This window comes from Gordonia sp. ABKF26 (assembly GCF_041103195.1).
Taxonomy (GTDB): Bacteria; Actinomycetota; Actinomycetes; order Mycobacteriales; family Mycobacteriaceae; genus Gordonia; species Gordonia terrae.
The window spans coordinates 4,881,537-4,996,194 of the sequence record NZ_JBGCVZ010000003.1 but is presented as its reverse complement, the minus strand read 5'-3'; the positions used below and the strand labels follow the sequence as shown (position 1 = coordinate 4,996,194).

The 114,658-nt window shown below is 68.9% G+C and carries 103 protein-coding genes and 2 pseudogenes (1 of these 105 running past the window's edge); 70 read left to right on the top strand and 35 right to left on the bottom strand.

Features of this window, described 5'->3' with window-relative positions; genetic code table 11:
* The first annotated feature begins 65 nt into the window (after positions 1-65).
* The gene (gene purM, locus AB4Z55_RS23020; protein WP_064569499.1) at positions 66-1,172 is read left to right on the top strand and encodes a phosphoribosylformylglycinamidine cyclo-ligase; all 1,107 of its coding nucleotides are present in this window, start codon (positions 66-68) and stop codon (positions 1,170-1,172) included.
* Positions 1,173-1,443: 271 nt separating this feature from the next.
* Here purM and AB4Z55_RS23015 read toward each other — a convergent pair whose 3' ends face one another.
* The 3 genes from AB4Z55_RS23015 to AB4Z55_RS23005 form a co-directional block, all read right to left on the bottom strand.
* The gene (locus AB4Z55_RS23015; protein WP_004020923.1) at positions 1,444-1,623 is read right to left on the bottom strand and encodes a DUF3073 domain-containing protein; all 180 of its coding nucleotides are present in this window, start codon (positions 1,621-1,623) and stop codon (positions 1,444-1,446) included.
* A 94-nt stretch (positions 1,624-1,717) separates the two neighbouring features.
* Positions 1,718-2,395 carry an MOSC domain-containing protein gene (locus AB4Z55_RS23010; RefSeq protein ID WP_257881262.1) on the bottom strand — a complete coding sequence of 226 codons (678 nt, stop codon included), beginning with the start codon at positions 2,393-2,395 and terminating at the stop codon, positions 1,718-1,720.
* Positions 2,392-3,576 (bottom strand): folate-binding protein YgfZ, encoded by a 1,185-nt coding sequence (locus AB4Z55_RS23005; RefSeq protein WP_369520620.1) that lies wholly within the window; start codon positions 3,574-3,576, stop codon positions 2,392-2,394. The genes AB4Z55_RS23010 and AB4Z55_RS23005 overlap by 4 nt, the downstream gene beginning before the upstream one ends.
* A 58-nt stretch (positions 3,577-3,634) precedes the next feature.
* Between AB4Z55_RS23005 and AB4Z55_RS23000 the strand changes: the two genes are divergently transcribed.
* The 5 genes from AB4Z55_RS23000 (at position 3,635) to cydC (ending at position 10,839) form a co-directional block, all read left to right on the top strand.
* Positions 3,635-4,504 carry an aminodeoxychorismate lyase gene (locus AB4Z55_RS23000; RefSeq protein WP_369520619.1) on the top strand — a complete coding sequence of 290 codons (870 nt, stop codon included), beginning with the start codon at positions 3,635-3,637 and terminating at the stop codon, positions 4,502-4,504.
* A 224-nt stretch (positions 4,505-4,728) separates the two neighbouring features.
* Entirely contained in the window at positions 4,729-6,312 is a 1,584-nt protein-coding gene (locus AB4Z55_RS22995) for a cytochrome ubiquinol oxidase subunit I (RefSeq protein ID WP_101820933.1), read from the top strand.
* A gap of 12 nt (positions 6,313-6,324) precedes the next feature.
* Entirely contained in the window at positions 6,325-7,407 is a 1,083-nt protein-coding gene (cydB, locus tag AB4Z55_RS22990; protein ID WP_239400055.1) for a cytochrome d ubiquinol oxidase subunit II, read from the top strand.
* Complete coding sequence (gene cydD / locus AB4Z55_RS22985) at positions 7,404-9,131, top strand: thiol reductant ABC exporter subunit CydD (RefSeq protein WP_369520618.1); 1,728 nt, start codon at positions 7,404-7,406, stop codon at positions 9,129-9,131. Before cydB ends, cydD begins: the two co-directional genes overlap by 4 nt.
* Positions 9,121-10,839: a thiol reductant ABC exporter subunit CydC gene (cydC, locus tag AB4Z55_RS22980; protein WP_369520617.1), complete on the top strand. Its 1,719-nt coding sequence runs from the start codon at positions 9,121-9,123 to the stop codon at positions 10,837-10,839. Before cydD ends, cydC begins: the two co-directional genes overlap by 11 nt.
* A gap of 245 nt (positions 10,840-11,084) precedes the next feature.
* On the opposite strand, the gene AB4Z55_RS22975 is transcribed toward cydC, so the two are convergent.
* The 3 genes from AB4Z55_RS22975 to AB4Z55_RS22965 form a co-directional block, all read right to left on the bottom strand.
* Positions 11,085-12,584 carry an aldehyde dehydrogenase gene (locus tag AB4Z55_RS22975; protein WP_369520616.1) on the bottom strand — a complete coding sequence of 500 codons (1,500 nt, stop codon included), beginning with the start codon at positions 12,582-12,584 and terminating at the stop codon, positions 11,085-11,087.
* A gap of 129 nt (positions 12,585-12,713) precedes the next feature.
* Positions 12,714-13,349 carry an LON peptidase substrate-binding domain-containing protein gene (locus tag AB4Z55_RS22970; RefSeq protein WP_180819413.1) on the bottom strand — a complete coding sequence of 212 codons (636 nt, stop codon included), beginning with the start codon at positions 13,347-13,349 and terminating at the stop codon, positions 12,714-12,716.
* A 54-nt stretch (positions 13,350-13,403) separates the two neighbouring features.
* A complete protein-coding gene (locus AB4Z55_RS22965; RefSeq protein ID WP_004020913.1) occupies positions 13,404-13,712 on the bottom strand; it encodes an antibiotic biosynthesis monooxygenase in 309 nt (102 codons plus the stop codon).
* A 109-nt stretch (positions 13,713-13,821) separates the two neighbouring features.
* On the opposite strand from AB4Z55_RS22965, the gene AB4Z55_RS22960 reads away from it, so the two are divergent.
* Entirely contained in the window at positions 13,822-14,643 is an 822-nt protein-coding gene (locus tag AB4Z55_RS22960) for an alpha/beta fold hydrolase (protein ID WP_369520615.1), read from the top strand.
* Positions 14,644-14,743: 100 nt separating this feature from the next.
* Here the strand turns inward: AB4Z55_RS22960 and AB4Z55_RS22955 are convergent, their stop codons facing one another.
* On the bottom strand, positions 14,744-15,715 hold the full coding sequence (locus AB4Z55_RS22955) for a hypothetical protein (RefSeq protein WP_369520614.1): 972 nt from the start codon (positions 15,713-15,715) through the stop codon (positions 14,744-14,746).
* 167 nt (positions 15,716-15,882) lie between these two features.
* Positions 15,883-16,776 (bottom strand): A/G-specific adenine glycosylase, encoded by an 894-nt coding sequence (locus AB4Z55_RS22950; protein WP_369520613.1) that lies wholly within the window; start codon positions 16,774-16,776, stop codon positions 15,883-15,885.
* On the opposite strand from AB4Z55_RS22950, the gene AB4Z55_RS22945 reads away from it, so the two are divergent.
* Together AB4Z55_RS22945 and AB4Z55_RS22940 are read left to right on the top strand one after the other, a co-directional pair.
* Positions 16,775-17,428 (top strand): carbonic anhydrase, encoded by a 654-nt coding sequence (locus AB4Z55_RS22945; RefSeq protein WP_004020909.1) that lies wholly within the window; start codon positions 16,775-16,777, stop codon positions 17,426-17,428. The two genes, AB4Z55_RS22950 and AB4Z55_RS22945, sit on opposite strands and share 2 nt — an antisense overlap.
* A 176-nt stretch (positions 17,429-17,604) precedes the next feature.
* Positions 17,605-18,384 (top strand): hypothetical protein, encoded by a 780-nt coding sequence (locus AB4Z55_RS22940; protein WP_369520612.1) that lies wholly within the window; start codon positions 17,605-17,607, stop codon positions 18,382-18,384.
* An 11-nt stretch (positions 18,385-18,395) separates the two neighbouring features.
* Here AB4Z55_RS22940 and disA read toward each other — a convergent pair whose 3' ends face one another.
* Positions 18,396-19,481: a DNA integrity scanning diadenylate cyclase DisA gene (gene disA, locus AB4Z55_RS22935; RefSeq protein WP_064569491.1), complete on the bottom strand. Its 1,086-nt coding sequence runs from the start codon at positions 19,479-19,481 to the stop codon at positions 18,396-18,398.
* 117 nt (positions 19,482-19,598) lie between these two features.
* Here disA and AB4Z55_RS22930 point away from each other — a divergent pair, with 117 nt between their 5' ends.
* Complete coding sequence (locus tag AB4Z55_RS22930) at positions 19,599-20,129, top strand: PaaI family thioesterase (protein WP_369521051.1); 531 nt, start codon at positions 19,599-19,601, stop codon at positions 20,127-20,129.
* An 11-nt stretch (positions 20,130-20,140) separates the two neighbouring features.
* Here the strand turns inward: AB4Z55_RS22930 and radA are convergent, their stop codons facing one another.
* Together radA and AB4Z55_RS22920 are read right to left on the bottom strand one after the other, a co-directional pair.
* Positions 20,141-21,520, bottom strand: coding sequence for a DNA repair protein RadA (radA, locus tag AB4Z55_RS22925; RefSeq protein WP_369520611.1), 1,380 nt, complete (start codon positions 21,518-21,520; stop codon positions 20,141-20,143).
* Positions 21,521-21,703: 183 nt separating this feature from the next.
* A pseudogene (locus tag AB4Z55_RS22920) lies at positions 21,704-22,333 on the bottom strand (hypothetical protein); the annotation flags it as partial.
* Between the two features lie 389 nt (positions 22,334-22,722).
* Here AB4Z55_RS22920 and AB4Z55_RS22915 point away from each other — a divergent pair.
* From AB4Z55_RS22915 to ispF, 3 genes are read left to right on the top strand one after another with little or no spacing between them, the layout of a single operon-like run.
* Positions 22,723-23,211: a CarD family transcriptional regulator gene (locus AB4Z55_RS22915; protein WP_004020903.1), complete on the top strand. Its 489-nt coding sequence runs from the start codon at positions 22,723-22,725 to the stop codon at positions 23,209-23,211.
* A 31-nt stretch (positions 23,212-23,242) separates the two neighbouring features.
* Positions 23,243-23,932: a 2-C-methyl-D-erythritol 4-phosphate cytidylyltransferase gene (ispD, locus tag AB4Z55_RS22910; RefSeq protein WP_369520610.1), complete on the top strand. Its 690-nt coding sequence runs from the start codon at positions 23,243-23,245 to the stop codon at positions 23,930-23,932.
* Positions 23,932-24,399 carry a 2-C-methyl-D-erythritol 2,4-cyclodiphosphate synthase gene (ispF, locus tag AB4Z55_RS22905; protein WP_033205341.1) on the top strand — a complete coding sequence of 156 codons (468 nt, stop codon included), beginning with the start codon at positions 23,932-23,934 and terminating at the stop codon, positions 24,397-24,399. The genes ispD and ispF overlap by 1 nt, the downstream gene beginning before the upstream one ends.
* Here ispF and AB4Z55_RS22900 read toward each other — a convergent pair.
* Both AB4Z55_RS22900 and AB4Z55_RS22895 read right to left on the bottom strand, forming a co-directional pair.
* Positions 24,396-25,628 carry a nucleotide disphospho-sugar-binding domain-containing protein gene (locus AB4Z55_RS22900; RefSeq protein WP_369520609.1) on the bottom strand — a complete coding sequence of 411 codons (1,233 nt, stop codon included), beginning with the start codon at positions 25,626-25,628 and terminating at the stop codon, positions 24,396-24,398. The two genes, ispF and AB4Z55_RS22900, sit on opposite strands and share 4 nt — an antisense overlap.
* Positions 25,625-26,980, bottom strand: coding sequence for a hypothetical protein (locus AB4Z55_RS22895; protein WP_369521050.1), 1,356 nt, complete (start codon positions 26,978-26,980; stop codon positions 25,625-25,627). Before AB4Z55_RS22895 ends, AB4Z55_RS22900 begins: the two co-directional genes overlap by 4 nt.
* 425 nt (positions 26,981-27,405) lie before the next feature.
* On the opposite strand from AB4Z55_RS22895, the gene AB4Z55_RS22890 reads away from it, so the two are divergent.
* The 6 genes from AB4Z55_RS22890 to rlmB all read left to right on the top strand — a co-directional run bounded on the left by AB4Z55_RS22890 (position 27,406) and on the right by rlmB (position 35,176).
* A complete protein-coding gene (locus tag AB4Z55_RS22890) occupies positions 27,406-28,362 on the top strand; it encodes an alpha/beta hydrolase (protein WP_369521049.1) in 957 nt (318 codons plus the stop codon).
* A gap of 85 nt (positions 28,363-28,447) precedes the next feature.
* Positions 28,448-29,956, top strand: coding sequence for a condensation domain-containing protein (locus AB4Z55_RS22885; protein ID WP_369520608.1), 1,509 nt, complete (start codon positions 28,448-28,450; stop codon positions 29,954-29,956).
* Entirely contained in the window at positions 29,956-31,428 is a 1,473-nt protein-coding gene (locus AB4Z55_RS22880) for an acyltransferase (protein WP_369520607.1), read from the top strand. The genes AB4Z55_RS22885 and AB4Z55_RS22880 overlap by 1 nt, the downstream gene beginning before the upstream one ends.
* The gene (locus tag AB4Z55_RS22875; protein ID WP_369520606.1) at positions 31,425-32,771 is read left to right on the top strand and encodes a condensation protein; all 1,347 of its coding nucleotides are present in this window, start codon (positions 31,425-31,427) and stop codon (positions 32,769-32,771) included. The genes AB4Z55_RS22880 and AB4Z55_RS22875 overlap by 4 nt, the downstream gene beginning before the upstream one ends.
* A 63-nt stretch (positions 32,772-32,834) precedes the next feature.
* Positions 32,835-34,226, top strand: a complete 1,392-nt coding sequence (gene cysS / locus AB4Z55_RS22870; RefSeq protein ID WP_369520605.1) for a cysteine--tRNA ligase — start codon at positions 32,835-32,837, stop codon at positions 34,224-34,226.
* A complete protein-coding gene (gene rlmB, locus AB4Z55_RS22865; protein WP_004020893.1) occupies positions 34,226-35,176 on the top strand; it encodes a 23S rRNA (guanosine(2251)-2'-O)-methyltransferase RlmB in 951 nt (316 codons plus the stop codon). The genes cysS and rlmB overlap by 1 nt, the downstream gene beginning before the upstream one ends.
* Positions 35,177-35,192: 16 nt before the next feature.
* Here the strand turns inward: rlmB and AB4Z55_RS22860 are convergent, their stop codons facing one another.
* Positions 35,193-35,951, bottom strand: coding sequence for a LamB/YcsF family protein (locus AB4Z55_RS22860; protein WP_369520604.1), 759 nt, complete (start codon positions 35,949-35,951; stop codon positions 35,193-35,195).
* A 100-nt stretch (positions 35,952-36,051) separates the two neighbouring features.
* Between AB4Z55_RS22860 and AB4Z55_RS22855 the strand changes: the two genes are divergently transcribed.
* A complete protein-coding gene (locus AB4Z55_RS22855; RefSeq protein ID WP_101820093.1) occupies positions 36,052-37,599 on the top strand; it encodes a carboxylesterase/lipase family protein in 1,548 nt (515 codons plus the stop codon).
* A 3-nt stretch (positions 37,600-37,602) separates the two neighbouring features.
* Here AB4Z55_RS22855 and AB4Z55_RS22850 read toward each other — a convergent pair whose 3' ends face one another.
* Positions 37,603-38,406 carry an alpha/beta fold hydrolase gene (locus AB4Z55_RS22850; RefSeq protein ID WP_101820094.1) on the bottom strand — a complete coding sequence of 268 codons (804 nt, stop codon included), beginning with the start codon at positions 38,404-38,406 and terminating at the stop codon, positions 37,603-37,605.
* A gap of 245 nt (positions 38,407-38,651) precedes the next feature.
* On the opposite strand from AB4Z55_RS22850, the gene AB4Z55_RS22845 reads away from it, so the two are divergent.
* From AB4Z55_RS22845 to AB4Z55_RS22830, 4 genes are read left to right on the top strand one after another with little or no spacing between them, the layout of a single operon-like run.
* Positions 38,652-40,613 carry a hypothetical protein gene (locus AB4Z55_RS22845; protein ID WP_369520603.1) on the top strand — a complete coding sequence of 654 codons (1,962 nt, stop codon included), beginning with the start codon at positions 38,652-38,654 and terminating at the stop codon, positions 40,611-40,613.
* A 5-nt stretch (positions 40,614-40,618) separates the two neighbouring features.
* Complete coding sequence (locus AB4Z55_RS22840; protein WP_369520602.1) at positions 40,619-42,226, top strand: hypothetical protein; 1,608 nt, start codon at positions 40,619-40,621, stop codon at positions 42,224-42,226.
* The gene (locus tag AB4Z55_RS22835; RefSeq protein ID WP_369520601.1) at positions 42,223-43,791 is read left to right on the top strand and encodes a glycosyltransferase; all 1,569 of its coding nucleotides are present in this window, start codon (positions 42,223-42,225) and stop codon (positions 43,789-43,791) included. Before AB4Z55_RS22840 ends, AB4Z55_RS22835 begins: the two co-directional genes overlap by 4 nt.
* On the top strand, positions 43,788-45,443 hold the full coding sequence (locus AB4Z55_RS22830; RefSeq protein WP_369520600.1) for a glycosyltransferase family 39 protein: 1,656 nt from the start codon (positions 43,788-43,790) through the stop codon (positions 45,441-45,443). The genes AB4Z55_RS22835 and AB4Z55_RS22830 overlap by 4 nt, the downstream gene beginning before the upstream one ends.
* 12 nt (positions 45,444-45,455) lie before the next feature.
* Here AB4Z55_RS22830 and AB4Z55_RS22825 read toward each other — a convergent pair whose 3' ends face one another.
* The gene (locus AB4Z55_RS22825) at positions 45,456-46,583 is read right to left on the bottom strand and encodes a beta-mannosidase (protein ID WP_248644732.1); all 1,128 of its coding nucleotides are present in this window, start codon (positions 46,581-46,583) and stop codon (positions 45,456-45,458) included.
* A gap of 34 nt (positions 46,584-46,617) precedes the next feature.
* Here AB4Z55_RS22825 and AB4Z55_RS22820 point away from each other — a divergent pair, with 34 nt between their 5' ends.
* Positions 46,618-47,163, top strand: a complete 546-nt coding sequence (locus tag AB4Z55_RS22820) for a DUF2599 domain-containing protein (protein WP_101820100.1) — start codon at positions 46,618-46,620, stop codon at positions 47,161-47,163.
* A gap of 53 nt (positions 47,164-47,216) precedes the next feature.
* Here AB4Z55_RS22820 and AB4Z55_RS22815 read toward each other — a convergent pair whose 3' ends face one another.
* Genes AB4Z55_RS22815 through AB4Z55_RS22805 form a run of 3 tightly spaced genes read right to left on the bottom strand, consistent with a single transcriptional unit; the run spans position 47,217 to position 49,908 of the window.
* Positions 47,217-48,086: a metal ABC transporter permease gene (locus AB4Z55_RS22815; RefSeq protein ID WP_239400007.1), complete on the bottom strand. Its 870-nt coding sequence runs from the start codon at positions 48,084-48,086 to the stop codon at positions 47,217-47,219.
* Positions 48,083-48,940: a metal ABC transporter ATP-binding protein gene (locus AB4Z55_RS22810; RefSeq protein ID WP_369520599.1), complete on the bottom strand. Its 858-nt coding sequence runs from the start codon at positions 48,938-48,940 to the stop codon at positions 48,083-48,085. Before AB4Z55_RS22810 ends, AB4Z55_RS22815 begins: the two co-directional genes overlap by 4 nt.
* The gene (locus AB4Z55_RS22805) at positions 48,937-49,908 is read right to left on the bottom strand and encodes a metal ABC transporter solute-binding protein, Zn/Mn family (RefSeq protein WP_369520598.1); all 972 of its coding nucleotides are present in this window, start codon (positions 49,906-49,908) and stop codon (positions 48,937-48,939) included. Before AB4Z55_RS22805 ends, AB4Z55_RS22810 begins: the two co-directional genes overlap by 4 nt.
* A gap of 127 nt (positions 49,909-50,035) precedes the next feature.
* Here AB4Z55_RS22805 and mshA point away from each other — a divergent pair, with 127 nt between their 5' ends.
* The 3 genes from mshA to AB4Z55_RS22790 all read left to right on the top strand — a co-directional run bounded on the left by mshA (position 50,036) and on the right by AB4Z55_RS22790 (position 53,710).
* The gene (mshA, locus tag AB4Z55_RS22800) at positions 50,036-51,385 is read left to right on the top strand and encodes a D-inositol-3-phosphate glycosyltransferase (protein ID WP_369520597.1); all 1,350 of its coding nucleotides are present in this window, start codon (positions 50,036-50,038) and stop codon (positions 51,383-51,385) included.
* A 21-nt stretch (positions 51,386-51,406) separates the two neighbouring features.
* Positions 51,407-52,021 (top strand): YbjN domain-containing protein, encoded by a 615-nt coding sequence (locus AB4Z55_RS22795; RefSeq protein ID WP_369520596.1) that lies wholly within the window; start codon positions 51,407-51,409, stop codon positions 52,019-52,021.
* 81 nt (positions 52,022-52,102) lie between these two features.
* On the top strand, positions 52,103-53,710 hold the full coding sequence (locus tag AB4Z55_RS22790) for an AMP-binding protein (protein ID WP_369520595.1): 1,608 nt from the start codon (positions 52,103-52,105) through the stop codon (positions 53,708-53,710).
* A gap of 67 nt (positions 53,711-53,777) precedes the next feature.
* On the opposite strand, the gene AB4Z55_RS22785 is transcribed toward AB4Z55_RS22790, so the two are convergent.
* Entirely contained in the window at positions 53,778-55,226 is a 1,449-nt protein-coding gene (locus tag AB4Z55_RS22785; RefSeq protein ID WP_239399997.1) for an APC family permease, read from the bottom strand.
* 151 nt (positions 55,227-55,377) lie between these two features.
* Between AB4Z55_RS22785 and AB4Z55_RS22780 the strand changes: the two genes are divergently transcribed.
* The 4 genes from AB4Z55_RS22780 (at position 55,378) to AB4Z55_RS22765 (ending at position 58,743) form a co-directional block, all read left to right on the top strand.
* Entirely contained in the window at positions 55,378-56,124 is a 747-nt protein-coding gene (locus AB4Z55_RS22780; protein ID WP_004019975.1) for a phosphoglyceromutase, read from the top strand.
* Between the two features lie 81 nt (positions 56,125-56,205).
* Entirely contained in the window at positions 56,206-56,526 is a 321-nt protein-coding gene (locus AB4Z55_RS22775; RefSeq protein WP_004019974.1) for a GNAT family N-acetyltransferase, read from the top strand.
* Positions 56,527-56,644: 118 nt separating this feature from the next.
* Positions 56,645-58,060, top strand: a complete 1,416-nt coding sequence (locus tag AB4Z55_RS22770) for a sensor histidine kinase (protein ID WP_369520594.1) — start codon at positions 56,645-56,647, stop codon at positions 58,058-58,060.
* A complete protein-coding gene (locus AB4Z55_RS22765) occupies positions 58,057-58,743 on the top strand; it encodes a response regulator transcription factor (protein WP_101820107.1) in 687 nt (228 codons plus the stop codon). The genes AB4Z55_RS22770 and AB4Z55_RS22765 overlap by 4 nt, the downstream gene beginning before the upstream one ends.
* Positions 58,744-58,770: 27 nt before the next feature.
* Here AB4Z55_RS22765 and AB4Z55_RS22760 read toward each other — a convergent pair whose 3' ends face one another.
* Positions 58,771-59,631 (bottom strand): hypothetical protein, encoded by an 861-nt coding sequence (locus tag AB4Z55_RS22760; RefSeq protein WP_369520593.1) that lies wholly within the window; start codon positions 59,629-59,631, stop codon positions 58,771-58,773.
* Between the two features lie 55 nt (positions 59,632-59,686).
* On the opposite strand from AB4Z55_RS22760, the gene AB4Z55_RS22755 reads away from it, so the two are divergent.
* The 11 genes and pseudogenes from AB4Z55_RS22755 (at position 59,687) to AB4Z55_RS22705 (ending at position 71,716) form a co-directional block, all read left to right on the top strand.
* Positions 59,687-60,664, top strand: coding sequence for a Ppx/GppA phosphatase family protein (locus AB4Z55_RS22755; protein WP_172622045.1), 978 nt, complete (start codon positions 59,687-59,689; stop codon positions 60,662-60,664).
* Positions 60,665-60,715: 51 nt separating this feature from the next.
* Positions 60,716-62,500: a hypothetical protein gene (locus AB4Z55_RS22750; protein ID WP_369520592.1), complete on the top strand. Its 1,785-nt coding sequence runs from the start codon at positions 60,716-60,718 to the stop codon at positions 62,498-62,500.
* Positions 62,501-62,514: 14 nt separating this feature from the next.
* A complete protein-coding gene (locus AB4Z55_RS22745; protein ID WP_369521048.1) occupies positions 62,515-63,408 on the top strand; it encodes a sugar phosphate isomerase/epimerase family protein in 894 nt (297 codons plus the stop codon).
* A gap of 38 nt (positions 63,409-63,446) precedes the next feature.
* Positions 63,447-64,304 carry a thioesterase family protein gene (locus AB4Z55_RS22740; protein WP_369520591.1) on the top strand — a complete coding sequence of 286 codons (858 nt, stop codon included), beginning with the start codon at positions 63,447-63,449 and terminating at the stop codon, positions 64,302-64,304.
* A 6-nt stretch (positions 64,305-64,310) separates the two neighbouring features.
* On the top strand, positions 64,311-65,171 hold the full coding sequence (gene proC / locus AB4Z55_RS22735; RefSeq protein ID WP_101820112.1) for a pyrroline-5-carboxylate reductase: 861 nt from the start codon (positions 64,311-64,313) through the stop codon (positions 65,169-65,171).
* Between the two features lie 188 nt (positions 65,172-65,359).
* On the top strand, positions 65,360-65,593 hold the full coding sequence (locus AB4Z55_RS22730; RefSeq protein WP_004019963.1) for a helix-turn-helix domain-containing protein: 234 nt from the start codon (positions 65,360-65,362) through the stop codon (positions 65,591-65,593).
* A 325-nt stretch (positions 65,594-65,918) separates the two neighbouring features.
* Positions 65,919-66,020, top strand: a complete 102-nt coding sequence (locus tag AB4Z55_RS22725; protein ID WP_003402602.1) for an AURKAIP1/COX24 domain-containing protein — start codon at positions 65,919-65,921, stop codon at positions 66,018-66,020.
* A 97-nt stretch (positions 66,021-66,117) separates the two neighbouring features.
* Positions 66,118-67,170, top strand: a complete 1,053-nt coding sequence (locus AB4Z55_RS22720; RefSeq protein ID WP_369520590.1) for an NAD-dependent epimerase/dehydratase family protein — start codon at positions 66,118-66,120, stop codon at positions 67,168-67,170.
* Positions 67,171-67,359: 189 nt separating this feature from the next.
* Positions 67,360-68,532: a lysophospholipid acyltransferase family protein gene (locus tag AB4Z55_RS22715; RefSeq protein WP_180819348.1), complete on the top strand. Its 1,173-nt coding sequence runs from the start codon at positions 67,360-67,362 to the stop codon at positions 68,530-68,532.
* 39 nt (positions 68,533-68,571) lie between these two features.
* Entirely contained in the window at positions 68,572-69,735 is a 1,164-nt protein-coding gene (locus AB4Z55_RS22710; RefSeq protein ID WP_369520589.1) for a zinc-binding dehydrogenase, read from the top strand.
* A gap of 314 nt (positions 69,736-70,049) precedes the next feature.
* Positions 70,050-71,716 (top strand): annotated as a pseudogene (locus AB4Z55_RS22705) (DUF222 domain-containing protein).
* A 21-nt stretch (positions 71,717-71,737) separates the two neighbouring features.
* Here AB4Z55_RS22705 and AB4Z55_RS22700 read toward each other — a convergent pair.
* Together AB4Z55_RS22700 and AB4Z55_RS22695 are read right to left on the bottom strand one after the other, a co-directional pair.
* A complete protein-coding gene (locus AB4Z55_RS22700) occupies positions 71,738-74,104 on the bottom strand; it encodes a pyruvate dehydrogenase (protein WP_369520588.1) in 2,367 nt (788 codons plus the stop codon).
* Between the two features lie 31 nt (positions 74,105-74,135).
* A complete protein-coding gene (locus tag AB4Z55_RS22695) occupies positions 74,136-75,263 on the bottom strand; it encodes an HAD family phosphatase (RefSeq protein WP_064569619.1) in 1,128 nt (375 codons plus the stop codon).
* Between the two features lie 159 nt (positions 75,264-75,422).
* Between AB4Z55_RS22695 and AB4Z55_RS22690 the strand changes: the two genes are divergently transcribed.
* From AB4Z55_RS22690 to AB4Z55_RS22650, 9 genes are all read left to right on the top strand, one after another.
* Entirely contained in the window at positions 75,423-75,677 is a 255-nt protein-coding gene (locus tag AB4Z55_RS22690) for a glutaredoxin family protein (RefSeq protein ID WP_064569635.1), read from the top strand.
* A gap of 152 nt (positions 75,678-75,829) precedes the next feature.
* Complete coding sequence (locus AB4Z55_RS22685) at positions 75,830-76,618, top strand: redox-sensing transcriptional repressor Rex (protein ID WP_354560576.1); 789 nt, start codon at positions 75,830-75,832, stop codon at positions 76,616-76,618.
* Positions 76,615-78,003 (top strand): glutamyl-tRNA reductase, encoded by a 1,389-nt coding sequence (locus AB4Z55_RS22680; protein ID WP_101820117.1) that lies wholly within the window; start codon positions 76,615-76,617, stop codon positions 78,001-78,003. The genes AB4Z55_RS22685 and AB4Z55_RS22680 overlap by 4 nt, the downstream gene beginning before the upstream one ends.
* The gene (gene hemC / locus AB4Z55_RS22675) at positions 78,000-78,944 is read left to right on the top strand and encodes a hydroxymethylbilane synthase (RefSeq protein WP_004019953.1); all 945 of its coding nucleotides are present in this window, start codon (positions 78,000-78,002) and stop codon (positions 78,942-78,944) included. The genes AB4Z55_RS22680 and hemC overlap by 4 nt, the downstream gene beginning before the upstream one ends.
* A 49-nt stretch (positions 78,945-78,993) precedes the next feature.
* Positions 78,994-80,679, top strand: a complete 1,686-nt coding sequence (locus tag AB4Z55_RS22670; RefSeq protein ID WP_369520587.1) for a uroporphyrinogen-III synthase — start codon at positions 78,994-78,996, stop codon at positions 80,677-80,679.
* A 153-nt stretch (positions 80,680-80,832) separates the two neighbouring features.
* Positions 80,833-81,810 carry a porphobilinogen synthase gene (gene hemB, locus AB4Z55_RS22665; protein WP_004019951.1) on the top strand — a complete coding sequence of 326 codons (978 nt, stop codon included), beginning with the start codon at positions 80,833-80,835 and terminating at the stop codon, positions 81,808-81,810.
* Positions 81,811-81,857: 47 nt separating this feature from the next.
* Positions 81,858-82,640, top strand: coding sequence for a hypothetical protein (locus AB4Z55_RS22660; RefSeq protein WP_369520586.1), 783 nt, complete (start codon positions 81,858-81,860; stop codon positions 82,638-82,640).
* Positions 82,637-83,071, top strand: a complete 435-nt coding sequence (locus AB4Z55_RS22655) for a hypothetical protein (RefSeq protein ID WP_004019949.1) — start codon at positions 82,637-82,639, stop codon at positions 83,069-83,071. Before AB4Z55_RS22660 ends, AB4Z55_RS22655 begins: the two co-directional genes overlap by 4 nt.
* Positions 83,068-83,697: a DUF3093 domain-containing protein gene (locus AB4Z55_RS22650; RefSeq protein ID WP_248644749.1), complete on the top strand. Its 630-nt coding sequence runs from the start codon at positions 83,068-83,070 to the stop codon at positions 83,695-83,697. Before AB4Z55_RS22655 ends, AB4Z55_RS22650 begins: the two co-directional genes overlap by 4 nt.
* Here the strand turns inward: AB4Z55_RS22650 and AB4Z55_RS22645 are convergent.
* Together AB4Z55_RS22645 and AB4Z55_RS22640 are read right to left on the bottom strand one after the other, a co-directional pair.
* Positions 83,679-84,383 (bottom strand): hypothetical protein, encoded by a 705-nt coding sequence (locus AB4Z55_RS22645; protein WP_354560569.1) that lies wholly within the window; start codon positions 84,381-84,383, stop codon positions 83,679-83,681. The two genes, AB4Z55_RS22650 and AB4Z55_RS22645, sit on opposite strands and share 19 nt — an antisense overlap.
* Before the next feature lie 171 nt (positions 84,384-84,554).
* Positions 84,555-86,648 carry an acyl-CoA dehydrogenase gene (locus AB4Z55_RS22640; RefSeq protein ID WP_369520585.1) on the bottom strand — a complete coding sequence of 698 codons (2,094 nt, stop codon included), beginning with the start codon at positions 86,646-86,648 and terminating at the stop codon, positions 84,555-84,557.
* A 157-nt stretch (positions 86,649-86,805) separates the two neighbouring features.
* Between AB4Z55_RS22640 and AB4Z55_RS22635 the strand changes: the two genes are divergently transcribed.
* Positions 86,806-87,501 (top strand): TetR family transcriptional regulator, encoded by a 696-nt coding sequence (locus AB4Z55_RS22635; RefSeq protein ID WP_369520584.1) that lies wholly within the window; start codon positions 86,806-86,808, stop codon positions 87,499-87,501.
* 170 nt (positions 87,502-87,671) lie between these two features.
* On the top strand, positions 87,672-88,835 hold the full coding sequence (locus tag AB4Z55_RS22630) for an acyl-CoA dehydrogenase (protein WP_369520583.1): 1,164 nt from the start codon (positions 87,672-87,674) through the stop codon (positions 88,833-88,835).
* 138 nt (positions 88,836-88,973) lie between these two features.
* On the opposite strand, the gene AB4Z55_RS22625 is transcribed toward AB4Z55_RS22630, so the two are convergent.
* Entirely contained in the window at positions 88,974-89,576 is a 603-nt protein-coding gene (locus AB4Z55_RS22625; protein ID WP_239399964.1) for a YdcF family protein, read from the bottom strand.
* Positions 89,577-89,658: 82 nt separating this feature from the next.
* Positions 89,659-91,128, bottom strand: coding sequence for an NAD-dependent succinate-semialdehyde dehydrogenase (locus tag AB4Z55_RS22620; protein WP_369520582.1), 1,470 nt, complete (start codon positions 91,126-91,128; stop codon positions 89,659-89,661).
* A 135-nt stretch (positions 91,129-91,263) separates the two neighbouring features.
* Here AB4Z55_RS22620 and AB4Z55_RS22615 point away from each other — a divergent pair, with 135 nt between their 5' ends.
* The 7 genes from AB4Z55_RS22615 (at position 91,264) to ccsB (ending at position 98,568) form a co-directional block, all read left to right on the top strand.
* A complete protein-coding gene (locus AB4Z55_RS22615) occupies positions 91,264-92,226 on the top strand; it encodes an SGNH/GDSL hydrolase family protein (protein WP_354560563.1) in 963 nt (320 codons plus the stop codon).
* Positions 92,227-92,309: 83 nt separating this feature from the next.
* Entirely contained in the window at positions 92,310-93,659 is a 1,350-nt protein-coding gene (gene hemL, locus AB4Z55_RS22610) for a glutamate-1-semialdehyde 2,1-aminomutase (RefSeq protein WP_354560561.1), read from the top strand.
* Positions 93,659-94,285, top strand: a complete 627-nt coding sequence (locus AB4Z55_RS22605) for a histidine phosphatase family protein (RefSeq protein WP_004019939.1) — start codon at positions 93,659-93,661, stop codon at positions 94,283-94,285. Before hemL ends, AB4Z55_RS22605 begins: the two co-directional genes overlap by 1 nt.
* Before the next feature lie 68 nt (positions 94,286-94,353).
* Complete coding sequence (locus AB4Z55_RS22600; RefSeq protein WP_354560559.1) at positions 94,354-94,947, top strand: TlpA disulfide reductase family protein; 594 nt, start codon at positions 94,354-94,356, stop codon at positions 94,945-94,947.
* A complete protein-coding gene (locus AB4Z55_RS22595) occupies positions 94,947-95,789 on the top strand; it encodes a cytochrome c biogenesis CcdA family protein (RefSeq protein ID WP_064569633.1) in 843 nt (280 codons plus the stop codon). Before AB4Z55_RS22600 ends, AB4Z55_RS22595 begins: the two co-directional genes overlap by 1 nt.
* An 11-nt stretch (positions 95,790-95,800) precedes the next feature.
* Positions 95,801-97,528 (top strand): cytochrome c biogenesis protein ResB, encoded by a 1,728-nt coding sequence (locus AB4Z55_RS22590; RefSeq protein WP_354560557.1) that lies wholly within the window; start codon positions 95,801-95,803, stop codon positions 97,526-97,528.
* A gap of 20 nt (positions 97,529-97,548) precedes the next feature.
* Entirely contained in the window at positions 97,549-98,568 is a 1,020-nt protein-coding gene (gene ccsB, locus AB4Z55_RS22585) for a c-type cytochrome biogenesis protein CcsB (RefSeq protein WP_354560555.1), read from the top strand.
* 18 nt (positions 98,569-98,586) lie between these two features.
* Here ccsB and AB4Z55_RS22580 read toward each other — a convergent pair whose 3' ends face one another.
* The 3 genes from AB4Z55_RS22580 to AB4Z55_RS22570 form a co-directional block, all read right to left on the bottom strand.
* Positions 98,587-99,063, bottom strand: a complete 477-nt coding sequence (locus tag AB4Z55_RS22580; protein WP_004019934.1) for a helix-turn-helix domain-containing protein — start codon at positions 99,061-99,063, stop codon at positions 98,587-98,589.
* A 123-nt stretch (positions 99,064-99,186) separates the two neighbouring features.
* On the bottom strand, positions 99,187-99,405 hold the full coding sequence (locus AB4Z55_RS22575) for a hypothetical protein (protein ID WP_064569605.1): 219 nt from the start codon (positions 99,403-99,405) through the stop codon (positions 99,187-99,189).
* Positions 99,406-99,488: 83 nt separating this feature from the next.
* Positions 99,489-99,713, bottom strand: coding sequence for a BldC family transcriptional regulator (locus AB4Z55_RS22570; RefSeq protein WP_010842012.1), 225 nt, complete (start codon positions 99,711-99,713; stop codon positions 99,489-99,491).
* 294 nt (positions 99,714-100,007) lie between these two features.
* Here AB4Z55_RS22570 and AB4Z55_RS22565 point away from each other — a divergent pair, with 294 nt between their 5' ends.
* The 6 genes from AB4Z55_RS22565 (at position 100,008) to AB4Z55_RS22540 (ending at position 105,945) form a co-directional block, all read left to right on the top strand.
* On the top strand, positions 100,008-100,280 hold the full coding sequence (locus AB4Z55_RS22565; RefSeq protein WP_231895815.1) for a DUF4229 domain-containing protein: 273 nt from the start codon (positions 100,008-100,010) through the stop codon (positions 100,278-100,280).
* Positions 100,277-101,425 carry a PLP-dependent cysteine synthase family protein gene (locus tag AB4Z55_RS22560; RefSeq protein ID WP_354560553.1) on the top strand — a complete coding sequence of 383 codons (1,149 nt, stop codon included), beginning with the start codon at positions 100,277-100,279 and terminating at the stop codon, positions 101,423-101,425. The genes AB4Z55_RS22565 and AB4Z55_RS22560 overlap by 4 nt, the downstream gene beginning before the upstream one ends.
* Before the next feature lie 117 nt (positions 101,426-101,542).
* A complete protein-coding gene (locus AB4Z55_RS22555) occupies positions 101,543-102,172 on the top strand; it encodes an ABC transporter ATP-binding protein (protein ID WP_354560832.1) in 630 nt (209 codons plus the stop codon).
* Positions 102,172-104,736 (top strand): FtsX-like permease family protein, encoded by a 2,565-nt coding sequence (locus tag AB4Z55_RS22550; protein ID WP_354560552.1) that lies wholly within the window; start codon positions 102,172-102,174, stop codon positions 104,734-104,736. Before AB4Z55_RS22555 ends, AB4Z55_RS22550 begins: the two co-directional genes overlap by 1 nt.
* 92 nt (positions 104,737-104,828) lie before the next feature.
* A complete protein-coding gene (locus tag AB4Z55_RS22545) occupies positions 104,829-105,128 on the top strand; it encodes a hypothetical protein (protein ID WP_064569601.1) in 300 nt (99 codons plus the stop codon).
* Complete coding sequence (locus tag AB4Z55_RS22540; RefSeq protein WP_354560550.1) at positions 105,103-105,945, top strand: Clp protease N-terminal domain-containing protein; 843 nt, start codon at positions 105,103-105,105, stop codon at positions 105,943-105,945. Before AB4Z55_RS22545 ends, AB4Z55_RS22540 begins: the two co-directional genes overlap by 26 nt.
* 76 nt (positions 105,946-106,021) lie before the next feature.
* On the opposite strand, the gene AB4Z55_RS22535 is transcribed toward AB4Z55_RS22540, so the two are convergent.
* Positions 106,022-106,891 carry a 1,4-dihydroxy-2-naphthoate polyprenyltransferase gene (locus tag AB4Z55_RS22535; protein WP_248645534.1) on the bottom strand — a complete coding sequence of 290 codons (870 nt, stop codon included), beginning with the start codon at positions 106,889-106,891 and terminating at the stop codon, positions 106,022-106,024.
* Between the two features lie 146 nt (positions 106,892-107,037).
* Between AB4Z55_RS22535 and AB4Z55_RS22530 the strand changes: the two genes are divergently transcribed.
* The gene (locus tag AB4Z55_RS22530) at positions 107,038-107,907 is read left to right on the top strand and encodes a type IV toxin-antitoxin system AbiEi family antitoxin domain-containing protein (RefSeq protein ID WP_354560830.1); all 870 of its coding nucleotides are present in this window, start codon (positions 107,038-107,040) and stop codon (positions 107,905-107,907) included.
* Positions 107,908-107,942: 35 nt separating this feature from the next.
* On the opposite strand, the gene menE is transcribed toward AB4Z55_RS22530, so the two are convergent.
* The 4 genes from menE to AB4Z55_RS22510 are packed head-to-tail and all read right to left on the bottom strand — an operon-like array spanning position 107,943 to position 111,044.
* Positions 107,943-109,109 (bottom strand): o-succinylbenzoate--CoA ligase, encoded by a 1,167-nt coding sequence (gene menE, locus AB4Z55_RS22525; protein ID WP_354560548.1) that lies wholly within the window; start codon positions 109,107-109,109, stop codon positions 107,943-107,945.
* Positions 109,106-109,435 carry a DUF3349 domain-containing protein gene (locus tag AB4Z55_RS22520; protein WP_004019921.1) on the bottom strand — a complete coding sequence of 110 codons (330 nt, stop codon included), beginning with the start codon at positions 109,433-109,435 and terminating at the stop codon, positions 109,106-109,108. The genes menE and AB4Z55_RS22520 overlap by 4 nt, the downstream gene beginning before the upstream one ends.
* 28 nt (positions 109,436-109,463) lie before the next feature.
* Complete coding sequence (locus AB4Z55_RS22515; RefSeq protein WP_369520581.1) at positions 109,464-109,745, bottom strand: hypothetical protein; 282 nt, start codon at positions 109,743-109,745, stop codon at positions 109,464-109,466.
* Between the two features lie 3 nt (positions 109,746-109,748).
* Positions 109,749-111,044 (bottom strand): inorganic phosphate transporter, encoded by a 1,296-nt coding sequence (locus AB4Z55_RS22510; protein ID WP_248644762.1) that lies wholly within the window; start codon positions 111,042-111,044, stop codon positions 109,749-109,751.
* Positions 111,045-111,187: 143 nt separating this feature from the next.
* On the opposite strand from AB4Z55_RS22510, the gene AB4Z55_RS22505 reads away from it, so the two are divergent.
* Positions 111,188-112,252 carry an LLM class F420-dependent oxidoreductase gene (locus AB4Z55_RS22505; protein WP_004019916.1) on the top strand — a complete coding sequence of 355 codons (1,065 nt, stop codon included), beginning with the start codon at positions 111,188-111,190 and terminating at the stop codon, positions 112,250-112,252.
* 641 nt (positions 112,253-112,893) lie between these two features.
* On the top strand, positions 112,894-114,658 hold the start of the coding sequence (locus tag AB4Z55_RS22500) for an amino acid adenylation domain-containing protein (RefSeq protein ID WP_369520580.1). The gene runs 13,226 nt beyond the window's last position; the window shows 1,765 of its 14,991 coding nt (coding positions 1-1,765); the start codon lies at positions 112,894-112,896; its stop codon lies off the right edge, out of view.

Below are 114,658 nucleotides of genomic sequence, written 5' to 3'. Positions count from 1 at the left end.
ACCCGTCGGCGAACACGCCGGAAACAACGTTCGACCGAGATTCTTGGAACGGGAGTGCTGCGGAGATGACGGAGCGGGATGCTGCTGCCGACGAGACGGCCGGGAGCGCGACACCGGCCTCGTATGCGGCGGCCGGAGTCGACATCGACGCCGGTGAGCGGGCTGTGGAACTCATTGCGCCCCATGCCAAGCGTGCGTCGCGTCCGGAGGTTCTCGGCGGGATCGGTGGCTTCTCCGGTCTGTTCGCACTGAAGGGCAACTACCGGGAGCCGGTCCTCGCCGCCGCCAGCGACGGCGTCGGCACCAAACTGGCCGTGGCACAGGCGATCGACAAGCACGACACCGTCGGTCGCGATCTCGTCGCCATGTGCGTCGACGACCTGGTCGTCTGTGGCGCCGAACCACTGTTCCTGCAGGACTACATCGCCGTGGGCAAGGTGGTCCCCGAGACGGTGGCCCAGATCGTCGCCGGTATCGCCGACGGATGTGTCGAGGCCGGTTGCGCGCTCCTGGGCGGCGAGACCGCCGAGCACCCCGGCCTGATGCAGGACAACCACTACGACATGTCGGCCACCGCGGTGGGCGTCGTCGAGGCCGACAACGTCCTCACCCCCGACCGTGTGCGTGCCGGTGACGTCGTCATCGGCATGGGATCGTCGGGATTGCACTCCAACGGCTACTCGCTCGCCCGCAAGGTGCTGCTCGAGTGGGGCCACATGGACCTGTTCGGCCACGTCGAGGAGTTCGGTCGCACCCTCGGCGAGGAGTTGCTCGAGCCGACCCGGATCTACGCCCGGGACTGCCTGGCACTGATCGCCGAGGCCGATGTCCGCACCTTCGCGCACATCACCGGCGGTGGACTCGCCGAGAACCTGGCGCGGGTGATCCCGAACGGACTCGTCGCGGAACTCGAGCGGAACACCTGGACGCCCGCGCCGATCTTCACCCTGATCGGGCAGCGCGGGCGGGTGGAGCAGCTCGAGATGGAACGCACCTTCAACATGGGCGTCGGCATGGTCGCGGTCGTGGCGCCCGAGGACACCGATCGGGCGCAGGCCGTGCTGACCGCGCGGCATGTCGACAACTGGGTCCTGGGGACGGTCAAGCGAGCGAGCGACCGATCCGACAACGACTCACGTGTCAGCCTCCTCGGGGAGCACCCGCGCTTCTAGCGCCGGCCCGAACTCGCTCTGTCGCAAGGACAGTCGTGTGGGGCCGACTCAGACAGACAACCGACGCCCGCCGGAGGGGATTCCCTCGGCGGGCGTCGGCGTCTGTTGATGACGAGATCACCCCCGTACCGGCGCACGAGCACGCACCACCCATGGAGAAACGGGTGGTGCGTACAAAATCATGGGCCCGCGTCACCGCGGGTCCGCTCATGCGGAGAGTGTGTGGGGTGATCCCAGGCGTCGAGAGATCAACGCCTGAGGAGTGTGCGCGTCAAGCGCGTCGCCACTCCTCTTCGTCCACCCAGTCGTCCACCGGATCCGGTCGATCTACAACCGGATCGCCCTGCCCGGAAAGCTCGCGCTGCAAGCTTTCCAAATCGGTGTTCGGAGTGGAGTACTTCAGCTGACGTGCAACCTTCGTCTGCTTTGCCTTTGCCCGGCCGCGGCCCATATGGGACCCCCTCGCACAATGACGGGGCGGCCAAACGATTGGCGGCCCCGTTCTCTTGAAGTAATTCTGTCGTGCGGACCAGTCTAGCGCGCCTCTAGGATTTGTGTTGTCCACCCTGGGTTGCCGCGCCGACGCGTCTTTCCGACTTGTTCACCATCTTGGTCGCCTCGCGCCGGACCTTGGCGGGCAGATCGTCTCGGGCGAGCAGGGATCGAATCGCCCCGATGTCGCCGCCGGCGAGCAGATCGCGAGAGCGCACCCCGTGGTCGGGACGATGGACGACGGTGATCTGATCGCCCTGCGCCACGCTGCCGTTCTGGACAACGCGCAGGTAGGTGCCGAAATCGGCCTGGTCCAGAAACCGCTTCATCCATCGCGGCTCGCCCGCCCAGACCGCGAAGGTCTTGCAGGGGACGCGGGGGATGGTCACCTCGAGGACCAGCCCGTCGGCGCCCACCTCCCACCGTTCGCCGACCAGCGCGTCGGTGACCGCCATCCCGTCGATGCGCAGGTTCTCGCCGAACCATCCGTAAGGAAGCTCACGTCCGAGCTCCTCGGCCCACCGGCGCGCCTCGTCGTCGGCGTAGGCGTACACGGCCTGATCGACACCGCCGTGGTGCCGCTTGTTGCCCACGTGATCGTCGACGAGGCCGAGCTCGTCGACGGCGAGGCGTCCCTGTCGCGGACGCTTGTCGATGGCGGAGCGGCCGATGCCTTCGAGGATCACGTCATCGCCGGCGGCGCACACCGCCAGCACCACACCCGCGCTCAACTGTTGCGTCCGGGGGCCGCCGGGCCGCTGCGCAGGCGTTCCACGGCGGCGCGTCCGGCCTGGACCCGGTCGTCCTCGAGGATCGAGTCGGGATCGATCCGGGCGCTCACGGCGGACTCGGCGCCCACGGTCAGCTCGACGTCGGCGCCGACGTTGCGTTTCACGAGCGCAAGGGCGATGGGGCCCCACTCGTGGTGGTCGACGACGGTGCCCAGCCGGCCGACGGTGCGGCCGCCGGCTGTCACCGGGTCGCCGGGCGCCGGGCGCTGGTCACTGCTGCCGTCGAGGTGCAGCAACACCAGCCGGCGGGGCGACTTGCCGAGGTTGTGGACCCGGGCGACGGTCTCCTGGCCGCGGTAGCACCCCTTGTCGAGGTGGAGCGCGCCGAGCTCGTCGGGCCCGCCGATCCAGTCGACCTCATGCGGGATGGTGCGTTCGTCGGTGTCGGCGCCCAGCCGGGGACGGCGGGCCGCCACGCGCAGGGCGTCGAACGCCCAGCTGCCGGCCATCCGCGCACCGGCCTCGGTCAGGGTGTCCCACCATCGGTTCAGCACGTATTCGGGCACGATGAGGTCGACGACCGGCAGGTCCCGGTGCTCGCCGAGTGAGGGCATGCGCCGCCAGAAGCCGAGCGGCTCGTCCTCGTGGTGTGACTCGGGCAGTCCGCCGGCCTGGTAGACGACGGTGTCGGCACCGATCTCCAGGAGGTCGGCGACGGGTCCGCTGAGGGCCCCCGGGCCGACGAGCGTCACGACCTTCATGTCGGGGCGGGCGGCCGGTTCGGCCTTGGCCCAGAAGACCATCTTGCTCAGGAAACCGAGCAGCGGTTCGCCACGGGAACCCTCGGTGTCGAGCCAGGTGACACCGTCGATGTCGGTGAGGACGAAGTGCTCTTCCACACGGCCGTTGGCGTCGAGGGAGAGGTTCTCGGCGCTCGACCGGTCGGGGAGGGCGGCGATGTGCTGACTGGTGATCGTGTGCAGCCAGGTCAGACGTTCGTCGCCGGCGATCTCGATCACGGCACGGTCGGACCGGTCGACGATGATCACGCCGGCGGCGGCGGCACGTTGCTCACCGAGTGGATCGCCGTAGTGCCATGCGGTGTCAGCGGAGTGGAGGTCGCCGGGGCCGGGCACCGCCCCGCCCTCGGAATGCCTGGTCAGGATGGGTGAACGGCTCACGCGTCGATTCTACGGGTCGATTCGGCGAACGGCCGGGACGCATGGCAGCCTTCTATCCATGGCCGATTCGATCCTTGTCTCGCTCGACGGTACGCAGCACGATGCCGACGCTCCCTTCCTCCATGCCGACGATCTGGCGGCCGTTCGCGGCGACGGCATCTTCGAGACCCTGCTCGTCCGCGCCGGACGGCCGCGATGCGTCCGGCTGCACCTCGAGCGCCTCGCGCGTAGCGCAGCTGCGATGGAGCTCGGGACACCCGATCTCGACGAGTGGCGCGGGGTGATCGAGGCCGCGACGCAGGCGTGGGTCGAGAAGCATGGATCGGCGGGCGAGGCTCTGCTCCGGCTTGTGTACTCCCGGGGGCGCGAACACGGTTCGGCGCCGACCGCCTATGTCACCGTCGACGCGGTGCCCGACCGGGTGGCGGCAGCGCGTGCGGAGGGGGTGCGGGTGGTCACCCTGGACCGCGGCTTCTCGATCGACCTCGCCGGCTCGGCGCCGTGGCAACTACTCGGGGCCAAGACCCTCAGCTACGCCACGAACATGGCGGCGCTGCGTCACGCGGCCGCCGAGGGCTACGACGACGTGATCTTCGTCAGCAGCGAGGGCGCGGTCCTCGAGGGGCCCCGGTCCACGGTCGTCGCGGTCTACGGCGACACCCTGGTGACGCCGCCCACCGAGATCGGAATCCTCGAATCGACGACCGTGAGTGCGGTTTTCGACGTGGCGGAGCGGGAGGGTTGGACGACCAAGACCGACCTCCTGCGGCCCGAGGACCTGGTGGCGGCCGATTCGGTCTGGCTGGTCAGCAGTGTCACCCTCGCGGCCCGGGTCACCCATCTCAACCGGTATGTGATGCCGGTTCCGTCGGGCTCCGCGAATTTCGCCGATCTGGTCGATCGCGCCATCTCCGTGGACGACAATTGATCCCGGTCACCGACACCTGAGACCCGCGGCCTGGAGCACAGGCCCGAGCGGGTGAGAGGGAAGACACCGCTTCGAGCTGGTCAGCGGGACCTTTGGCGCTTGTTAAGGCCGGTGACCAGGCGTAACGTCGCGCCTACGACTTACTACTACCTGTAGTAGTAGGTTCCCGGCAGGTTTCGATCTGCCCCCGCAGCCCGGGGGCCGGCAACTCGATTCGAGGCGATATGGACGCTCTGGACGTCTCCAGATGGCAATTCGGGATCACGACCGTCTACCACTTCATCCTGGTGCCCCTGACCATCGGCCTCGCGCCGATGATCGCGGTGATGCAGACGGTGTGGCATGTCACCGGCAACGAGCAGTGGCTGCGCGCCACCAAGTTCTTCGGGAAGCTCTTCCTGATCAACTTCGCACTGGGTGTCGCGACCGGCATCGTCCAGGAGTTCCAGTTCGGCATGAACTGGAGCGAGTACAGCCGGTTCGTCGCCGATGTCTTCGGCGCACCGCTTGCCCTGGAGGGCCTGGTCGCGTTCTTCCTGGAATCGACCTTCATCGGGCTCTGGATCTTCGGCTGGGACCGCTTGCCGCGCCGGGTGCACCTGGCGTGTATCTGGCTGGCGGCCATCGGCGTCAACGCCTCGGCGTACTTCATCATCGCCGCGAACTCGTGGATGCAGCACCCGGTCGGCGTCGTGTGGGATGACGAACGCGGTCGGCCCGCCATGAACGACTTCGTCGCGGTGCTCACCAACAACACGACCCTCGCGGCCTTCCCGCACGTCATCGCCGGTGCCTTCCTCACCGCGGGCACGTTCGTCGCGGCGATCGGCATCTGGTGGATGGCGCGGAACTCGTGGCGGGCCAAGAAGATCCGCGAGGCCGCCGAAACCGGCGACACCGGCGTGATCCCGGAGAGCACGTCCCCGAGCCACGTCGACGCGACGCCCGAAGCCCTCGAGAAGGACGCCCGCGACCTCTGGCGGCCGGTGACGAGACTCGCGCTGTGGGTGACCCTCGTCTCCGGCGTCGCCCTGTTCATCACCGGGGACCTCCAGGCGCAGATCATGTTCAAGCAGCAGCCGATGAAGATGGCCTCGGCCGAGTCGCTGTGTGAGACCGAGACGGGCCCGGGCTTCTCGGTCCTGTCGATCGGGCGCCAGAACAACTGCGACAACATCGAACACGTCATCGAGATCCCGAAGATGCTGTCCTTCCTCGCGAACCACGACTTCGACTCGACCCTGCAGGGTGTCGAGGAATTGCAGGAGCAGTACACCGAGGCCTTCGCAGGCCAGCCGAACGTCCCGGCCAACCAGAACTTCGCACCGAACCTCTTCGTGACCTACTGGGGTTTCCGGGCGATGATCACCTGGGCCCTCGGTTCGGTCGTCGTGGCCCTGGGCGGTCTGTGGTTCACCCGCCGCAAGCGGGTGGTCGAATCCAGACGCTTCGGCTTCATCGCCCTGCTGATGATCCCGACACCGTTCCTGGCCAACAGTTCCGGCTGGATCTTCACCGAGATGGGGCGTCAGCCGTGGGTTGTCGCACCCAACTGGGAGGACGATCTCGATCCGCTCCGGATCAGCATGCTGGTGCAGAACGGCGTCTCCAACCATTCGGCGAGCACGGTGTTGGTCACCCTGATCGGGTTCACGCTGCTCTACGGCGCACTCGGCGTCGTGTGGTTCATGTTGCAGCGGCGCTACGTCATCGAGGGCCCGGCCGCGCACGATTCGCGACCACCAGGCCACACCGACGACGACGAATCCGATTCCGATGAGCCCAAACAGCTCTCGTTCGCCTACTAGAGGAGCGTGATCATGAGTCTCGAAGAAATCTGGTTCCTGGTCATCGCGTTCCTGTTCGTCGGGTATTTCGTACTGGAGGGCTTCGATTTCGGCGTCGGAATGCTGATGCCGATCCTCGGATCGAGTCACACCGGTGGCGACGACAAGGTGGCCGCCGGCGATCCGGAGGCCGATCCCGACAAACGGCGCCGCGCGCTCCTCAACACCATCGGCCCGGTCTGGGACGGCAACGAGGTCTGGCTAATCACCGCGGGTGCGGCGCTGTTCGCCGCCTTCGGCGGTTGGTACGCAACCATGTTCAGTGCGTTCTACCTACCCCTGTTCCTGATCCTCATCGGCCTCATCGTGCGGGTGTGCGCGATCGAGTGGCGGGGCAAGATCAACAATCCCCGCTGGCGTATGTGGTGCGACATCGGAATCGGCCTGGGGTCATGGATTCCGGCGATCCTGTGGGGTGTGGCGTTCGCCAACATCGTGCGCGGGTTGCCGATCGACGCCGACGCCCAGTACACTGGTGGGTTCTTCAACCTCCTCAACCCGTACGCGCTCCTCGGCGGTGCGACCACCCTGCTCGCCTTCCTCACCCACGGCGCGGTGTTCATCTCGCTGAAGACCTCCGGTGTGTTGCAGGAGGATTCCGCTCGCTACGCCGCCCGGCTGGCCTGGCCGACACTGATCGTGGCCGCCGTGTTCCTGCTGTGGACCCAGTTCGCGTATGGCAACTCGTGGACGTGGATTCCGGTGCTCATCGCCGCCGTCGCCGCGGTGGGCATGGTGATCGCCACCCAGATCCGCCGGGAGGGTTACGCTTTCCTGTTCACCTGCATCGCGATCGCGGGCACGGTCGCCGCGCTGTTCGCCGTTTTGTTCCCGAATGCGATTCCGTCCACCCTGAATCCGGAGTGGAACCTCACCATCGAGAACACGGCGTCGAGCGATTACACACTCACGATCATGACGTGGGCGGCTGTGCTCATCACCCCGGTGGTGATGGGCTACCAGGCCTGGACCTACTGGGTGTTCCGCAAGCGGCTGTCGGTCGCGCACATCCCGGACCCGGCCGGACTCCCATCGCTGCGAATCCCGAGCAAGTGAGTCGCACCGCCGGGCCCCCGGTCGATCCCCGGCTGCTGCGGTATTCGCCGACGACCCGCCGCTACATCGGGGTCACCTCGGCGTTCGCGGTTGTCGAGGTGATCGCGATCATCGTGGTGGCGGCGATGGTGGCCTCCATCGTGTCCGAACTGATCGTGTCGCCCGGAGCGCGGTCGTTGGCCGCGCAGGCGGCTCATCTCATGGTGCTCACCGGAGCCCTGGCGCTGCGGGCGGCGATGGCCTACGGGCACGACCGGTACGCGCACCGCGCCGCCGCGCGGGCGATCGCCGAATTGCGGGCCGAGGCCCTCGACGTCCTCACCGATCCGTCCCGCACCTCGCCGCGCTCGCTGACCGCGATCCGCGAACACGCGAGCACCGTCCTCCTGCGCGGACTGGACGCGCTGGGGCCGTACCTGTCGGGCTACCTGCCGGCCCTCGTCGCCGCGGGCATCCTGACCCCGGTCGTCACGGTGGTCATCGCATTCGCCGACTGGCCCTCGGCGCTGATCATCCTCGTCACCCTGCCGCTGATCCCGCTGTTCATGGTTCTCGTCGGACTGATGACGCGAGATCGCACCACGCGCAAGCTGGCGGCGATGAGCCGGCTGAGTGCGCAGCTCCTCGACCTCGTCGCGGGGTTGCCGACGCTGCGGGCGCTGAACCGGGCCGGCGCCCCGGCGCAGCGCGTCGGTGAACTCGGTGAGGCGCACCGCCGCAGCACGATGAGTTCACTGCGTGTCGCGTTCCTGTCGGGGGCCGTGCTGGAACTGCTCGCCACGCTCTGCGTCGCACTGGTGGCGGTGAGTATCGGACTGCGCCTGGTGTATGGCGAGATGTCCCTCTACGCAGGTGTTTTCGCGCTGATCCTGGCGCCCGAGGCATACCTGCCGCTGCGTCGCGTCGGGATGCAGTTCCACAACTCGGCGGACGGCCTCACCGCTGCCGAGCAGGTCTTCGGACTCATCGCGCCGGCGACGGTCGGGTCGGTCCAGGCGGTGCCCGCCTCGGGGAGCCGGGGCGTCACCGTTGCCGGGCAGCCGATCGCGGTGCTCGACGTCGGGGTCCACGGTCGCGACGGGTGGGCACCGGAATGCCTTCGCGCGACGATCGAACCGGGTTCGCTCACCGTGTTCACCGGGCCGAACGGGTCGGGGAAGTCGACGGTGCTGGCGGCGATGATGGGTCTGCTCACCCCTGACGAGGGGTCGGTGCTGATCGGGTCCACCCCGGTCGCCCAGGCCGACCCGGCTGCCCTGCACGAACAGATCGCCTGGCTGCCCCAGCAGCCGGTCGTCGTGCCGGGCACGGTCGCCGAGAACCTGGAACTGTTCGGTTCGTTGGATCGGGAGACCTTCGAGTCGGCCGCTGCGGCAACCGGTTTCGCAGACCTGATCGTCGAGTTGCCCGAGCGGCTCGACACGGTGCTCGGAACGGGTGGCGTCGGACTGTCCGCGGGACAGCGGCAGCGCCTTGCGCTGACCCGCGTCCTCGCCTCACCGGCACCCCTGCTCCTCCTCGACGAACCGACCGCCCATCTCGACGAGGCGTCCGAACGCGACGTGTTGGCCGCGCTCCGCGACCGTGCTCGTGCCGGAGACACGGTGGTCGTGGTCGCGCACCGGGGCGTCGCCCGCGAATACGCGGACCGGACGGTCGATTTCATGTCGGCCGCGAGCATGACGTCCGGCGCCGCGGCCGCGGAGGTGGATCATGCGCGATGATCCGTTGATCCGGGCCCTGGGGTTCCTCGGTCTGCGGTGGCGTCCCACTCTGGCCGCGCTCGCTCTCGGCGTCGGCGGTGCACTGTCGGCGCTGTTCCTCGCGGCGCTGTCGGCCTGGCTGATCACCCGCGCCTGGCAGATGCCGCCGGTGCTGTATCTGTCGGTGGCCATCACCGCGGTCCGGGCGCTGGGCATCTCACGCGGGGTGTTCCGCTACCTCGAACGGCTGGCGACCCACGATCTCGCCCTGGCGGCCATGGCCACTGCGCGTCAGCGGGTGTACGCGGCGCTGGCCTCGGGGTCACCGGGCTACTCGGTCACGCTGCGCCGGAGCGAGCTGCTCAACCGGACCGGGGACGACGTCGACGAGATCGGCAACGCCCTCATCCGGGGCCTGATCCCGATCGGGGTCGGTGCGACGACATCGGTTGCAGCGGTGGTGGTGATGGCCCTGGTGTCGGTGCCCGCCGCCGTCGTGCTCGCGCTCGCACTGGTCGTCAGCGGCGCCGTGGCACCCTGGCTCGCCGCACGCGGTGGTGCCCGGGCCATCCGGGACGGCGCACACGCCGCGTCCGAGGCGACGGAGGCCGCCACGACAACTCTGTGGCACGCGCCCGAGCTCGTCGTCGCACGCCGACGCCAGGGTGCACTGGCCGCGGCCGCCGCGGCCGACCGCCGGCACCTCGACGCCACCGACCGCGGCATCCGGTGGCAGGCGTCCGCCGCAGCGGCGACGCCGCTGGCGCTCGGGGCATCACTCCTCGCAGCGTGTGCGATCGCCATCGAGTTGGCCTCGGGGACCACGGGTTCCCTCGCCGGGGTGAGTTCCGGGGAAGGGCTGACGCCGATGATCCTCGGTGTGCTCGTCCTGCTGCCGCTGTCGGCGTTCGAGTCCACCGCGCCGCTCACCGAGGCCGGACTACAGATCGAACGAAGCCGCCAGAGTGCCGCTCGGGTGATGGCGCTCGTCGACGGGGCGCGTGCCGACGGTGTCGCCGAGGTGACCGACGCCGACATCCACCGCTCCCCGGTGCGCCTGGCCGCCACGGGAGTGCGCTGGGGGCACCCGGGCCGAGAGATCCTCGGTCCGGCAACAGGTGTGGACCTCGACCTGCACCCGGGCTCGCGCCTGGTCGTCACCGGCCCGAGCGGGGTGGGGAAGTCGACCCTGCTGCTGACCCTCGCGGGCCTGCTGCCGCCGGTGGCGGGTGAGGTCGCCGCCGTCGACGAAGCCGACCGATCGACGGTCGGGTTACGCTCGGCGTCCTGCTATTTCGCCGAGGAGGCACACATCTTCTCGACGACGGTCCGGGAGAACCTGCGCGTCGCCCGCGGGGATGTCACCGACGAGGAGATCGGCTCCGCGTTGGTGGCCGTCGGCCTCGAGCGCTGGGCTGCAACGCTTCCCGACGGTCTCGACACCGTCCTCGCCGGTGGGGCCGATGCGACGAGCGGCGGGCAGCGGCGCCGGTTGCTCCTCGCCCGCGCACTTCTCCACCCCGCGCCGGTCGTCCTGCTCGACGAGCCGACCGAGCATCTCGACGAGGCGGATTCCGACCGGTTGCTGCGCCGACTCCTCGGGATCGAGCGTGACCTGTTCGGACCCGACCGCATCGTCGTCGTCGTGACCCACCAGCCGCCGGTCGACACCGGTGCGGCAGAGGTGCTCGAGTTGGTGGGCCGGGAGAGCAGCGTCGACCGGGCGTAGCGGGGCCACCGGGTGGTTTCGACTCGGCGCCTCGCTCCGCTCGGTGCCGGCTCAACCAGCGGAGGGGACGTCGCTTCGGTTCGGCTCAACCAGCGGGAAAGTGGCTTCGGTGCGGCTCAACCAGCGGGGAAGTGGCTTCGGTGCGGCTCAACCAGCGAGGAAGTGGCCTCACCCAGCGGGAAAGAGTCGGGGCCGGACGCATAAGTCGTCCGGCCCCGGCTCCCCCCTGTGAGAGTTCGGGAGGTCTAGTTCTCGGATACCTCGTATCCCATCGGCAGCATCGTCGACTTGTGTTCGAGGAAGGACTCGAGGCCTTCGCGGCCGTTCTCGCGGCCGATGCCGGAGTTCTTGTAGCCGCCGAACGGTGACTCGGGATCGATGGCGTACCAATTGATCCCGAAGGTGCCGGTGCGGATCTTGGTGGAGATCTCGATGCCGCGCTCGACGTCGTTCGTCCACACCGTGCCGGCGAGGCCGTAGCTCGAGTCGTTGGCGATGGCGATGGCCTCGTCGACGTCGTCGTAGGCGATGACCGACAGCACGGGACCGAAGATCTCCTCCTGCGCGATGGCCATGTCATTGGTGACGCCGGTGAAGATAGTGGGGGTGAGGAAGTAGCCGGAGTCGAGTCCCTCGGGACGCTCGCTCTCGAGAACCGCGGTGGCCCCGGCCTTCTTGCCGAGTTCGACGTACTCCTCGACCTTGTTCCGCTGGTTCTCGGTGATCAGGGGTCCGAGCTGGGCCTCCGGATCGGACGGCAAGCCGACCTTCATCGCCTTGGCGGCATCGACCATCGCGGCGACGATCTCGTCCTGCCGGCTGCGCGGCACCAGGATTCGCGTCTGCGCGACGCACGCCTGCCCGGTGTTGAACAGGCCGAGGAAGGTCAGCATGAAGGCGTTCGCGGCGAGATCGACGTCGTCGAGGACGATGGCGGCCGACTTGCCGCCCAACTCGAGCGAACACCGCTTGAGCGTCTGCGCACAGGCCGCGCCGATCGCCTTGCCGGCCGCGGTCGAGCCGGTGAAGGTGATCTTGTCCACGTCGGGATGCGCGACGAGGGCCTGTCCGGTCTCGGTGCCGCCGGTGACCACCGAGATCGCTTCCGCCGGAACACCGGCCTCGATGAACAACTGGGCCACGTAGTTGCCGGTCATCGGGGTCTCTGGTGCCGGCTTGAGCACCACGGAACACCCGGCGGCGAGTGCGGCGCCCATCTTGTTGCAGGTGATGAAGAGCGGGACGTTCCAGGCGCAGATGGCGCCGACCACGCCGACCGGTTCGCGAGTGATCCGGGTCGTCCCGAACAGTCCGGTCCGGTACTCCTCCCACTGGTAGCTGCGGGCCGCGTTCGCGTAGGCGCGCAGCACGCCGGTGCCGGGGAGCTGCTGAAGGGTGCTGATCGCGCTCGGCGGCGCGCCCATCTCGGCGGAGACCAGCGCGGTGATCTCGTCTCCCCGCTCGTCGATCAGGTCGGCGACCCTGGCGATGATGTCGGCACGCTGTGCGGGCGGCGTCGAACTCCAGACCCCGGAGTCGAAGGCCGCGCGTGCGGTGCGAACCGCGGTGTCGACGTCCGTGGCGTCGGCGAGCGGTACGGAACCGACGCGTTCGCCGGTGGCGGGGGAGTGGACCTCGAGGGTCTCGGTGGAATGGGGGTCGACCCACCGGCCGCCGATGAGCAACTGGGGTTGTTCGCCCCCGCCGGTGAGAGTGGCGGGTTGGGACTCCACGGTCTCGGTCATTACGCGTGTGCTCCTCAGAGGACGGGGTCCTGCCCGGGCGCGAGCGGCCGACAGCCGCCGACGGACAGGTGTGAACTACGGCACACGCAATACTAGAACACGTTCTAACTCTGATGCCAGGGGTGGTCGTCAGGAACTGCCGAACGCCACCCTGGCCTCCATCCCCTGCATGACGTCGTCGAGGATCTCGATCTGGTCGGACGGGTCGTCGGCTTCGAGGATCCGTTGCTGGTCATGCGGCTGTCCCGCCGTCTGCGCCGCCCACCGGTGGATGGGCGAGAGGTCCGCGGCCCGGGGATCGGAGTCGATGAGGGCGAAGGCGGCGATGATCGGCTCGGGGTCCTCACCGGCGGCGCGGAACTTCCGCCGGATCAGCTCACGGTGTCGCTCGGCGAGGTCGCGCAGACGGGCCAGATCGGAGCGGCTCGGGGTCCGCTCGGGCAACACCGTGATGCGGGCGCGCGGATACGGATCGTCGGGCAGCCACTCCTCGACCCGGAACCGGCGGCGGCCGATCGCGGTCAGCGACGCGCGGCCGTCCGGCAGCCGGCCCGTGATCTCGGCGTGGGCCAGAGTGCCGACCTCGCATCGTGACTCACCGCCGCCGACCTCGGAACCGCGCTCGATCAACACCACCCCGAACCGGATCGTCGGCGGATCGGACGAGGTGTCGACGTGGTCGTCCAGCATCTGTCGATAGCGCGGCTCGAAGATGCGCAACGGCAGTTCCGCGCCCGGCACCAACGCGGTGCCGAGCGGGAACATCGGCTCTACTAGGACCTCGCCGGCCGCCGGATCCACGGTCAGGGTCCGCTCGTCTCAGGCTTTGGGTCGCGCGTCGAGCACGACTTCGAACTCGAGCAGATCGGCGCCCGAGGCGACCGGCTTGGCGCGCTCCCCGGAATGTGCCTCGCGGGCCGGCCCCGCCGACCAGGCCTGGAAATCCTCTTCGGACTCCCATTCGGTGACGACGAAGTATCGGTCGTCGCCCTTGACGGGCCGCAACAGCTGGAATCCGAGGAACCCCTTGGAACCGTCCACCGAGTGGGCGCGATTGGCGAATCGCTTCTCCAGTTCGGGGCCGGCACCCTCGGGGACAGAGATGGCATTGATCTTCACAACAGACATGCGTCCACCATAGGCGCCGCGCATGGACGGTCGGGGCGAACGTCGACACCGATGTCGACACCAGCGCCGGCGGTCGGTGTCACCACGCCTCTGCGACTACAGTTCTGGCATGTTCGACGGTGAGGTTCCGCAGGAGACCGGGCTCCGCGATCACGGCGGCCCCGACCTCGCCGACGACGCCCACGGTGCGTTCGAGCGCACGTCGCCGCCCATCGTCTTGCTGCACGGCCTGATGGGCCGCGGCCGCACATGGCGGCGTCAGGTCCCCTGGCTGCGCCGGTACGGTCGGGTGTTCACCTTCGACGCCGCCTTCCACACCGGGGCCGACGCCGAAGATCCCTGCGACGACCGCGAACTCGCGACCGAACGGTTCGTCGCCGACCTCGCCGAGGTGCTCACCTGGATCGACCGCGGGCCCGCGGTCCTCATCGGGCACTCGATGGGGGCCCTGCACGCATGGTGCACAGCGGCGGAGTACCCGGAACTGGTGGCCGCCCTGGTCGTGGAGGACATGGCGCCCGACTTCCGCGGCCGGTCGACGTCGAACTGGACCCCGTGGTTCGATTCCTGGCCGGAGCGGTTCGCGTCGGAGTCCGAGGCCGTGGCGATGTTCGGCCCGATTGCCGGACGCTATTTCTTCGAGGCCTTCGACGACGGCCGGCTGCACGGCCGGATTCCGTTGTGGGCCGCGATCGCCGAGGAATGGGGCCGGCGCGACTTCTGGACCCAGTGGCGGTCGGTCGGCGTACCGACGCTGCTGATCGAGGCCGAGCACGGGGTCACCCCGCCCGGACAGATGCGGACGATGTGCGCGGAGAACGACCATGCCCGCCACATCCGCGTGCCGGACGCCGGGCATCTCGTCCACGACGACGCACCGCAGGTCTATCGCGGCGCGGTCGAGGCATTTCTCTCCGGACTCGACCTCTGACACCCCGGTGCACAACGTCGCCTGGCACAACGTCGCCTGGCACAACGACATTCGGGGCGCACACGACGAATCGTGTGCGCCCCGAATCGGGTTGGGAGGATCAGGTCGGGTCGGCAGGCGCGATGGGGGCGCCGTTGAGCCGACGCCAGCAGTGCACGAGGAACAGCTGCGCGACCGGGGCCGCGACGATCAGGCCCACGTAGCAGACCAGTACGCCGACGAGGTTGATGGCGTAGGTGACCAGCAGGGTCAGGATCGAATCACCGACCTTCGACTTGGTCAGTTCGAAGGACGCCTTCATCGCGTTGATCGGCGAGAGGCTCTTGTCGATGGTCGCGACGACCGAGAACATCAGGAAGAACATCGCGATGATGCCGGGGATGATGCACAACGCGTAGCCGATCCCGGTGATGATGCCGACGAGGATCGCGGTTCCGATGACCGGGCCGAACCGGATCGGGGTGAGGAACGACTTCGCCGTCACCGGCTCACCGTTCGCGACCCGGACCGCGCCCGAGATGATGCTCGCCTGGATGTAGAGCAGCCCGATGAACAGCAGCGCGTAGATGAGGATCATCAGGATGGTTCCACCGGCGCTCAGCGAGGTCGTCTCGTAGGTGTAACCGCCGCCGAGATCGGTGGTCTCGGTCGTACTGAAGAGAGCCACGCCGAAGATCGCGAGCGCGATGACGACCGCGCCCAGCAAGAACACGGTGAGTCCGGGCAGGATCATCGCGCCGATGTTGTTCTTGAACTTGCCGAAAGCCCACGAGAACGCGGTGCCCACATCGATCTTGCCCGAATCGCCTGGTGCGCCGTAGGGGTCGGGGGCTCCGGGGTAGGCCCCGACGTCGCCGTACTGCGGGCCGCCGGGAGGCGGCGGCGGGGGTGCCTGGCCGTACTGGGGTTGCTGCGGTGGTTGCTGGCCGTACGGCGGCTGCTGTGGAGGCTGCTGCCCGTACTGGGGCGGCTGCGGTGGCTGCTGCCCGTACTGCGGCGGCTGCTGACCGGGGAAGCCGCCCGGCTGCTGCGGGTCCGGTGGCGGGACAGGGGGATACGGCGGCTGACTCATGGACCGGGACATTAGCAACTAAGTGACCCCGGTGGGAGACTATCTCTGAACGATCAAACGACTGGTCAATGATCGTGGCACGAATTATGGGTTCGCGGTGGCGGGTTCGCGAACCCGGACCTGGACAGACGTCCCAGAATCGTCGTCCGAGCGCCGATGAACCGGACTCATGCCTCGCCGGCCAGGCAGTACCGGCCGCTGACGGTGATCTCCACCAGTCCGTCCACGAGAAGCGAGTCCAGGGCACGGTCGCGCTGCGCGGAGTCGGAGGTCCACACGACGTCGAGCGCGGCGCGGTCGACCGAATCGTTCGAGTTGCGAAGGACGTCGAGGAGCAGTCCGCGTACCTGACGGTCGGTGCCGGCGAACTTCTGCACCCGGCGCGGTGGCCCGGAATGGGCCGGCCGGCCGAGTCCGACCCAGGTGCAGTCGACCAGAGGACAGTTGTCGCACTTCGGATTTCGGGCGGTGCAGACGAGAGCGCCCAGCTCCATCAGTGCGGCCGAGAAGCGCGGGGCCGACGCGGCGTAGGTGCCGTCGGGGGAACGGGGGAGCAGGGCCTCGGCGTCGGCGAGATCCCGCCGCGACGGGTTCGCCGGCTGCTCCCGACCATGGACCGCGCGGACGATGACCCGCCGGACGTTCGTGTCCACGACCGGCACGGCCTGACCGTAGGCGAAGCAGGCGACCGCGCGGGCGGTGTAGTCACCGATCCCGGGCAGGGTCAGCATCGTCTCGACGTCGTCGGGGACGCGGTCGCCGTGCTCGGCGGCGAGCACCTTCGCGCACTCGTGGAGACGAAGCGCGCGACGGGGGTAACCGAGCTTGCCCCACGCGCGCAGGACCTCGCCGGCCGGTTCGGCGGCCATCGCCGAGGGGACCGGCCAGCGCCGTACCCACTCCTGCCAGGGTTCGACCACCCTCGACACGGGGGTCTGCTGCAACATGATCTCGCTGATGAGGATCTGCCAGCCGGTGCAGGACGGATCGCGCCAGGGGAGATCTCGTTCGTGGGTATCGAACCAACCGAGCAGACGGCCCGGTGGCACACTATTGGGCATGACCGCAAACACACCACGGGACGCGTGGCGCATCCTGCGCGACGGCAACGACCGATTTGTGACAGGTGAATCTCAGCATCCCAGCCAGGGTATCGAGGACCGCGCGCGACTCGTCGGGGGTCAGCATCCGCACGTCGTGCTGTTCGGCTGCGCGGACTCGCGGCTCTCCGCCGAGATCATCTTCGATCAGGGACTCGGCGACATGTTCGTCGTGCGGACGGCCGGCCACGTGATCGATTCGGCTGTTCTCGGCTCCCTCGAATACGCCGTCGAGGTGCTGCAGGTGCCGCTCATCGTGATCCTCGGGCACGACAGCTGCGGCGCGGTCAAGGCGACTCTCGATGCGCTCGACGACCTGCAGATCCCCGGTGGCTACATCCGTGACGTCGTGGAGCGTGTGACCCCCAGCATCCTCGCCGGTCGCAGTGAAGGGTTGACGCGAGTCGACGAGTTCGAGGCCCGCCACGTGGTCGAGACCGGCCAGCTGCTCATGCAGCGCAGCCGCATCATCGCCGACCGGATCAGCACCGGCCGCCTGGCGATCGTGGGCCTGACCTACCAGCTCAACGAGGGGCAGGTCAACGTCCAGGGCGTCTACGGCGACATCGGCGAGCGTCCGGCGCCCACCGCGGTGACCGCCGAATCCGCCTGACACCGGCCCTTCGAGACGGCCCCTCCGCAAGCTCCGGGGCCTCCTCAGGGGGCAGGGGTGGCGGGTCAGAGCCTGAAGGCGAACTCTAGACTTTGCCTGCTCCGGGCCGTTTTTCGGCTGCGACACGCCGCACGTGATCAGCCGGAAGTCAATACCCGGCCGTTAGCGTGGTGGGCGTGATCGAACCCCAGGGCCCGCTGCCACCCGAGATCTACTGGCGACGCCGCGCCGTCGCCGTGGGTGGTGCGGTGGTCGTGGTCGGTCTGGTCGTCGCATTGATCGTCTGGATGACGTCGGGGAGCGGAGATCCCCAGAACGCCGCGGCCACGCAGAGTGCCTCGTCGAGTTCGTCGGCATCGTCGACGACGTCGGCACCACCCGCCTCGGAACCGCAGGCCGGTGGCGCCTCGGGCGAACCGGACGCCGGTGGCGGCTCGGGCGGGGGTGCCGGCGGTTCGGGTGCACCCGCCGGACCGCCCGCCGGCGCGTCGAGTCCCGTCGAATCGGCAAGCCCCGCAGGAGTTCCCGGAGGAGCCGCGGGTCCCGCGCTGTGCCCGGACCAAGCGATCTCGGTGGTCCTGTACACCGACAAGCCGACCTACACGATCGGGCAGAATCCGGTGTTCACCATCGTGACCACCAATGCCGGTCTGTCCGAGTGCACGCGCGACGTCGGCAAGGCCGTCCAGAACGTGATCGTGCGCACCCTGGACGGCACCCGGACACTCTGGTCGGCGCGCGACTGCTCGCCGCTCAACACCGTCAACAACGTCGTCCTCAAGCCCGCACAGCAGGTCAAGGACACCATCACCTGGTCGGGCACCACGAGCAGCCCCGGCTGTGAGCGTCCGCGGACCCAGGTGCCCGCCGGGTCGTACTCGGCCATCGGCAAGATCGGTGAGCGGGAGTCGTTCCCGATCACGTTCAACATGGTGGCGCCTGCTCAGGAGCCCTGAGCGAGCCGCGACTAGTCGTAGCGTTCGATACTGGTCTCGGCCAGCCGCGACAGACCTTCGCGGATGTGGCGGGCCCAGATGCTGCCGATTCCCTCGACCGCCTGCAGGTCGGCCGACGAACTCGCGAGCAATGCCTGCAGCGTGCCGAAGCTGCGGACGAGCCGGTCGACGTGCGCGAACTGAAGGCGTGAGATCCGGGCGAGCAGCCGGTAACCGCGAGGACTCATCGCGGTGTCCTGGGCCTCGATGGTGGTCGGGTACCCGAAGGCGCCGGCCAGCAGGGTCAGGTCGAGAAGGTCTGCGTCGCTGAGGTTCTCGACGACCTCGAGCGCCTGGCGGACATCTTCGGCGGTGGCCGGTTCCGGACTGGCGTAGTAGTCGCGGACGAGGAGTTCGCGCATGGTGTCGTTGTCGCTGATCAGTTCCTCGAGCTGCAGGCTGACCTGTCGGCCGTTGACGCCGAGTTCGAGGACGTACTCCTCGATCTCGACCGACACGCGCCGGACCATCTCCATCCGCTGCGCGGTCGACATGGCGTCGCGCAGCAGCACGTAGTCCTCGATCTCCGCACGGGACAGAGCCGAGATCACCTCGTCCAGCCGCGCCTTGTACCGCTCGAGTGTGGCCAGGGCGACGTTCGCTCGGGACAGGATCGGGTCCGGGCTCTCGACGACGCGGCGGGCCCCGTCGACGTACACGCTGACGATGGACATCGACGCGCTCACCGAGATCACCGGGTGCCCGGTCTGGATGGCGGTTCGTTCGGCCGCACGATGGCGCGTGCCGGACTCCTCGGTCGGTATCGAGGGATCGGGGACCAGCTGGACGTTGGCGCGCACGATGCGCTTGCCGTCGGTCGAGAGCACGACCGCACCGTCCATCTTCGCCAGCTCGCGCAGTCGGGTGGGGGCGAATTCGACGTCGAGGTGGAAACCGCCGTCGCAGATCTTCTCCACGTCGGAGTCGTGTCCCAGCACGATCAGGGCGCCGGTGCCGCCGCGGAGGATGCGCTCGAGACCGTCGCGGAGCCCGGTGCCGGGCGCGACGCGCGCGACCGTCTCGCGCGTCAGCTCGGATCTCACCACTTCGGCGACCATGTCTCCCCTTCTCCGGACCTGTCTGCGGCGACCGGCCGTCGCCACCGGGCCACATGCCCCCTGACATCGGCCATTGCGATGTGACTAGGGTACCGGGGTGTGAAGAGCAGCAGTTTTGTGGTGCCCGACGAGCTGGACGAGGTGGAGCGCCACCCGAAGGCGGCGAAGGCGGGTGAACCCGTGCGGATGCACAACCCGACGTGCTTCGGCTGCGGGCCGGATTCACCGCAGGGACTGCACCTGGTCGTCCATGCCGGCGAGGGCTTCACCGTCGACGCATCGATGGAGGTCGAGACGCGGATGGAGGGCGGTCCCGGCGTGATCCACGGCGGCATCTTGAGCACTGCCTTCGACGAGGTGATGGGGACCATCCCGCTCCTCGTCGGACCGTCGGGCGTGACCGTGCATCTCGAGGTGGACTACATCCGCCCGATCCCGGTGGGATCGACGCTGCGGTTCCACGGCAACCTGCTGGGCCGCCAGCGACGGAAGATCTTCACCGAAGCGGTCGCCCACATCGGGGACCCGGAGAAGCCGGTGGCCAGTGCCCACGCGATCTTCGTGACGATCGATGTCCGCAAGCACTTCGCCGAACACGTCGAGAAGAGCGCCCGGGCCGAGGAGTACAAGCGGCGGATGTATCCGTAGGAATCCGTGCCTCAGAAGGGGGCGTCCACCGGGTCGGCCGCGCGGAGGCCGACGGCGTCGCCGATGTTCGCGACGCGCAGGATCCGAATGCCTGTGGGCAGTTCCTCGTCCGTGGCGGCCGGAATGATCGCCTCCCGGAAACCGAGTCGCTTCGCCTCGGCGAGTCGGCGCGCGACCGCCGAGACGCGTCGGACCTCGCCGCCGAGTCCGACCTCGCCGATGACGACCGTCGACTGCGGGATGGGCTGATTCTTCACCGTCGAGTACACGGCGAGAGCGATGGCGAGATCGGCGGCCGGCTCGGTCACCCGCATCCCGCCGACGGTGGACAGATAGACCTCGCTCTTCGCGATCTGCTTCAGGCCCCCGCGTGCCTGCAGGACGGCCAAGACCATCGAGACCCGATTCATGTCCAGGCCGGACACCGCGCGCCGCGGGATGTTCATCTCGGTCCCGTTCGCCAGCGCCTGGACCTCGCCGACGAGGGCACGCTTGCCATCCATCGTCACCAGGGTGGCGCTGCCGCTCACGTCTGAATCGCGCTGGTGCAGAAAGATTCCCGACGGGTCGGGCACCTGGTGGATGCCGTCGTCGCGCTGTTCGAAACACCCGACCTCGTCGGCTGCGCCGAAACGGTTCTTGACGCCGCGGACCATACGCAGCGTCGAATGCCGGTCACCCTCGAAGGCGAGTACGACATCCACGAGGTGCTCGAGCGACCGCGGCCCGGCCACCGCGCCCTCCTTGGTGACGTGACCGACCAGGATGACCGCGACCCCGCGATTCTTGGCCAGCGAGACCAGGGCGGTGGTGACGGCGCGGATCTGGGTGACCCCGCCGGTGACGCCGTCGGCCCCCGATGCGACGAGTGTCTGCACCGAGTCGACGATCATGAGCGAGGGGGCCACCGAGTCGACGTGGCCGAGGATGGTCGCGAGATCGGTCTCCGCCGCCAGATAGACATTCTGGTGAACCGCACCGGTGCGCTCGGCCCGCATGCGGACCTGCCCGGCCGACTCCTCACCGGTGATGTAGAGCGCGGTACGGCCCTGTCCGGCCCAGTGTTTGACGGCCTCGAGCAGCAGCGTGGACTTGCCGACGCCGGGCTCACCGGCCAGCAGGATGACCGAGCCCGGCACGACACCGCGGCCGAGGACCCGGTCGAGCTCGCCGATGCCGGTCGGTACCGCAGCCGACGATTCGGCGTCGACCTCGGTGATGCGCAGCGCCGGGCTCGACGGTGCGACCGCGGCCGTCGACCGTGACGACGTCGGGACGCCCGTGACCTCGCCGATCGTGCCCCACTCCCCGCACTCGGGGCATCGGCCCACCCATTTGGGGACCTGATGGCCGCAAACGGCGCAGCGGAAGGAGGACTTGGGTTTGGCCACCCGGTCAGCCTAGGTGGAGCCACCGACAAGACGAACGAGGCCCGGCGTGTGCCGGGCCTCGTTCGTCGAGCAGACCATGGGATTCTAGTGGCCGCCTTCGCCGTGGCCCTCACCGTCGGCGCCGTGTTCGCCGGTGCCTGCACCGGAGCCCTCTTCGGCGTGGCCCTCGTCGCCGTGGTGCTAGTTGTAGAACGTCGGCTCGGCGTTGCGCGCCACGTCCTGGCGTTCGAGCTCTGCGCCACCGTCGACCGGGGTGTCGACGGTGGTCTGTCCGGCATCGACCCAGCTGCCGTCGGCCTCGCGCTTCTCGAAGACGAACGTCAGCTCGGTGGTCAGACCCGCAGCGACCGTGTCGCCGGTGTTGTCCAGCTTCACGCTCAGGCGCTTCTCGAACTCGGGATTGGCCCCGACCGGAGTGCCACCGCGGAGGGCCCCGTTGGGCGGGATGATGCGGTCGTCGGCCTCGGCGCCCTCGATGAAGGTGACCTGGCCCTCTTCGGGCTTGATCTCCTTGAGGCGGTAGTAGACCAGGGGATCGGCATTGGCGATCACGAAGGCGAGTTCGAACGGCCCGCCGTCACCGAAGACCGTGGACGCGTCGTTCTCGGGGTACAGGACCTGCACGTCGCGGAGCTGCAGCTCGTCGAGGTTGACGTTCGCGCCGTTCACCGCCGGCAGCTGATTGGCGGTCTGCGAGATCTGACCCGCGCCGCACCCGGTGACACCCAGGGCGACGGCGATGCCGATCGCGGCAACCGCGGTCACCATGCGAGATGGCCGAACCGCCGACCGCCGCGCGGAAAGTGAAAGCACTGACACCCGATCCTCCCAGGTCAAACGAAGCCGACATGCAGCGCGCGAAACCCTGCACTACGCAGCGTAGTGGGCGTGGTGCGGAAAAGTCCGGCCGGGTACCCGATTGGTTCGGCGCGCGTGTGTCCGGGACGGTCCGGCGACGCCGACCCGGGGTGGCCGGGCGGACCGACGGGGGCCCGGGCAAGTGGTGCCGACGCGTCGCCGACGGCCTGCCGCGAAAGTCGTCCGTCGGGGCCTCCGGTGGGGTAGCCAAGCCTCACCGCGCACCCCTCGCGACCTCGAAAGAGCCTGTCATGAAACGCGTTCACCGCGTTGACCTGCACCGTTGGGTGGGTGCCTCGGAACGCCCGTGCTAGACTGGCTCTACTCGAAAGGGGCAAGGAACATTGAATTTCAAAGTTGGCGACACCGTCGTTTACCCCCATCACGGTGCTGCTCGGGTCGAAGACATCGTGACCCGGACCATCAAGGGTGAGCAGATCGAATACCTTGTTCTCAAGGTTGCCGACGGTGACATGACCGTTCAGATTCCCTCGACGAAGCTCGAGTACGTGGGTGTTCGTGATGTGGTCGGCCAGGAGGGTCTCGACCAGGTCTTCCAGGTTCTGCGGGCCCCGCACACCGAGGAGCCGACCAACTGGGCTCGTCGGTTCAAGGCGAACCAGGAGAAGCTGATCTCGGGCGACATCATCAAGGTCGCCGAGATCGTCCGCGACCTCTGGCGTCGCGAGCAGGATCGTGGCCTGTCGGCCGGCGAGAAGCGGATGCTGACCCGCGCCCGTCGCGTTCTGGTCGACGAGCTGTCGCTCGCCCAGAACACCGACGACGAGAAGGCCACCAGCATGCTGGACGAGGTCCTCGCCGCCGCTTCCTGATCGCCGGTCGCATCTGGTACTGGAACTCTCAGTGACCCCCACGCCGGAGCGATCCGGCGCTGACGTGTGCGTGATCATCCCGGCCGCCGGGTCGGGGACCCGGCTCGGCGAGCCGGTACCCAAGGCCTTCGTCGATCTCTGTGGCCGCACGATCATCGAACGGTGCGTCGAGAACATCCCCGCGGCGTTGGGGGCATCGGTCGTGGTCGTGGTGCCCGCCGACCTCATCGAGCGGGCTCGCATGCTGCTTCCCGGTGTCCGCGTCGTCGCCGGTGGCGCTCATCGGTCCGAGTCGGTGCGTGCCGGGATCGCCGCAGCCGGTGACGCCGGCACCCTGCTCGTGCACGACGCCGCCCGGCCGCTCACTCCCGCACGTGTCTTCGTCGACGTGGTGGACGCGGTTCGCTCCGGGCATCCGGCTGTCGTCCCCGCGATTCCCGTCGTCGACACCCTCAAACAGGTCGTGTCGGTCCCGGGCGGCCTCGAGCGCGTGACCCGAACCGTCGACCGCGACGAGTTGCGCGCCGTCCAGACGCCGCAGGGATTCACCCGCGACACTCTCCTGCGAGCTCATGCCGATGCCTTCGGTCTCGCCACCGACGACGCCGGTCTCGCCGAGAGAATCGGAATCGACGTCCACCTCGTCCCCGGAGACCCACTTGCCATGAAGATCACCACACCCTGGGACCTGCGCATCGTGCGAGATGTGGTGGGTCGATGATGCGGGTCGGCATCGGAACCGACGCCCACCGCGTCGACCCGTCCGCCCAGTGCTGGATGGTCGGCCTGAATTTTCCCGACGAACCCGGGTGCGAAGGGCACTCCGACGGTGATGTCGGTGCGCACGCGCTGTGCGACGCGGTGCTCTCGGCCGCGGGTCTCGGCGACGTGGGTTCGGTGTTCGGGACAGGTCGTCCGGAGTGGGAGGGTGTCTCGGGCGTGCAGATGCTCACCCATGTGCGAACACTCGTCGAGGCGGAGGGACTGCGCGTCGTGAACGCGGCCGTCCAGGTCGTGGGCAACCGACCCAAGATCGGGCCGCGCCGCGCCGAGGCGCAACAGGTGCTCTCCGACGCGCTCGGCGGACCGGTCTCGGTGTCGGCGACGACCACCGACGGGCTGGGCATGACCGGCCGCGGCGAGGGGATCGCCGCGGTGGCGACCGCCCTGCTGGACGCCGCGGGCTAACCCGCTGCGGCCAGGAGGATGTCGCAGGCCCGGTCGACCGCCGCGGCCGGCGGGGTCAGGCGTTGGGCCAGCCGCGCGGCGCCTGCCGCGATCGCGGGATCGGTGAGCGGGTCGAGATCGTCCGGACCGAATCGGGCGAGACGATTGCCCGCTCCGGCGTTCGCTCTGCGTAGGGCGGCCGCCCACATCGGCTGGTCGGCACTCAGCCAGGCGATGACAGATGGGATTCCCGCCCGGGTCGCAGCCGCGGTGGTGCCCGCACCACCGTGATGGACCGCGCCGCGGCATCGCGGCAGCAGGACTTCGTGGTCGACGGGGCCGGCGACGTGCAGAAGTCGATCGTCCTGTGGCAGCTCGTGTTCGGTGTGCCCGATCACGCGGAGGCCGCGACCGAGGAGAGTCGTCACGATGCCGGTGATCTGCTCGTCGGTGATCTTCATGCTGCCGAAACCGACGTAGACAGGCGGCTCGCCGTCGGCGATCCAGTCCAGTGCGGACCCCGTGGCGTCGGTGCCGGCCGACATCGCGTGACGGGTCGCGGTGTCGGGCAACAGGAATCCGACCAGCGGGCGCTGTGCACCCCACTCCTCGGCGAGACCCGGGTAGAACGCGGTGTCGTAGGCCTGGATCTCCGGCACACCGCGTGCTCGAAGCCGTTGCCCGAGAGGGCCTTTCACCGCCGGTAGGCCGAGCTGGTCGCGGAGTCGCCGGTCGGCGCCGCGCACCGTCAGCCAGTACGTGCGATCGGCGAGAGACCACATGGCCCGGGAGACGGGCCGGGGATGGTGGCGGTAGCGGACGTCGAGACTTCCGTTGGGGCGCAACGGACAGTAGTGCAACGGCACGAACGGGATGCCCCGACTCTGGGCGATGGCCTCGCCGCGGTCCTGGGCGAGTGGAGCGGTGACGAGCAGATCAGAGGCGTCGGCGAGTTCGGCCATCACCCGCTCGGATGTCGCGCGTCCGTGTTCGGCGACTTCGCCGAGTGCCCGCAGGTGCACGCGCGGATTCTTCGACTTCAGACGCTCTTTCACCAGGGGACTGGCCAGGAGTTCAGCCGTGGAGGGGGCGAGGACCTGCGTCGGCAGACCCGAGGCAGCGGTCATGGTGACCAGGTCCTCCGGCACGGCGAGCCGTACCTCGTGTCCGCGTCGGGTGAGCTCGGCACCGAGGGCGATGGCCGGCTGGATGTCCCCGCGGCTGCCGTGCACCGCAAAAGCGAACCTCATGCGCCCCAGGACTTTCCGGAGATTCCCCAGGCGGCGAGCTCGTCGGTGACGAGGGTCCGCAGGGATGCGGTGTCGGGAATGCGGACCGGGTCCAGAGAGCTGACGCTGAACATCACTTGGTCGTCGTTGACCGCGAGCCACCCGCTGATGCCGCCCTTGCGGTCCCGCAGCCGTGCCGGGTCACCGGTGGCGGTGATCGCCCGGATCGACAGTGCCCCGGGCGTTCCGGTGCCGAGGGTCGCGAACTCGTCGGGTGCCTGGCCGACGTTCGACGCCAGACACAGCGGCGTGGTCACGTTCGATGCGAGGCGTCGTGTGATCGGCTTGCTCAGCGCCTGCAGCACGACGGCCCGTTGCGCAACGGCGCCCGAGTTCGCGGCCAGTCGTCCGTAGGCGTCCTTGCAGGCGGTGCGCACCGCGGTGAGGTCGTCGTAGCGTTGCGGGTCCACCTCGACGAAAGCCGTTGCGCCCGAGCTGGCATTCGCGCGCCGGTCATCGAGCGTCCGGGACGAGACGGGCAGCGACACCGGGACGACGTCACCGGGCGACACGCGGCCGCTGCGTTCCAGGACGCCGACCATGAGGGCGGCGAACAGGCTGTTGTCGGTGCCGCCCCGCGTCGTGGCTGCCGCGGTGTAGTCCGCCTGCGGGATCAGGATCGTGACGTTCGGTGCGGTCTCGGCGTCGGAGACGTCGGTCCCGGGTGCCGGCCGACCGGTCACGCGCACCGGCGACGCCGGCGGGGTGGAGCGACTCGCGCGCCAGATCCGCACCGCGGTCCGGCCGGCGGTCCACAGCAGATCGGCGGCATCCCGGACGTCGGAGACCAGGCCGGGTTCGGCACCGTGGACATAGTCGAGGCCGTGGATGGCCTCGATGACCGCCACCGCGCCGGTCCCGCCGTCGGCGATGACATGGGAGATGATGAGCGAGACCAGCACGGAGTCGTCGGCGGCGGCCCGTGCGACGACGAGCCGCCAGGCCGGCCCCTTCTCGAAGTCGAGCGGCGCGTCGGCCTGGGTCCGGCCCCATGCCTCTTCGTCGCCTGCGGGTACCGGGTCGTCCTGCACCTCGACCGCGCCGGCTTCCGGGGTGTAGCGCCAATACGCGCGGCCGGGCCCCCGATGTCGTGTGACGAGCCGGCTCAGGCGTCCGTATCGCAGCTTCTGGCCCAGCGCGGTGATGGTGTCGACATCGACGGAGCCCGGAAACCGCCACAGTGTCTGATTCACGACGGGAAGACCGAGGACGACATCCATCCGGACGAAGAGGTCGTCATCGGCCGTCAGCCGGTCGACGACGGGTCCCGGCGACGACTGTTCGTCGTGGCGGACCAGCGATGCGAAGTTCATGTCTGCCCTGCTGTTGATGGATGCACGCCGTTGGTGATGCACGTCGGCGTCGGTCGAGGTCGGTCCCGGCGTCCGGGCCATGCTAAGGTTAGCCAACCCTAGGCCAGGAGACGGGTGTCGACAGCGCCCCGGACGCCGCAGGCTTCTTACCACAGGTCGCACTGCGTCACTTGACTCGCGATCGTTGAGGAGCGGTTTGCTAGTACACGATTAGCTAGCCGAACTATCAATTCGGGTTCGATCCGGTTACTGTCGTGACCATCGTGAGACCCGCCGGGGTGCTGCCATGACGTCTGTCAGCCCCGAAAGCCTTGTCAGAAGATGACTTTCCCGCAGAACTCGGAGGACGCGACGACATGACGGGTATTTCCCGCCGAACATCTCATCGCCGCGGAACGCATCGCAGCCTCGTCGCTGTCGCAGCCATGACGGCGGTGCTCGGTGTCGCCGGTTCGCTCGCCGCCGCCCCGGCGACAGCGGCGCCGGAACGCCCCGTGATCGAGCGGTCCGTCCCCGACGGTCCCCACACGCATCTTCTCGACGTGTACTCCGCCGCGATGGACAAGACGATCAAGGTGCAGGTCGTGACGCCACGCGCCGAATCCGGGCCGCGTCCGTCGCTGTATCTGCTCGGCGGTCTCAACGAAGAGGACCCGAACAACAGCATCTGGACACTCAAGACCGACGTGGCCGGGTTCTACGCCGACAAGAACGTCAACGTCGTCATGCCCATCGCGGGTGACGGCAGCTTCTACACCGACTGGCAACGCGACGACCCGACGCTCGGGCGCTACAAGTGGGAGACATTTCTCACGCGGGAACTGCCGTCCCTGATCGACGAGCGCTTCGACGGCAACGGTGTCCGCGGGATCGCCGGTCTGTCCATGGGTGCCGGTGCCGCGCTTGTACTCGCGGTCCGCAACCCGGGCTTCTACGACGCGGTGGCGGCCTACAGCGGCTGCTTCACCACCACGGGTCCGGCCGGTCAGGCCTACCCCCGGGGGATCGTGGCAGCCTTCGGCGGCAACGCCGACAACATGTGGGGCCCGCCGGGCGATCCGGCCTGGGCCGAGCACGACGTCGTCGCCAAGGCGGCCAACCTGCGCGGGTCGACGGTCTACGTCTCCACCGGAACGGGCCGCGCCGGCCGGTACGACGCGCCGGGTTATCCGGGCAACGAGAATCCGACCGACCGCCAGGTCATCGGCGGTGCCATCGAAGTCGGCTCCCTCTGGTGCACGCAGCAGTTGGACGCCCGACTCGATCAGCTGAACGTTCCGGCGACCATCCGCTACGTCGACCCCGGCACGCATTCGTGGCCCTACTGGGTCGATCAGCAACGCGAGAGCTGGCCGACCCTCCGACGCGGACTGGGTCTGTGAAATCCCCGTACCGCACACACTCCTGAACACATCCGAACACCCGCGCCGATGGCGCTCGTAGACGACAGAAGGTAGGTGGACTGCAATGGAATACACCGAGCTGACCGACTATTCGATGCCCGGCGGCACCGTCACCGCCTGGGAGCCGCAGGTCGACGCCGAGGAATGGCAGACGGACTCACGCCAGCTGTCCTACATGCATCTCGAGCACGCCCGCCGGGCCGTCCGCGAGGGTTCGGAGTGGTACAGCCAGTGGATCGGCACGGCGTTCCGGATCGAACATCGGTTGGATCGGGAAGCACTGTCCCGCACGATCATCGCCTGGTATCGCCGCCATGAGGCATTCCGGACCTCGGTGCGCGTCCACGAGCCGGATCATCCGCAGGGCGACCTGACCCGCATCACCGTTGCCGCCGACGCGATCACCGTGCGCGAGCGGGATTTCGGGGCCGACCTGCCCGCCGGCGAGGTCTCCGACCTGGTCATCGACTACTTCAACCGCACGGTCACCCCGCTCAGCTGGCCGCACTGCATCGCCGTGACGGTGGAGCCGACCGGCGACGACAGCGGGTTCCTGCTGGTGTTCGCGGCCGACCACACCGTGATGGACGCGTACACGCAGGTGTTCGCCATCCGCGAGCTCACCGCGCTCTACGCCGCCGAGGTGACGGGTGAACCGCACGCGCTCAACGACTTCGGCAGCTACCTCGACTTCAGCGACGCCGAACGCAGGCTCGGCGAGCAGATCGACGCGAACAACGCCGCGGTCAGCCAGTGGCGCGACTTCTTCGACGACACCCCGACCGCGGTGCAACCCGAGCCGATCCCGCGTTTCCCGCGGTTCGAGGTCCCGTCCGACTCGCCGCGCACCATCGTCTCGGAGCGACTGCCGGAGAACGGGTTCCAGGCGACTCTGTCGCACTGGTTGCTCGATGCCGCGGACACCAAGCGATTCGACGCCGTCTGCAAGGGGGCCGGGTCGTCGATGACGGCCGGGATCTACACCGCGCTGTCGATGACCTCCGCCGCCCTGTCGGGTAGCGCCGATCTTCGCTTCATCGGGCCGGTGCACACCCGCAACGCCATCGAGTGGGGCGAAGCCGTCGGCTGGTTCGTCGGCATCATCCCGGTCGCGGTCCGGCCCGGCCGCCCGGCGAGGTTCACCGACGCCCTGACGACGGTGGCGGCCACCTCCGCGCAGTACAAGGCCGTGGGGGCGGCTCCGTTCGCGCCGGTGGCCGAACTGATCGGCGGCGACGTGACGCCGCCCGGTTTCGTCGTGTCGTACATCGATCTCCGGCACGCCGAGGGTGCGGCGGAGTGGACCCCGCGCCAGGCGCGGGTGCTGCGCAGCGCGACGCGCGACGCCGACGAGGTCTACTTCTGGATCAACCGGATCCCGACCGGCGTGAACGTGTCCGCACGATTCCCGGCCGACGAGAACGCCGGGGCCGTCGAGGTGTTCCTCTCCACGTTCCAGGCGATCCTGAAGAAGATCGTCGCCGACGGTGACTGCGAGTACACCTATCGAGCGGTCGAGTCCGTGCCCGCCGGCGTGCACACCGGAGGGTCGACGGCCGTTCTCGGAAGCTGATGACCGGCGCGCTGCGGCCCGGGTTCGCCACCCCCCGATTCGCCACGCCCCGGTTCGGTACCCCGGGCTCGGTGGTCGTGCCGCTTCGCGGGCGTCTCACCGGCGGTCGGACCGTCGAATGGGCACTGCGCGATGCCGGACGCGTGGGCCGAGCCGCGCAGCGCTGGGGTACCGGGGTGTCGTTCCTGCAGTCCGATCACGTGGCGACGATGGGCGACAAGCGGCGACGCGGTGAGATGCACACCGGATTCCTGCTCGCCGCACTGCGATTCGACGACCCGCTCGACGAGGGGGCGATGGCCGCGGCGCTCACCGAGTTCGTCCGTCGGCACGAGGAGCTCCGCGCCCACTACCGGCCGGGACCCGATGGCCCCGAGCGCTGGGTGAGCCCGCCGCGGGAGTTCGTGATCGAGGTCGCCGGCACCGAGCCCCTCCTGGTCGACGACGCCGACGTCGGGTCGTGGGTGGGTCGTCGAGCATCGGAATGTGCTCGCGCGGAACTGGTTCCGGGTTCGTGGTGGGCGGCGACGGTCGACGACGCCGGGTTCACCTTCTTCGCCGCCACGGATCACGCGCACGGCGACGGATATTCGTCGGTGCTCGCGCTGACCGAGATCACCGCCCTGTACCGGGCGCACCGGGACGGTGCGGGGGCTGATCTGCCTGTACCGGGCGCATTCGGACCTGCGATCCTCGCCGAACGGTCGGCTGCGGCCGCCCTCGCCGCCGACGACGACCGAGTGGCCGTGTGGCGGGAGCCCTTGGCGGACAACGACGGTCGCGCACCGCTGTGCCCTCTCGACCTCGGTCTCGCCGATGACGCCGCCCCGGTTCCCGCGGTCGCGGTGGAACAGTGGCTGCTCGACCCCGATGCGCTGGCGCGCTGCGACGCCCGACTGGCGGCCACCGGTGGCGGGTTCGCCGGCCTTCTCTACGCGGCGTTGGCCGTGCGGCATCGCGAGATCACCGGGGAGTCACGCTTCTTCGTCTCCACGGTGCTGGCCACCCGCGACGCCGGGAGCGCGTGGACCCAGGGCTGGTTGTGCAATTTCGCACCGATCGTGGTCGACCTCCCCGCCGGCGACCGAGCGACGTTCGACGATGTCGTGCGCACGGCCGGGAACAGCGTTCGCGCCGCTCGGAACGCGAGTTCGGCACCCGCGCACGGGGTCCTGGCGATCCTCGCCGCCGAGGGCGTCTTCCGGGGCCTCGACGGCAGCCCGTACATGGTGTCCTACACCGATCTGGCCCGGTTGCCGATCGGCGACGACCCGGCACTGGCGACGATGCAGACCTCGAGCGGCGTCGGCCCCACCCGGAATGCCAACCTCTGGTTCACACGGACTCCGGCGGGTCTCGTCGTCCGGTGCCATCTCCCCGACAACGAGGTCGCGCGCGCATCGGTCGTCGAACACCTCGCACGTGTCGGCGCCATCCTGAACGACTACGCGAGCGAGGAGACCGTGCGGTGAAGCTCTCGAGTTCGGAGACATGGGAGGTCGAACCGGGGGAACTGGTTCGCTGGCTTCCGGTACCGGCGGGATCCGCGGCGCCGGCGAATGTGCCCGTGTCGGAGAACGAACGGTTCCATCTGGACTCGATCGCGCAGGGGCAGCCCGGCTGGATCGCGCTCACGCTCGACTTCCCCGAGCGGATCGACCTGGGCCGTCTGGGCGCGGTCGTGTCGACGGTCATCGCCCGCCATGACGTCCTGCGCTGCCACTACACCGCGACCGACGCCGGTTATCAGCGACTGAGCCATGGCGGCGTCGACATGACGGAGGGCTCGCACGAGGCGGATGCCGGACTCGGACCCGCGACGTTCGCGGCCGCGCTGGCCGAGCGGATCACGGCGACCTGCAACCCGTTCGAGCCGATGCCGCACTTTCTGGCCGCCGTCCGGAGGTCGTCGAGCACGACACTCGTGTGCGGCTTCGACCATTGCTATGTCGACGCGCGGTCGATGGCACTGCTGTCCTCGGAGATCTGCGAACTGCTCGCCGGAGCGGCGCCGGCGCCCGCGGAGTCCGGCCTGGACGCGCTGCGTCGGGTGGCCGGGCACGAGGCGGCGGTGACCCCCGACGACGCCCGACTGGGGGAGTGGGAACAGTTCCTCGCCGCGACCGACTGGCAGGTCCCGGAGTTCCCCGTCGACCTCGGTGTACCGGCGGGTGCCGCCGCCGAGATGCGCACGATGGTGACGACCCTGCTGCCCGGTGACTCGGCCCGGGCGTTCAGTTCCGAGGTCCATCGGCACGGCGGGCGGACGTACCCCGCGATCCTCACGTGCGCGGCCAAGGCGGTGAAGTCGATCGGCGGACCCGCCGAGGTGGCAACCGTGGTGCCCACCGGCACCGGCGCCGGACCCGGGTGTGTCGGTTGGTCGGTCGGCAACGCCCCGCTGCTGATCACCGCCGGCGACGATCTGCTCGAAGCCCTGCCCGTCAACACCGCACGGCTTGCCGCGGCCCTGCCGCTGGCGGAGATCGGCCTGACGCCGGTCTACGCCGCCTTCGGTCATCGGCTCCGCCACCGTCGCAGCGACGTGTTCATGATGTCCTACGTCGACTACACGCGGCTTCCCGGTCCGCATCCCGGGGTCCGGGCCGAACAGGTCTCCAGCTCCAAGCCGACCGACACCGCGCAGTGGTGGTTCTGGCGGGATTCCGACGGTATCCACGTCCGGGTGCGGTATCCGCACACCGAGCGTGCGGTGGCCGTTCTGGGCACGATCCTCGACGAGATGCGCTCGCTGGTCGCCGCGGTCGTCGCGCGGACGGCCGAGCCGGTCGCCGCCTCCGGCGAACGTGCATGAGGTGTACGCACCTGCGGCTCGGGCCGTCGGTGGCCAGGTCAGGGTCCGGTAGGATTGCCGGTCGTGACCCTGCGCCTGTATGACACCGATTCCCGAGAGGTGCGCGACTTCGTGCCGCTGCACCCAGGCCAGGCGTCGGTGTACCTGTGCGGGGCGACGGTGCAGGGTGTGCCGCACATCGGTCACGTGCGCAGCGGCATCGCCTTCGACATCCTCCGACGCTGGCTGACCCACAAGGGGCTCGACGTCCTGTTCGTCCGCAACGTCACCGACATCGACGACAAGATCCTCCGCAAGGCCGCGGACGCCGGCCGGCCCTGGTGGGAGTGGGCCGCGACGCACGAGCGCGCCTTCGACGACGCCTACCGCGCGCTGGGAGTGCTGGCCCCGTCGGCGGAACCCCGCGCGACCGGCTTCGTCACCCAGATGGTCGAGTACATGGAACGGCTCATCGAGCGTGGGCACGCCTACGTCGCCGACGGCAACGTGTATTTCGACGTCCAGAGCCTGCCGGACTACGGCTCGCTGTCCGGGCACCGGCTCGACGACGTGCACCAGGGCGAGAGCGCGGGAACCGGCAAGCGTGACCCCCGCGACTTCACCCTGTGGAAGGCGGCCAAGCCCGACGAGCCGTCCTGGCCGACACCGTGGGGACCCGGCCGGCCCGGCTGGCACCTCGAGTGCTCGGCGATGGCCACCTCACTTCTCGGTGCGGAGTTCGACATCCACTGCGGGGGAATGGATCTCATCTTCCCGCATCACGAGAACGAGATCGCGCAGGCGCATGGTGCGGGAGATCCGTTCGCGCGCTACTGGTTACACAACGGCTGGGTGACCATGGGCGGCGAGAAGATGAGCAAGTCGCTGGGCAACGTGGTGTCGATCCCCGCGATGCTGCAGCGTGTCCGGGCCGTCGAACTGCGGTACTACCTCGGCAGCGCGCACTACCGCTCGATGCTGGAGTACTCGCCGGGTGCGCTCACCGAGGCGGCCGCCGGTTACCGACGCGTCGAATCGTTCGTGGAACGGGTGGGCGCGCGTGCGGGCGAGGTGGTCGTCGGGGACGTCGATCCCGAGTTCGCCGCCGCACTCGACGACGATCTGGGCGTCCCGGCAGCACTCGCGGTCGTGCACAACGTGGTTCGGCAGGGCAACACCGCGCTCGAGTCCGGCGACGGCGCCGGCGCGCTCGCGGCGGCCTCCGCGGTGCGCGCGATGATGGGCATCCTGGGCGTCGACCCCCTCGACGATCGGTGGACGGGGGTAGCCGACGAGTCGGCGGCCACCTCGGCGCTCGACGTCCTGGTGCGTGCGGAATTACAGCGGCGGGCAGACGCGCGCGCCGCCAAGGACTGGGCGACCGCGGATGCGGTGCGGGATCGACTGGCCGAGGCCGGCATCGAGGTCACCGACACCCCCGACGGTGCGCAATGGGCTCTGAAGGGTGAGGCGTGATGGCAGGCAATTCCAAGCGTAAGGGCGCGATCCGCAAGGACGGCACCAAGAAGGGGCAGACCGTCGGTTCGGGCGGCCAGCGCCGCCGCGGACTCGAGGCTCGCGGTGCGACGCCGAAAGCCGTTGACCGGCCGTATCATCCGGCCCACAAGCGGGCGAAGGCGGCGTCGAAGTCGGCGGCCGGCCGCAGTGGGGCACGGGCGCGGGACGAGGGCCCGGAGTACGTCCTGGGTCGCAATCCGGTCGTGGAGTGCCTCCGGGCGGGTGTGCCGGCCACCGCGCTGTACATCGCCACCAACTCCGAACCCGACGAGCGGGTCGCCGAGGCGGTCAAGATCGCCGGCGACTCGGCGATCTCCATCCTCGAGGTCGGCAAGCCCGAACTGGACCGCCTGTCCACCAACGGGATGCACCAGGGGATCGCCCTGCAGGTGCCGGAGTACCAGTACACCCATCCCGACGACCTGATGGCCGAGGCCAAGGCGAGCGGCACGCCGCCGCTGCTGGTCGCCCTCGACAACATCACCGACCCGCGCAACCTGGGCGCGGTCATCCGGTCGGTCGCGGCCTTCGGCGGACACGGCGTGGTGATCCCGGCGCGTCGCAGCGCGAGCGTGACGGCCGTCGCGTGGCGGACCAGCGCCGGTGCCGCGGCACGTCTACCCGTCGCCCGCGCCACCAACCTGACACGGACGCTGAAGGACTGGGCCGACGCCGGTGCGCAGCTCGTCGGCCTCGACGCGGACGGCGACGTCACGCTCGACGACTACGACGGCAGTGGCCCCACCGTGATCGTGGTGGGGTCGGAGGGCAAGGGGTTGTCCCGCCTCGTCCGGGAGAGCTGCGACTCGATCCTGTCCATCCCGATGGCCGGTGACGTCGAGAGTCTGAACGCCTCGGTCGCCGCGGGTGTGGTTCTCGCCGAGTTCGCGCGCCAGCGACGCCGGTAGCAGCGCCCCCGGCCGGTCAGGCCGGCGTGATGCCGATCTCGATCCCGGCCGCGGTGAGGGCGGCGCGCACCGCCTGTGCGTGTTCGACAGCGCCCGGGGTGTCGCCGTGCAGACAGACCGACGCGGCGTCCACGTCGATCAGCGTGCCGTCGATCGCGCCGATCCGGCCGGTCGTGACGAGTTTGACGACCCGGCGCGCGATCTCGTCGCTGTCGGAGAGCACGGCACCCCGGGTTCCGCGTGGCACGAGGGTGCCCTCCGGGGTGTAGGCGCGGTCGGCGAACGCCTCGGTGATCGTGTCGAGGCCGGCACGTCGGGCCCGTGCGAGCACCTCCGATCCGGGTAGTCCCATGACGGCCAGTCGGGCGTCGACGCCGGCGACCGCCGTGACCACGGCATCGGCCTGCTGCGCGTGGTGGACGACCGTGTTGTACAGCGCGCCGTGCGGTTTCACATAGGTCACGGCGCCTCCCACCGAGCGGGCGAGCGCGTCGAGCGCACCGATCTGGTAGACGAGATCGGCGATGAGATCGGAGGTCGTCATCTCCATGAACCGCCGCCCGAAGCCGCTGCGGTCGGGGTAGGACACCTGGGCGCCGATCCGGACCCCCGCGGCGACCGCGGCCCGGCAGGTGGCGAGCAGGTCGGCCGGGGTGCCGGCGTGGAAGCCGCACGCCACGTTGGCGCTGGTGACGATGCCTAGCATCGCCGCGTCGTCGCCGACGCCCTCGCCGAGGTCGGCATTCAGGTCGATGCGCGCCGCGGCGGAACTCATGAGGGCATTTTAGGGGGTGCGTCGGCGGCCCGGGCCGGCCCGCCGACGGGTGTCCACGCGACCCGGTGGACGGAGTCCCCGTTTCGTCTACGGTGGGGGTATGGCATTACTCGACAGTAAGGTGACCACCCGCAACGGCGTGGTCGAGGGCGCCCGGGGGAAACGGCTGCGCAAGGGGACCATCAGCTGGCGAGGCATCCCGTTCGCAGCACCGCCGGTGGCTCACCGCCGGTTCCGTGCACCGGAGCCCGCACACGACTGGCCCGGTGTCCGCGACTGCACCAAGGTGGCCAAGGCGGCCATCCAGGAGAAGCGGTTCACCGCCATCGCGCCGGGCAGGTTCGCGCCGATGGCCGAGGACTGCCTGACGTTGAACATCTACTCGCCCGAGACCGCGTCGTCGACGCCGCGGCCCGTGATGGTGTTCATCCACGGCGGCGCATTCATCCTGGGCACGGCGGCCACCCCGCTCTACGACGGCGCCTTCCTCGCCCGTTCCCAGGACGTCGTCGTGGTGACGATCCAGTACCGATTCGGTCCGTTCGGCTTCCTCGATCTCGCCCAGTTCGCCACCGACGACCGACCGTTCGACTCCAACGTCGGCCTCCGCGACCAGATCGCGGCACTGCAGTGGGTCCAGGACAACATCGAGGCCTTCGGCGGCGACGCCGGGAACGTCACCATCTTCGGCGAGAGCGCCGGAGGAACGTCGGTGCTGTCCCTGCTGTCGGCACCCTCGACGACCGGGCTGTACCACCACGCGATCGCGCAGAGCCCCGCTCCGGAGCTGATCGTCGAACAGGACGCCGCGACGATCTACGCGGACGAATTCGTCCGCCTGTTGCGCGACCCGGAACGACGTGCGACCTCGCTCGAGCGCGATGAACCGCCGGTCGACACCGTCCACGCGCAACGCCTGCTCACCTCGCCCAATCCGGCGTTGCTGCTGGCGGCGGGAAATCGGCTGATGCGATTCGCCGCCAAGACCGCCGGCGGTGCGATCCCGTTCGCGCCCGTGGTCGACGGTGATCTGCTGCCACGGTCGCCGCTGGCCGCCGCCGCGTCCGGGCTGACCCAGCCGGTACCGCTCGTGATCGGCAGCAACCGCGACGAGGGCAAGCTGTTCGCCAAACTGTGGAACGTCCTGCCCGACGCCGAACGCACGCTGATGCGGGTGGAAGACGACGAGGTTCGGCGCGAGATCGCCTCGCACTACGAGGACGGTGACCGCGACCGCATCCGGCTGGCCGGCGACTCGATCTTCTGGGCGCCGATGAGCGCCTTCGCCGACGGACACAGCACGGTGGCCCCGACCTACGTGTACCGCTACGACTATCAGACGAAGGTGCTGGAGGCCACGGGCTTCGGCGCCACGCACGCCACCGAGCTGTTCAGCGTCTTCGGCGCCTACCGGGCGCCGATGGGGGCGGGTCTGGCCCTCGCGGACTGGCCCGCCACCGGGCGGGTCACGAAGAACGTCCAGACGCGGTGGGGCGGATTCGCCCGCACCGGCGATCCGGGGTTCGGCTGGCCCGCCTACACCACGACCGACCGCAAGGTCCTCGTCCTCGACGACCCCGACCACGTCGAGGCCGACCCGGACACCCTGCGCCGCCAGGCGTGGTACCGCGTGCACTCGCCGGCCTGAGGGTCACCCGAACTCCCACACCGACGGCGGGTCGGCGGCGAGGAACGACAGGACGAGCGGGTTGAACAACTCGGGCGACTCCACCGGCAGGATGTGGGTGCCCGGGATGACCGCCAGCCGTCCGCGCGGCAACGTCCGGGCGAGTTCCAGCGCGTGTTCGAGGCGGACGAGACCGCGGTCGGCGACCACCACGAGCGTGGGCACCTCGACCCCCGCAAACCCGGCGACGTCACATTCCGGTTCTGTCGTCAGCATCCGGGCCGCCTTGTCGAAGACCGTGTCGAAGTGCTCGGGGCCGTCGGGTGAGGTGGTGTCGTAGTAGATCCGCAGGTAGTCCATAGTGACCGGATCGCGCCGCGTGACCTGGTCGATGAAGGCGTCGGCGGTCCGGCCTGCGGCGTTGAGGTAGCCACCGACGACGACCAGCCGCGCGACCAGGTCCGGCCGCTCGCGGGCGACGAGCAACGCGACCGCGGCGCCGTCGGCCCATCCCACCAGATGGGCCGGTCGGCCCACGACACTCTCGAGATAGACGATCGTGCGTTCGACGATCCGCTCGATGCTGAAGTCGCCCGGGAGGTCGGGGCTGTGACCGTGACCGGACCGTTCGGGCACGAACAACTGTCGGCCGGCGTCGAGGAACGCGGGGATCTGGGTTCCCCACGAGGACGCCGAGGCGAACAGACCGTGGAGCAGCACCGTCGGCGGGCCGTACGCCTCGCCCGCCGTGAAGTGCCAGATGGTCGCGTCGGCGATGTCGACGTAGACGCCGCCGTCGACGTGTTCGCCGGCGTGAACCTGTCGCATCGCGCTCCCTCGAGTTCGCCGGACACCTCGACCTGCAGGACATGGTCCCAGAGTCGGGTGGCGGTTCGTGGCGTCGTTCCCGAATCGACATGGCATCGATCCACCGGATGCACCCACCGGCCCGAGCGCGCGACGTGGGGATCGGGAGCGCGGTCGCGCGAAAATATGTGCCACCACGTTCGGTGCGATAGGTTTCTACGGGGTGGTACTGGGTCGGGCAACGGGGGTCACTCGGAGGGTGACATATGCACGTGTCCTGGAGATTCCGCGCGCGCGGGCACGCGGCGCGACGTCGCGGGCCGGCGGTACTGCTGGCCGGCCTGTTGCTGGCCGGTGTCGCATCGGTGGGGGCGTGGACGGCCCCGCAGGCCGATGCGGCGCCCGGTGATCCGCCTGCGCCGCTGAGCCTCCGGGATCTCGGCTCGTCGTCGACCATCGCGTTCCCCGGTCAGCAGGGCGAGGTGAGCCTGTCGCTGGCCGTCCCGCCGAATCTGACGCCGACCGAGTTGCGTGGTGTCACGCAGTATCCCGCGTTCGTCACCGGTGGGAACATCGACGTGCTGCAGGACGACCGGTTGATCTCCCGAACGCCGATCAATCCGACTGTGAACTCGCCGATCTCGCTGCCGTTGCGCGGAGTGCGCGTGGAGCGCAACGCCGCTGACATCGTGCTACGGACCTATCTGCGCACCGCGGGCTCATGCCTGTTCGATCCCGACTCGGGCCTGCGCATCCAGAACGCCACGGTCACCTACGGCGGCCGGGAAGCCGAGCCGAACAGCGTCGCCGAGTTCCTGCCGCCGGTCCTGCGCAAGCTGACCATCTTCGTGCCCGCCGACGTCCGGCCCGCCGAGGGCGCGGCCGCGGTCTCGCTCGCCACCGCGGTGGTCGCGAATTACGGTGCGGCGACGGTGGAGATCGAGACCGGTTCGCTGCCCCGCGGTGTCGCCGCACCCACCGAGGAGATCGAGCCGCTCGAACGACAGGTGGTCATCAACTCGGATCTCCCCGACGGCCTGAGCCTCGGCCCGGGTGCCGGCTGGCCGGTGTTGCGTATCGGCGGCAACGAGGACGAACTCGCCACCCAGGTCGACTTCCTCACCTCCGATCTGTCGTCGATCGCCGTCAGCTCCGCGGCGGTCGCCGGACCGCCCTTTGCCGCACCGCAACTCGCGCCCGAGGTCACCACACTGGCCGAACTGGGCGTCGGAGACCAGCGCGTCTCCGCGACGGGCTGGCCGACCATCTCGTTCGGGATCGACCAGACCCGCCTGGGACGGCCGTCCAAGAACATCCGGATGCAGTTGAAGGGCACCTACACCCCGATGGGTGGTCAGATCGCGGTGTCGATCGGTGACCGGGTGATCGCGTCCTGGCCCGCGGATGCCTCCGGCAGCTATGACGCATGGGTCGACGTACCCGCCGACCTGCTGACGCGGTACACCGAGGTCACCGTCACCTACAACCACGGCGACGTCGGCGAACAATGCGGAACGGGAGTGCGTAGCTCGCTGAGCCTGGATTCCTCCGGCGAGGTGCGATCCGAGGTCGCCGACCCGCCGACGCCGTCCGGGTTCGCGTCGCTGCCGCAGGCCCTGATGCCGCGCAACTCGCTGGCCTGGACGACCGGTGACGTCGATGACGTGGCCCGCGCCGTGGCGCTCATGTCCGGCCTGCAGCGACTGTCGGCGGTGCGCCTCGGCGTCGACGTGGTGCCGCTCGACGACGCGATGTCCTCGTCCGCGCCGGCTGTCGTCATCGCGGCCGACGGCGAGGGACTGCCCGACCTCTCGCTCCCGGTGACCGCCGACGGCGGCACGGTCTCGGTGCTCAATCCCGACGGTCAGCGCGCCGAGGTCCTGCTCTCGCCGACCGTGCGTTTCGGCTCACTGCAGGTGGCGCGCGACGCCGGACGTACCGTCCTCGTCGCGACCTCCACCCGGGACGCCGCCGACCTCGATGCCCTGCTCGACTGGCTGGCCGCCGACCCCGATCGCTGGCCGTCACTGAACGGGGACGCCCTCCTGCAGGTGTCCGGTCAGGAACCGGTCCTGGTGGTCGACGACAACGCGCAGGACTCGGAATCATCGGCAGGCGGCACGACGTGGGTGGCGTTCGCCGTGGTCGGGGTGGGCATCGTGGTGGTGGCCGCCGTCGCCGCGACGCTGGTCCTGCGCCGCCGCCGGCACCGGACCGCCGAGGGCTGATCGCCGTGCCCGAGGCGTCTGCGACGACCACGGCCCAGCCCCCGGACGCGGTCCCGGCCGCGGGACCGGGTGCGTCGGCGAGGGCGGTCGACGCGATCGTCGGAGTCCTCACCCGACGCAAACCGGAGACGCCGAATCAGGTGTTCGTCGACCACCCGGAGTATCTGGTCGCTGCCAGATGGCTGTTCCTGATCGGGTGCACGGTACTCGGATTCTGGAACACCATCATCGCGGTCGTCGACGAACTGATGGCGCAGACGCTGATCCTCTACGTCCCGGTGCTGATCGTCCTGTCCCTCGTGGCCGTCATCGGCGTGTCGTGGCGCGACGTCGACGAACTGCCGATCTACGACCGGCAGACCGACGTCATCGTGGGCATCGTGGTGCTGATCCTGGCGCTGGCGATGAAGTACCTGGTCAATCCGCGCTATGCGCGCGCGTACCTCACGACCCACATGGACCTGCTGGCCCTGTGGCTGTTCGTCCTCGGCGCCGCGATCATGCTGTTCGGACTGCGGCCGGTGGGACGCTACCGGTGGGCGTGGCTGCTGCTCCTGCTCATCTTTCCGCCCCCGGTCCGCGCGGTGGTGCTGCTGCTGGGCGGCACGTCGCTCGCCGCCGGTTTCGTCGTGGTCCTGATGGCGGTGGCCGCCACCGCCATCGCCGTGGGCCGGACATGGCAGCGCAAACTACTGGCTGCGCTGCTGGCCGGCGCCGTCGGCCTGGTCGCGCTGTTCCTGTTCGACGCGCTCGGCGCGCCCCGCAGCGTCGTGGTGCCGTTTCCCGCGCTGATCGCGGCGTTCGCGACGTCGGTGTTCATGCTCGTCGACTATCGGCGCCGCGGCGGGCAGAAGTGGTCTCCACCGGTGGCCGGGCAGATCACCCCACCCAAGGTCGCGTTCGTGGGTCGTCCCGGCCTGGTGGTGCTGCTCGCGGCGATCCTGTTGGCCCTCAACCCGGTTCCGCCGGTCGGGAGCAACTACCAGAGCAACCGGTATGCGCAGCTGGGCATCGGATCTCCGCTCGTGGTCCCGGCGGGGTGGCGCCAGGAGTCCTTCGGCGTCTACGGCTGGGTGTCGCGACTGTACGGCCCGGGCTCTGTGCTGATCCGGCAGGTCCTGGTGCAGACCCGCGGCGACCGGGCGTACGACAAGTTCGCCCGCCCCCGACGTGTCGTCGTCGACAGCGTCGACAGTCGGCGACCACTGGTTCTCGACGTCTACCAGGACATCTTCCGATACGACCTCTCCGAGGATCGGACCAGCATCCCGATCGAGGTGGAGCTGTCCAACGGGGTGCGCGGGAGGCTGTGGAGCATCGTCGACGACAAGCGCTATCTGACGTACACGGTGGTGTCGTGGCGGTGGAACAACGGCAACCGAACGCAGCAGATCATGTTGTGGGCGGTCGACAACCACGAACCGGAAGCCTATTTCCCGGAGCCGCGCATCACGATCCTGGCAAACATGAACTCGCTGATGACCATCTTGCTGCGCGGCGACTCGGTGCTGCTGGACACCGACCCTCAGCTGAAGGACCGGGCGCTGCTCGTCGGACTCGGCGGCGCGCTCATCCGGGCCCAACTCGGCGCCGGCCAGGGGGGCGCCTCGTGACCATCGAGGAGGCGGGTTCACGCGATGCCGACGCCGACGCACCGGGAGTCGCACGCAGTACGCGACCGACGCGGCCGGTGCCCGAGCTGCTCGCCGACCCGGTCTATCGCGCTCAGGCCCTCGAAGACGCCGTCAACCGGTTGCGCAACGCCGACGAGGACATGTCTGCGTCGGTGGCCTTCAGCCGGATTCAGAAGATCATCGGATTCACACTGCTCGGCATCATCGCGGTTGCGATGGTGCTCGAGCCGGTCGGGACGTGCGCGACCCTCGTGTCGATCGCGACCGTCGGATACGTGGTCACCCTCGCCGACCGCCTGGTGATCTTCCGGCGCGGACTGGTCAACGGCGCCATCCGGGTCTCCGACGACGAAGCCCGTTCCATCCCCGACGACGAGCTGCCCGCCTACACCGTCTTCGTCCCGGCCTACGGCGAACCCGAGGTGGTCGGCCAGCTGGTGGCCGCGATGGAGACGATCGAGTATCCGCGGGACAAGTTGCAGGTCCTGTTGCTCCTCGAGGAGGACGACGAGCCGACGATCGAAGCGGCACGCGGGGTGGAGGACAACGGGATCGTCACCGTCGTCCTGACACCACCTGCCCAACCCCGGACGAAGCCGAAGGCCTGCAACTACGGCATGCACTTCGCAACCGGCGACATCGTCACCATCTTCGACGCCGAGGACAAACCGGACCCACTGCAGCTGCGCCGGGCGGTCTACGTACTCAACAACTCCGGTGACGACTCGGTGGTCTGCGTCCAGGGAAAGCTGAGCTTCCACAACGTGCGCGACAACATGCTGACCGAGTGGTTCACCGCCGACTACGGGATCTGGTTCGGCTTCCTGTTGCCGGGCATGATGGTCAGCCGGGCGCCGATCCCCTTGGGCGGCACGTCCAATCACTTCCGGCGGGATGTCCTCGACACGATCGGCGCCTGGGATCCGTACAACGTGACCGAGGACGCCGATCTCGGTGTCCGCATCGCCGACCACGGCTACCGCACCCTCGTGCTCGACTCGGTCACGATGGAGGAGGCGAATGTCGACGCCATCAACTGGATTCGTCAGCGCTCCCGTTGGTACAAGGGCTACATGCAGACGTGGCTCGTCCACATGCGTCATCCGGTCAAGCTGTGGCACATCCTCGGACCCGTCGCCTTCGTGCGGTTCACCCTGCTGATCGCCGGCACACCCGTCATCGCCTGTCTCAACATGGTGTTCTGGCTCATCCTGGCGCTGTGGATCGGCGGGCAACCGCCGGTCGTCGCCGAGCTGTTCCCCGGGCCGATCTACTATCTGGCGCTCATCTCGATGCTCCTGGGCAACGGGGCGGCGATCTACATGAACCTCATCGCGATCCGGGAGGACGACCGGAGCGAACTCCTGCTCTCGGCGCTGCTCATCCCGGCGTACTGGGTGATGATGAGCGTCGCCGCCATCAAGGGTATGTGGCAGATCCTGGTGAATCCGTCATACTGGGAGAAGACCTTTCACGGTCTGTCGACCAGCAGCGCGGCGGAGCCGACGGACGATGACCCCCAGAAGACCGGAGAGGCCACGTGACCCGCCGCGTCCCGCCCGGGGTGCTCATCTTCATCGCGACGTGGATTCCGTACCTCGTGATCGGGGTCTACCTCGCCAGCGAGGTACAGCTGTTCTTCGGCGACGCGCTGTCGCGCGTCCAGTCGGCGCAGAGCGTGTTGTTCAGCCGGACACCGCATCTCGCCGCGATCGGTTTCATCTTCACCCCGCTCACCGCGATCGTCCAGCTGCCGCTGACCGCGCTGACCCCGTGGATCCCCGAGATGACGACGCAGGCGCTCTCGGCGGTGATCATGTCCTCGGCTTTCATGGCGGGCTCGGTGGTCCAGGTGTCGGGGATCGCGCGTGATGCAGGCCTGAGACCCCTTGTCGCAGGCACGTTCACGGTGTTCTACGCCATCAACCCGATGATCGTCCTCTACGCCGCCAACGGGATGAGCGAGGCGCCCTACCTGTTCTTCCTGGCCTGGGCGACACGTCGCCTGATCCGGTGGGTGTCCTCCGACGACGTCCACGAACTCGTCGTCGCCGGTATCGCACTCGGGCTGTCCTACCTCACCCGCTACGACGGCGGTGCCGCCGCACTGGCCGCGGCCTTCGTCGTCGGCTGGGTGACCTATCGGCGGCACGACCACCGAAAACGGGTGCCGCGCACGCTGCTCGACATCACGTTGGTCGTGGCGCCGAGCGCGCTCGCCTTCCTGGCCTGGGCCGCGGCGGGCTGGCTCATCACCGGGAATGCCTTCGCGCAGTTCACCTCCGAGTACGGCAACGCCGCCATCATCGCCCAGTCCGGTGGTAGCGGGTCGTCGACGGCCGGGGACGCGCTCAGGTTCTCCCTCACCGAACTCTTCATCCTCGCACCACTGCTTCCGATACTCATTCTCGGAGTCATCGGAGTCCGTGCCCGACGTCGTCGGCTTGCGGCGATGTTGCCCGCGCTGCTGATCGTGGCAGTTCTGGCGTTTCAGGTTTTTGGTTACTCACGCGGCTCGACGTTCGGCTTCCTTCGGTTCTACATGACCGTGGTCCTGCTCGCCGCGGTCATCGCCCTCTTGGCTGTGCCCCTGCGGAAGCAGGTTCCGATGCGTCGCGAGGGCGGGCATTCTGACATTCTGCCGGCACGCCCCTATGCCTCGCGTTGGAGCAACAAGATCGCCGCGACGATCGTGATCGTGGTGGTGGCCACCGCGATCCCGGTCACCGCCATCGGGATGACCTCGCCGAAGTACGCGCCGCAGGAGTTCGCTCTCGGCTCGGTGGTCGACCCGCAGCCGGAGTCGGTGGACCAGAAGTACCTCGACGAACAGCGGATCGTGCGGTCCTTCTCCACCGAGCGTGCACTGGCGCAGTATCTCGACGATCTGGATCTGCCGGACGGCGCCGTCCTGTGCGACACCGTGTACGGCTTCGCGGTGGTGGTCCAGTCCACCCGGCCGCGCCAGTTCGTCATCCCGTCGGACAGTGACTTCACCCAGTTGCTCAACGACCCGGTCGGCGGCGGAGTGCGCTACCTTCTGACCGTTCCCCGGGAGGGGCGAGGTCTCGCCGACGCCATCAACGAGCGCTATCCGACCGTCTACGAGAACGGTGCCCAGATCGCCGTGCTCGAACTCGAGGCCCGCAATCAGGGTGCGGACCTGCCGGACTGGCGCCTGTACCGGCTCGTGTGACGCCAGTCCCGGTCAGGAGGCGTTCTCGCGCACCACGTTCCATGCCGGGTCGTTCGGTCCGATGTCGTAGGTGCATTCCGTCCCGCGCGGATCCGGCACGAAGGACCACAGCAGTGCGCCGGCGACCCCGGCGGCGCGGTGTCGCGCGATGATGGTCTCGAACTGCTGGGCCCGGCTCGCGACGGAGCCACATGAGCCGGCGTGGATCCCGATCTCGTTGACCACGAGTGGTTTACCGAGTTCGCGAGCCTGTTCCAGTCGTGCGCGCAGATTGCTGCCCGCGGGCCCCGATTCGGGATCGACGTCGGAACGGTAGTCGTGGAAGTCGAGCACGTCCAGACCGGCCGAACGCCCGACCGCGGTGAACCCGGGGCCCGCGAGACCGCACTGGTCGCCGCCCACCAGACCCGAGAAGATCGGGCGGTCCGCGTCGAAGTCGCGGAGGTGGGCACCGGCCTGGTCGAAGAACGATCTCAGCACGGCCGTGGCGTCGGCAGGGCAGGTGCGGTAGCGCCAGTCACAGGAGGTGGCGCCGCATTCGCTGGCCTCGGGTTCCCCGACCAGTTCCCAGCCGGCGATCGACGGCTCGTCGTGCCACCGCGTCACCGCGATCTCGATCCACTCCGCGTAGGACAGTCCGCCGACCCGCTCGTCGGTGCGCCAGCCGTCGACGTAGAAGTCGCGCTCCTTGAACCGCTCGTCCTCACAGTCGCCCGACCCGCCGGTGAGCACCGGCAGCACCATCTGCCGGTGCCGGGCAGCGGCCGCGAAGACGCGGTCGATCGGACCGAAGTCGAGCAGTCCGCTGCGCTTGTCGACGGCGAACACCGAGTACAGGTTGAAGCGGGTGAGTGCTCGGGGCGGGAGTTTGGCGAAGTATCCGTCCGCGTCGACCTGGGCGCCGCAACCGCGGTTGACCGACCAGTCGGTGCTGAGCTGGTAGGCGTTGAAACCGGCGGGCCACCACGGCTTCCCGTCGAGCATCAGACCGTCCGGGGTGGCCGAGGCCCGGTGCGACTGGGTCGACCGGGGAGGTCCCGGATCGGGGGTGCGCGCACACCCGGCAAGGCACAGCAGGGCGACGACGATCGCGGTCAGCAGCACCGTGAGCGCCCGCTTCGTCGTGCGTCGGTGGACCACAAGGAGCAGGCTACCCGTCACCTAAGGTGTCGGTATGTCGACCGGGTTTCACAGGGCGGGTACGGGAGTGGCGGGCGCAGCGCCCAGGTCGTGGCGGGCCGCCGCCGGCGCGCTGGCCGTCGTCGCGGTCCTGTCGGCCTGCGGCACCGACGCCGCCGAGTCCGGACCGCAGGGGACGAGCACGGCCGGCAAGAGCACGACGAGTCCGTCGCCCACCCCGTATTCCTCGGGCCCGTACTCGCCCACCGAGAGCGCGCCGGCGATCGTCTACCGCCCGCCTTACATCGAGCGAACCGAATGGACCGACACCGCAGTCGGCCCGAGCCTCTCGGTGTTCCCCACGAACTCAGGGCGTTACACCACCGAGGCCGGCGCGATGACCGCGGCGTGGGCGGAGGTCGTCGCGCTCGATCCCACCGCCGACACCCCCGGCATGCAGGCCCAATTCGACTGCCACTGGCGGTTCGCGCGCCTCGTCGAACCGGAAAAGCCCAGCTGGAACCTGGAACCCGGCCGCCCCGTCGTCGCCGAGGAGGACATGGTCGGCGCCGGTTGCAATCCCGGCTTCGCCGAGGAGTGACTCAGCGCGTGCGATGCACGCCGTGACTCAGCGCGTGCGATGCACGCCGTGACTCAGCGCGTGCGATGCACGCGGCGGTTGCCGATGATCCGGCACACGACGTAGATCGCGAACGAGATGATCGTGACGAACACCGACACCGGCAGCTTGGGGGCCAGCGACATCAGCAACCCGCCCACCGCCGCGACTTCGGCGAACACGACCGACAGCACCAGCGTGCGCGTCGGATTCGACGTGACGCGCGCGGCCGCGGCGCCGGGGGTGATCATCAGCGACATCACCAGCAGCGCGCCGATGATCTGCACGCCCTGTGCGGCCGCGAGGCCCATGATGATCGCGAACACCACGGACAGCGTCCGGATGGGTACGCCCTGCGCCTGTGCGACACGGGGGTCGGTCGAGGCGAACAGCAGCGGCCGGTAGATCACGGCCAGCACGACGACGACGATGCCGGTCGTGATGGCGATCGCGACGAGGCCGTTGATGCCCACGCTGACGACCTGCCCGGTCAGCAATGCGAAGCCGGTGCCGATCCGGCCGTACAGGGCCAGGAACAGCACCCCGATGCCGAGGCCGAACGCCATGACGACGCCGATCACCGAGTCGCGCTCCCGCGCCTTGTTGCCGAGGAAGCCGAACACCGCCGCGGCGATGACCGCACCGATGACACCGCCGAGGTTCACGCTGAACCCGATCAGCAGGGCCGCCGCGGCGCCGGTCACCGACAGTTCGCTGGCGCCGTGCACCGCGAACGACATCTGCCGCGCGACGATCAGGGGACCCAGCAGGCCACCGAGGAGGCCGAGCAGCACCATCGCGAGCAGCGCCTGCTGCATGAAGTCGTAACCCAGCAGGTCGACGGTGGTGGAGAAGTCCCAGAGGTCGCTCAACGAGCGATCCGCGGCGGTGTAGGTGATGCTCACGCCGGACCGCCCGAGCGCGCGACACCCGAACCCGTCTCCGCGGCACAGTGATGGGCGTCCTCGCCGCCGATCACGACGAGGCGGCCGTTGACGCGGAGCACCTCGACATCGCTGCCGTAGAGCTCGCTCAGTGTCTCCGTCGTCATCACCTCGTGCGGCTCGCCGATGCGGAACCGGCCGTCGACCAGGTACAGGACGCGGTCGACGTAGGGGAGGATCGGGTTGATCTCGTGGGTCACGAAGACCACGGCCGTCCCCGCCTCCCGGCGCCGGCGGTCGATGAGTTCGACGACCACCTGCTGGTTGGTGGGGTCGAGGCTGGCGAGCGGTTCGTCGCAGAGAAGCAGTCCGGGATCGCTCACCACCGCCTGCGCGACCCGCAGCCGCTGCTGCTCACCGCCGGAGAGGACGCCGAGCGGCGCATCGGCGTACGGCAGCGCATCCACCGCGCGCAGGGCGCGGTCGACGAGTTCGCGTCGACGCGACCGTCCGCGCAGACCCACACCCCAGCGACCACCGTCGACTCCGAACCCGACGAGGTCGCGCCCGCGGATGGCCATCGGGTCGGCGTCGTCCTCGGCGTGCTGCTGCGGGATGTAGCCGACCGCGTCGGTGGTGGTGACATTGCCGCGGTCGAGCGCGTACTGGCGCAGCAGGACCCGCAGGAACGAGGTCTTTCCCGAACCGTTCGGCCCCAGGACCGCGATGAATTCGCCGGGCGCGATGGTCAGGTTCAGGTCGTCCCAGAGGATCCGGTCGCCGAACGCGAGTCGGGCGCCGGTGAACGCGACCACGGGCCGGCTGCCCGTCTGCGATCCACCCCGGTCGGCGTCATCGTGGTCTGCCCCGCTCAATTGGAACCGGAACCCAGTGCCGCGGTGAGCGCGTCGATCTGGGCGCCCTGCCAGACGAGGTAGTCCGTGACGCCGTCGGGAAGGGTCTCGGTGAACTTCACGACCGGGACGCCCGCCGAACCCGCGACGTCGAGCATCGCCTGCGTCACCGGATCCACGGCCTGGGTGTTGTAGATGAGCACCTTCGCGCGGCGGTCGGCGAGGATGTCCTGGAGGGCTGCGCGGTCCGCGGCCGCCGGCGACTGGCCCTCTTCCACGGCCTGGGTGAAACCGGCCGGCGCGATGTCGACGAGTCCGGCCTCGGTCAGCATGTAACCCGCGAGCGGCTCGGTCTGCGCGACTTCGGTGCCCGCATGCTGCTCGCGGATCGTGGTGAGCTTCGCCCGCAGGCCGTAGATGCCCGTGGTGAAGGTCTCGGCGTTGGCGCGATAGGTCTCCGCGTTGGCCGGGTCCTGCTCGGCCAGGGCGTCGGCCACCTTGTCGGCCACCTGGGCGACGACCGGCAGGTCGTAGAAGACGTGCTCGTTCTGGTCGTCGTGCGAGTGGTCGTGGGCGCCGTCGGAGTGGGCACCGTCGGAGTGGTCACCTTCGGCGTGGTCGGCCTCGGCGTGCTCGTCGCCCCCGAGCAGGGCGAACGCGTCGACCGCGGTCGCGTCGGAGTTGGCCGCGGCCTCTTCCATGTAGGAGTCGTAGTGGCCGCCGTTGAACACGAGGATGTCGGCGTCGGCGATGGTCGCGGTGTCGGCGGCGGACGGCTCGAACTCATGGGGGTCGCCGTCTGCGTTGTTGTACAGCGCCGTGACCTGGGCCTTGTCCCCGGCGACGGCCGTCGCCACCGAGCCCCACACGTTCGTGGAGGCGACGACGGTCGGCGGGCCGTCGGACCCGCCGGAATTGCTTGAGCAGGCGGACAGCACCAGGGCGGCGGCAGACAGCACGCCGGCCGCGGCCAGCAGGGATTTCTTCATCGACAACCTTTACGCAAATGACAATCGTTACCGAAAACAGTCTAGGTGATCGCGCCGGCGGGCGTGCAGGGTGTCCGCGCGCCGGGGGACGCGTCACCCGATGCGGCGTTTCTCTATGGTGGAGACCATGACCTCCAGCCCGTTCCCGCGGCGTGTCGCGCTGATCTCCGTGCACACCTCGCCGCTGGCGCAACCGGGTACCGGGGACGCGGGGGGAATGAACGTCTACGTGTGGCAGACGGCGACCCGGCTGGCCCGTCGAGGGGTCGAGGTCGAGATCTTCACGCGCGCGACGTCCTCGGCCGACGCGCCGTCGGTCGCCGCCGCGCCGGGGGTCACGGTGCGCAATGTGGTCGCCGGACCGTTCGAGGGCCTCGACAAGCGCGACCTGCCCGCCCAGCTGTGCGCGTTCACGGCCGGGGTGCTCCGCGCCGAGGCGGCCCAGGCGCCCGGCCACTACGACGTGATCCACTCGCACTACTGGCTCTCCGGCCAGGTGGGCTGGCTCGCCCGCGACCGGTGGGGGGTTCCACTGGTACACACCGCGCACACCCTCGCTGCGGTCAAGAACGCGTCATTGGCCGAGGGCGACACGGCGGAGCCCCAGCTCCGCGTGATCGGGGAGCAGCAGGTCGTCGGCGAGGCCGATCGGCTGGTCGCGAACACGCAGACCGAGGCGGCCGAACTGCTCTCGATGTACGGCGCCGCCGCCGACCGCATCGACGTGGTGACTCCGGGCGCCGATCTGGACTGCTACACACCGGGATCCGCCTCGGCGGCGCGCGCGGCACTCGGCCTCGATCCCGACGAGATGATCGTGACGTTCGTCGGGCGCATCCAGCCGCTCAAGGCCCCGGATCTCCTCGTGGCCGCTGCCGCGCCGCTCATCCGCGAGTCCGCCGAGTCCGGCCGAAAGCTGCGACTGCTCATCGTCGGCGGACCGTCGGGGTCGGGCCTGCAACGACCCACCGCACTGATGGACCAGGTTGCCGAACTCGGCATCGCCGATGCGGTGACCTTCCTGCCACCGCAGCCGGCGGATCGTCTGGTGCAGGTCTACCGGGCGTCGGATGTCGTTGCGGTGCCGAGTCATTCGGAGAGCTTCGGGCTGGTCGCGATCGAGGCGCAGGCATGCGGGAGGCCCGTCATCGCCGCGAATGTCGGCGGTCTCGGCGTGGCCGTCGACGACGGCCGGACCGGCGTCCTCGTCAACGGGCACGGGGTCGGCGACTGGACGAACGCGCTCGAGAAACTCCTCGCGCAACCCGAACGTCTCGTCGAGCTCGGCCACAACGCCCGTTCCCACGCCGAGCAGTTCTCGTGGGAACACACGGTGGATCAGCTGCTGGAGAGTTATGGCCGCGCCATGCGGTCCTTCGCCGCCCACCGGAGTCCGGAGTCGCCCGACCCGTCGGCGACGGCTGCGGCTCGCGTCCGACGCCGCTGGCGGCGCCGGCGCAACCGGGTGACCGTCTGAATTCACCGAAGAGAGGATGCCGTGAGCCGCACCGAGGTCGTCGACCTGCTCGAGAAGACGCTGGGCGAGAACGAGATCGCCTTCACACGCAAGAGCGGCGGCGGCGCCGACGTCGACCATGTGGTCGTCGAGTTGCCCGGCGAACGCAAACTCAAGACCACCGTGCTGCTGACGGCGAGCGAGCACGGTGTCCGAGTGGAGGCCTTCGTCTGTCGTCGGCCCGACGAGAACCACGCCGGGGTCTACAAACACCTGCTGAAGCGCAATCGCCGGCTGTACGGCGTCGCCTACACCATCGACAACACCGGTGACATCTACCTGGTGGGTCGGATCTCCGCCGATGCGTTGAGTTCCGGCGAGGTCGATCGCATTCTGGGTCAGGTCCTCGAGGCCGCCGACGGCGACTTCAACACCCTGCTCGAACTCGGCTTCCTCACCTCGATCCGGCGCGAGTGGGCGTGGCGGGTGTCGCGCGGTGAGTCCCTGCGCAACCTGCTCGCGTTCGAGCACCTGATCGACAAGGAGTCCCTGCCGGAGGCTGGGGCGCCGCTGGAAGGCCGCTACGTGCCCGGCGAGTCGGTCCTCGAGGGTGCAGACCAGGCGACTGACGTCGGGTCGAAATCGGACGAATCGTAGACTCGTCGCGAGAGGTCCACGTCACATCGTGTCAATAGTCGTTGATACGATGCGGGCGAGAAATTCCCCAATGGAGGTGTCATGAGCTTCACGAGTCCGTTCCCTGACGTCGAGATCCCCGATGTGAGCGTGTTCGAGTTCCTGTTCGGTGCGGTCGCTGAGGAGGATCTGGGACGCACCGCTCTGGTCGATCCGAAGTCGGGGGCGACGACGACGTATGCGCAGTTGATCTCGCAGATCGATGCGGCGGCGGGTGCGTTGGCGTCGCGGGGGATCGGTGTGGGTGATGTGGTGGGCATCCTGTCGCCCAACATCCCGGCGTTCGCGACGGTCTTCCACGGCATCTTGCGGGCCGGCGGCACCGCGACGACGATCAACGCGCTGTTCACCGGGCCCGAGATCGCCAAGCAGCTGCGGGATTCGGGCGCGAAGATGCTGGTGACGATCTCGCCGATGCTGGAGCAGGCCAAGGCCGCCGCCGCCGAGGTCGGGCTGGCGGATGCGGATCTGATCGTCCTCGACGGCGAGGGTCAGGACGCCTCGGGGCATCCGAACGCCGCCGATCTGTTGGGGGCGGGGTTGTCCGCGCCGGAGGTGTCGTTCGATCCGTCGACGCATGTGGCGGTGCTGCCGTATTCGTCGGGCACGACCGGCAATCCGAAGGGTGTGGCGCTCTCGCACCGCAACCTCGTCGCCAACGTCGCCCAGATCCGTCCGCTGCAGGGCATGGGCGCCGACGACGTGGTGATCGCGGTGCTGCCGTTCTTCCACATCTACGGCATGACGGTGCTGCTCAACGCCGCCCTCTACAACCGGGCGTCGCTGGTGATCATGCCGCGCTTCGATCTGGTCGAGTTCCTGGAGAACATCCAGAACCACAAGGTGACGATGGCCTACATCGCCCCGCCGGTGGCGGTGGCGCTGGCCAAGCACCCGATCATCGACAACTACGACCTGTCCTCGCTGCACACGATGATGTCGGGGGCCGCACCGCTGGATGACGAGCTGGGTCAGGCGGTGGCCAAGCGTCTGGACCTGCACATGCTGCAGGGCTACGGCATGAGTGAGTTGTCGCCGGTCAGCCACATCATCCCGGCCGACACCCCGGGTCTGCTGGGGCAGCAGGATCCGCCGCTGTCCTCCACGGGCTGGGCGGTGCCCAACTCGGAGAACAAGATCGTCGATCCCGCCTCCGGCGCGGAGATCGAGCTGCCGAGCGAAGGGCTGTCCGAACCCGGCGAGCTGTGGGTGAAGGGCCCCAACGTGATGCTGGGATATCTGAACAACGAGCAGGCGACCGCCGACACCATCGACGCCGATGGTTACCTGCACACCGGTGACATGGCGCAGGTCGATCCGACCGGTTGCGTCTACATCGTCGACCGGCTCAAGGAACTGATCAAGTATAAGGGCTACCAGGTGCCGCCGGCCGAGCTCGAGGCGCTGTTGCTGACCAACGACAAGATCGCCGACGCGGCGGTCATCGGCGTCATCGAGCCGGAGTCCGGTGAGGAGATCCCGAAGGCGTTCGTGGTGCGTCAGCCCGATGCCGACATCTCCGCCGAGGAGGTCATCGAGTTCGTGGCGTCGAAGGTCGCCCTGCACAAGAAGGTTCGTGCGGTGGAGTTCATCGAGACGATCCCGAAGTCGGCCTCGGGCAAGATCCTGCGCAAGGACCTCCGGAAGTAGTTCCGGCTCGTGACACCCGTATGACGTTGTGTCCGGATTCCGGGCACAACGTCATACTTGTCTGTGCTCAGGGGATCTCGTGCGGCGGGATGTCGTCATACGCCGAGGTGGCGGCGGTTCCCGAGCGCTTGTTCCACCAGTAGGTGAGGGCCCACAGGACGATGCCGAGGAGCAGCAGCCAGCCGGCGACGACGTACTGCTCGGGGTCACGTCCGGTGATCGGCAACGTCAGGTAGCCGCAGGTGACCGCGCCGAGGACCGCGATGGGTGTGTAGGTGCGGAAGTGCTTGTGCCCCACCTTGTCCTTGCGCAGCACCAGAACCGACACGTTGACGACGGTGAACACCGCGAGCAGCAACAGTGCGGTGGTGCCGCCGAGCAGGCCGACGATCGAACCCTCGGGATCGGCGCTGACGTAGGTGAGCAGGCACAGCGCGATGACGGTGGTGAAGACGATGGCGGCGAAGGGCGTCCGGCGCCCCGGGTGCACATAGGCGAGGAACTTCGGGAGCACACCCTGCTTGGCCATGCCGTACAGCAACCGGCTGGCCATCATCATGTTGATGAGCGCGGTGTTGGCGACGGCGAACATCGAGATCCAGGGGAGCAGGTCCGACATCGGGAAGTCCGGGGCCGCGGTCTGCACGACGTCGACGAGCGGGGTCTCGCTCTCGGCGAGGACGCCGACCGGGACGATCGCCACGGCGCAGATCGCGATGAGCACGTAGACGACCGCGGTGATGCCGAGGCCGCTCAGCATGACCTTCGGGAAGATCCGGGTGGGTTCCTTGCACTCCTCGGCCATGTTCACCGAGTCCTCGAACCCGACCAGGGCGAAGAACGCCAGGGACGTCGCCGCGGTGACCGCGATGAAGACGTTCTTGTCGTCGGGACTCTCGAAGGCCACCACCGCATCCCAGTGATCGGCGTTGCCGCCCACGATGAACCAGTAGCCGATGAACAGCACCAGGAGCAGGCCGGTCAGCTCGACGAGGGTCAGGACCACGTTGGTGCCCACACCTTCGGCGACGCCGCGGAAGTTGATGAACATGACCAACAGCAGGAATCCGATGGCGATGGCGAACAGTGCCGGACTCGTGGCATCGGGTTTGTCGCCGCTGAAGGCGGCCAGCATGTTCACCGCGAACGCGCGGGACGCGGTGGTCGCCGACGTGATGCCCGAACACATGACGGTGAACAGCACGATGAACGTGATGAAGTGGACGCCGAATGCCTTGTGCACGTACAGCGCGGCGCCGGCGGCCTGGGGATACTTCGTCACCAGCTCCAGGTAGGAGAACGCCGTCAGCGTCGCCACCGCGAAGGCGATCAGGAACGGCAACCAGGCCGCGCCGCCGACCTCGCCGGCGACCTGACCGGTGAGCGCGTAGACGCCGGTGCCCAGGATGTCGCCGATGATGAACAGCAACAACAGCTTCCAGCCCAACACGCGTTTGAGCTCGGGCTGCTTCTCCGCATTCTGGCCGGTCGCGCCGGCGTCTGTACTGGCTGTCATGCGCTCACGCTAGACCTGCCCTGGTCCGTTCGCGCGGCGAATCGACGGGTTCTTTACCATTTCGCCGATCCGCGGCGTTCACCGGGGGTCGGCCAGGGGCGGGGCCGCCGGTGCGGAGAGGTCGCGCATCGACTGTGGAAAACTATCGGCCATGAGCAACGGCACCTTGATCCTGATGCGTCACGGCGAGAGCGAATGGAATGCGTCCAACCAGTTCACCGGCTGGGTCGATGTGGCGCTCACCGAGAAGGGCAAGGCCGAGGCCGAGCGCGGCGGCGAGCTCCTCGTCGAGCACGACCTGCTGCCCGACGTCGTCTACACATCGCTGTTGCGCCGGGCCATCACGACGGCGCACATCGCGCTCGACCGCGCGGACCGCCTGTGGATTCCGGTGATCCGCGACTGGCGGCTCAACGAGCGGCATTACGGCGCACTGCAGGGCCTCAACAAGGCGGAGACCAAGGAGAAGTTCGGCGACGAGCAGTTCATGCTGTGGCGTCGTAGCTACGACACCCCGCCGCCGGCGATCGAGCCCGACGCGGAGTACAGCCAGGTCGGCGATGCGCGTTACGCCGACCTCGCCGAGGTCCCCCTCACCGAGTGCCTCAAGGACGTGGTCGACCGCTTCATCCCGTACTACCTCGAGACCATCGTGGCCGACGTGAAGGCGGGCAAGAACGTCCTGCTGGCCGCCCACGGCAACTCGCTGCGCGCGCTGGTCAAGCATCTCGACGGGATCTCCGACGACGACATCGCCGGGCTGAACATCCCCACCGGTAACCCGTTGCGCTACGACCTCGACGACGACCTGAAGCCGCTGAACCCGGGTGGTACCTACCTCGACCCCGAGGCCGCCGCCGCCGGCGCCGCCGCGGTCGCCGCGCAGGGGCAGAAGTAGGCGTCGGAGTCCGTTCGGACATCCAGACGTGACACGTTTCGCCATGGCGTCGATGGTGTGGCGCGCGCTACATTAGACGGCATGGCGGACGTGGGAAACCTGCGAATCGAGCATTCACCTGCGCGGGAGCGGTACGAGGCGATCCTCGTCGCCGAATCCTCGGGCGAGGACGAGGTCGTCGGATACGTCGACTATGTCTCCGAGCCGTACCAGGTGGTCGTCACGCACACCGTGATCCGGGAACAGTTCAGTGGTCACGGCTATGCGGGACAACTGGTCCGGGCCGTCCTCGAGGACATCCGTGGCAGCGGCAAGCAGGTGGTGCCGGTCTGCTCCTATGTGCAACGTTTCATCGAGCGCCATCCGGAGTTCGCCGACATGGCGGTACCGGTTCCCCAATGACCGTCCCGGTCGGGCTGATTCCCACGCTCGCGGGGTCTCCGGCCAACTCCGCGTGAACAACTGCCGAACACCTTCGTCAGATGTGCGTTCGGAGTTGGTCGAGCCGTAAGCTGCCCCTGTGACCGCCGCAATCTCCGCCGCGACGATCGCGTTCGTACTCGCGCTCTGCCTCGGTGTCGTGATCGGACGACGCACCCGGGACCCCAAACGGTCTCGCGGATCCGCGTTCATCGATCGCCTCTCACGTGGTTCCGCGTCCGCAGACGCCACCGCGACCGTCCTCCCCGACACCCTCGGCCCCCGTGCTGTGCCGACCTGGGCGGAGGTTCGCGACTCCGATGTCCAGGCGACCACCGATGACGGTCGGATGACCAAGGCCGGACTGCTGAGCATGGTGGTGCGCAACACCGAGACCGCCATCGCCGTCGTCGACGAGTTCCGCGACGTCGTGCTGTACAACCAGCGGGCCGTCGAACTCGGACTCGTGCGCGAGATGCTGCTGGCCGACCCCGTGTGGGATGCGGTGAAGGAAGTCCTCGACACCGGGGTCGCCCGCCGCTTCGAGTTCAGTCCGCCGATGTCGAGTCTCGGCTTCGTCTCGACGGGCCGGACCCCACGGCCCAGCGTCGAACACGTGCGCTGCCACGCCAAGATCGTCGCGCAGGGCGACGAACGCTACGTCGTCGCATACGGGCTCGACGACACCGAACACAAACGCGTGGAGGCCACCCGGCGGGACTTCGTCGCCAACGTCTCACACGAACTCAAGACACCGGTGGGGGCCATCGGCCTGCTCGCCGAGGCGCTGCTGGAGTCGGCCGACGACACCGACTCGGTACAGCACTTCAGCCGTCGCGTGGTCGGCGAGACCAAGCGCATGGGCAACATGGTGAGCGAACTGCTGGCGCTGTCCCGGCTGCAGGACGGCGTCACGCCGGAGTTCACCTGCATCGATGTCGATTCGCTCATCGACGACGCGCTGGCGTCGGCGACCCTCGCCGCCGAGGCGGCGGCGATCGAGTTGCGCGCGGACGACCCGATCGGGGTGATCATCCGCGGTGACCGGCCGCTGCTGCTCACCGCGTTGAACAACCTCATCTCCAACGCCGTCTCGTACTCACCGTCGGACACCGTGGTCTCCATCAGTCGCCGGGTCATCAAGATCGACGGCCGGCCGATGGTGGCCATCGCGGTCACCGACCGCGGGATCGGGATCGAGCCGGACGATCAGCAGCGCGTCTTCGAACGGTTCTTCCGGGTCGACAAGGCCCGCTCGCGGATGACCGGCGGCACCGGCCTCGGTTTGGCCATCGTCAAGCACGTGGCCGCCAACCACGGCGGCACCATCAACCTGTGGAGCAAGCCCGGTACGGGCTCGACGTTCACGCTCTGCATTCCGGAGGACCTCTCGGACACCGGCTGGCCGGTGGCGGCCGAGCAGGCCCTGTCCGATCCCGATTCCCCGCCCCGCGCACTGCCCTCCACGGAGGGTGACGACCCATCTGCCCGACCCACCGAAGGACACACGAGTTGACCCACGTTCTGATCGTCGAGGACGAGGAATCGCTGGCGGACCCGCTGGCATTCCTGTTGCGCAAGGAGGGCTTCGAGGCCAGCGTCATCACCGATGGCGCACAAGCCCTGTCGACCTTCGATCGGGTGAGTCCCGACATCGTGCTCCTCGATCTCATGCTGCCCGGGATGTCCGGTACCGAGATCTGCAAGGCCCTGCGCACCCGGTCGAATGTCCCGGTGATCATGGTGACCGCGCGGGACAGCGAGATCGACAAGGTCGTCGGCCTCGAACTCGGCGCGGATGACTATGTGACCAAGCCGTATTCGGCCCGCGAGCTGATCGCCCGGATCCGCGCGGTGCTGCGTCGCGGCGGGGACGTCCCCGACGATGGTCTGGATATCGGGATCCTGGAGGCCGGCCCGGTCCGGATGGACGTCGAACGGCATACCGTGGCGGTCAACGGAACCCCGATCACGTTGCCACTCAAGGAGTTCGATCTCCTCGAATACCTACTGCGCAACGCCGGCCGGGTCCTGACCCGGGGCCAGCTCATCGACCGGGTGTGGGGCGTCGACTACGTCGGCGACACCAAGACGCTCGACGTGCACGTCAAGCGGCTGCGCTCCAAGATCGAGCCGGATCCGGCGAATCCCAAGCACCTCATCACCGTTCGCGGTCTCGGGTACAAACTCGAGGCCTGAGCGGCGGGCCGGACGACCCCCGCTCGACTACTCCGGGGGTTGCAGCTCGTATTTGACGTCGGTCTCGCGACGTCGTGTCGCGGCCTGCGTCGCCGGGTGGACAGCGATGAGGCCCAGTCCGTTTCGGCGCCGGCAAGCAGCCGCGAGGGCGGCGTAGGCGGCTTCGCCGAGCAGGGCGGTGAGCTCGGGTGCATACGATTCCCAGACCTGCTTGGCGCCGACGTGGGCGTCGGGGGAGCCCGAGCAGTACCACTTCAGATCGTGGCCGCCCTCGCCCCACCCGCGCCGGTCGAATTCGGTGATCGTCGTCTGGAGCACCTGTGTGCCGTCCGGCCGTTCCACCCAGTCCTGCTCGCGCCGTACCGGGAGCTGCCAGCACACGTCGGGCTTGACCGTCAGGGGTTCGAGTCCCTTGCGCAGCGCCATCGAGTGCAGCGCGCAGCCGACGCCGCCGGCGAACCCGGGGCGGTTGAGGAAGATGCACGCCCCCTTGTGAAGTCGGGTCTTGAGGGCGGGTTCGTCGTCGAGGTCGCTCTCCTCGAGGTAGCCCTTGGGGCCGACCGGATCCTTGCCCGAGCCCTTCTTGTGGAACTGCCAGTCCGCGGGCGTCAGCATCGCCACCCCGCGGGCGAGGGTCTCGCGATCGTCGTCGTCGGACAGGTACGCGCCGTGACTGCAGCAACCGTCGGTCTCCCGGCCGGGCAGGATGCCCTGACACGCCGGCGTGCCGAATACGCACGTCCAGTGCGAGAGCAGCCAGGTGAGGTCGGCCCTGACGACGTGCTCCGGATCGGCGGGATCGGCGAATTCGTACCATTCGCGCGGAAAGTCGAGTCCGACCTCCGGCGCGGGATCGATGCGGGGCGCGGACGGCGAGATGGCGGTCACCTCTCATACGGTAGCCGGGATCGGGCGGGGGAGGCCGCTGCACTACCGTTGACCCGTGCGCTTAGGAGTCCTCGACGTGGGCAGCAACACAGTCCACCTCCTGGTGGTCGATGCCCACCGTGGCGGCCATCCCACCCCGATGAGTTCGACCAAGGCGGTTCTGCGTCTGGCCGAACAGATAGACGTCGACGGCCGGATGAGTGACCGGGCCGTCGCCAAGCTCATCGACTCGATCGACGAGTTCACCCATATCGCGCGGACGTCCGGCTGCGAGCAGATGATGGCGTTCGCGACGTCGGCGGTGCGGGACGCGACGAACTCCGACGATCTGCTCGACGAGATCGAGCAGCGGACCGGGGTACGGGTGCTGGTGCTGTCGGGTCGCGACGAGGCCCGCCTCACCTCGCTGGCGGTGCGCCGTTGGCGAGGGTGGAGCGCCGGGCGCATTCTCGCGCTCGACATCGGCGGTGGCTCGCTGGAGATGTCCAACGGTGTCGACGAGGAACCCGACGTGGCGTTGTCGTTGCCGCTGGGTGCCGGACGCCTCACCCGCGAGTGGTTGCCCGACGATCCGCCGGACCGTCGCCGGGTCGGTGTACTGCGCGACTGGCTCGACGCCGAACTGCGTGCGCCGGCGGCACAGCTGCTGGCACCCGGTGCGCCCGATCTGTGCGTCGGGACGTCGAAGACCTTCCGGAGTCTCGCCCGCCTGACCGGGGCGGCGCCGTCGAGTGCCGGACCACGGGTGCGCCGCGAGCTGACGACGAGCGGGCTGCGTCAACTCATCTCGTTCATCTCCCGCATGACCAAGGCCGATCGTGCGGAACTCGAGGGTGTCAGTTCCGACCGCGCCGGGCAGCTCGTCGCCGGTGCGCTGGTCGCCGAGGCGGCGATGCGCGCGTTGCAAGTCGATACACTGGAAATCTGTCCGTGGGCACTTCGCGAGGGTGTGATCCTGCGCAGGCTCGACGCCGAGCAGGCCGACTCGCTGGAGCCGACACCGGCGCGCGGCGTACACGAGGGCGTCGGCTGAGCCGGAGCCCCGGAGCAAGGACGTTCGAGAACGAGGACGGAGAGCCACTTCATGCCGAAGGATTCGGAGCCCGAATCTCGACCCATCTCGGTGTCGGAACTTCTCGCCCGCTCGCAGGGGGCGGAGAAGGACTCGCCGGCACCCTCGCGCGAGGGACGGGGACGCAGGCGCGCCGGACGTGACGGCTCGTTCTCGGTGTCCGCCCTGACCGGCGAGATCCCCAGGGTCACCGACGCCGACCCGGCACCCGAGACCCCGGCCCGGCCCGAGCCGGCCGCCCAACCCGGATCGACCGCCACGGCGGCCTCAGCTGCCGAGCCGAAGACCCCGGCCCGGCCCGAGACCCCGACCAGGCCCGAGCCGGCTGCCCGGCCCGAACCGGCCGCACCGGCCGCGCGCGCCGAACGTCCGGCGCCGGTCACCCCGCCCGAGCGGGACACGACCCCCCGGGCCCGGCCGGACGCGACCGCAGCACCGTTCCCGCGTTCCGGGAACCCGATCGCACGTCGCCCGGCCGACGATCAGCCGGTCGTCGACCGCCCGCGTGCCGACCAGCAGCAAGGGCGGCCCGGCGGACGCACCGCCAGCGGGATGCCCGGTTACGGCCAGGGTTCCGTCCCGCCGATGTCGACCCGCGACTTCAGTTCGGAGGCGGTGGCACGCCGTCTCGGCCAGACCCCGCCGCGCGACTCCGCTCCCGTCGACCAGGAGTCGGCGAACGCCGTCACCGGGATCATCCCGGTGGTCGGTGAGAACGGTCAGGATCTGTCCGTCGTGGACTCCGACGATGTGGTCACCTACGACCTCAGCGAGGTCGACGCGGGCCCCGGCGGCCCCCGCGAGCGGGGTGACGGCGGGTTCTCCGAGGTCATGGACTTCGACGCCTACCGCAACTTCGCCGACGTGGAGGGAGACGGCGACAGGACCGGCGGTCGAGACCGTGCCGACGCGGGGGCGCGGAAGAGCGCAGCGGCGAAGAAGTCCAAGACGTCCGGTGTCGGCGGACTGGCACGGAAGCTCTTCGGCACCAAGAAGCGCGACCGGACCGAGAACGAGCGGACTGTCGACGAGCGCCGGTCCGATGACGACCAGCACGACCGCGCCGGTGACGACCCGACGTCCGACTGGGCGGCGACCGCGGCAGCCGCCGCAACCGCGGGCGGGACGACGGCGGCGATCGCCGCGGCGCGGCCCGACGCGCACCCGGCCGACGACGACCTCGCCCACAGCGACCCGACCGATGTCCACGCCGGTGACACCCGAGCGACGGACCGCGCCACCGACGACCACCCGACCGAGGCCATCGCGCCGGTTGCGTCCGAGCAGGAGGTTGCCGGCCGGGTCGACCTCGTGAAGGACGACACTCCCGAGGGGCCCGTCGAGTCGGGGGAGCCGGATGAGTTCGACGCCCTGCACGACACGACGGACATCGACGAGACGCCCGGTGCCGAATCCGGGCACCCGACCCCCGCGGACGATCCGGCCGGGCACGGCGACCAGCACGACGCCGGCACGGTCCTGGTTGAGCGTGCCGAGGCCGACGACGCCCCCGACGGGGCAGTAGACGATGCCGAGCAGTCGCCGGTGAAAGCGTGGCTGCTGTTGTTCGGGCAGGCCGTGGCCGGTCTGGCCGTCGGCGTCGGCCTGTTCTGGGGCTTCACCGAACTGTGGCGCTGGAATCCGTACTTCGCGCTGGTGCTCGCCGTGCTGGTGATCTTCGGCATCGTGACGCTCTCGCACGTGGTCCGGCGCACCAAGGACCTGCCGACGACGCTGCTCGCGCTCGGTGTGGGGCTGCTGGTCACCATCGGGCCGCTGGTGTTGTTGGCCGCGTGAGCCGGCCCGAACCGATGAACCCGCGTCCGGCGGCCGAGATCCCGATCGGGCTCTCGACGGCGTCGGTGTATCCCCAGAACACCGAGGCGGCCTTTGCCTACGCCGCCGAACTGGGGTTCGACGGTGTGGAGCTGATGGTGTGGGGTGACTCCCTCAGCCAGGACATTCGGCGCGTCGAATACCTGTCGGACCACTATCAGGTGCCGGTGCTGTCCATCCACGCGCCGTGTCTGCTCATCACCCAGCGGGTCTGGGGACGCGACCCGGTCGTGAAGCTGGCGCGCGCGGTGGAGGCGGCCGAGGACCTCGGCGCGTCCACCGTCGTCGTGCATCCGCCGTTCCGGTGGCAGCGTGGCTACGTCGCGGCCTTCGACGATCTCGTCGACGAACTCGAGGCGGACAGCGGCATCGCCGTCGCGGTGGAGAACATGTTCCCGATGCGCGCCGACCGATTGTTCGGCGCGGGTGAACCCTCGGTTCGCCGCCTGGCCAAGCGGGGCGGCGGTCCCGGCCTGGCAGCGTCGGCGTTCGGCAAGTCCATCGACCCGACCGACGACGGCTACGCGCACTACACCCTCGACCTCTCGCACACAGCGACCGCAGGCGTCGACGCCCTCGCCCTTCTCGACCGGATGGGTTCGCGGCTCAACCACCTGCACCTGGCCGACGGCCACGGGGCAGCCACCGACGAGCACCTCATCCCGGGTGACGGCGGCCAGCCCTGCGCGGAGGTGTGCCGGCGCATCGCCGCGAGCGACTTCGCCGGGGCCGTTGTGCTCGAGGTCACCACCGGCAGTGCGCGCACGAAACCCGAACGCAGCGCGCTACTGGCCCGTTCGCTAGATTTTGCGCGGCGGCATCTCAAACGGGAGCTGCACCCCGAGCCGCTCGGCCACTTCAGCCGCTGACTTCTCGGGGGACGAGTCTCCTCGACGAAGGCGGGACGATGACCAGCAAGATCACCGAGGTGCAGGAGCTGACCGAGGTGGGCCGGGGCGGTCCGGACTCGATCACCCTGCGGGCGCACATCGACGCGACGTTCACCATCGGTCCCAAGGTGCACGGCGGCACGCTGCAGATGGTGGTCGCCACGGCGGCGCGTACGGCGCTCACCGCACTGACGCCGGACGGTGACCGGCTCGCGGAGTCGGCCGCCGCGATGATCCCGGTGGCGATCTCGAGCGACTACCTCACCGCCCCCGATGCCGCGGACATCGATCTGGAGATCTCCGTGCGCAAACGCGGACGCACCGTCACCGTGCTCACCGTCGACGCGGTCCAGCTCGGCCGTACCGTCGTGTCGTCGTCGGTCACCATGGCCCGGCCCGACAGCGGCCGGCCGCACCACTCCGCCCCCACGGTCCTCGACGCGCTGCCCGTGGAGCCGTCGCCGACGGGTATCCCGCTCGACGGTTCGCCCATCGCCGAGGTCAATCACCTGGGGGCCGCCATCGATCTGGTCCTCGACTCGGAGACGTTCCCCGTTGTCCGCGGTGAGACCGGCGAGCCGCTCGTGCGGGGATGGATCCGGCCGAAGGGTGTCGAACCCGACGAATACTTCACGGTCCTGGTGGGCGACATCTCGCCGCCCGTCGTGATGAACCTGGCCCTGTTCGGGTGGGCACCCACCGTCCAGTTGACCACCTATGTCCGGCGGCATCCCGCGCCCGGCTGGCTGCGATTCGCCGCCACGAGTTCCGAGGTCGGCCCCGGGATGTTCGAGGAGGACCATCTCGTGGTGGACTCGACCGGGACGGTCGTCGCACAGTCCCGCCAGCTCGCCCTCATCCCCTCAGGAAGGTAGACATCCGTGTCCGAACGCATCGCCATCATCGGCGGAGGCAAGATCGGCGAGGCACTGCTCGCCGGTTTGATCGGTGCAGGCACCCCGACCAAGGACCTCGTCGTCGCCGAGCGACTGGAGAGCCGCGCCACCGAGATCGCCGATGAGTACGGCGTGCTGGTCACCGACGTCAAGAGCGCCGCGGAATCGGCGCAGTACGTCTTCTTGGCGATCAAACCGGACGACGTCGACTCGATCCTGCGCATCCTGGCCTCGGCGGAGGACAACGCGGATTCCGAGCGGGTGACCGTGACGCTCGTCGCCGGTCTGCCGCTGTCGCGATACGAGAGCGCGCTGCAGGCCGGGTCGCCGGTCATCCGGGTCATGCCCAACACCCCGATGCTCGTGAACGAGGCGATGTCGGCGGTCTCGGCCGGACGCTACGTCGGTGACGAGCAGCTGCAGGCCGTGGTCAAGATCCTGCAGACGGTCGGCCGCGTCACGGTCGTGCCGGAGAAGCAGATGGACGCGGTCACCGCGGTGTCCGGTTCGGGACCGGCCTATGTCTTCCTGCTCGCCGAGGCGATGATCGACGCCGGCGTGGGCCTCGGCCTGACCCGCGCCCAGGCCTCCGAGATGGCGGTCCAGACCATCCGCGGCGCGGGCATCCTGCTGAGCGACTCCGGTCTGTCCGCGGTCGATCTGCGCGCGGCCGTGACGTCGCCCGGCGGCACCACCGCCGAGGCCATCCGTGAATTCGAGGCCAACGGCCTACGGCACGCCGTCTACCAGGCGACTCGCGCCTGCGCGGCCGCCAGCGCGCGGGGTGGACGTCGAGTGGAAGTCGAGGGTTTGGCGCAGGGACACGCCGTCACCGACACCCCATGAATTGTGGTCCAAGGGCCGACAAACCCCAGCATGTTGGGGTCGAGTCACAGGAATCTCAGAAATACCGGTCTCTCACGTCGCTTTTTTCACATCTGCCACGCTAAGCTTCTTTAAGCACGTGCGTGTCTGATGTCCGCAGGAGGGGAAGCCTGCGGCCGCGACGCGTGCACCGGAGGTATGAGTGATTCATGGCACCTGCAGACACTCCTGGTGACAGGACAGGCGCAGTGAGCAATGCGGCTTCGGCGTCGCAGTTCCTCACTGTCGCCGAGGTTGCATCGTTGATGCGCGTTTCGAAGATGACCGTCTACCGTCTCGTCCACAACGGCGAACTGCCCGCGGTTCGGGTCGGACGCTCGTTCCGTGTGCACGCGAAAGCGGTCCACGACTATCTGGAGACGTCCTACTTCGACGCCGGCTGATCCGGCGCGTTGGACGCCTGAACAGCAGTTTTCTCGACAGACCTCCGTGGCCGGCCCTGTGCCGGCCACGGGGGTCTTCTGCTTCGACGGTGCCGGCGGCGGCGGGTGTGAGTCGCTTCGAAGGCCCGGTTCGGTGCTGTTCGGCGACCGCGATTTCCTGATCCGGCGTGCCGCCCGGTAGGCTCGGTGGTCGCGTACCTGGATGCGCCGGTGAGCCCTACGTGACACACCGCCGCTCGTCGCTTCGCTCCCGGCGCCGTTCCCGGCTGAAGTGCAGACCAGGGCCGAACAAGTACATCAGTGTCAATCGTGAGGAAGCGCCCCGATGGGTTCAGTGATCAAGAAGCGCCGCAAGCGCATGTCGAAGAAGAAGCACCGCAAGCTGCTGCGTAGGACCCGGGTGCAGCGTCGCAAACTCGGCAAATAGGCCTTTCTTCGGCATGGGGACCCGCTTCGGCGGGTCCTTTTGTCGTTCCGGGCGGCCTCGTCGGGCCGAATCGCCGGACTGCCGATAGCCTCGGGGTATGGCCGAACCCACCTCCGCCCCGCCCCGGGTGGTCCTGGTCACCGGGGCGTCGACGTTTCTCGGTGGCTACCTCGTGGCGCGCCTCGCCGCCAACCCCGACATCGAGAAGGTGCTCGCCGTCGATTCGCGGGTGCCGCGCAAGGACCTCCTGCGCCGGATGGGACGGGCGGAGTTCCTGCGGGTCGACATCCGGCGACCCACCATCGCGAAGGCACTCGCCGCCTACGACGTGGACACCGTCGTGCATGCGGCGACCTCGATCGCCGACACCGCCCCGCACTCGGCGGCGATCAAGGAGTTCAACCTCATCGGGGCGATGCAGGTGTGCGCCGCTTGCCAGCGCACGCCGTCGGTCAAGAGACTCGTGTTGCGCTCGACCGCGATGGTCTATGGGGCGAGCAGTCGTGACCCGTCGCACTTCGCCGAGGAGACCCGGGCGCCCCGCGAGCCGAAGCGTGGATACGGTAGAGATCTACTCGACGTCGAGGGTTATGTACGCGGACTCGGCCGTCGGCGGCAGGACATCGACATCACCATCGTCCGCCCCCAGGCGATGTTGGGTCCGCGGATCACCACACGGATGAGTTCGTACCTCTCGCTGCCGGTCGTGCCGACGGTGATCGGTTTCCAGCCGCGTCTGCAGTTCCTGCACGAGGAGGATGCGCTGGCCGCGATGGAGCACGTGACCCTCGCGGGCAAGGTCGGCACGTTCAACATCTCCGGTGAGGGCGTGGTGACCCTCACGCAGGCGATCCGTCGTGTGGGACACGTCGAACTGCCTGTTCCGAGCAGTCTCCTGGCCCCGATCGCGGGTGTGTTCCAGGACCTGCGGTCGGCGAAGTTGAGGTCGTCGCAGACCGAATTCCTCACCTACGGCCGGGTGCTCGACACGACTCGGATGCGTACCGAACTCGGCTTCGTGCCGCGGTACACGACGCTCGAGACGCTGGACGATTTCATCCAGCGCAGCGGAGTGACGCCGGTGATCGGGTCCGATTCGTGGAGATCGCTCGAACAGCGGGTCGTCTCGGCTGCCCATCAGCTGCAGTGAAATTTCGGGTCATGATGGTGACGAAGTCGACGTGGGCATGCGCAACGTGAGTGCAACCTCTAGACTTGGACGTCAGACCCACATCGCGCCTACGCCGCGAATCGTTCTCCGCGACGGCTCGAGCGCGGAACATCAACGCAGATCCGGGCCCGGCCCGGTCCGGATCGCGTACCCAGGAAACAAGTAGGGGTGAGCACTTTGGCAGGTGGCGGAGCGACAGATGCACGTACCGCGAAAGTCATTCAGCTCTACACGTCGCCCTCGGGTCCTGATGCGCGTGGCGTCCGGGAGTCCGGCCGCCGTCGACATCCGAGCCAGCAGGTCGGGCACGATCGATCGAAAACCGCAGCAGCGCAACGTGCTTCGACGCTCGGTCATCCCAACACCGACGGCTTCGGTCGGGCGCCGGCGCGGGTGACCCCGATCAGCGACGAGATCACACTGCCCGACGAGGCGCTGGGTGTCGAGCACCGCGGCCCGTCGAAATCGAGTCCGCTGTTCAGCCTCGGCGGACTCCGCGGTGCGGTCGCCGACACCCTCACCTCGACCGCAGGGTTCATCCGGGAACGGATGGCGGGGGAGTACGAGGTCGACGAGTTCGGTTTCGACCCCCACTTCACCGATTCGGTGTGGTTCCCGGCCGTCCGCCAGGTCTATGAGAAGTGGTTCCGGGTCGAGGTCACCGGCATCGAGAACCTGCCGCGCGAGGGCGGGGCGCTCCTGGTCGCCAACCACGCGGGCACCATCCCGATCGACGCGGTCATCACCTCGCTGGCCGTGCGCGACAATCACCCCGAAGGCCGCTTCCTGCGCGTGCTGGCCGCCGACATGGCCTTCGACACCCCGGGGATCAGCGAGGTGGCCCGGCGGATCGGGGCGACGCTGGCATGCAACTCCGACGCCGACCGGCTCCTGCGCGCCGGCGAGCTGACCGCGGTCTGGCCCGAGGGGTACAAGGGCATCGGCAAGCTGTACAAGGACCGCTACAAGCTCCAGCGCTTCGGTCGCGGCGGATTCGTGACCACGGCGCTGCGCAATGCCGCGCCGATCATCCCGGTGTCGATCGTCGGTTCCGAGGAGATCTACCCGATGCTCGCCGACCTCAAGCCGCTCGCCAAGATCCTCGGCCTGCCGTACTTCCCGGTGACCCCGCTGTTCCCGTGGCTCGGTCCGCTGGGCATGGTGCCGTTGCCGTCGAAGTGGCACATCCATTTCGGGCGCCCCATCGAGACCGGGTCCTACGACGAGGCGTCGGCCGACGACCCGATGGTGGTCTTCGACCTCACCGACCACGTGCGCGAAGAGATCCAGCAGACCCTCTTCCGGATGCTCAGCCGACGCGGGAGCGTCTACTTCGGCTGACGGTGCCCGCACCGCTCCGTCAGCTGATAACCATGAAGCATGCGTGCAGTCGTGTGCCGGAACGGCGAACTGACGGTCGAGGAGATCCCCACCCCTGAGCCCGGTGCGGGGCAGGTGTTGCTACGGGTGCTGCGGGCCGGGATCTGCGGGTCGGATCTGCACGCCCGCGTCCACTGCGATGCCACGGCCGAGGTGTCCGCGGCGGTGGGTTACGACGCCTTCATGCGGTCCGGACAGTCGGTGGTCATGGGACACGAGTTCGCCGGCGAGGTGGTCTCCTACGGGCCCGGGTGCCGTAAGCGGTGGGCGCCCGGCACGCCCGTGGTGTCGGTGCCGATGATCCGGCACGGTTCGGAAGCGCACCTGACCGGACTGTCGGAGTCCGCGGCCGGTGGCTACGCCCAGTTCGTGCTGGTGTCGGAGGACATGACCTTCGAGATCCCGGAGGGTCTGCCGGCCGAGCATGCCGCCCTGACCGAACCGATGGCCGTCGCCCACCATGCGGTCCGGCGCGGCGAGGTCGGGCGCCGCGATGTCGCGGTCGTGATCGGCTGCGGGCCGATCGGCCTCGCGGTCATCACCATGTTGAAGGCGGACGGGGTCCGGACCGTCATCGCGAGCGACCCGTCACCCGGGCGGCGGGTGCTCGCGCATCGGGTGGGTGCCGACATCGTGGTCGACCCGGCCACGACCTCGCCCTTCGAGCGGTGCGCCGAGGCGGGCAAGTACATCACCCGGGCCCAGGACCTGCTCGGCGCGGCGTTCGACGCGATGCGAACCCTTCGCCGGATCCCGCTCGTGCCGTGGTCGTCGCTGTTCCGGACGGCCGATCGCCTCGGTGCGACACCGAAGGGCCCGGTCGTCTTCGAATGCGTGGGTACGCCCGGGATGATCGAGCACGTGGTGACCGAGGCGCCGTTCCGGTCACGCATCGTCGTGGTCGGGGTGTGCATGGAACCCGACACCTTCCGTCCGGCCATGGCGCTGAACAAAGAACACGAGTTGCGGTTCGTGTTCGCCTACGACCCGGCCGAGTTCTACGACACCCTGCAGATGATGGCGAACGGGAAGGTCGACGTCTCGCCGCTGATCACCGCGACGGTCGGCCTCGAGGGCGTCGGTGCGGCATTCGACGCCCTCGGCGGTGCCGAGCACCACGCCAAGGTGCTCATCGATCCGATGAGTGAGGTGGTCTCGCTCTAGGCTTTCGTCGACCGTGCGCCCTATTCGTTCCCCGCTGGTTGAGCCGGCACCGAGCGTAGCCGCCGGGCCGAGCAAGCGACGAAGGAGCGCGTCGAGGTCGAGGCGCCGAGTCGAAACCACCTGGCGACCAGACCATCTCGGCGCAGTCACGCCACCATCGCGCGCGCGTGGTGACGAATATGATTGCGTCACAACGCCTACCCTTCACGGATCCACTGTGGATCAGTCTCCGGATTGTCGGTGGTCGGGTTTAGATTGGTTGGCATCGGATCGCACCCCGGCCGGGGTGGGTCGGGGGCAGTGTATCGGGGGGCATGGTGAGGGTGTGGACCGATCTGCCGGGCGAGTTCGTCGCCGGGGTCGATCCTGCCCACGCCGGGGAGACCGACATGGTGGCGTTGATGGTCGGGCTCGATGCCACACGACGCGGAGAGTCCTACCTCGCCTGGCATCGATATCAGACGATCGCGGTGATGACCGACCGTTTGGTGACCACCAGTGCGCAGGGGTTTGTGATGGACGGTCACGCCGACTGCGCCGCCCGCATCGCCCGACAGTCCGCGGTGTCGCGCCGGCAAGCCGAGAACCTGATCGACGAGGCGATCGCACTGCGGGACCGGCTCCCCGAGACCGCTGAGACATTGCGCGACGGGATTCTGGCGCAGTGGCAGATCCGGCTGATCATCTCCCGCACCTTGTTGATCCCCGCCGATGACCCGATCACCCCCGCCCTGGATGCCGAGATCGTCGCCACCCTCCGTCGTCGCAAGGGTGTGTGGGACCGGGCCCGGCTACGGGACATGGTCGACCGGCTGGTGTTCCGCCACGACCCCGATGCGGTACGCCAACGCCGCAAAGACGCGATGGACCAGCGTGGCGTGTGGACCCACGAACTACCCGACGGCACCGCCGAACTGACCGCGGTGATGTCGGCGGAGAACGTGCGGATCTCCGCGAAAGCCATCGGCATCCTGGCCGATGCTGTCTGCACGCGGGACGGCCGCACCAAGGGGATACGTCGGTCTGATGCGATGTTCGCGCTGTTGACCCGCACCACCTTCGAGTGCCAATGCGACGACGAACAGGAATGCACCGCGCGGATCCCGGACCCGCAGAACCTTCTCGACGCGGTGCGCGCCGAGATTGTGATCCATGTGGTCACCGATGCCGCGACCTTGGCCGGGGCGCCGGGAGTGGGGTCCTCGACGAGCACGGCATCATCTGCGATGAGCATGTGCGTGACCTCGCCGCCCGCCCGGACGTCACCCTCGCCCCGGTCACCCCGGCCCGCACCCAACCCACTTACGTAGCCGAAACCGCCGACGATGCACACCGGACCGCTCAGCGCCCCGCGCCGGTCGATGCAACCGAGTTGAATGTTGACGGCGGCAGCGATGTCGGTGCAGCCGATCCCGGGGGCGTCGGCTCGGGCGTAGTGGCGGTGGTGTATCCGGCCACCCATCCCGGTAACGGGTATCGGCCCACCACCGCGTGTGCCGAGTTCGTGCGGGTGCGGGATGGCTATTGCACCGAACCCGGTTGTACTCGTTCGGCCTTCGATTCCGATCTCGACCACGTCACCGAATACGACCACACCGATCCCGCCCGGGGCGGGGCGACGTCGAGTGAGAACCTCAACGTCAAATGCCGTGCCTGGCACCTACTCAAAACCTACGGCGACTGGATCGATGAGCAGTACCGCGACCGCGACGGTCGGCTGGTCACCGAATACACCACCCCCGAAGGCGTCACTCTGTACGGGGATGCCGAAACGCTGGAAGACACCTTTCCCAACCTGCGGCGTATCCGGTTCGAGCAAGCCGCCCAAGCACCACCCTCACCCCGCGTGATCGCGCCCGCAGACAACCCAGGGCGCACCCACAACCGACTGGACGCCAAACTCGCCCGCCGGCGAAACGAACGCGCCCGGAACAGGCGGGCCCGCGAAGAACTCGACCGCCTCGATCCACCAATCTTCTGACAGTGGGACGGGCGGGGACCGTCAGCGTCGAAGATCCAGTGCCGCCCGGATGATCGACTCGGTGTCGATGCCGTGGAGGCGATAGACGTCGTCGAGCGAACCCACCTGGCCGAACCTGCTGACACCCAGGGCGGCACCGCGAACCGCGTTGACGCCGGTGAGGAACGCGAGGGTGTGCGGGTGGCCGTCGAGGACGGTGACCATCGGTGCCGCGCGGTCGGCGGGGAAGACCTGGTCGAGGATCCACGACGGGGAGTCGGACAGGCCGCGGCGTGCCTGCATCGCCTCGAAGAGCAGCCCGGGGCTGGTGACGCACACGACGTCGGCGTCCACCCCCTGGTCGGCGAGCCGGTCCGCCGCGGCGAGGGTCTCGGTGACCACCGCACCCATCCCGACCAGGGTGACCTGCGGGGAACTCGTGCGCCGCAACAGATATGCGCCCGCGACCGCATGTCGGCGGCGTCGTTCCCGGGCCGCGGGATCCGTGGGGACGTCGGCGAGCCGCTGGTCGACCGGCCGCGTCGACAGGCGCAGGTACGACGACGTGCCGTCCGGCCGTCCGAGCCGGCCGATGCAGGACAACAGGATCCACTCCACGTCGAGCGCGAAGGCCGGTTCGTAGGTCACACATCCGGGTTGTTCGAGGCCGATCGACGGTGTCGTGATCGACTGGTGCGCACCACCTTCGGCTGCGAGCGTGACCCCCGACGGGGTGCCGACCAGGATCGACTGCCCGCCCGCGTAGATGCCGTACGACCATGGTTCCAGGGTCCGTTCGACGAACGGGTCGTAGAGCACGCCGATCGGGAAGAGTGGTTGACCCCACCTGCTCCACGTCGCACCGAGTTCGCCGATCAGGCCGGCCAGGTTGGTCTCGGCGATCCCGAGTTCCATGTGCTGGCCGGATGGACGTTCCCGCCAGTGCATGATCGTCTCGGCGTCGTCGTCGAACCAGTTGCGCCGCTCGTCCGGCGACCACACGCCGACCTTGTTCAGCCAGCCCGCGAGATTCGTCGTGGAACTGACGTCGGGACTGACCGTGACCACGCGCGCCGACGCCTCGGGCGCAGCCCGCGACAGCGCGAGCAACGCTCGGCCCAGGGCCGCCTGCGTCGTCGATGTCCCCGTCGGGGTCTTGCTGATGTCGGTCGGCACCGCCGGGGGAGGGGTGGGTTCGACGGGGTCGCGACGCAACCTCCGCGCCACCGATTCGCACAATGCGGCGGCCTCGGTGCCATCGGCGAATCCGGACCACGGATCGTCGACAGACGTCCCGAGGGCGGTGGCCAGTTCCCCGTACTGCTCGACCGTCAACAGCGACGAGTGGTTCTGCGGGTGGCCTTCGGTCGGGAGGCCGTGCCCCTTGATGGTGTAGGCGAGGATGACCGTGGGACGGGTGTCGTCGATCTGGTCGTAGGCCGTGCGCAGGGCGTCGAGGTCGTGACCACCGAGGTTGCGGATCGCGGCGAGGAGGGTTGCGTCGTCGACGTCATCGATGACCCGGGTGACCGATTCGGCGTCGGAGCCCTTGCCCGGCAGCCGCTTTCGCACCTCATCTGCGTCACAACGCAGGAGCCGCTGATATTCGGGGTTGGGCATGTCGAGGATGCGGCCTCGCAGTGCCGAGCCGCCCTCACGGGCGAAGAGGGTCTCGAGCAGGCGACCGAACTTGACGGCGATGACCTGCCACCCCGCCGCGGCGAACATCGCCTCCAGCCGGCCGGCGGCGATGTTGGGGACGACCCGATCCAGGGACTGCCGGTTGAGGTCGACGATCCACACCAGCTCGCCGAGTTCGGCGACCGACGGATCGAGGATCGCCTCCCACACCGCCCCCTCGTCGAGCTCGGCATCGCCGACGAGCGAGTACTGACGGCCGAGCACTGTTTCCGACCGGCGGTCGGCCCGGACTGCCTCGATGCCCGCGGCGTCGGCGCCCAGCCTGGTGTCGATGTAGCGGCGGGCCATCGCGCCCCAGATCGGCGCGGTGGCGCCGATGCCCACCGATCCTGTCGAATAGTCAACGGGGTCTGGATCTTTGGTGCGACTGGGGTAGGGCTGCAGGCCGCCGAACTCGCGCAGCGTCGTCAGGTACGACTCGTCGAGCAGTCCCAGCAGGTAGTTGATGCCGTGGAGTACCGGTGCGGCATGGGGTTTCACCGACACGCGGTCACCGGGTCGGAGTTGTTCGAACCACAACGACGTCATGATCGACACCATCGAGGCACATGACGCCTGATGGCCGCCGACCTTCATTCCGGTCGCATTGGGACGAACGAGGTTGGCGTGGTGGATCATCGAGGTCGACAACCACAGCACGCGGTCCTCGACCTTCCGCAGCGCGTCGGTTGTCGTCCGAGCGTCGCCGGTTGGGCTCGCGATCGTCATGGTGCTCTCCCGGTGGAGTGATCGGCGGAGGTCAGCGCTGGCGTAAGAACCGGGCGGCGGCCGCGGCGCCCCCGCCCGCGGCGCCGAGCACGATCGCGGTCCCGGCCCCGTACTTGGCGGCCTTGCGCGCCGTGCGGAAGTCGTACATCTCCCATCCGCGGACCTTGGCGACGTCGCGCAGGTCGGTGTCGGGGTTGATGGCCACCGCGCGACCGACCAGCGACAGCATCGGCACGTCGTTGTGCGAGTCCGAGTACGCCGTGCAGCGCTTGAGGTTGAGCCCCTCCCGGATCGCGAGGGCGCGGACGGCGTGGGCCTTGCCGGGGCCGTGCAGGATGTCGCCGACGAGCCGTCCGGTGAAGACCCCGTCGACGCTCTCGGCGACGGTGCCCAGCGCCCCGGTGAGGCCCAGGCGGTCCGCGATCGTCTGCGCGAGCTCGACCGGCGTCGCGGTCACCAGCCAGACCTGCTGTCCGGCGTCGAGGTGACGCTGGGCTAGGGCCCTGGTGCCCGGCCAGATCTTGTCGGCGATGTAGTCGTCGAAGATCTCCTCGCCGAGTTCGACGAGTTCGGAGGTCGGTTTGCCGGCGATGAAGGACAACGCCTTCTCCCGGCCCTCGGCGACGTCGCGCGCATTCTCCTTGCCGGTGATCCGGAACTTCGCCTGCGTCCATGCGAAGTCCATGATGTCGCCGTAGGTGAAGTACTTCCGGGCCGCCAGGCCGCGGGCGAAATGCACGATCGAGGCGCCCTGGACCAGGGTGTTGTCGACGTCGAAGAACGCTGCAGCGGTGAGGTCTCGCCGGGGTTCGCCCGGGATGTCGGCCGTCTCGCGCGACCGCAGCGAGTCGACGGCGGCCTTGGCGCTGGCCTCGCCGGCGAGGGTCTGGCGGAGTTCGTGGGCGGTCTGGCGGAAGCGGCCGGTGGCCGCGGTCGCCCGCTGCGAGATCCAGGTCGTGACCCGGTTGTTCTCGTCGTCGCCGAGTTCGTGGAGTTCGGCGTCCTCGTCGAAGTCGTCGGTGAACTCCACTCGGGCGGCGTGCGACTCCCAGTCGTCGCCGGTCGGGCCGTCGCCCTGCATCGGATTGGGCGGGAGATCTGTCGCGTCGTCGGGCGTCTCGTCGTCCTGACGGTCTTCCGGGCCCGGGATCTCGCCCACTGCCCACCTCCCACGCGTAGCGCCAGCACTGCTTGCCCGGTACAGCCTAGTGGTGCCGAGGCCCGAAGTCCGACCCCCGCGCGGTGGCGGATCGCACATCCGCCCCGGGCCGCGTCACCCGGGTGATCGTGCGCGCGCGACGCTGGGAGGATGGTCGCCATGACGGTGGAACTGTTGACCCGTGCAGGCTGTCAGGCCTGCGCGGCGGCCCGAGCCGACCTGACCCGGATCTGCACCGACCTGGGCGTCGGGTTCACCGAGGTCGACGTCGACCGGGCGGCGGACGACGGGCGTGCCGACCTCCGCGCCGAGTTCGGCGACCGGCTTCCCGTGGTCCTGCTCGACGGCGACGAACACAGCTACTGGGAGGTCGACGAACCGCGCCTGCGGTCCGATCTCACCGGCCGTCGGTGAATCGATTCCCACGTCGACGCGGCGTTTAACACAGCACGACCGGTCGCGAGGGGCCGTGTGAACAGATTCACAGGCAAGTTATATCCTCGTTCCCATTCAGAAGAGTCGGGTCTCGGCGTCCGGTCGACGCCGACGAGTGTGCGGGAGTGAGCGTGGGCGCGGAACGTGCGAAGTCGGCTGACGCCGACCCTCCCGCGTCTGCCGTTCCCACCGCCGACATCCCCGCCGCCGACATCCCCGGGCCGACGGTGACCCGGCTGGCCACCTACCTGCACGTGCTGCGCTCGTTCAGTCGCCGCGGCATCCTGCTGGCGTCCAGCGGCGAGCTGGCGACGGCCGCCGGGGTCAATCCCGCCATCCTGCGCAAGGACCTCTCCTACGTGGGCGCCAACGGCGTTCGCGGCGTCGGATACGACGTCGGCCGCCTGACCGCGCGGATCTCGATGACCCTGCACACCGACAGCATCCACACCGTCGCGCTCGCGGGTGCCGGTTCGCTCGGCCGCGCGCTTCTGTCGCACGCAGGCTTCGGACGTGGGTTCCGGGTCGTGGCGATGTTCGACGCCGATCCCGCCCTGGCCGGCGCGGTCCTCGAGTCGGGTGGTCCGCAGGTGGCGCCTCTGACCGACATCGCGACCGTCTGTGCACGGGCGGTCCCGACGGTCGAGATCGCGGTGATCGCCACGGCCGACGACGACGCCCGGCTCGCCTTCGACGCCTTCGTCGCCGCGGGTGTACGGCAGGTGCTCAACGTCACGCCGGTCTCGCTTCCGGCGGAGTCGGATGTCGTCGTCAGACAGGTTGATCTAGCCTTGGAGCTACAGGTGTTGGCTTTCCAGGCCTCTCGCGGGCCGCGCGACGACGTCAAGGAGCCGCGCGGAACGAAGCGGGCTCGCGGGCACCAGGGAAACGCAATGGGTGAAGAAACGGTGACAGCGTGAGTGTTCTGTTGTTCGGGGTGTCGCACCGCAGTGCTCCGGTCGAGGTGCTCGAGCGGTTGGCGGTCTCCGACCACGACCGTCCCAAATTGATCGACGAGCTGCTCTCCTCGCGAGCGATCTCCGAGGCCATGCTCGTCTCCACCTGCAATCGGGTGGAGATCTACGCCGTCGTCGACGCCTTCCACCCGGCGCTCGAGGCCGTCGGCGCCGTCCTCGGCGATCACTCCGGCATGACCGTCAACGAGATGACCCGCCACGCCTACGTCCGGTACTCCGAGGCCGCCGTCGAGCATCTCTTCACCGTCGCGGCGGGCCTCGATTCGCTGGTCGTCGGCGAGCAGCAGATCCTCGGCCAGATCCGCAACGCCTACCTCAGCGCCGACGCCAACGACTCCGCCGGGCGCGTCCTGCACGAACTGGCCCAGCAGGCACTGCGCGTCGGCAAGCGGGTACACACCGAGACCGGTATCGACCGGGCGGGTGCCTCGGTGGTCTCCGTCGCACTTCACCGCGCCAAGGCGCTGCTCACCGATCCCGCGACCGGCGCACACCGCCTGCGCCGCGCGGTCGTCGTCGGTGCCGGTGCGATGGGTGGTCTGGCCACCGCGCAGCTGGCCCGTGAGGGCGTCACCGAGATGGTCGTGGTGAACCGGACCGTCGACAAGGCCGACCATCTCGCGGGCAACATCGCCGCCAATCACGGCATCGACGTCCGGGGCGTCGGACTCGACGACCTGCCGGCCGCGATGGCCACGGCCGACGTCGTCGTGACGTGTACGGGTGCGATCGGCGCGGTCGTCGGCGTGGGATCGGTGCACGAGGCTCTCGCGTCTCGCGCCGGCGCCGGGAACGCGGCCGCGCCGCTCGTCATCTGCGACCTCGGTCTCCCGCGCAACGTCGACCCGGCCGCCGCGCGACTTCCCGGCGTGCACATCGTCGACATCGAGGGTCTGCGGGGCGACTCCGAGACCCAGGCCGCCGAGAACGACACCCTCGCGGCGCGGTCGATCGTCGCGTCCGAACTCGCCGACTACCTCACCCACCAGCGTCAGGCCGAGGTCACCCCGACCGTCGCAGCATTGCGCCAGCGCGCCGCCGACGTCGTCGAGGCGGAGATCCTGCGTCTCGAGACCCGGCTTCCCGACCTCGAGGGCGCACAGCGCGACGAGGTCGCCAAGACCGTCCGTCGCGTCGTCGACAAGCTCCTGCATGCGCCGACCGTTCGGGTCAAGCAACTGGCGTCGACCCCCAACGGGGACCACTACGCCGAGGCGCTGCGCGAACTGTTCGAACTCAAGCCCGGTGCGGCCGAAGCTGTTTCGGCTCCCGACCACATCGGTGGCCTGCCCGCGGGTGACGCGGCGGGCGAGCTGGGCGACCGATGAGCGCAACCTCTCCCGCGCCGATCCGGATCGGCACGCGGGGTTCACTGCTGGCGACCACCCAGTCGCAGACCATCGCCGATGCGTTGACCGCCGCCGGGCATCCCGCCGAACTGGTCATCATCAAGACCGCCGGTGACGCCTCGGCCGCGCCGGTGGCCGAGATCGGCGTCGGGGTGTTCACCACCGCGATCCGCGTGGCGCTCCGGAACGACGAGGTCGACGTCGCCGTGCACTCGTACAAGGACCTCCCGACGGCGCCCGAGGACGACCTCACCATCGCGGCCGTCCCGACGCGCGTCGATCCCCGCGATGCACTGGTCGCACGCGACGGACTGGTGCTCGGCGAGCTCCCACCCGGCTCGGTCATCGGCACCTCGGCCCCGCGACGGGCCGCGCAGCTTAAGGCATTGGGTCTCGGTTTGGAAATCCGCCCCCTACGAGGCAACCTAGATTCTCGGTTGGGCAAAGTCGCCAGCGGCGAACTCGACGCAGTCGTGGTCGCCCGCGCCGGGCTCGTGCGGATCGGACGGACCGAAGTGGTCTCCGAAGCGCTCGAACCGGTGGTCATGCTGCCGGCTCCGGCGCAGGGTGCACTCGCTGTGGAGTGCCGCTCAGACGATGCCGAACTGGTGAGAATTCTCGCCGAGTTGGACGACAAGTCCACCCGCGCGGCCATCGATGCCGAACGGGCGGTACTCGCGGCTCTCGAAGCCGGCTGTACCGCACCGGTCGGAGCGATCGCGGAGGTGGTCGAGTCGATCGACGAGGACGGGCGCATCTTCGCCGAGCTGTCGCTCCGAGCGGCAGTGGCGGCCGAGGACGGATCGGACGTGATCCGCGCTTCGGCGGTGGGTCCGGTCGATCATGCCGTTCAGCTGGGCAAGGATCTCGCCGCCGAACTGCTGGAGCTGGGAGCGGGCGACCTCGTCAACTCTCCCTAGCAGAGAACGAACTGCAGCCCTCGCCGAGAGGGCAGGAGAGTGCGAACCCATGAGCCGTACGAAGAAGGCAAATCCCGGACGGATCCTGTTCGTGGGGTCGGGTCCAGGGGACCCAGACCTGCTCACCGTGCGGGCGCGCACCGTGATCACCAACGCGACCACGGCCTACATCGACCCCGATGTGCCCGCGCCGGTGGTGTCGCTGATCGGTAGTGCGCATCGCGACGAACCCGCCGCCGACACTCGCCGATCCACCAAGAAGGCCGAGAAACCCGCCGACGATGCGGCGACTGCCGCTCCGGCCGACGAGCCGCAGGCCGTCGGTGACGAGTCCGGCAGGGCTGATGCCGGACAGGCCGACGAGGAGTCGGTGGTCCGACCGGCACTCGGCGATCCGGCCGAGGTCGCCAAGACCCTCGTCGCCGCGGCCCGCAACGGCGACGACGTCGTGCGCGTGGTCTCCGGCGATCCGCTGACCACCGACTCGGTCCTCGCCGAGGTGAATGCCGTCGCCCGCACGTCGGTCACCTTCGAGGTCCTGCCGGGCCTGCCCGCCGCCTCCGTCGTGCCGAGCTACGCCGGCATGCCGCTCGGCTCGACCCACACCGAGGCCGACGTCCGCGGCGAGGTCGACTGGGCCGCACTGGCCGCCGCCCCGGGCCCGCTGGTGCTGCACGCGACGTCGGGTCACCTCGCCGAGACCGCGAGTGCGCTCACCGAACACGGCATGGCGCCCCAGACCCCGGCCGCGATCACCATCAACGGCACGACCTGCGCCCAGCGCACCATCGAGGCCACGCTCGCGACGCTCAACGAGCAGGGCAACGCGCTCACCGGCCCGCTGATCGTCACGGTCGGCAAGGTCGTGGGTGCGCGCGGCAAGCTCTCCTGGTGGGAATCGCGCGCCCTGTACGGCTGGACCGTCCTGGTTCCGCGCACCAAGGACCAGGCCGGCGACATGAGCGAGCGGCTCGTCAGCCACGGCGCCATGCCCAAGGAGGTGCCGACCATCGCGGTCGAACCGCCGCGGAGTCCGGCGCAGATGGAACGCGCCGTCAAGGGACTGGTCGACGGGCGTTACCAGTGGGTCGTGTTCACCTCCACCAACGCGGTCCGCGCGGTGTGGGAGAAGTTCGCCGAGTTCGGACTCGATGCCCGCGCGTTCTCCGGCGTCAAGATCGCCTGTGTCGGTGAGGCCACCGCCGAGAAGGTCCGGTCGTTCGGTATCAACCCCGAACTCGTGCCGTCGGGTGAGCAGAGCTCACTGGGACTCCTCGAGGACTTCCCGCCCTACGACGACGTCTTCGACCCGGTGAACCGAGTCCTGTTGCCGCGCGCCGACATCGCCACCGAGACGCTGTCCGAGGGTCTGCGTGACCGCGGTTGGGAGATCGACGACGTGACGGCCTACCGCACCGTGCGCGCGGCACCGCCGCCCGCCGAGACCCGCGAGATGATCAAGACCGGCGGCTTCGATGCGGTCTGCTTCACCTCGAGCTCGACGGTCCGCAACCTCGTCGGTATCGCCGGAAAGCCGCACGCGCGCACCATCGTCGCGTGCATCGGACCCAAGACCGCCGAGACCGCAACCGAATTCGGACTCCGGGTGGATGTGCAGCCGGAGAACGCGTCGGTGCTCGAACTGGTCGACGCGCTCGCCGAGCACGCCGCCCGGCTCCGGGCCGAGGGTGCACTTCCGCCCCCGCGCAAGAAGTCTCGCCGCTCGCGTTCGTGAGCCTCCTGCTCCCTGAGGCGCCGCCCTGAGGTGCGAGGAGCGCAGCGACGAGCATCGAAGGGTGTGAGGAGCGACAGCCGAGACTCCTGCTCCCTGAGGTGTGAGGAGCGATAGCGACGAGCCTCGAAGGGCCCGTGAGTCGAAGGAGATTTCATGTCACCCGTGATCCGGCCCCGGCGGCTGCGTACCACCCCGGCGATGCGTCGGCTGGTCGCCGAGACCTCGCTCGAGCCGCGACACCTGGTCTTGCCGATGTTCGTCGCCGACGGCATCGACGAGCCGGTGCCGATCTCGTCGATGCCGGGCGTCGTGCAGCACACGATGGACTCGCTGCGCGGTGCCGCGGCCGAGGCGGTCGCGGCCGGCGTCGGCGGGCTGATGCTGTTCGGTGTGCCGCGCGCGGAGGACAAGGACGCCACCGGGTCGGGCGCCGACGCCGAGGACGGGATCCTCAACCGGGCCCTGCGCACCCTCGCCGACGACCTCGGGGACTCGACGGTCCTCATGGCCGACACCTGCCTCGACGAGTTCACCGACCACGGGCACTGCGGCGTCGTCGACGGCCGGGGTCGCGTCGACAACGACGAGACCCTCGAGCGGTACGTGTCGATGTCCCTGGCGCAGGCGCGAGCGGGTGCACATCTCCTCGGGCCGAGCGGGATGATGGACGGTCAGGTCGCCACGATCCGTGCCGCCCTCGACGCGGAGGGCTTCACCGACACGGGGATCCTGGCCTATGCCGCGAAGTACGCCTCGGCGTTCTACGGCCCGTTCCGGGAAGCGGTCGGCTCGTCGTTGCAGGGCGACCGGCGCACCTACCAGCAGGATGCGGCCAACCGGCTGGAGGCGCTGCGCGAGGTCCGTCTCGACCTCGAGGAGGGCGCCGACATCGTGATGGTGAAGCCGGCGATGAGCTACCTCGACATCGTGCGTGACGTCGCCGAGATGAGCGACGTCCCGGTCGCGGCGTATCAGATCAGCGGCGAGTACTCGATGATCTCCGCGGCCGCCGAACGGGGCTGGATCGACCGGGACGCCGCGATCCTGGAGTCACTGACCGGCATCAGGCGGGCCGGCGCGTCGATCGTCCTGACCTACTGGGCGGCCGAGGTGGCACAGCGCCTGTCGTGATCCCGCGCGCAGCGCTCGCGGCGATCCCGGTTCACTAGGCTGGTCCCATGTCCGCACCGTACGGCCCCGCGCCCGAGTCCGACCCCGGCGCGTCGTCGCAACCGAAGATCCCCGACTCCGTCTCCATCGCCGTCGAGCTGTGGGTGGTGGTGATCGTCGGCCAGATCGTGGCGCTGTTCGCGCAGACCGGCACCTTCGTGGACATGATCGGCGAGCAGGTGCGTGCGGCTCCCCAGGAGGGCATCCCACCCGAGCAGGTCGACTTCATGACGTCGTCGGGATTCGTGGTGGGTGTGCTGGTGGTGACCTCGCTGTTCCTGACCGCGATCACCGCGTTGATCGTCTGGTTCACCCGGAAGGGCTACAACTGGGCCCGCGTCGTGCTGTCGGCGATGGGTGTCTATGTCGTGGTCAGCCTGCTGTTCTCGCTGTTCGGCGACACGTCGCCGGCGTGGGCGATGATCCCGCAGGTGATCAGTGGCGTCGCGGCGCTGGGTGCGACGGTGCTGCTGATGCGGGGCGACTCCGAGAAGTACTGCCGGGCCATGGCGCAGGCGCGCAAGCCGCAGCCGGTACACCCGCCGATGCCACCCTATCCGTACGGCCAGAATCCGTACGGCCAGAACCCCTACAGCCAGAACCCGTACGGCCAGAATCCGTACGGCCAGAACCCGTACGGCCAGAACCCGTACGGCCAGAACACGCCGTATGGTGACAGCGAGTACCGAGGTGAGCGCATCGGCCCGCACCCGGAGAACCCTCACCCGGAGAACCCCCAGCCCGGGAAACCGGCCCCCGAGAACCAGAACGAAGGACCGAAGAACAAGTGACAAGTCCCGATCCGGCGCTGCGTCCGAAACTCGTCGTCTGGGCCTACCGGTGCTGGTTGACCTCGGGTGCGCTCCTGATCGCGCTCGGCGCACTCGTCATCGTCGTGTCCGCGGTCGGCGACTCCGGGACCGTCACGTCCGGAGTGCTGGGCGCCATGGTCGTCGTCGTGGGTGTCGCCTACATCCTGCTGGGCAGCAAGGCGTTCACCGGCGACGCGAGATGGCGCTCGTCGCTGGCGGCGCTGACCCTGGTCGTCGTGGCGATGCTGCTGTTCCTGAGCCTGGGGATGAACTTCTTCGCGTTCCCGTTGCTGGCGGGCATCATCGGCCTGTTCGGGTCGTTGCTCGCCTACCGGCCACCCGCCGAGACCTGGTACACCGGCAAGGAGCCGGAGGGCCCGGCTCGCCGGTCCCGCAAGAAGAACACATGACGGCCGACCCGGCCGGCTCCGAGCCCGACCCCGAGGCCGAAACCGACGCCCCGGAGCCCGACGGCACCGAATCCGACGCCCCGGCGCCCGACCCGGTCGAACCGGCGGGGGAGGTTCTGTTCGCCGAGTCCGGCGGTAGTTGGTGGGTGGTCCTGATCGGCCCGATCCTGGTCGGCGCTGTCCTGGCCGTGGAGATCACCGGACCGGGTCAGGTGCACTGGCCGGTGCTCATGATCTTCTTCGTGCTGCTTCTCGGGTTCTCCCTGGTGCAGGTGTCCGCCGCCCGCCGCCACGTCAGCGTCGAGCTCACCGAGACCACGCTCCGGCAGGGCGCGGTCACGACCCCGCTCGCGGACATCCGGAAGATCTTCCCGCCCAACCACGGTCACGCCCCGGAGGACTGGGAGAGTGCGTCGGCGCTCGGTGAGCTGCACGGCGTACCCCGGCGGCGTAAGGGGATCGGTGTGGAGCTGACCTCGGGGACACTCGCGCAGGCGTGGGCCCGGGACGTCGAACGGTTGCGCAGCGAACTCACGCAGGCACACGAGGCCGTCCGGTTGGGTCTGCCGCCCCGCGGCGCCTCGACGACGGGAACCGACCCGGCGGATCAGGAATCGACCGAGTGACGGCCCGCCCGGCTGTCGCGGTAGGCGCGGCGTCGTAGGTCGCCGAGCCAGGACGGCGCGAACTCGACGCCTTCGGGCCGGTGCAGGATCGGGTCGAAGTCGACGTCGAGTCCGGTGAGGACGTGGTCGAGCTCGATCCGGACCACCGGCACGAAGCGTCCGACGCCGGCCTCGAGGACGATCACGATCGGCTGGTTGCGGCGCAGGCGGGCGGCCAGATCCTCGATCGAGAGTCCCGAGGACTCCGACGGCTCGAGGATGCGGGCCCGAATCCAGTACAGCTCGCCGTCGTAGCGGTACGGAGTCAGGCTCGACACCGCGGTGGCCCAGTGCGTCGTCGGGAGCGGCACGGGCACGCGGCCGGCGAACGGGGCCGGGCCGGCAAGCAGGAGGTCCCAGGCGCCGGTGGCGTTGGTCGAGGACGAGACGCCGCCGCCACCCACCGCGCCATGGTCGGTCGACGGAAAACGGATGGCGAGCCCCACGATGTCCGGTAGGCCGCCGGGCGTGCCGATCCCCTTCGACACCCGCACCGACACCGGGCCGCTGCGGAAGGGCAATGGGTGATCCGCGGACAGTGCGGCGCGTCCCCCGCACAGCAGACCGTCGGGGTGGAACACCCGGGCGTGCCTGAGGGCGGCGAGCCAGCGGAACGGGGTCGTGAGGAGGTCGGGTACTGCGGTCATGAGAACTCCGGTTGTCGGGTGGTCGCACGCGCCCGGTCGCGGACCGCGCAGCGTGGTCTCCACAGCGGCGTCGGCGGCAGTATGCCCGCTGTGCCGATGGGCAAACACCGGCCCGGAACGCACCGCGGCCACCGTCTACTCGACGGTGGCCGCAGTGGTTGTGAAGCGGGTTCAGCCGTTCTGCAACATGGGTGCGCGCAGCAGTTCTTCGGGGACACCGAATGCGTCGACGAGCGACCGAGCGTGCGGGCGCAGCTCCTGGCAGAGTTCGTTCACCCCGCGCCGGATGGCCTTCGCGCGCTCCACCGAGATGTGCCGGTGCATCAGGAACCAGGACAGGTCGTCCTCCAGCGCCGAATAGACGAACAGATCGCACACCTTGCCCAGAAGATCTGCCGCGGAACGAGAATCGCAGTTCTCGATCGCCTCGACGAAGGCCTCGAGCACAACACGCTCGATGTGTGCGTGCCCCACCTTCAACAGGTGGTCCTGGGCATTGTTGAACACCTCGAAGGCGTCGTTGTCGTCGTCGAGGGCGCGGCGCAGTCGTTGCGCGCACGTGCGGACCAGGTGGTCTTCGCGATTGCGGAACAGTCGGATCTGCGTGCTGCGGTCGGTGAGCGCGGACTTCTCGGTGTCCTCGTCGGAGCCGTCGAGCAGGGTCTGCACGACCTGCCGGACCGCGGTCTTCTCGGCCACCACATCACGTGCCATCCCGGCGATGAACCGTACCCAGCCACCGGCCGAGAGTCCTTGCACGTCTTCGGAGTACGCCGACAGCAGTTCTTTCGCGATCAGCTGCGTCATGATCGTGTTGTCGCCCTCGAAGGTGGTGAACACGTCGATGTCGCCGCGCATGATCGACAGCTGGTTCTCATCGAGATAGCCTGCGCCGCCGCATGCTTCGCGGCTGACATTGATGGCGTGGGAGGCGTGCCAGGTGGCGTAGGCCTTCAGGCCGGCGGCCTGGCCCTCGAGCTGGCGCTGACGACCGGCGTCGGAGTCGTCGGGCGCGACCGACTGGACCTCGTGCAGCTCGTCGACGATCTCGTTCTGCGCGAAGCCGATCGCGTACGACTTGGCGATGAGCGGCAACAGCTTTCGCTGGTGGCCGAGGTAGTCCATCACGGTGATCTCGTCGGTGCCCTCGGGTGCCTCGAACTGCTTGCGGATCAGTCCGTAGCGGGTCGAGAGGGCCAGGGCCTTGCGGCCGGCCGCACCCGCCGTCGCGGCCACGCTGACGCGACCGCGGATGAGCGTGCCGAGCATCGTGAAGAAGCGGCGGTTGGTGTTATCGATCGGGGAGCTGTAGCTGCCGTCGTCGGCGACGTCGGCGTACCGGTTCAGCAGATTCTCCGCGGGGATGCGGACGTCGTCGAACATGATCCGGCCGTTGTCGACGCCGGCCAATCCGCCCTTGTATCCGCAGTCGCTCGTCGTGACGCCCGGCAGGTCGTTGCCGTCCTCGTCGCGGATCGGCACCACGAAGCAGTGCACGCCGCGGCCCTCGGGCTCCTCGTCGGGCCCGCCGGTGACGAGCTGCGCGAACACCGCGGCGTAGCGGGCGTGGGCGGCGGCGCCACCGATGTAGTCCTTGCGCGACGACGGGGTCGGGGAGTCGATCACGAACTCGCGGGCGTCGCGGTCGTAGGTCGCGGTGGTCTCGATGGCCTGGACGTTCGAGCCGTGGCCGGTCTCGGTCATCGCGAAGCACCCGAGGACGCTGAGATCGATGATCCCGGGCACGAATTTCTCGTGATGTCGTGCGGTGCCGAGGTTTTCGACGGCACCGCCGAAGAGGCCCCACTGCACACCGGCCTTGACCATCAGCGACAGGTCCGCGTAACCGAGCATCTCGATGGCGGTGATCGACGCGCCGATGTCCCCGCTGCCGCCGTGGTCTTCGGCGAATCCGGCGGCGGCGAAGCCCTGGGAGGCCAGTTCGCGCATCACCTCGAGGGTGTGGGCGCGCGCCTCGTCGAGGGTCCGGGCCGGGTCGGGCAGGAGGTCGGCGCGATTGGAGTTCTCCCGCACCGTCTCCCTCGTCGCGCGCCAGCGACCGTCGAGAACGAACCGCAGATTGTCGACGAGCAGGGCACGCTCGTCCGCGGACAGCTCGTCGTCGGCGGATACCGATGCCGGCGTCACCGGGTCGTCGACGGTCGGCTCGGTGGCGATGGGCGTCGGGCTCGTCGTCGACGGGGTCTTCTCGTCCGAGCTCTTCTCGGCCGGAGTCTTCTCGGAGGGAGCGGTGGGGGTTGCCATGGCTCCACCGTACGTAGTGACCCGGCGTCGGACCTAGCTTTTGTGGCGCCTGCTACTGACGAGTAATGATCGCCATCCGCAGTACGGGTCGGCGCCGAACCGCCTTCTCGGGGCCGGTCTGCCGACCACTCCGCCGCGGTGTGGTGATACTTGATCCATGTCAGTCGTGGACACCGATCCGGCCGCGTTCCGCATGCGCGTCGTCGCCGAGTCCATCCGGTTGTTCAGCGAGCACGGCTACGAGTCGACGACCGTCGAACAGCTCGCCGCGGCCGCCGGCATGTCACGTCGCACGTTCTTCCGGCAGTTCGGATCCAAAGAGGATGTGATCTTCGCCGACCACGAGTCGTTGCTAACGCAGGTCGGCGACCGGCTCGCCACCGGTGACGACGACCCGTGGCTTGCCGTCTGTGCCGCCGCGGAGCTGGTGTTCGGCCACTTCGTCCGGGACCGGGAACTCGCGGTGCGTCGGGCGCAGGTGGTCCAGGAGGTGCCGGCGTTGCGGGACCGGGAACTGGTCACGACCTATCGCTACCAGGGCGCTTTCGAGGAGTTCTTGCGTGCACGCCTGCCCGAGGAGTCGCCGGTCCACGTGGTGGCCTATGTGGCGGCGGTCACCGGCACCCACAACTTCCTGCTCCGGCAGATGATCCGCGGCGACGCCGGGGCCACGCCGGAACGTCTGCGCCTGGAGCTGGAACGGGTGGCCGTGGCACTCGGTGCCGCACGTGGTGGGACTGCATTGACGCCGGTGGTGGAATCGGGCAGACAGGTCACCGTCGTCACCTACCCGGCGGGCACTCCGCCGGGCGAAGTCGCACGTCGCGTGGCCGAAGAGCTGGGGGAGGGCTGAGCCCGACGAACGGCCGCGGGACATTGGCCGCGGATTCGAGGACAATCGGCCGGGTAAGGGTTCGTGCGGATTGACATGGCACTGAGTGCCGTGCTGCACTGGTCGTCAACATCTGCCGGTACACGCGTGCCGGGAACGAACAGGCACCGCAGGTGCCGTGAGGAGTTGTCATGGGTTACGGAAATCCCGACTTCAACGTCTTCGAGCTCCCGGAAGAGCACATCGCGCTGCGCGAGGCGATCCGTGCTCTCTCGGAGAAGGAGATCGAGCCCCACGCCGCCGACGTCGACGAGAACTCGCGGTTCCCGCAGGAGGCCCTCGACGCCCTCGTCGCCTCGGGCTTCAACGCCATCCACGTGCCCGAGGAGTACGGCGGCCAGGGCGGCGACTCGATCGCGGCATGCATCGTCATCGAAGAGGTCGCCCGTGTCGACGCGTCGTCGTCGCTGATCCCCGCCGTCAACAAGCTGGGCACCATGGGCCTGATCCTGAACGGCTCCGACGAACTCAAGCAGCAGGTGCTGCCGTCCATCGCCTCCGGCGAGGCGATGGCGTCGTACGCACTGTCCGAGCGCGAGGCCGGTTCCGACGCCGCGGGTATGAAGACCCGCGCACGCAAAGACGGAAACAACTGGGTCCTCAACGGCACCAAGTGCTGGATCACCAACGGCGGCAAGTCGTCCTGGTACACGGTGATGGCGGTGACGGACGCCGACAGGAAGGCCAACGGCATCTCCGCGTTCATGGTCCACAAGGACGATCCCGGCTTCACCGTCGGACCGCTGGAGAAGAAGCTCGGTATCAAGGGTTCGCCGACCGCAGAACTGTACTTCGAGGACTGCACGATCCCGCTCGACCGCATCATCGGCGACGAGGGCACCGGCTTCAAGACCGCCCTGCAGACCCTCGACCACACCCGCCCGACCATCGGCGCGCAGGCCGTCGGCATCGCGCAGGGTGCGCTCGACCAGGCGATCGCATATGTCAAGGACCGCAAGCAGTTCGGCAAGCCGATCAGCTCGTTCCAGGGCGTCGAGTTCATGATCGCCGACATGGCGATGAAGGTCGAGGCCGCGCGCCTCATGGTCTACACCTCGGCCGCTCGCGCCGAGCGTGGCGAGAAGAACCTGGGCTTCATCTCGTCGGCGTCGAAGTGCTTCGCGTCCGACGTCGCGATGGAGGTCACCACCGACGCCGTGCAGCTCTTCGGCGGCGCCGGATACACGCGCGACTTCCCGGTCGAGCGCATGATGCGCGACGCCAAGATCACCCAGATCTACGAGGGCACCAACCAGATCCAGCGTGTCGTCATGAGCCGCGCGCTGCTGCGCTGATCCCCCCTACTCACGGATTCGCCTCGTCGGTTTCGGCCGGCGGGGCGAGCTGTGTTCCCGCGGTGCCGTTTCCGTCCCGCTGATGGGATCGAATCAGCGGCACGGAATTGGCGACGCGGGAAGGGTGTCCGTTAGATGCTAGGCGTACGCCGACCGGAACTCGATGCGCGCGTGCTGGTTTCGGGCCGCGTCGCGGAAGTTCTTCATCGCTCGCTCCATGTGGAAGCCGTTGGTCACGATGATGGCGCCGTTGGCGCCCATGGCCTTGAGCATGCCGACGGTGTAGTGGGCGTTCTGCACGGTCGAGGTCGACCGTCCCTCGTTCACCATCTGCCACATGGGGATTCCGCGACGGATGAGTCCGAGATTCATGAACTGCGCCTCGGTGACGGGCAGCCAGTGGGTGTCGCCGCCGGAGACGATAATGCGGTTGAACGGGTGCTTCTTGCCCAGGTTGGCTGCCACGTTCAGGCGGCGCTTGAGCACGTCCGGGGTCTGGCCGAGAACGCCGAACTTGGCACCGAGTACGACGATGTAGCGGGTTCCCGGGCTCTGCCACAGGAAGTTGCTGTTGGGTGTTCCCAGTTCGGAGCTGCCGAGATCGACACTGCCGAAATCGGTGCTGACCGCGGCATTCTGGACATTCGCGACCGGTTCCGACGGTGCGACGGCGATCGCCACCGAAGCGGCGGTGGCGATCGCGGCCGCGGCAGCCGCGGTCGTGAGGGTTCTACGACGCATGGTGACCGAGTGTAAGGATCAGTACGGCCGTGCAGGTATCAGATCGATAACACCTGCATCACTAGTCACATACGTAACACCGTCACGTCAGGGCGATGTACTTCACCGAGAGGTACTCGTCGATGCCCTCGCTACCGCCCTCGCGCCCGATCCCGGACTGCTTGATTCCGCCGAACGGCGCTGCGGCGTCGGAGATCACGCCTCGATTCACCCCCACCATGCCCGAGTCCAGACGCTCTGCGACACGCATGCAGCGCTCGAGATCGCGACTGTAGAAGTACGACGCCAGGCCGTACTCGGTCGAGTTCGCCGCCTCGATGCCGGCGGATTCGTCGTCGAAGGTGCTGATCACCGCGACGGGGCCGAAGATCTCCTCGCGTGTCACCGGCGCGTACGGGTCGACGTTGTCGAGAACCGTTGCCGGATAGAAGAAGCCTCGACCTTCCGGACGTTCACCACCCAACCGCACCCGGGCGCCGTCGGCTACGGCCTGCTCGACCGCCTCGGCGACCTTGTCCCGCTGATCGGCGTTCACCAACGGTCCCAGGGTCACCCCGTCGGAGTACCCCGGGCCCATGCGGACTTCCGACATCTTCGCCACGAGCTTGTCGGTGAACTCCTCGGCGACGCCGGACTGCACCAGGAATCGGTTGGCCGCGGTGCAGGCCTCACCGCCGTTGCGCATCTTGGCGGCGAATGCGCCCTCGACGGCAGCATCGATGTCGGCGTCGTCGAAGACGAGGAACGGGGCGTTGCCCCCGAGTTCCATCGACGTCCGCAGAACGCGATCGGCGGCCTGGCCGAGCAGGCTGCGGCCCACCGGCGTCGAACCGGTGAAGCTGATCTTGCGGATGCGGTCGTCGGTGATGAGCGTCGACGACACGTCTCCGCTCGACGTGGTGGGCAGGACCGACAGCACGCCGGGCGGGAGGCCGGCCTCGGCGAAGGCCTCGGCCAGCGCGAGCATCGTCAGCGGTGTCTCGCGGGCCGGTTTGACGAGGATGACGTTGCCTGCCGCGAGCGCGGGGCCGATCTTCCGCGTCCCCATCGCGAGCGGGAAGTTCCACGGGGTGATCGCCAGGCACGGCCCGACCGGTTGGTGGGCCACCAGGATGCGCCCGTTGCCGGCCGGTGCCGGACTGAATCGACCCCCCACGCGCACGGCTTCTTCGGCGAACCAGCGCAAGAACTCGAGGCCGTAGGTGGTCTCGGCGCGACTGTCGGGCAGGGCGCGGCCGAGTTCGAGGGTCATCAGCATGGCGATGTCGTCGGCGCGGTCGGTGAGCAGTTCGAAGGTCCGGCGGAGGATCTCCCCGCGCTCACGTGGCGCGGTGGCCGCCCAGTCCGCCGACGCGGCGACGGCGGAATCGAGAGCGCGGCGGGCGTCGGCGACTCCTGCGTCGGCGACCGCGACAAGCGACTCCTCGGTCGCGGCGTCGTGGACCTCGAAGGTCGCGCCGTCGGCGGCCGGGGTGGACCGACCGTCGATCCAGAGTCCGGTGGGCACGCCGTCGAGCACGGCCTGCGGGTCGAGAATCTCCTTGTCGCTCATGCGCATTCACATCCTCGTCACTCGGCTGCGGGACTCCGCCCGGAGCGGAGGTCCCCTCGGCGCACCACGCTACTCGCGTGGGCCGGGGACTGGTCGATGGTTGCCGACGGGCTCCGCCGCACGCAGGATGGCGGGATGAACGCACGCAGGTTCGGCGATCGACGTCCACGGCGACTGATCCGGTCCGGACTCGTGCTGCTCGTGGCGGGCACCGTCCTCGCCGGATGCGCACAGTCGACGCAGAACGATGCACAGTCGACGGAAACACCTGCACGGTCGACGCAAACGCCCGCACAGTCGACGGAAACGCCTGCACAGTCGACGGAAAACGACGCACGGTCGACGAAGCACGTCAACCTCGGCGACAGTTTCAGCGCCGGGACCGGCGTGAGCCCGCTCGAGGCGGACTCACCGATCTACTGCCAGCGGTCGTCGAAGAACTACGCGCACATCGTCGCCGTGGACGAGGACTTCGACCTCACGGACGTCAGCTGCGCGGGCGCCGACACCGACGACTTCCGGGAGGCGCAGCACCAGGGCGTACCGCCGCAGCTCGACGCCCTCGACGACGACACCGACGTGGTGACGCTGATGATCGGTGGCAACGACAAGCAGACCTATGGCCGGGCGATCCGGCTCTGCAGCGAACTCGCCGACGTCGACCGCTCGGGGGCGCCGTGCACCGATCGCTATGGGAGTTCGCTGATCGACCCGGTCGCCGCCGACATCTACCCGGCCGTCCGGCAGGCGTTGCGCGACGTCCGGGACCGCGCGCCGAACGCCCGCATCTTGTTGACCGGTTACCCGTGGCTGCTTCCGCCGACCGTCGGCTGCTACCCCGAGATGCGTCTCGCCGAAGGTGACGTGCCGATGATCCGCGAACTGCAGACGGCGCTGAACACCTACGGGCGGCGGGCGGCGGAGGACGAGGGGGTGGAGTTCGTCGACATGTCCCAGGTGTCCGAAGGTCACGACGCCTGTGCCGGCGACGAACGGTGGATCGAGCCGATGACCACGGCGGGCCCCGGCGCGGTGCACCCCAACGAGCAGGGGCAGGCGGCGATCGCCGAGCAGGTGCGCAAGGCGCTCGCGGGATAGTCCGGCCACCGCACGACCACGTTCCGACACCTCTGACCAGCGAGGATTTGGGTCACCCGGTGCCGTTTGGAACACTGTAGGCCGTGACTCCTTCCGCTGCTGCCACGCCTGCTCCCGGAACGGCCGCCTCCGCCGCGCTGTTCACCCGTGCGACGCAGGCCATCCCGGGTGGCGTCAACTCCCCGGTGCGCGCGTTCTCCGCGGTCGGCGGGACCCCGCGCTTCATCTCCTCCGCAGCCGGGTGCCGGCTCACCGACGCCGACGGCAACGACTACGTCGACCTCGTCAGCTCGTGGGGTCCGATGATCCTGGGACACGCACACCCGGCCGTCGTCGAGGCGGTCCGTGAGGCGGCCACCGGCGGTCTGTCCTTCGGTGCGCCCACCGAGGCCGAGATCGAACTCGCCGAGGAGATCATCGGCCGCGTCGATCCCGTCGAGCGTGTCCGGCTGGTGAACTCCGGCACCGAGGCGACGATGTCGGCGATCCGGCTCGCCCGCGGGTACACCGGCCGCTCCAAGATCATCAAGTTCGCCGGCTGCTACCACGGTCACGTCGACGCGTTGCTGGCCGCCGCGGGTTCCGGCGTCGCCACGCTCGGCCTGCCGACCAGCCCCGGTGTCACCGGCGCGTCGGCACACGACACCCTCGTCCTGCCCTACAACGACCTCACCGCCGTCGCCGACGCCTTCGCCCAGTTCGGCGACGACATCGCCGCTGTCATCACCGAGGCGGCGGCCGGGAACATGGGCGCGGTCGCGCCGGTGGAGGGCTTCAACGCCGGACTGCGCGACCTGACCCGACGCCACGGCGCGTTGCTCATCATGGACGAGGTCATGACCGGCTTCCGGGTGAGCCCGAGCGGCTGGTACGGGCTCGAGGGCGTCGCCGGCGACCTCTACACCTTCGGCAAGGTGATGAGCGGGGGACTGCCCGCCGCCGCGTTCGGCGGCCGGGCCGACGTGATGGAACGGCTCGCGCCGACCGGGCCGGTCTACCAGGCCGGCACGCTGTCGGGGAATCCCGTCGCGGTCGCCGCCGGGCTCGCGACCCTGCGCCACGCCGACGTCGAGGTCTACCGCACGCTCGACGCCAACGCCGACCGGCTCGGGGCGCTGCTGCACGAGGCCCTGACCGCGGCCGGGGTGGCCCACCGCGTGCAGAAGGCGGGCAGCCTGCTGAGTGTGTTCTTCACTACCGACCCGGAGATCCCGATCGTCGACTACGCCGGCGTCTCGGCCACCGAGACCTGGCGGTTTGCGCCCTTCTTCCACGCTCTGCTCGAGCGCGGCGTGTACGCACCACCGAGCGCCTACGAGGCCTGGTTTGTGTCCGCGGCGCTCGACGAGGATGCTTTCTCGCAGATCGCCGATGCGCTGCCCGCGGCAGCGCAGGCGGCCGCGACCGCAGCCACACCGGGGGACAACGCCTGATGCACACGATCGTCCACATGATGCGCCACGGAGAGGTCGACAACCCGGACGGCATCCTCTACGGCCGTCTGCCCGGTTTCCGCCTCTCCGGCGACGGCCAGGCACAGGCACGCAAGGTCGCCGACGCGCTCGCCGACCACGACGTCAAAGCCGTGTTCGCCTCGCCGCTGCAACGTGCGCAGGAGACGGCCACGCCGATCGCCGCCGCACACGGCGTCCCCATCCTGACCAACGACGACCTCATCGAGGCCGAGAACGTCTTCGAGGGCCTCAAGGTCTCGGTCGGCGACGGTGCGCTGAGCAAACCGCGGCACTGGCCGAAGCTGCGTGACCCGTTCACACCGTCCTGGGGTGAGCCCTACATCCAGCTCGCGCACCGCATGCTCGCCGCGGCCAACACGGCGCGCGACGCGGCCCGCGGACACGAAGCCGTCTGCGTCAGTCACCAGCTGCCCGTCTACACGCTGCGCCGGTTTCTCGAAGGTCAGCGTCTGTGGCACGACCCGCGTCGCCGGCAGTGCTCGCTGGCCTCGCTGACCAGCCTGATCTACGACGACGACGCGCTCGTCGACATCATCTACTCCGAACCGGCCGGGGCCTCGGACCCGCTCGCCACCGGTGCGTGAGCCGGCTGTGACAGAAGTCCCGCTCGCTGCGCTCCCGGCGACAGAAAAAGAAGTGAAGGTCTGACGTAGTGCGCAAGTTCCTCCTGCCGGCGATGTTGTCGGCCCTGGTCATGCTGATCGCCGGCTGCAGCACCGGCGACGACGCGGTCGCGCAGGGGAATACCTTCCAGTTCGTCTCGCCGGGCGGACAGACCGTCATCACCTATGTGCCCGACGAGCGCAAGCCGATCGCCGATGTCACCGGCGAAGACCTGGTCTCCGGGCAACCGCTGTCGCTGTCCGATGACCGCTTCGCCGGCAAGGTCGTCGTCGTCAACGTGTGGGGATCATGGTGCGGCCCCTGCCGCGGCGAGGCCGACGACCTCGAGCGCGTCTACGAACGCAACCGCGCCGACGGGGTGGAGTTCCTCGGCATCAACCTGCGTGACGACCGCGAGTCCGCGAAGGACTTCGTCATCGACCGCAACGTCGGATTCCCGTCGATCTACGACTTCCCGGGCATGTCGCTCGCCGCGCTGACCACGCCCACCTCGGTGGTGCCGACGACGATCGTGCTCGATCGGGAGCACCGTCCGGCGGCGGTGTTCCTGAAGGCGATCTCCGACAACGAGCTCGACGAGGTCGTCAAGCGCGTCGTGGCCGAGCCGGCAGGGTCGGTGTGATGCTCGCGTCCACCCTGCAGCCGTCCACCTCGGAACCGGCGACCCTGATGCTCGCCTCGTCGATCGGCGACACATTCGCCGACACCGTCTCCAGCGGACCGCTTCTACTCGCCGTCGCCGCCTGCCTGCTCGCCGGACTCGTGTCCTTCGCCTCTCCGTGCGTCGTCCCGCTCGTCCCGGGTTACCTGTCGTACCTCGCGGGTCTCGTCGGGGCGGAGGCGCCCGCGGTGAAGGTGGGCGAGAGCGCGAAGAGCGGCCGCTCGCGCGTCGCGCTCGCGGCGGGCCTGTTCGTCCTCGGCTTCACCGTCGTCTTCGTCGCCGCCACCGCCACCGTCCTCGGCGTGACGAGCACCTTCGTGCTGAATCGTGAACTGCTGCAACGCATCGGCGGTGTCGTCACCATCGCGATGGGCCTGGTGTTCATCGGTCTCATCCCGGCGCTGCAGCGCGAGGTCCGCTTCGAGCCGCGGCGGGTCTCGAACATCGTCGGGGCGCCGTTGCTCGGTGCGGTCTTCGCGCTCGGCTGGACACCGTGCCTCGGACCGACCCTGGCCGCGGTGATCGCCACCGTCAGCGGAACCGAGGGGTCGACGGCGGCCAAGGGTGTGACCCTCATCGTCGCGTACTGCCTCGGCCTGGGCCTGCCCTTCGTGGTGCTGGCGTTCTCCTCGGCGTGGGCCCTGCGCAGTCTCGGCTGGCTCCGTCGGAACGCCCGCGCGATCCAGGTGGTCGGCGGGGTCCTGCTGATCGGGGTCGGCGTCGCCCTGCTGACCGGCTGGTGGGACCAGTTCATCGTCTGGGTCCAGGTCCGCTTCGTCACCGACACCCAACTACCGATCTGAGTGCTGGACCCATGACCGATCTGACCGACCGCCCGCAGGTGGACACCCCCGAGCCGGCCCCGAAACCCCACTGGGCCCGTCGTCGTCTGCTGTGGCCGCTGCGCAACCTGTGGCGTTCGCTGACCTCGATGCGGACCGCGCTGATCCTGCTGTTCCTGCTCGCGCTCGCCGCGATCCCCGGTGCGCTGCTCCCGCAGCGTGAGCTCAACGAGCAGAAGACCCTCGAGTACATCGCCGCCCGCGGTCAGCTCGGTGTCTGGATGGACCGTCTGCAGCTGTTCGACGTCTTCTCCAGCGCCTGGTTCACCGCCATCTACGTGCTGTTGTTCATCTCGCTGGTCGGCTGTCTGACGCCGCGGATGGTCGAGCACTTCCACAGCCTGCGCGCGAAGCCCGTCGCCGCACCGCGCAACCTGTCCCGTCTGCCGCGGCACGTCACCCACACCGTCGACGGCGACCCCGAAACCGTCGCGCGCCGGATCGACGGCCGGTTGCGCGGCTGGCGACGCGAGGTCGTGGTCCGCGAGCCGAGCAAGGCATACCCGGACGGATGCGTCGAGGTGTCCGCCGAGAAGGGCTACCTCCGCGAGTTCGGCAACCTCGTCTTCCACTTCGCCCTGCTGGCGTTGCTGGTCTCGATCGCGCTGGGCAAGATGTACGGCTACGAGGGCACCCGCAGTCTCGTCGCCGACGGTGAGCAGGGGCTGTGCAACACCTCGACCGCCGTCTACGACTCGTTCCGCGCCGGCAACCTGGTCGACGGCACGGACCTGTCGCCCTTCTGCTTCCGCGTCGACGACTTCTCGGCGACCTTCTTGCCCAGCGGCCAGCCCGACATGTACGACGCCACCATCCGGTACGCCGCGGGCAGCGATGGCAGCGTGGGCAACCTCGGTGACCCCGCCGGCTGGGCGACCACCTCGGTGCGGGTCAACGAACCGCTGCGCGTCGCGGGTGATCGCGTCTACGTGCTGGGCAACGGCTTTGCACCGACGTTCACGGTGACCTTCCCCAACGGGGAGAAGCGCACGCAGACGACGCCGTTCGTCCCCGACGAACTCCAGACGATGCTGTCGTCGGGGGCTGCCCGCTTCGACACCCCGGCGGGCCTCTATCCCGACGCCGACACCCGTCGCAAGAACCAGATCGCCCTCGAGGGCCTGTTCGCGCCGACCGCGTCGTTCCACGGTTCGCTGCTGACCTCGTCGTCGCCGGAACCCGACGACCCCTTCGTCGCCATCCGGATCTTCAAGGGCGACACCGGTCTCGACACCGGCAAGCCCCAGAACGTCTACTCGCTCGACCAGGACCTCATCGAGCAGGGCCGTCTCCAGCGTCAGGCCCAGGTGAACCTCGGAGTCGGTCAGAGCCACACCCTGGCCGACGGCACGACGGTGACCTTCGACGGTTACGAGCGCTGGGTGTCGGTGCAGGTCTCGCACGATCCCGCCCAGGTCTGGGTGCTGGTGAGCTCGATCGTGATGCTCGGCGGCCTGCTGGTGTCGCTGCTGATCCGTCGCCGGCGCATCTGGGCGCGGCTGGTCCCGGTTCCGGCCGCGAGCTCGCAAGCCGACGGCGATGGTCGGGCCGATACGCAACGACGTACTGTAGTAGAGATTGCCGGGCTGGCGCGTACCGATCAGGCCGGCTGGGGTGAGGGCTTCGACGAGCAGGCGGCCGATCTCGTGGCCGGCGACGCCGACGCACCCGCCTCGCGGCGGACGACCCGGCGGCTCTAGCAGCCGGCGAAAGGAAGCACATGAACTCCGAAGCTCCGGCGATGCCGATCGACGAGACGCTCGCGCGGTACTCCGACCTGCTGTACGGCACCGCCATGACGGTCTATGTCGTCGCGGTCATCTTGTTCCTGGGTGCGCTCGCCGCGGTCCGGGGTCGGCGTCTCGAGCAGAAGCAACTGGTCAACGCCGGTGCGAGCGGGACGGAGGCCCGGATGCCGGGTCGCGTCGACGAGTCGTCGCGGCGGACTCTCGGTGAGAAGCTCGGCAACATGGGGCTGCCGGTCGTGGTCGTCGGACTCGTCGCCCACATCGGGTCGATCGTGCTGCGCGGTATCGCGACCGACCGCGCACCCTGGGGCAACATGTACGAGTTCATCTCGATGACGTGTGCCGCGGGCGTGCTCGCCGGACTGGTCATCCTGCGCAAGCGCGAACACCGTCCGCTGCTCTCGTTCGTGCTGTTGCCCGTGATCCTGCTGATGTTCATCGCCGGCCGGTGGCTCTACACCCAGGCGGCACCCGTCGTGCCCGCCTTGAAGTCGTACTGGCTCGCTGTACACGTGTCGATCATCTCGGTGTCGTCGGGCATCCTCTTGGTGTCGGGTGTCGCGAGCATCCTCTACCTGATCAAGATGCGCTGGGCGGCGAACTCGCCCGACGACTCCGCCGCGGTCTCCACCCGTCCGGGTCTCGCGGGTGCGGTCCGTCGTGTCGTCGAGCACCTGCCGTCGGCCGAACAGCTCGACCGGCTGGCCTACAAGTGCGTGGTGATCGGCTTCCCGCTCTTCGGACTCGGAGTCATCTGCGGTGCCATCTGGGCCGAGGCGGCCTGGGGCCGGTTCTGGGGCTGGGACCCCAAGGAGACGGTGTCCTTCATCGCGTGGGTGATCTACGCGGCCTACCTGCACGCGCGCGCGACAGCGGGCTGGCGCAACAACGCCGCGGCCTGGATCAACGTCGCCGGATTCGTGGCGATGCTGTTCAACCTGTTCATCATCAACCTGGTCGTGTCGGGCCTGCACTCCTACGCGGGTCTGTAGGAGGCCCGGGCGGCGCCGTCAGCCGGGGGTGTCGCTCGGGGTGTTCTCTTCGGCCTTCTTGGCCAACGCCTGCGCCTTGACCAGTTTGAGCAGATCGATGAGCGCGTCGATGGTGTCCGGGCAGAGCGAACCCATGTCGATCCCGGACAGATGGCTGCCGGTGACCTGGAGCATCTCGACGTAATTCTGTTGCTGCCGAACACGTTCGAGATCTTCGTCGGGGTTCGACAGGAAGTACGTGACGCTCACGTCGAAGGCGCGGGCGATGGCCTCGACCGTCCGGAACGACGGGGTGCGGGCCTTGCCGGTGCGTAGCTGGGAGATATAGGCGTCGGACAGCGAGTAGCCGAGCCGGTTGGCCTTCTCGGCGATCTTCTTGCCGGTATATCGAATGCCGTTCTCGTCACGACTGTGCTCGAACAGGTAACCGATCTTCTCGGCGAAGCTCAGGTCGTCGTCGGTCGACGTCCCTCGCGGAGATCGTCCCGGGTTCAACGGCGCCTTCTCTCGGATCAGCCATCGGGGAATCGATGGTGAAGTGGACGATACCCTACCCATGGGTATGTTCCGCAGAGGCGTTCTGAACCTGGTCTCAGCTTTTCTGCCGAGCGTCACGCCTCAGATCTCGTCCCCGTCGGTGCCGTTGGTGCCGCGGGTGCGATTGTCGAGGTCGCGGAGAAAATCGGGGTCGTCGTCGGGGCCGAGAGGGCCGCGCGGACGGGGGCGGCGGGGGCCGGACGAGGGGGTGTCACCGGACTCGTCGGAGTGGGGTCCGAAGGCGCGCCACATGAGGAAACCGATGGCGAGCAGACCCAGAACGGCGAACAGATAGATCATGACAACCTCCCGTCGTCCAGCGTACGTGAGATGCCTGCGAGGTCAGGGCGAACGCCCGGCGGCGAGCGGGCCGTACCCGCGGATCAGTGCGTGCGGCGGTTGAGCAGCGCGACGACGTCCTCTTCGCGAAAGCGTCGATGACCGCCCGGGGTGCGGATCGAGCCGAGGATGCCCGAGCTCGCCCAGCGCGCGACCGTCTTGGGGTTCACGTTGAACATCGCGGCGACCTGGCCGGGGGTCAGCGTGTGCTGGCTGGCGAGTCCCGGGGTGATGTAGGTGGCGGGCGGTGCGGTCTCGATGCTGGTCATGATTCCCCCTGGCGTGTTGGAGTGCTCGGTCGGTGCGCCGAAGCTGGCGAAGCGGCTCTGCACGTGGTGGATGAGTTCTTCATGAATACACGCAAATCGCCCAGGTACTCGAACCGTCAGCGGGAGGTAAAGAGCGTGCAAAGGCCCGCGACCTGCGGGAGCGCGACGACCGCCCAGTACGCTGAGGGGGTGAGTGAAGCGCACGACCCCACCCCAGGCAAGAAGGCCACGCCCGACGAGGCCACCCCCACATCGACCGCCGCGGACACCGCGCCTCAGGCGGGCGGGCGTCCGATGACCCTGGCGGTCGCACTGTTCCTGTACACGTTCGCGCGGCTGCTGCTCGTCACCGCGGTCGTCGTGATCATCATGGTCGGCGGCCGCCTGGTCGACGTCGAGGTGCCCTTCCTGGTGGCCGCGGTGTTCGGTGTGCTGATCGCTCTTCCGCTCGGCATGGTCCTGTTCAAGACCCTGCGTCTCAAGGTGAACAGCGAGATCGCGGCGCTCGAGGCCGGTCGCCGGTCCAAGCACGACGATCTGCAGGCACGGCTCCGCGGCGACAAGTGAGGCCGACGCGGCTCGTCGACCGCCGCGCCGACCGCGCCTGGACGCAGAACGCCATCCGCCTCATCGAGGCCGACGGCCGACGCAGTGCCGACACCCATCTGCTCCGCGTCGCGTTGCCCGCATGGTCGCGCTGGACCGAATCCGAGGACACCGGGCCCGCCGGGGACGCGGGTCGCGAGGTCGGCGTGGACCTCTACGTGAAGGACGAGTCGACCCATCCCACGGGATCGCTGAAGCACCGGTTGGCTCGCTCGCTGTTCCTCTATGCGCTGTGCAACGGGTGGGTCGTCGAGGGCACGCCGGTGATCGAGGCGTCGTCGGGGTCGACGGCGGTCAGCGAGGCCTATTTCGCCGAGCTGATCGGCGTGCCGTTCATCGCGGTCATGGCGCGCAGCACCTCGCCCGCGAAGACGGCGCTGATCGAACGCCACGGCGGGCGGTGCCATTTCGTCGACCATCCCGGTGAGGTCTACGCCGAGGCGCTGCGTCTCGAGGCCGAGCTCGGCGGCCACTTCATCGATCAGTTCACGATGGCCGAGCGTGCGACCGACTGGCGCGGCAACAACAACATCGCCGAGTCGATCTTCGCCCAGCTGGCCGAGGAAGAACACCCCGTGCCCACGTGGATCGTCGTCGGGGCCGGTACGGGTGGCACGTCGGCGACCCTGGGCCGATATGTGCGGTACCGACGCCACGACACCTGGCTGGCAGTCGTCGATCCGGAGAACTCGGTGTTCCTGCCGGCCTACGAGTCGGCCGACGGCACGCTGACCGCCGAGACCGGCTCGCGCATCGAGGGGATCGGGCGCCCGCGGGTCGAGCCGTCGTTCATCTCGCAGGTCATCGACCGCATGATCGGTGTGCCCGACGAGGCGTCCGTCGCGACCGCCCGCCGCGTGAGCGATCTCCTCGGCCGTCGCGTCGGCGGGTCCACCGGCACCAACATGTGGGGAGCCTTCTCGCTCGTGGCCGAGATGGTCGCGGCGCGTACGCCGGGCAGCATCGTCACGCTGCTCTGTGACTCCGGGGACCGGTACGCGACCACCTATTTCGACGACGACTGGCTGGCCGCCAACGCGTTCGCCCTCGGCCCCGCCGAGGCGGTGCTCGACGAGTTCTTCGCCACCGGTCGCTGGACCGCCTGAGACCCGGGCCGGACGCCGCGGGTGGGCTACGATCCGGGGGTGTCGAAGGAACCCGGGCGTACGCCCGGCACCGGAAGTGCCCTGGTGGAGGCGGTCGATCTGGTGCGCGAGTACCAGATGGGCGACGAACGGGTCCGCGCCCTGGACGGTCTGAACCTCTCGATCGACGGCGGACAGTTCGTGTCGGTGGTCGGCCCGTCGGGCGCGGGCAAGAGCACCCTGCTGCACGTGCTCGGAGCTCTCGACACCCCGACATCGGGGCGGATCAGCATCGACGGGGTCGACCTCGGCTCTCTCGACGACACCGCCGCCTCGGAGTTCCGGCGCAATCGCGTCGGGTTCATCTTCCAGTTCTTCAACCTCGTGCCGACGATGTCGGCGTGGGAGAACGTCGCGCTGCCGCGCCTGCTGGACAACCAGTCGTTGCGCAAGGCGAAACCTCTTGCGGTGGAACTGCTTCGGCGGGTCGGTCTCGGCGATCGGGTCGATCACCGGCCTTCGGAGCTGTCTGGCGGTCAGATGCAGCGAGTCGCGATCGCCCGCTCGCTCATCATGGACCCGACGATCCTGCTCGCCGACGAACCGACCGGCAACCTGGACTCCAAGACCGGTGAGGCGGTACTCGAACTGCTCTCCGAGGTCGCCCACGACACCCCCGACCGGTTGGTGGTGATGGTGACCCACGATCCGAAGGCGGCCGCGGTCGCCGATACCACCATCACGGTCCGCGACGGAAAGATCGCCTAGTGGCGGGACGGGGTTCCCCGGCGTCCGCCTTGGTCGCCGGCCTCACGCGGATCCGGCTGCTCAACCTCCGCGAGATCCGCACCCACCGGTTGCGCCTGCTCACCTCGCTGGCGGTGGTGGTCGTGTCGTCGGCGCTGCTGAACGCGGTGCTCGGGACGTACGGGTCGGCGTCGGAATCGGTGCGGGACTTCAACAATGCGGTGTCCGGGGTCGCCGACATCGAGGTCGCCGGCATCACCGACACCGGCATCGACGAGTCGCTGGCCGGCGAGATCCGACGCGATGTCGATGCGGCGGCCGCCGTCGTGCCGATGATCCGCGGGTCGGTCGTCGTCGACGGCTCCGCCGTACCGCTGCTCGGCTCCGATCAGCGCGTCACCCAGCTCTCGGGCAGCCTGCGAGGCGCCCTGCAGCAGGAGCGAGCCGGGGCCGGTCCGGGGACCGTCGATCTCGATCGCCTGCGAACCGGTGTCTTCGTCGGTCCCGGCCTCGGTCTCGAGCGCGGAGACCGGTTGACGGTCAACGGGATCGAGGTCGAGGTGCTCGAGGTCGTCGACAACGAGCAGGCCGCCGGTCTCAACAACGGCCGCTTCCTCTTCGCCTACGTCGATCTCGCGCAACGACTCGCCGGACTCGACGGCCGGCTCGACTCGATCCTCGTCGTGACCGAACCCGGCGCCGACGTGGGCGCGGTCCGCTCGCAGGTGCAGGGCATCGTGGACGGTCGCGCGGTGGTCGTCGATCCCGACTTCCGCGCCAAGCAGGCCGAGGTCGCGAGTTCGGTGACCCGCGATGCGACGCTGCTGGTCTCGCTGGTGTCACTGGTGATCGCCGCCTTCCTGGTGTTCAACACGATGAACATGGCGGTGGCCTCGCGGCGCCGGTCGCTCGCGATGATCCGTGCGCTGGGCGCCAAGCGATCTCACCTCGTCGGCGACATGCTCGGCGAGGCCGCGCTGATGGGTCTCGTCGGGGGCGTACTCGGCATCCCGCTCGGGATCCTGGCCGGGCGGGCCGTGATCAGCAGTCTGCCGGAACCACCCGCCGACTCCGTCGGCACCGTCATCGAGTATCACTTGCCCGGTTACGCGCCCGCGGCCGCGGTCATCGCCTGTGTGGTGGCGTGTGTCGCGGCCACGACGCTGGCCGCGCGGGCGGTGTTCGCGGTCTCACCGGTGGAGGCGATGGCTCCCGTCGAGGTGTCGGACTCCGCGTCGCGTCGTGGTCCCGCGGTGGTGATCGCCGCCGTGCTCGGCGTCGCCGGTCTCATCGCGTCGTGGGTGGTCGTGTCGACCGTGCCGGGGCGGCCGGCCATCGTCGCCGGGGTCTTCTATCTCGTCGGCGCACTGCTTCTGTGCTTCGCGTTGTCGAAACCGTTGGCCTGGGCGGTGGTTCGGGTCGCGCGCTGGTTCGGCGGTCCCGGACAGCTCGCCTCGGTGAACACCGAGCGTGCCCCGCGGCGCGCATGGGCGACCCTGATGACGGTCGCGGTGGCCATCGCCGTCGGGATGGGGACATCGGGAGCGCTGGACAACCTGGTCTCCTCGATGTCGAAATCGCTCGACGGGCTGGGGGATCCGGACTTCTACGTGTCGTCGACGTCGGCCGCGAGCCTGCCCCTCGGGCCGATCCTGCCGGCGGCGCTGGCCGAACGCGTGGCGGCGGTTCCTGGCGTGACCGAGGTGATCGGCGGTCAGTGGGCCGCGGTGAACATCGGCGAGAGCAAGGCGAATGTGCAAGGGCTCGAGCCGGGTTCGCGCGCGCCGTTCATGCGCAAGGCGTCGCCGGAAGCGGTGGCCGACGTGCTCGCCGGGGACGGCATCCTGATGTCGAACGTCCTCGCCCGTGCGCTGGACGTGACCACCGGCGAGACCGTGGAACTCGCGACACCCAATGGCCCACGGCAGACGGTCGTGCGCGACACCGTCGATTACGTCTCGCTCGACTCCGGGGTGGCGGCGATGTCCCAGGAATTGCTGGGGGAGTGGTTCGATCGCGACGGTGACACCTACCTGCAGGTGATCACCTCGCCCGATGCCGACCCCGATGTCGTCCGCCGGGACCTCGAGTCGTTGGTGGCAGGCGTCCCGACGACGGGCAACAAACCGATCAGTGTCTACAGCGGCGCCGAGGCCCTCGCGGCCACCCAGGCCACCGTCGAGCAGGCGGGCGCATTCGCGGTCGCGATCCAGTGGATCGTCGCCGGCGCGGCCGCGATCGCACTTCTCAACACGTTGCTGCTGTCGGTCCTCGAACGACGCCGCGAACTGGGCGTCCTACGGGCGATGGGCGCCTCCCGCAGGTTCGTCTCCCGCACGGTGCTCGCCGAGGCGGGCGCGGTCGCCCTGGTCGGGTCGATGGTCGGCGTCGTCCTCGGTGCCGCCATGCATCTGCTCAGCAACCAGATCCTGACCATCACGACGTCGCTGACCGTGCTGTACTCGCCACGACCGTCGGCCCTGCTCTTCGTGAGCATCGCGGTGGCGTTGTGCCTGGTCGGTGCGTTCGTTCCCGCGGTTCGTGCCGGTCGGATGAACATCAGCGAGTCGATTCAGAACGAGTAGTCGGGGTCCGCACACCCGACCGTGGCAGATCCCGCGCATCCCGCGTGTCAATAATTCTTGACATTGGCAAGATGTCAACATAACCTGACAACATGCACGACGACCACAGCACCGACACCGCACCCGACGCATCGAGCGCCGAGCTGGCCGGAGACGCCGCGAGCGGCGATCCGGCGAGGGGTCTGGCCGCGGTACGCGCCCTGCGCACCCTGGCCGACCGACTCGAGGACGTGCAGGTGGCCAACGCCCGTGCCAACGGGTGGAGCTGGCAGGCGATCGCCGAAGTGCTGCAGATCAGCCGACAGGCCGTGCATCAGAAGCACTCACAACGTGAGGCCCGCGCGAGCGGGCCAGAAGGAGACACAGATGTTCGAGCGAATCAGTCGCGATGACAAGATGCTGCTGGCTTTCGCCACGCAGGAGGCCGGCGACCTGGGTCACCGGCAACTCGGTAACGACCACCTGATCCTGGGCATGCTCTGCAACGCCCGCAGTCCGCTGTTCGCGCTGCTCGCCGACCAGGGGTTGGCGCTGTCGTCGGCCCGGGAAGCGGTGCGGAAGTACCACGACGAGCACGCCGATCGATCCGACACACCCGAGACCGGCGACGACGAGTCGGGTCGAGAACGCTACGAGGAGGACCGAGAGGCCCTGCGCAGCATCGGGATCGACCTGGACAAGGTCCGGGAGGCGGTGCGCGGGCGGTTCGGTGAGGACCTGTCCGACGGCTGGGGCGAGCGCGCCGAGCGCGGTCCCCGGGGTCGTGGTCACGGACGCGGTGGGGACGGACGACGGGGCCACGGGCACCGGCACGGCCATGGTCGCGGTCGCGGCCCCCGGCCCGACTGCGGTCCCGAGGGTTTCGGACCGGGCCCCTTCGGTCCCGGTCCCTGGGGCCAGGGTTTCGGCCCGGGTCCGGGCGGACCGTTCGCCGGGGAGGGACCGTGGGAGCCGGGTCGCGGCCGGCGCGGACCGCGGGGTCGGGGCTCCCGGCCGCGTTTCGCGACCGACACCCGGGACGCCTTCGGCCGAGCCATGGAGATCGCGCGCGAACGAGGTGACCGACGCCTCCGCGCCGAGTATCTCCTGCTCGGGATCATCGACACCGCCGACGACGCGTCACAGGCGCTGATCGGGTCCGCGACCACGGCCGCGGAACTCCGCGCCGCCGTCGTGGCGAGCCTGCCCGACGTCGAGGCCCAGGTCTGATCGCGGACAACGCATTCCGGATGTGCCCGTCGCACGAGAACTGGTGCGGCGGGCCCATCCGCGTCGCGGGCCCGGCCTAGGTGAGCGCGAGCGTGACCGCCGTGACGACCGCCCAGGCGAGCATCGCCTTGCCGGTCGTACCGATCGACGGGATCAGCCCGGGGCCGGCCGCGCCCGTGCGCACCGGTGTGTAGGCCTGCCAGAGCAGCGGGAACGTCACCAGGCCGAGCAGCGCCCAGGGGGTCGCGAACGCCAGGACCACGCTCATCGCGAGCGGGGTCAGGAGCAGTACGGCAAACAGGATGCGGGTCCGGGCGTCGCCGAGGCGGACGGCGAGCGTGATCTTGCCGGATTCGGTGTCGCTGGGGATGTCTCGGAGATTGTTGACGACCAGCACGCTGCTCGAGATCGCGCCGATGCCGACCGCGCAGGCGAGTCCGACCCAGTCGACGCGGCCCGAGGAGACGTACTGAGTGCCGAGGACGGCGACGAGCCCGAAGAAGGTGAACACCGCGACCTCACCCCACCCGGCGTACCCGTAAGGGCGTTTGCCGCCGGTGTAGAACCAGGCGCCGGCGATGCAGATCGCCCCGACCAGCACGAGCCACCAGGCGGTCGCGATCGCGAGGACCAGCCCGCAGACCGCGCCGATCCCGAAGCACAGGAACGCGGCGGTCTTCACCGCCTTCGGCGACGCCGCCCCCGACCCGACCAGGCGCATCGGGCCGACGCGGTCGTCGTCGGTTCCGCGCACACCGTCGGAGTAGTCGTTGGCGAAGTTCACGCCGATGATGAACGCGACGGCCACCGCAAGTGCGAGGACGGACTTCCACCACGTCACGTCGCCGGAGTGCAGCGCCGCGCCGACACCGGCCACGACCGGCGCGATCGCGTTGGGGAGCGTGCGTGGGCGAGCGCCCTGGATCCACTGCTGAGGGGTAGCCACGGAGTTCATCGTGTCACGGGGTCGGACGGGTGCGGCGGCGGCCCGGCAGGTGTAGAGCTTCGTTGCGTCTGGCGCGACGACACACTACATCTGCGAGGGGTCGTCGAGCGATGGAACCAGTTGCGGTGCCGGTGCGTCTGAGTTCCATGCGACTTCCGGCGGAATTTCGGAACCTGGCCCTCGGCCAGGATGGTGTGGTCACCGCGGCCGATGCCCGCGCGCATGGCATCGATCGGTCGACGGTGCACCGTCGGGTGCATGCCGGCGAGTGGATATCCGTGCATCGCAGCATCTACCGACTCGCCGACCATCCGGAGACCGACCGCTCGCGAATCCGGACCGCGACGCTGGCCGTCGGTGTCCACGCGGTCCTCTCGGGGCTCGCTGCGGCGTGGTGGCACGGGATCGTCGATGCCCCGCCCGTCACGCCGACGGTCACCGCACTCCGCGGACGTCACGGTGGTCCGGTGGCAGGAGTGCGAATCCTCAATCGTGCGCTCGACGACGCGGATGTTGCCGTTCGAGAGGGTCTTCCGGTCACCGGGGTGGCGCTGTCCGCCTTGGAGGGCGCGTTGGAGGGCGGCGTCGAGGTCATCGACTCGGCTCTCGTGAAGCGGCGAACGACGGTCGAGCGTCTCGTCGAGGCCTACGGGCGTCGACGACGCTGCATCGGCGCGGCCGACATGGGTGTCCTGATCGCGCTGCTCGAGACCGGTGCGCGGTCTGCTGCCGAGCGTCTCGCGGTGGAGGTGATGCGAGGCGCGGGTCTCAGCGGCTGGGCAGCCAACCATCCGAGTTGCGGGTACGAGATCGACTTCGCCTTCCCGGATCGGATGGTGGCGGTGGAGATCGACGGCTTCGCGTTTCACCGCGACGCCGCCACCTTCCAGCGTGACCGGACTCGACGCAACGCACTCATCGCGGCCGGCTGGACGGTGCTGAACTTCACGTGGGGTGACCTCTGCGACCGAGCCGAGTACGTGGTGACAACGATTCGGCACGCGACCTGCGGGTAGATGTAGTACTTCGTTGCGCCCAGCGCAACGACGCACTACGTCTGGGAACCGAAGCGGGTCCGCAACGCGCGACGGTCGTACTTGCCGGGCCCGCGGAGGGGGAGCGCGTCGAGTTCGACGATCCGCCGGGGTGCCGCGTAGCGGTCGAGTCGTTCGGTGACCGATCCGCGAATACGGTTGACGTCGAGCCGTTCTCCGGGACGGACCACCACGAACGCGGTCACCGCCTCGCCGAGCCGATCGTCGGGGAGCCCGACGACGACGCATTCGGCGACCGCCGGGTCGTCGGCGATCACGGCCTCGACGACCTGCGGTACGACGGTCAGCCCGCCGGTCGAGATGGCCTCGTCGGCCCGGCCGACGATGCTGAGCAGCCCGGCCTCGTCGAGGACCCCGAGATCGTCGGTCCGGAACCAGCCCGGCTCGGCGAAGGCCGGATGGTCGGGCAGATTGCGGTATCCGCGGGCCACGACGGGACCACCGAGCAGGACCCGTCCCACCCCGTCGGGTGCCGGATCGGCGATGCGGACCGCGACGCCGTCGAGGGGGTGCCCGTCGTAGACGCAACCGCCTGCGGTCTCGCTCATCCCGTACGTCGCGACGATCGGCAGCCCCTCGTCGACTGCTCTGTCCCACAACGGCTTCGGGGTCGCCGCGCCACCGACGAGGATCGCGTCGAGCGCCCGCGAGGCGGATGTGGCGTCGGGATGGTCGAGAACCTTGACGAGCTGGGTGGGAACCAGCGAGGTGTATCGCCGCGGGCCGTCGAAGTCGCGTACGGCACGGGCGTACACATCGGGGTCGAAACCGGCGCGCATGTCCAGGACAACCGGCGTCTGCCCGGCCGTCAGCGCGCGGAGGAGGACCTGCAGACCGGCGATGTGGTGAGGTGCGAGCGCCAGCAACCAGTTCCCGGGCCCGCCCAGGTGGTCGGCGGTGGCCCGCGACGACGCGGCGAGGGTCGCGGGGGAGTGCTGCGCACCCTTGGGGGTGCCCGTCGATCCCGATGTCGAGACGACGAGGGACACGGGATCGTCGATCGGTGTGTCCGCGTGCAGGGCCGACCCCAGTTCGGAAGCGGCGCGGGCGTCGTCGGGTACGGGTAGGAAGGCCGACGAGCCGTCGAGGATCGCCCGCAGATCGTCGACGCGGTCGAGGACCGCGGGTGTCGACGGCAGGGGCAGCGGTCGCAGGGTTCTCACGACGGTTCCCCGTCGGTCGAACCAGGATCGTCGCTGAACGGCCACCCGCGGGCGACGAGGTGTGCGCGCACCCGCGAGATGTCGTCCTCATGCGGTAGTTCGTGCGTGTAATGGGTGATCTTGACCCCGGCGTCGACCCGGGAGATCGGTTCGGGCGGAGGGGCGGACTCGCGGACCAGCTCCGCGGAGACCTGCGTCACCTCGTCGTCGGTGAGCTGGCGGCGCAGCAATGCCACGAGGGGTATGTAGTCGGTCTGTGGGACGCCGTCGGGGTAGCCGGCGCGCAACCACTCCATGACCTTCTGCAGAAGCGTCGGGCGGTCCACGGGTGTCTCCGATCAGAAGCGGGGACGGTCACTTGTAGCCGAACGGGAAGATCTTCACGCCGGTGTAGTAGAAGATCGTCTGCCGGGTGATCCAGAGGATTCCGACGACGATCACCAGGATGACGACGCCGAAGATCACATACGCCAGGGGCTTCAGCACAGGATGCGGGCCGGAGGTGGTGCCGTCGGCCTCGACGGACCCGTTGCTCAGCGTCTGCAGGCGCAGTCCGACGGCGAACAGGGCGGGAAGACCGGCTCCCAGCACCAGTCCGACGAGAAGGACCTTACCGATGGCCTCGACGGTCTCCATTTCTCAGGTGCTCCTCTCCGGGTCGTGCTGGACGATGATCTCGGCCGGGATGACCGGCGGCAACGGGAGTCCGGTGTCGCCCTCCTCGGCCGCGACCGCTTCCTCCCATTCCTCTCCGACGCGGGCCTCCCCCTCCCAGGCGTCGTTGACGTTCTCGTGGTCGACCTTGTTCTCCTGCGCGCGCCAGTACATGTAGCCCGATGCGACGACCAGGATCGCGAAGATGATGAGCGCGCCGGTGACGTCCCCGAACAGGTGCGCGATGAAGTAGCACGCGGCACCGACCGCGCCGGCGGCGGGCAGCGTCGTCACCCAGGCGACGGCCATCCGGCCGGCCACCGACCAGCGGACCTGGGCGCCCTTGCGGCCCACCCCCGAGCCGAGGATCGAGCCGGTGGCGACCTGGGTGGTCGAGAGCGCCATACCCGCCGCACTCGAGGTGAGGATGATTGCGGCCGACGACGCCTCGGCGGCCATGCCCTGCGGCGAGGTGATCTCCACGAGCCCCTTGCCCAGGGTGCGGATGATCCGCCAACCGCCCAGATAGGTGCCGATCGCGATGGCCGCCGCACAGCTGAAGACCACCCAGACGGGGAGTCCGTGGCTCACGCTGGACGCGTCGAGGTGCCCGGTCGCGATGAGCGCCATCGCGATCACACCCATCGTCTTCTGGGCGTCGCCGGTGCCGTGCGCGAGGGAGACGAGCGACGCGGTGGCGACCTGTCCGTAGCGGAAGCCGGTCTCTTTCTCCCGATCAACGATCCGGCGGGTGATGGCGAAGACAAACCAGGTCCCGCAGGCCGCGACGAGGCATGCGATCACGGGCGCGAAGAGTGCCGGGATGAGGATCTTGGAGGTGATCCCGGACCAGTTGATGCCGCTCACCCCGATCGCCGCCAGGCCCGAGCCGATCAGCCCGCCGAACAGGGCATGGGACGAACTCGACGGCAGGCCGAACAGCCACGTGACGAGGTTCCACAGGATGCCGCCGATGAGTCCGGCGAAGATGATCAGCAACGCCGTGGGCGCCGACAGCCCGGGCACCAGTTCGCCTGCCTCCGATCCGGAGGTCTGCTGGATCTTCAGCACGTCCTTGGTGATCGTCGCCGCGACCTCCACGGACAGGAAGGCGCCGACCAGGTTGAGTACGGCCGACAGCCCGACGGCGACCTTGGGCTTGAGGGCGCCGGTGGCGATCGAGGTCGCCATCGCGTTGCCGGTGTCGTGGAAGCCGTTGGTGAAGTCGAAGCCGAGGGCTGTGATCACCAACAGCACCAGGATCAGCATCTCGCCGCTCATGGTGACGATTGTGAGTCCTGACGCCCTCGTTCACCTAAAAACCCGGCACACTTCCGGTGAACGAGACCGGGACCGCGGGCGGGCCTATCGAACGTTCAACAGACCCTCGGAAACCGGTCGTCGCTGTGGAAGAATCCGACGGCATGACACCGATGAAGCTGGGCATGCCGATCAACTACGCGGGCGACTTCCGCGAGACCATCAACAACCTCGCGGACTTCGAGGCCGCGGGTGTGCAGCGCATCGCGGTTCCGGAGGCCTACAGTTTCGACGCCGTCTCCCAGCTCGGGTACATCGCGGCCAAGACCGAGACGATGGAACTGCAGACCGCGATCCTGCCCATGTACTCGCGGACGCCCACCAACCTGGCGATGACCGCGGCGGGCCTGGACTACATCAGCGGCGGCCGCGCGGTGCTCGGCATCGGCGCATCGGGCCCCCAGGTCATCGAGGGGTTCCACGGGGTCAAGTACGACTACCCGCTCGGTCGCGCCCGCGAGCACGCCGAGATCTGCCGAATGGTCTGGCGTCGCGAGAAGCTGGACTACCAGGGCAAGCACTACACACTGCCGCTCGACGAAGAGCACGGCGGCTCGGGTCTCGGCAAGTCACTGAAGATCATCAATCATCCGGTGCGCGACAACATCCCGCTGCTCCTCGCCGCCATCGGCCCGAAGAACATCGAGCTGGCCGCCGAGATGTTCGACGAGCTGCAGCCGATCCTGTTCCACCCGGAGCAGATCGATGCGGCCTTCGGCGAATCGCTCGCGGCGGGTAAGGCCAAGCGGGACGCGTCGCTGGGCGATCTCGGCATTGTCGTCCAGGCGACCGCACGCATCTCCGAGGACGCCGAACAGATCGACAACGCCAAGCAGCTCGTGCGCCATCACGCCGCCCTGTACATCGGCGGGATGGGCGCGCGCGGCAAGAACTTCTACAACCAGCTGGCCATCCGGTACGGCTACGCCGACGAGGCGAAGTTGATCCAGGATCTCTACCTCGACGGCAAGAAGATGGAGGCCGCCGCCGCCGTTCCCGAGGACCTCGTCACGTCCATGTCGCTGATCGGGTCCAAGACACAGGTCGCCGAGCGGGTCGCGGCGTTCCGTGAGGCCGGCGTCACCTGCATCCTCGCCTCGCCCACCGCACCGACCCACGCCGAGCGGGTCGCCGAGGTCGAGCACCTGCGCGACGTCTTCGGCGGCTGATCTCCCTCGACGAGTTTCACCGATCACGGCGGCCTGTCCTGTACAGGCCGCCGTTTTTCGTTTGTCACCGTCATTCGTCGTGTGTGCAATTCCGAGACATTTCATTACCCTTCGACGGTGGTCCGAGAACGTGAATTCCGCAGGCTATTCAAAGCGTTTCTCGAGATTCGTCGCAGGTTGCGGGAAATGGATTTCCGTTTCCTCGAATGGCGTCCGTACCAGTGCTCGCCCCCGAGTTGTGAGCCGCCAACCCGTCCCATAGGCTCTTGTCATCCGCTCGGCGCGCATCGGTTTCGGCCGAGGGTGGCCGATGTGATGGCAGTGTCGGGAAATGACCGTTCGTCCCGGTGAGCGTTGATGTCGACAATTCATGACGCGACACCGCGAGCGGTGTGACAAGAGGACGGCACATGGTGAGTGGTGAGGCAAGGCGTTGAATTCGACGACGCCCGTGTTTCGATCTCGTGGCCGGCGCATGTCATTTTCGTGCACACCGGGGTGTGGCGGTGTGCGCGTTTCTGCTCGAGTGGATCGATTGACAGTGCTGTTCGTGACAGTTCCGGGACCGGGGGGATCAGACGGTCGGCCCGGCCCGTGAGCCCGGGTCTCCCCGGCCGTCGTCATGAACGCCGGGACGTCGAATGAGCGACTCGTCCAACCCGGAGATCGTGGTGCCGGACGCCCCACGACAGTTCGCGCTCAGCGCGGCCCAGCGTTCGCTGTGGTTCACCCAGCAGGCAGCGCTCGATGTGCCGATCAACGTCGCCCAGTATGTCGAGATCGACGGGCCCATCGACGCCGAACTCTTCGTCGCCGCGACGAGCGCGGTGGTGCAACACGCGCAGTTCACCCAGCTCCGGTTCGTCGACACCGGGGACGGGCTCGTCGGCGTCTACGACCCCGGCCTGCACTACTGGGCCGACATCATCGATCTCCGTGACCGGCCCGACCCCCGCGCCGTCGCCGAGGAGATGATGGCGCAGGACTATTCGCGTCCGCTCGATCCACGCGTCGACCGGACGGCACGCGGGTGCCTGTTCCGGCTGTCCGACACCAAGTCCTTGGTCTACAACCGGGGCCATCACCTGCTCTCGGACGGGATGGGTGGCAAGGACCGGATGGTCGAGGCCCTCGTCGCCTATCACGCCGCGGTGACCGGGGAGCCCGCTCCGGCGCAGAAACCGGTCGACCTGGACCTCCCCGCCCGGGCCGACGCCGAGTACCGCGCGTCGAAACGGTTCGGCACCGACCGCGCGTACTGGCGGGACAACATGGCGGGCGTCGGCATCGCGGCGACCCTGGCGCATCGTCCGGGGCGTCCCGCGGCGGTGGCCCGTCGAGTCGCGTCGGCGGTGCCCCCGGCCACCATGGCGAGGCTGCGCGAGGCCGCGCACCGCGGTTCGACGATGCTGCCCAACGTGCTGGTCGCCGCCTTCGCCGCCTACCTCGGCCGGGCGGCCGCGCAGGGCGACGAGGTCATCTTCCAGTTCCCGGTCGCCGCACGGACGACCGCGGCGCTGCGGGCCACCCCGCTGCCGGTGGCCAACATCGTGCCGCTGCGCACCGGGGTCACCGGTGCGGGCACCGTCGCCGACGCCCTCCGGACCACCCAGGCCGCGCTCATGGGTGCGCTGCGCCACCAGCGGTATCGCGGGGAGGACATCTGGGCCGACGTCGCCGGAGACGAGTCCTCGGGGGCGACGCCGCGGACGGCGGCCCAGGAACGTTCGGGTCCGATGCTCAACCTGATGCTGTTCGACCGGGAATTCCCCTGCGGCGACGCGCGCGCCACGTTCCACATCCTCACCGTGGGCCCGGCCGACGATCTGACGATCAACATCTACCCCGTACCCGGCGAGGACCAGGATTCCTCGCTGATGATCGGCGTCGAGGCGAATCCCAACCGGTACGACGATGCCGAGGTGGCCGCACACCACGGTCAGTTCCTGTCGATGCTCGACACGTTCGCCGATGCGTTCCTCCGCGAGCCGGACACCCGGGTGGACGACCTGCCGTTGCGATTCCCCGAGATCGACACCGACGCCGGCACCGAGACCGACACCGGCGCGAGGCAGCCGGGCAGCCTCTGGGAGGCCCTGACCGACGCCGCAGCCCGGCGGCGGCATGAGCCCGCGGTGGAGTACCCCGGGACGTCCGTACCCGCGCTGCTCACCTTCGAGCAGCTGCACGCCCGTGCGGGCCGACTCGGGGCGCAACTGCGCACGGTCGGGGCGCGGCCCGGTGTCACGGTCGCCATCGCGGTCGCGTCGGATGCGGACCGGTTGCTCGCCTGGTGGGCCGTCGCCGCGTCGGGAGCCGCCGCGCTCCTGGTCGATCCCGCAGCACCGCAATCGATTCCGCACGCCGTGAGCGGCGCGCCCGGCGCCCTGCTGGTGATCGCGGACG

Excerpts from the sequence above, each read along its gene's own strand:
- AB4Z55_RS22890 (WP_369521049.1), top strand. The coding sequence starts at position 27,406 with ATGACGGCGGTGCTCGGTGTCGCCGGTTCGCTCGCCGCCGCCCCGGCG.
- AB4Z55_RS22970 (WP_180819413.1), bottom strand. The coding sequence starts at position 13,349 with ATGTTCCCGCTCGGCACCGCGTTGGTGCCGGGCGCGGAACTGCCGTTG.
- AB4Z55_RS22740 (WP_369520591.1), top strand. The coding sequence starts at position 63,447 with ATGACCAGCAAGATCACCGAGGTGCAGGAGCTGACCGAGGTGGGCCGG.
- AB4Z55_RS22900 (WP_369520609.1), bottom strand. The coding sequence starts at position 25,628 with ATGAGGTTCGCTTTTGCGGTGCACGGCAGCCGCGGGGACATCCAGCCG.
- AB4Z55_RS22625 (WP_239399964.1), bottom strand. The coding sequence starts at position 89,576 with ATGCGTCGTAGAACCCTCACGACCGCGGCTGCCGCGGCCGCGATCGCC.
- AB4Z55_RS22590 (WP_354560557.1), top strand. The coding sequence starts at position 95,801 with ATGACCGATCTGACCGACCGCCCGCAGGTGGACACCCCCGAGCCGGCC.
- AB4Z55_RS22880 (WP_369520607.1), top strand. The coding sequence starts at position 29,956 with ATGACCGGCGCGCTGCGGCCCGGGTTCGCCACCCCCCGATTCGCCACG.
- AB4Z55_RS22855 (WP_101820093.1), top strand. The coding sequence starts at position 36,052 with ATGGCATTACTCGACAGTAAGGTGACCACCCGCAACGGCGTGGTCGAG.
- AB4Z55_RS22945 (WP_004020909.1), top strand. The coding sequence starts at position 16,775 with ATGACCGCAAACACACCACGGGACGCGTGGCGCATCCTGCGCGACGGC.
- purM (WP_064569499.1), top strand. The coding sequence starts at position 66 with ATGACGGAGCGGGATGCTGCTGCCGACGAGACGGCCGGGAGCGCGACA.
- AB4Z55_RS22745 (WP_369521048.1), top strand. The coding sequence starts at position 62,515 with ATGAACCCGCGTCCGGCGGCCGAGATCCCGATCGGGCTCTCGACGGCG.
- AB4Z55_RS22805 (WP_369520598.1), bottom strand. The coding sequence starts at position 49,908 with ATGAAGAAATCCCTGCTGGCCGCGGCCGGCGTGCTGTCTGCCGCCGCC.
- AB4Z55_RS22540 (WP_354560550.1), top strand. The coding sequence starts at position 105,103 with ATGTTCGAGCGAATCAGTCGCGATGACAAGATGCTGCTGGCTTTCGCC.
- AB4Z55_RS22650 (WP_248644749.1), top strand. The coding sequence starts at position 83,068 with ATGACGGCCGACCCGGCCGGCTCCGAGCCCGACCCCGAGGCCGAAACC.
- AB4Z55_RS22635 (WP_369520584.1), top strand. The coding sequence starts at position 86,806 with ATGTCAGTCGTGGACACCGATCCGGCCGCGTTCCGCATGCGCGTCGTC.
- AB4Z55_RS22725 (WP_003402602.1), top strand. The coding sequence starts at position 65,919 with ATGGGTTCAGTGATCAAGAAGCGCCGCAAGCGCATGTCGAAGAAGAAG.
- cydB (WP_239400055.1), top strand. The coding sequence starts at position 6,325 with ATGAGTCTCGAAGAAATCTGGTTCCTGGTCATCGCGTTCCTGTTCGTC.
- AB4Z55_RS22960 (WP_369520615.1), top strand. The coding sequence starts at position 13,822 with ATGTTCGACGGTGAGGTTCCGCAGGAGACCGGGCTCCGCGATCACGGC.
- AB4Z55_RS22820 (WP_101820100.1), top strand. The coding sequence starts at position 46,618 with ATGTCGACCGGGTTTCACAGGGCGGGTACGGGAGTGGCGGGCGCAGCG.
- AB4Z55_RS22720 (WP_369520590.1), top strand. The coding sequence starts at position 66,118 with ATGGCCGAACCCACCTCCGCCCCGCCCCGGGTGGTCCTGGTCACCGGG.
- AB4Z55_RS22975 (WP_369520616.1), bottom strand. The coding sequence starts at position 12,584 with ATGACCGAGACCGTGGAGTCCCAACCCGCCACTCTCACCGGCGGGGGC.
- AB4Z55_RS22845 (WP_369520603.1), top strand. The coding sequence starts at position 38,652 with ATGCACGTGTCCTGGAGATTCCGCGCGCGCGGGCACGCGGCGCGACGT.
- AB4Z55_RS22850 (WP_101820094.1), bottom strand. The coding sequence starts at position 38,406 with ATGCGACAGGTTCACGCCGGCGAACACGTCGACGGCGGCGTCTACGTC.
- AB4Z55_RS22730 (WP_004019963.1), top strand. The coding sequence starts at position 65,360 with ATGGCACCTGCAGACACTCCTGGTGACAGGACAGGCGCAGTGAGCAAT.
- AB4Z55_RS22995 (WP_101820933.1), top strand. The coding sequence starts at position 4,729 with ATGGACGCTCTGGACGTCTCCAGATGGCAATTCGGGATCACGACCGTC.
- AB4Z55_RS22595 (WP_064569633.1), top strand. The coding sequence starts at position 94,947 with ATGCTCGCGTCCACCCTGCAGCCGTCCACCTCGGAACCGGCGACCCTG.
- rlmB (WP_004020893.1), top strand. The coding sequence starts at position 34,226 with ATGGCAGGCAATTCCAAGCGTAAGGGCGCGATCCGCAAGGACGGCACC.
- AB4Z55_RS22530 (WP_354560830.1), top strand. The coding sequence starts at position 107,038 with ATGCGACTTCCGGCGGAATTTCGGAACCTGGCCCTCGGCCAGGATGGT.
- AB4Z55_RS22775 (WP_004019974.1), top strand. The coding sequence starts at position 56,206 with ATGGCGGACGTGGGAAACCTGCGAATCGAGCATTCACCTGCGCGGGAG.
- cydC (WP_369520617.1), top strand. The coding sequence starts at position 9,121 with ATGCGCGATGATCCGTTGATCCGGGCCCTGGGGTTCCTCGGTCTGCGG.
- AB4Z55_RS22605 (WP_004019939.1), top strand. The coding sequence starts at position 93,659 with ATGCACACGATCGTCCACATGATGCGCCACGGAGAGGTCGACAACCCG.
- AB4Z55_RS22575 (WP_064569605.1), bottom strand. The coding sequence starts at position 99,405 with ATGATCTATCTGTTCGCCGTTCTGGGTCTGCTCGCCATCGGTTTCCTC.
- AB4Z55_RS22640 (WP_369520585.1), bottom strand. The coding sequence starts at position 86,648 with ATGGCAACCCCCACCGCTCCCTCCGAGAAGACTCCGGCCGAGAAGAGC.
- AB4Z55_RS22555 (WP_354560832.1), top strand. The coding sequence starts at position 101,543 with ATGGGCGACGAACGGGTCCGCGCCCTGGACGGTCTGAACCTCTCGATC.
- hemB (WP_004019951.1), top strand. The coding sequence starts at position 80,833 with ATGTCACCCGTGATCCGGCCCCGGCGGCTGCGTACCACCCCGGCGATG.
- AB4Z55_RS22710 (WP_369520589.1), top strand. The coding sequence starts at position 68,572 with ATGCGTGCAGTCGTGTGCCGGAACGGCGAACTGACGGTCGAGGAGATC.
- AB4Z55_RS22785 (WP_239399997.1), bottom strand. The coding sequence starts at position 55,226 with ATGACAGCCAGTACAGACGCCGGCGCGACCGGCCAGAATGCGGAGAAG.
- AB4Z55_RS23000 (WP_369520619.1), top strand. The coding sequence starts at position 3,635 with ATGGCCGATTCGATCCTTGTCTCGCTCGACGGTACGCAGCACGATGCC.
- AB4Z55_RS22545 (WP_064569601.1), top strand. The coding sequence starts at position 104,829 with ATGCACGACGACCACAGCACCGACACCGCACCCGACGCATCGAGCGCC.
- AB4Z55_RS22510 (WP_248644762.1), bottom strand. The coding sequence starts at position 111,044 with ATGAGCGGCGAGATGCTGATCCTGGTGCTGTTGGTGATCACAGCCCTC.
- AB4Z55_RS22780 (WP_004019975.1), top strand. The coding sequence starts at position 55,378 with ATGAGCAACGGCACCTTGATCCTGATGCGTCACGGCGAGAGCGAATGG.
- AB4Z55_RS22700 (WP_369520588.1), bottom strand. The coding sequence starts at position 74,104 with ATGACGATCGCGAGCCCAACCGGCGACGCTCGGACGACAACCGACGCG.
- AB4Z55_RS22515 (WP_369520581.1), bottom strand. The coding sequence starts at position 109,745 with ATGGAGACCGTCGAGGCCATCGGTAAGGTCCTTCTCGTCGGACTGGTG.
- AB4Z55_RS22690 (WP_064569635.1), top strand. The coding sequence starts at position 75,423 with ATGACGGTGGAACTGTTGACCCGTGCAGGCTGTCAGGCCTGCGCGGCG.
- AB4Z55_RS22505 (WP_004019916.1), top strand. The coding sequence starts at position 111,188 with ATGACACCGATGAAGCTGGGCATGCCGATCAACTACGCGGGCGACTTC.
- AB4Z55_RS22885 (WP_369520608.1), top strand. The coding sequence starts at position 28,448 with ATGGAATACACCGAGCTGACCGACTATTCGATGCCCGGCGGCACCGTC.
- AB4Z55_RS22565 (WP_231895815.1), top strand. The coding sequence starts at position 100,008 with ATGACCCTGGCGGTCGCACTGTTCCTGTACACGTTCGCGCGGCTGCTG.
- AB4Z55_RS22630 (WP_369520583.1), top strand. The coding sequence starts at position 87,672 with ATGGGTTACGGAAATCCCGACTTCAACGTCTTCGAGCTCCCGGAAGAG.
- AB4Z55_RS22645 (WP_354560569.1), bottom strand. The coding sequence starts at position 84,383 with ATGACCGCAGTACCCGACCTCCTCACGACCCCGTTCCGCTGGCTCGCC.
- mshA (WP_369520597.1), top strand. The coding sequence starts at position 50,036 with ATGACCTCCAGCCCGTTCCCGCGGCGTGTCGCGCTGATCTCCGTGCAC.
- AB4Z55_RS22955 (WP_369520614.1), bottom strand. The coding sequence starts at position 15,715 with ATGAGTCAGCCGCCGTATCCCCCTGTCCCGCCACCGGACCCGCAGCAG.
- AB4Z55_RS22660 (WP_369520586.1), top strand. The coding sequence starts at position 81,858 with ATGTCCGCACCGTACGGCCCCGCGCCCGAGTCCGACCCCGGCGCGTCG.
- AB4Z55_RS22750 (WP_369520592.1), top strand. The coding sequence starts at position 60,716 with ATGCCGAAGGATTCGGAGCCCGAATCTCGACCCATCTCGGTGTCGGAA.
- AB4Z55_RS22790 (WP_369520595.1), top strand. The coding sequence starts at position 52,103 with ATGAGCTTCACGAGTCCGTTCCCTGACGTCGAGATCCCCGATGTGAGC.
- AB4Z55_RS22895 (WP_369521050.1), bottom strand. The coding sequence starts at position 26,980 with ATGAACTTCGCATCGCTGGTCCGCCACGACGAACAGTCGTCGCCGGGA.
- AB4Z55_RS22570 (WP_010842012.1), bottom strand. The coding sequence starts at position 99,713 with ATGACCAGCATCGAGACCGCACCGCCCGCCACCTACATCACCCCGGGA.
- AB4Z55_RS23015 (WP_004020923.1), bottom strand. The coding sequence starts at position 1,623 with ATGGGCCGCGGCCGGGCAAAGGCAAAGCAGACGAAGGTTGCACGTCAG.
- AB4Z55_RS22950 (WP_369520613.1), bottom strand. The coding sequence starts at position 16,776 with ATGCCCAATAGTGTGCCACCGGGCCGTCTGCTCGGTTGGTTCGATACC.
- hemC (WP_004019953.1), top strand. The coding sequence starts at position 78,000 with ATGAGCGCAACCTCTCCCGCGCCGATCCGGATCGGCACGCGGGGTTCA.
- AB4Z55_RS22615 (WP_354560563.1), top strand. The coding sequence starts at position 91,264 with ATGAACGCACGCAGGTTCGGCGATCGACGTCCACGGCGACTGATCCGG.
- ccsB (WP_354560555.1), top strand. The coding sequence starts at position 97,549 with ATGAACTCCGAAGCTCCGGCGATGCCGATCGACGAGACGCTCGCGCGG.
- ispF (WP_033205341.1), top strand. The coding sequence starts at position 23,932 with ATGCGGGTCGGCATCGGAACCGACGCCCACCGCGTCGACCCGTCCGCC.
- AB4Z55_RS22670 (WP_369520587.1), top strand. The coding sequence starts at position 78,994 with ATGAGCCGTACGAAGAAGGCAAATCCCGGACGGATCCTGTTCGTGGGG.
- AB4Z55_RS22965 (WP_004020913.1), bottom strand. The coding sequence starts at position 13,712 with ATGTCTGTTGTGAAGATCAATGCCATCTCTGTCCCCGAGGGTGCCGGC.
- disA (WP_064569491.1), bottom strand. The coding sequence starts at position 19,481 with ATGGTCGCCGAAGTGGTGAGATCCGAGCTGACGCGCGAGACGGTCGCG.
- AB4Z55_RS22860 (WP_369520604.1), bottom strand. The coding sequence starts at position 35,951 with ATGAGTTCCGCCGCGGCGCGCATCGACCTGAATGCCGACCTCGGCGAG.
- AB4Z55_RS22620 (WP_369520582.1), bottom strand. The coding sequence starts at position 91,128 with ATGAGCGACAAGGAGATTCTCGACCCGCAGGCCGTGCTCGACGGCGTG.